The 110,132-nt window shown below is 66.5% G+C and carries 111 protein-coding genes, 1 tRNA gene and 1 pseudogene (2 of these 113 cut by a window edge); 79 read left to right on the top strand and 34 right to left on the bottom strand.

Going from position 1 to position 110,132, the window contains the following annotated elements:
• A protein-coding gene (locus AC3WS4_RS17575) for a TonB-dependent receptor (RefSeq protein WP_492736977.1) crosses the window boundary here: on the bottom strand, positions 1-237 show its 5' end (the start). 1,950 nt of this gene lie to the left of the window's left edge; the window shows 237 of its 2,187 coding nt (coding positions 1-237); the start codon lies at positions 235-237; the stop codon falls past the left edge of the window.
• Between the two features lie 256 nt (positions 238-493).
• On the opposite strand from AC3WS4_RS17575, the gene AC3WS4_RS17580 reads away from it, so the two are divergent.
• Positions 494-1,882 carry a sulfatase-like hydrolase/transferase gene (locus tag AC3WS4_RS17580; RefSeq protein ID WP_492736978.1) on the top strand — a complete coding sequence of 463 codons (1,389 nt, stop codon included), beginning with the start codon at positions 494-496 and terminating at the stop codon, positions 1,880-1,882.
• Here the strand turns inward: AC3WS4_RS17580 and AC3WS4_RS17585 are convergent.
• Complete coding sequence (locus AC3WS4_RS17585) at positions 1,876-2,871, bottom strand: flavin reductase (protein ID WP_492736979.1); 996 nt, start codon at positions 2,869-2,871, stop codon at positions 1,876-1,878. The genes AC3WS4_RS17580 and AC3WS4_RS17585 overlap by 7 nt on opposite strands.
• Positions 2,872-2,965: 94 nt before the next feature.
• Between AC3WS4_RS17585 and AC3WS4_RS17590 the strand changes: the two genes are divergently transcribed.
• The 6 genes and pseudogenes from AC3WS4_RS17590 to AC3WS4_RS17615 all read left to right on the top strand — a co-directional run bounded on the left by AC3WS4_RS17590 (position 2,966) and on the right by AC3WS4_RS17615 (position 10,928).
• The gene (locus AC3WS4_RS17590; protein ID WP_492736981.1) at positions 2,966-4,201 is read left to right on the top strand and encodes an acyl-CoA dehydrogenase family protein; all 1,236 of its coding nucleotides are present in this window, start codon (positions 2,966-2,968) and stop codon (positions 4,199-4,201) included.
• Between the two features lie 13 nt (positions 4,202-4,214).
• Entirely contained in the window at positions 4,215-4,694 is a 480-nt protein-coding gene (locus AC3WS4_RS17595) for a MarR family winged helix-turn-helix transcriptional regulator (RefSeq protein WP_492736983.1), read from the top strand.
• Positions 4,695-4,884: 190 nt separating this feature from the next.
• Positions 4,885-6,636, top strand: a complete 1,752-nt coding sequence (locus AC3WS4_RS17600; RefSeq protein WP_492736985.1) for an N-acyl-D-amino-acid deacylase family protein — start codon at positions 4,885-4,887, stop codon at positions 6,634-6,636.
• Positions 6,637-6,683: 47 nt separating this feature from the next.
• Positions 6,684-8,885, top strand: a complete 2,202-nt coding sequence (locus AC3WS4_RS17605) for a TonB-dependent receptor (protein ID WP_492736987.1) — start codon at positions 6,684-6,686, stop codon at positions 8,883-8,885.
• Positions 8,886-8,961: 76 nt separating this feature from the next.
• Positions 8,962-9,653, top strand: a pseudogene (locus tag AC3WS4_RS17610) (SDR family NAD(P)-dependent oxidoreductase); the annotation flags it as partial.
• 93 nt (positions 9,654-9,746) lie between these two features.
• Positions 9,747-10,928, top strand: a complete 1,182-nt coding sequence (locus AC3WS4_RS17615; protein WP_492736989.1) for a protein kinase family protein — start codon at positions 9,747-9,749, stop codon at positions 10,926-10,928.
• Positions 10,929-10,934: 6 nt separating this feature from the next.
• On the opposite strand, the gene AC3WS4_RS17620 is transcribed toward AC3WS4_RS17615, so the two are convergent.
• On the bottom strand, positions 10,935-11,567 hold the full coding sequence (locus AC3WS4_RS17620) for a TetR/AcrR family transcriptional regulator (RefSeq protein WP_082544920.1): 633 nt from the start codon (positions 11,565-11,567) through the stop codon (positions 10,935-10,937).
• 45 nt (positions 11,568-11,612) lie between these two features.
• Between AC3WS4_RS17620 and AC3WS4_RS17625 the strand changes: the two genes are divergently transcribed.
• Genes AC3WS4_RS17625 through AC3WS4_RS17655 form a run of 7 tightly spaced genes read left to right on the top strand, consistent with a single transcriptional unit; the run spans position 11,613 to position 19,636 of the window.
• Complete coding sequence (locus AC3WS4_RS17625) at positions 11,613-12,947, top strand: cytochrome P450 (RefSeq protein WP_492742908.1); 1,335 nt, start codon at positions 11,613-11,615, stop codon at positions 12,945-12,947.
• A 21-nt stretch (positions 12,948-12,968) separates the two neighbouring features.
• Entirely contained in the window at positions 12,969-14,390 is a 1,422-nt protein-coding gene (locus tag AC3WS4_RS17630) for a coniferyl aldehyde dehydrogenase (protein ID WP_492736993.1), read from the top strand.
• A 10-nt stretch (positions 14,391-14,400) separates the two neighbouring features.
• Positions 14,401-15,942, top strand: coding sequence for an acyl-CoA synthetase (locus AC3WS4_RS17635; RefSeq protein WP_492736995.1), 1,542 nt, complete (start codon positions 14,401-14,403; stop codon positions 15,940-15,942).
• 7 nt (positions 15,943-15,949) lie between these two features.
• Positions 15,950-17,548, top strand: a complete 1,599-nt coding sequence (locus AC3WS4_RS17640; protein ID WP_492736997.1) for an AMP-binding protein — start codon at positions 15,950-15,952, stop codon at positions 17,546-17,548.
• Positions 17,545-18,243, top strand: coding sequence for a glutathione S-transferase N-terminal domain-containing protein (locus AC3WS4_RS17645; RefSeq protein ID WP_492736999.1), 699 nt, complete (start codon positions 17,545-17,547; stop codon positions 18,241-18,243). Before AC3WS4_RS17640 ends, AC3WS4_RS17645 begins: the two co-directional genes overlap by 4 nt.
• Entirely contained in the window at positions 18,240-18,854 is a 615-nt protein-coding gene (locus tag AC3WS4_RS17650; RefSeq protein ID WP_492737001.1) for a 2-hydroxychromene-2-carboxylate isomerase, read from the top strand. The genes AC3WS4_RS17645 and AC3WS4_RS17650 overlap by 4 nt, the downstream gene beginning before the upstream one ends.
• Complete coding sequence (locus tag AC3WS4_RS17655; protein WP_492737003.1) at positions 18,845-19,636, top strand: enoyl-CoA hydratase/isomerase family protein; 792 nt, start codon at positions 18,845-18,847, stop codon at positions 19,634-19,636. The genes AC3WS4_RS17650 and AC3WS4_RS17655 overlap by 10 nt, the downstream gene beginning before the upstream one ends.
• A gap of 176 nt (positions 19,637-19,812) precedes the next feature.
• On the opposite strand, the gene AC3WS4_RS17660 is transcribed toward AC3WS4_RS17655, so the two are convergent.
• Positions 19,813-19,889: transfer RNA gene (locus AC3WS4_RS17660), tRNA-Arg, on the bottom strand.
• A 72-nt stretch (positions 19,890-19,961) separates the two neighbouring features.
• On the opposite strand from AC3WS4_RS17660, the gene AC3WS4_RS17665 reads away from it, so the two are divergent.
• Together AC3WS4_RS17665 and AC3WS4_RS17670 are read left to right on the top strand one after the other, a co-directional pair.
• Entirely contained in the window at positions 19,962-20,750 is a 789-nt protein-coding gene (locus AC3WS4_RS17665; RefSeq protein WP_492737005.1) for a queuosine precursor transporter, read from the top strand.
• Between the two features lie 4 nt (positions 20,751-20,754).
• Entirely contained in the window at positions 20,755-21,129 is a 375-nt protein-coding gene (locus tag AC3WS4_RS17670) for a hypothetical protein (protein ID WP_492737007.1), read from the top strand.
• On the opposite strand, the gene purQ is transcribed toward AC3WS4_RS17670, so the two are convergent.
• Complete coding sequence (gene purQ / locus AC3WS4_RS17675) at positions 21,091-21,756, bottom strand: phosphoribosylformylglycinamidine synthase subunit PurQ (RefSeq protein WP_492737009.1); 666 nt, start codon at positions 21,754-21,756, stop codon at positions 21,091-21,093. The genes AC3WS4_RS17670 and purQ overlap by 39 nt on opposite strands.
• A 14-nt stretch (positions 21,757-21,770) precedes the next feature.
• Complete coding sequence (gene purS / locus AC3WS4_RS17680; protein WP_056346005.1) at positions 21,771-22,001, bottom strand: phosphoribosylformylglycinamidine synthase subunit PurS; 231 nt, start codon at positions 21,999-22,001, stop codon at positions 21,771-21,773.
• 181 nt (positions 22,002-22,182) lie between these two features.
• Here purS and AC3WS4_RS17685 point away from each other — a divergent pair, with 181 nt between their 5' ends.
• From AC3WS4_RS17685 to AC3WS4_RS17695, 3 genes are all read left to right on the top strand, one after another.
• Positions 22,183-22,356, top strand: a complete 174-nt coding sequence (locus tag AC3WS4_RS17685; RefSeq protein WP_056346003.1) for a (2Fe-2S)-binding protein — start codon at positions 22,183-22,185, stop codon at positions 22,354-22,356.
• 99 nt (positions 22,357-22,455) lie between these two features.
• Complete coding sequence (gene bfr / locus AC3WS4_RS17690; RefSeq protein ID WP_056346002.1) at positions 22,456-22,938, top strand: bacterioferritin; 483 nt, start codon at positions 22,456-22,458, stop codon at positions 22,936-22,938.
• A 293-nt stretch (positions 22,939-23,231) separates the two neighbouring features.
• Positions 23,232-23,651 carry an addiction module antidote protein gene (locus AC3WS4_RS17695; RefSeq protein ID WP_492737012.1) on the top strand — a complete coding sequence of 140 codons (420 nt, stop codon included), beginning with the start codon at positions 23,232-23,234 and terminating at the stop codon, positions 23,649-23,651.
• Between the two features lie 19 nt (positions 23,652-23,670).
• Here the strand turns inward: AC3WS4_RS17695 and AC3WS4_RS17700 are convergent, their stop codons facing one another.
• Genes AC3WS4_RS17700 through AC3WS4_RS17710 form a run of 3 tightly spaced genes read right to left on the bottom strand, consistent with a single transcriptional unit; the run spans position 23,671 to position 28,415 of the window.
• Positions 23,671-24,315, bottom strand: a complete 645-nt coding sequence (locus AC3WS4_RS17700; RefSeq protein WP_492737014.1) for a hypothetical protein — start codon at positions 24,313-24,315, stop codon at positions 23,671-23,673.
• On the bottom strand, positions 24,312-27,221 hold the full coding sequence (locus AC3WS4_RS17705; RefSeq protein WP_492737016.1) for a M16 family metallopeptidase: 2,910 nt from the start codon (positions 27,219-27,221) through the stop codon (positions 24,312-24,314). Before AC3WS4_RS17705 ends, AC3WS4_RS17700 begins: the two co-directional genes overlap by 4 nt.
• Before the next feature lie 42 nt (positions 27,222-27,263).
• A complete protein-coding gene (locus tag AC3WS4_RS17710; protein ID WP_235535610.1) occupies positions 27,264-28,415 on the bottom strand; it encodes a GGDEF domain-containing protein in 1,152 nt (383 codons plus the stop codon).
• A 158-nt stretch (positions 28,416-28,573) separates the two neighbouring features.
• On the opposite strand from AC3WS4_RS17710, the gene AC3WS4_RS17715 reads away from it, so the two are divergent.
• A complete protein-coding gene (locus AC3WS4_RS17715) occupies positions 28,574-30,568 on the top strand; it encodes a lipoxygenase family protein (protein ID WP_492737018.1) in 1,995 nt (664 codons plus the stop codon).
• 90 nt (positions 30,569-30,658) lie between these two features.
• Here the strand turns inward: AC3WS4_RS17715 and purC are convergent, their stop codons facing one another.
• On the bottom strand, positions 30,659-31,438 hold the full coding sequence (gene purC, locus AC3WS4_RS17720) for a phosphoribosylaminoimidazolesuccinocarboxamide synthase (RefSeq protein ID WP_056345994.1): 780 nt from the start codon (positions 31,436-31,438) through the stop codon (positions 30,659-30,661).
• A 240-nt stretch (positions 31,439-31,678) separates the two neighbouring features.
• On the opposite strand from purC, the gene AC3WS4_RS17725 reads away from it, so the two are divergent.
• Positions 31,679-32,602 (top strand): crotonase/enoyl-CoA hydratase family protein, encoded by a 924-nt coding sequence (locus AC3WS4_RS17725; RefSeq protein ID WP_492737019.1) that lies wholly within the window; start codon positions 31,679-31,681, stop codon positions 32,600-32,602.
• A gap of 155 nt (positions 32,603-32,757) precedes the next feature.
• Here the strand turns inward: AC3WS4_RS17725 and AC3WS4_RS17730 are convergent, their stop codons facing one another.
• Together AC3WS4_RS17730 and AC3WS4_RS17735 are read right to left on the bottom strand one after the other, a co-directional pair.
• Positions 32,758-34,389, bottom strand: coding sequence for an alkaline phosphatase D family protein (locus AC3WS4_RS17730; RefSeq protein WP_492737021.1), 1,632 nt, complete (start codon positions 34,387-34,389; stop codon positions 32,758-32,760).
• A gap of 58 nt (positions 34,390-34,447) precedes the next feature.
• Positions 34,448-35,569 carry a DUF3667 domain-containing protein gene (locus AC3WS4_RS17735; RefSeq protein ID WP_187140582.1) on the bottom strand — a complete coding sequence of 374 codons (1,122 nt, stop codon included), beginning with the start codon at positions 35,567-35,569 and terminating at the stop codon, positions 34,448-34,450.
• Positions 35,570-35,646: 77 nt separating this feature from the next.
• On the opposite strand from AC3WS4_RS17735, the gene AC3WS4_RS17740 reads away from it, so the two are divergent.
• The 10 genes from AC3WS4_RS17740 (at position 35,647) to AC3WS4_RS17785 (ending at position 44,759) form a co-directional block, all read left to right on the top strand.
• On the top strand, positions 35,647-36,930 hold the full coding sequence (locus AC3WS4_RS17740; RefSeq protein WP_492737023.1) for a glutamate-5-semialdehyde dehydrogenase: 1,284 nt from the start codon (positions 35,647-35,649) through the stop codon (positions 36,928-36,930).
• Positions 36,894-37,580 (top strand): nicotinate-nucleotide adenylyltransferase, encoded by a 687-nt coding sequence (locus tag AC3WS4_RS17745; protein ID WP_492737025.1) that lies wholly within the window; start codon positions 36,894-36,896, stop codon positions 37,578-37,580. Before AC3WS4_RS17740 ends, AC3WS4_RS17745 begins: the two co-directional genes overlap by 37 nt.
• 6 nt (positions 37,581-37,586) lie before the next feature.
• Entirely contained in the window at positions 37,587-37,982 is a 396-nt protein-coding gene (rsfS, locus tag AC3WS4_RS17750) for a ribosome silencing factor (protein WP_171008759.1), read from the top strand.
• Positions 37,983-38,015: 33 nt separating this feature from the next.
• Positions 38,016-38,444 carry a 23S rRNA (pseudouridine(1915)-N(3))-methyltransferase RlmH gene (locus AC3WS4_RS17755; protein ID WP_187140579.1) on the top strand — a complete coding sequence of 143 codons (429 nt, stop codon included), beginning with the start codon at positions 38,016-38,018 and terminating at the stop codon, positions 38,442-38,444.
• Positions 38,441-39,655 carry a murein hydrolase activator EnvC family protein gene (locus tag AC3WS4_RS17760; protein WP_492737028.1) on the top strand — a complete coding sequence of 405 codons (1,215 nt, stop codon included), beginning with the start codon at positions 38,441-38,443 and terminating at the stop codon, positions 39,653-39,655. The genes AC3WS4_RS17755 and AC3WS4_RS17760 overlap by 4 nt, the downstream gene beginning before the upstream one ends.
• A 132-nt stretch (positions 39,656-39,787) precedes the next feature.
• Positions 39,788-41,182 carry a S41 family peptidase gene (locus AC3WS4_RS17765; RefSeq protein ID WP_187140577.1) on the top strand — a complete coding sequence of 465 codons (1,395 nt, stop codon included), beginning with the start codon at positions 39,788-39,790 and terminating at the stop codon, positions 41,180-41,182.
• A 32-nt stretch (positions 41,183-41,214) separates the two neighbouring features.
• Positions 41,215-41,697 carry a disulfide bond formation protein B gene (locus AC3WS4_RS17770; RefSeq protein ID WP_187140576.1) on the top strand — a complete coding sequence of 161 codons (483 nt, stop codon included), beginning with the start codon at positions 41,215-41,217 and terminating at the stop codon, positions 41,695-41,697.
• Positions 41,694-42,236 (top strand): demethoxyubiquinone hydroxylase family protein, encoded by a 543-nt coding sequence (locus AC3WS4_RS17775; RefSeq protein WP_492737031.1) that lies wholly within the window; start codon positions 41,694-41,696, stop codon positions 42,234-42,236. Before AC3WS4_RS17770 ends, AC3WS4_RS17775 begins: the two co-directional genes overlap by 4 nt.
• Positions 42,237-42,313: 77 nt before the next feature.
• On the top strand, positions 42,314-42,922 hold the full coding sequence (locus tag AC3WS4_RS17780; protein ID WP_056347201.1) for a hypothetical protein: 609 nt from the start codon (positions 42,314-42,316) through the stop codon (positions 42,920-42,922).
• A gap of 79 nt (positions 42,923-43,001) precedes the next feature.
• On the top strand, positions 43,002-44,759 hold the full coding sequence (locus tag AC3WS4_RS17785; RefSeq protein WP_492737033.1) for a hypothetical protein: 1,758 nt from the start codon (positions 43,002-43,004) through the stop codon (positions 44,757-44,759).
• Positions 44,760-44,772: 13 nt separating this feature from the next.
• Here the strand turns inward: AC3WS4_RS17785 and AC3WS4_RS17790 are convergent, their stop codons facing one another.
• Complete coding sequence (locus AC3WS4_RS17790) at positions 44,773-46,716, bottom strand: S9 family peptidase (RefSeq protein WP_492737035.1); 1,944 nt, start codon at positions 46,714-46,716, stop codon at positions 44,773-44,775.
• Between the two features lie 2 nt (positions 46,717-46,718).
• On the opposite strand from AC3WS4_RS17790, the gene AC3WS4_RS17795 reads away from it, so the two are divergent.
• From AC3WS4_RS17795 to rplQ, 8 genes are all read left to right on the top strand, one after another.
• Entirely contained in the window at positions 46,719-46,970 is a 252-nt protein-coding gene (locus AC3WS4_RS17795) for a hypothetical protein (protein WP_492737037.1), read from the top strand.
• Between the two features lie 124 nt (positions 46,971-47,094).
• Positions 47,095-47,415, top strand: a complete 321-nt coding sequence (locus AC3WS4_RS17800; protein WP_235535609.1) for a hypothetical protein — start codon at positions 47,095-47,097, stop codon at positions 47,413-47,415.
• A 58-nt stretch (positions 47,416-47,473) separates the two neighbouring features.
• Complete coding sequence (locus AC3WS4_RS17805; protein WP_187140572.1) at positions 47,474-48,817, top strand: TldD/PmbA family protein; 1,344 nt, start codon at positions 47,474-47,476, stop codon at positions 48,815-48,817.
• Between the two features lie 6 nt (positions 48,818-48,823).
• Positions 48,824-49,615: an inositol monophosphatase family protein gene (locus tag AC3WS4_RS17810; protein ID WP_187140571.1), complete on the top strand. Its 792-nt coding sequence runs from the start codon at positions 48,824-48,826 to the stop codon at positions 49,613-49,615.
• Between the two features lie 199 nt (positions 49,616-49,814).
• The gene (gene rpsM, locus AC3WS4_RS17815; protein WP_056345954.1) at positions 49,815-50,183 is read left to right on the top strand and encodes a 30S ribosomal protein S13; all 369 of its coding nucleotides are present in this window, start codon (positions 49,815-49,817) and stop codon (positions 50,181-50,183) included.
• Positions 50,184-50,279: 96 nt separating this feature from the next.
• The gene (gene rpsK / locus AC3WS4_RS17820) at positions 50,280-50,669 is read left to right on the top strand and encodes a 30S ribosomal protein S11 (protein WP_003040416.1); all 390 of its coding nucleotides are present in this window, start codon (positions 50,280-50,282) and stop codon (positions 50,667-50,669) included.
• A gap of 106 nt (positions 50,670-50,775) precedes the next feature.
• A complete protein-coding gene (locus AC3WS4_RS17825) occupies positions 50,776-51,834 on the top strand; it encodes a DNA-directed RNA polymerase subunit alpha (RefSeq protein ID WP_056345952.1) in 1,059 nt (352 codons plus the stop codon).
• 107 nt (positions 51,835-51,941) lie between these two features.
• A complete protein-coding gene (rplQ, locus tag AC3WS4_RS17830) occupies positions 51,942-52,364 on the top strand; it encodes a 50S ribosomal protein L17 (protein WP_056345950.1) in 423 nt (140 codons plus the stop codon).
• Positions 52,365-52,524: 160 nt separating this feature from the next.
• On the opposite strand, the gene AC3WS4_RS17835 is transcribed toward rplQ, so the two are convergent.
• Positions 52,525-54,105, bottom strand: coding sequence for an ABC-F family ATP-binding cassette domain-containing protein (locus tag AC3WS4_RS17835; RefSeq protein ID WP_492737043.1), 1,581 nt, complete (start codon positions 54,103-54,105; stop codon positions 52,525-52,527).
• Positions 54,106-54,253: 148 nt separating this feature from the next.
• Positions 54,254-54,970, bottom strand: coding sequence for a hypothetical protein (locus tag AC3WS4_RS17840; protein WP_492737045.1), 717 nt, complete (start codon positions 54,968-54,970; stop codon positions 54,254-54,256).
• Between the two features lie 100 nt (positions 54,971-55,070).
• Here AC3WS4_RS17840 and AC3WS4_RS17845 point away from each other — a divergent pair, with 100 nt between their 5' ends.
• The 11 genes from AC3WS4_RS17845 (at position 55,071) to AC3WS4_RS17895 (ending at position 66,110) form a co-directional block, all read left to right on the top strand.
• Complete coding sequence (locus AC3WS4_RS17845) at positions 55,071-55,646, top strand: GbsR/MarR family transcriptional regulator (RefSeq protein ID WP_492737047.1); 576 nt, start codon at positions 55,071-55,073, stop codon at positions 55,644-55,646.
• Between the two features lie 10 nt (positions 55,647-55,656).
• Complete coding sequence (locus AC3WS4_RS17850) at positions 55,657-56,361, top strand: DUF4166 domain-containing protein (RefSeq protein ID WP_492737049.1); 705 nt, start codon at positions 55,657-55,659, stop codon at positions 56,359-56,361.
• The gene (locus tag AC3WS4_RS17855) at positions 56,358-57,869 is read left to right on the top strand and encodes a TIGR01777 family oxidoreductase (protein WP_492737050.1); all 1,512 of its coding nucleotides are present in this window, start codon (positions 56,358-56,360) and stop codon (positions 57,867-57,869) included. The genes AC3WS4_RS17850 and AC3WS4_RS17855 overlap by 4 nt, the downstream gene beginning before the upstream one ends.
• Before the next feature lie 82 nt (positions 57,870-57,951).
• Positions 57,952-60,114, top strand: a complete 2,163-nt coding sequence (locus AC3WS4_RS17860; protein ID WP_492737052.1) for a prolyl oligopeptidase family serine peptidase — start codon at positions 57,952-57,954, stop codon at positions 60,112-60,114.
• Positions 60,090-61,205, top strand: a complete 1,116-nt coding sequence (locus AC3WS4_RS17865) for an exonuclease/endonuclease/phosphatase family protein (RefSeq protein WP_187140563.1) — start codon at positions 60,090-60,092, stop codon at positions 61,203-61,205. The genes AC3WS4_RS17860 and AC3WS4_RS17865 overlap by 25 nt, the downstream gene beginning before the upstream one ends.
• 1 nt (position 61,206) lies before the next feature.
• Positions 61,207-61,695, top strand: a complete 489-nt coding sequence (locus tag AC3WS4_RS17870) for a GAF domain-containing protein (RefSeq protein WP_492737054.1) — start codon at positions 61,207-61,209, stop codon at positions 61,693-61,695.
• Positions 61,696-61,825: 130 nt separating this feature from the next.
• Positions 61,826-62,713: a glycine zipper 2TM domain-containing protein gene (locus AC3WS4_RS17875; RefSeq protein ID WP_492737056.1), complete on the top strand. Its 888-nt coding sequence runs from the start codon at positions 61,826-61,828 to the stop codon at positions 62,711-62,713.
• Between the two features lie 179 nt (positions 62,714-62,892).
• Positions 62,893-63,423: a hypothetical protein gene (locus AC3WS4_RS17880; RefSeq protein ID WP_492737058.1), complete on the top strand. Its 531-nt coding sequence runs from the start codon at positions 62,893-62,895 to the stop codon at positions 63,421-63,423.
• A 194-nt stretch (positions 63,424-63,617) separates the two neighbouring features.
• Complete coding sequence (locus AC3WS4_RS17885) at positions 63,618-64,163, top strand: hypothetical protein (protein WP_492737060.1); 546 nt, start codon at positions 63,618-63,620, stop codon at positions 64,161-64,163.
• 67 nt (positions 64,164-64,230) lie between these two features.
• Entirely contained in the window at positions 64,231-65,553 is a 1,323-nt protein-coding gene (locus tag AC3WS4_RS17890) for a M20/M25/M40 family metallo-hydrolase (RefSeq protein WP_492737062.1), read from the top strand.
• Positions 65,554-65,663: 110 nt separating this feature from the next.
• The gene (locus AC3WS4_RS17895) at positions 65,664-66,110 is read left to right on the top strand and encodes a PilZ domain-containing protein (protein ID WP_056345921.1); all 447 of its coding nucleotides are present in this window, start codon (positions 65,664-65,666) and stop codon (positions 66,108-66,110) included.
• Between the two features lie 249 nt (positions 66,111-66,359).
• Here AC3WS4_RS17895 and ctrA read toward each other — a convergent pair whose 3' ends face one another.
• Complete coding sequence (gene ctrA / locus AC3WS4_RS17900; RefSeq protein ID WP_056345920.1) at positions 66,360-67,067, bottom strand: response regulator transcription factor CtrA; 708 nt, start codon at positions 67,065-67,067, stop codon at positions 66,360-66,362.
• A 175-nt stretch (positions 67,068-67,242) separates the two neighbouring features.
• Positions 67,243-68,202 carry a LysR family transcriptional regulator gene (locus AC3WS4_RS17905; protein ID WP_492737065.1) on the bottom strand — a complete coding sequence of 320 codons (960 nt, stop codon included), beginning with the start codon at positions 68,200-68,202 and terminating at the stop codon, positions 67,243-67,245.
• A gap of 253 nt (positions 68,203-68,455) precedes the next feature.
• On the opposite strand from AC3WS4_RS17905, the gene AC3WS4_RS17910 reads away from it, so the two are divergent.
• The 6 genes from AC3WS4_RS17910 (at position 68,456) to AC3WS4_RS17935 (ending at position 72,259) form a co-directional block, all read left to right on the top strand.
• Entirely contained in the window at positions 68,456-69,151 is a 696-nt protein-coding gene (locus AC3WS4_RS17910) for a pirin family protein (protein WP_492737066.1), read from the top strand.
• A 132-nt stretch (positions 69,152-69,283) separates the two neighbouring features.
• Positions 69,284-69,880 carry an FMN-dependent NADH-azoreductase gene (locus tag AC3WS4_RS17915; RefSeq protein WP_056345915.1) on the top strand — a complete coding sequence of 199 codons (597 nt, stop codon included), beginning with the start codon at positions 69,284-69,286 and terminating at the stop codon, positions 69,878-69,880.
• 4 nt (positions 69,881-69,884) lie between these two features.
• Positions 69,885-70,685, top strand: coding sequence for a DODA-type extradiol aromatic ring-opening family dioxygenase (locus tag AC3WS4_RS17920; RefSeq protein ID WP_492737069.1), 801 nt, complete (start codon positions 69,885-69,887; stop codon positions 70,683-70,685).
• A gap of 25 nt (positions 70,686-70,710) precedes the next feature.
• Entirely contained in the window at positions 70,711-71,406 is a 696-nt protein-coding gene (locus AC3WS4_RS17925; protein ID WP_492737071.1) for an RluA family pseudouridine synthase, read from the top strand.
• The gene (gene arfB, locus AC3WS4_RS17930; RefSeq protein WP_492737073.1) at positions 71,399-71,800 is read left to right on the top strand and encodes an alternative ribosome rescue aminoacyl-tRNA hydrolase ArfB; all 402 of its coding nucleotides are present in this window, start codon (positions 71,399-71,401) and stop codon (positions 71,798-71,800) included. Before AC3WS4_RS17925 ends, arfB begins: the two co-directional genes overlap by 8 nt.
• A 126-nt stretch (positions 71,801-71,926) precedes the next feature.
• Positions 71,927-72,259, top strand: coding sequence for a PilZ domain-containing protein (locus tag AC3WS4_RS17935; RefSeq protein ID WP_492737075.1), 333 nt, complete (start codon positions 71,927-71,929; stop codon positions 72,257-72,259).
• A gap of 3 nt (positions 72,260-72,262) precedes the next feature.
• Here AC3WS4_RS17935 and AC3WS4_RS17940 read toward each other — a convergent pair whose 3' ends face one another.
• A complete protein-coding gene (locus tag AC3WS4_RS17940) occupies positions 72,263-72,688 on the bottom strand; it encodes an EVE domain-containing protein (RefSeq protein WP_492737077.1) in 426 nt (141 codons plus the stop codon).
• Positions 72,689-72,819: 131 nt separating this feature from the next.
• Here AC3WS4_RS17940 and AC3WS4_RS17945 point away from each other — a divergent pair, with 131 nt between their 5' ends.
• Positions 72,820-73,749 (top strand): isopenicillin N synthase family dioxygenase, encoded by a 930-nt coding sequence (locus tag AC3WS4_RS17945; RefSeq protein WP_492737079.1) that lies wholly within the window; start codon positions 72,820-72,822, stop codon positions 73,747-73,749.
• Positions 73,750-73,766: 17 nt separating this feature from the next.
• On the top strand, positions 73,767-74,360 hold the full coding sequence (locus AC3WS4_RS17950) for a hypothetical protein (RefSeq protein ID WP_056345903.1): 594 nt from the start codon (positions 73,767-73,769) through the stop codon (positions 74,358-74,360).
• A gap of 32 nt (positions 74,361-74,392) precedes the next feature.
• On the opposite strand, the gene AC3WS4_RS17955 is transcribed toward AC3WS4_RS17950, so the two are convergent.
• Genes AC3WS4_RS17955 through AC3WS4_RS17970 form a run of 4 tightly spaced genes read right to left on the bottom strand, consistent with a single transcriptional unit; the run spans position 74,393 to position 76,939 of the window.
• Entirely contained in the window at positions 74,393-75,064 is a 672-nt protein-coding gene (locus AC3WS4_RS17955) for a site-2 protease family protein (RefSeq protein WP_492737081.1), read from the bottom strand.
• Positions 75,065-75,469 carry a ribose-phosphate pyrophosphokinase gene (locus AC3WS4_RS17960; RefSeq protein ID WP_492737083.1) on the bottom strand — a complete coding sequence of 135 codons (405 nt, stop codon included), beginning with the start codon at positions 75,467-75,469 and terminating at the stop codon, positions 75,065-75,067.
• A gap of 6 nt (positions 75,470-75,475) precedes the next feature.
• Positions 75,476-76,297 carry a DUF1295 domain-containing protein gene (locus AC3WS4_RS17965; protein WP_492737085.1) on the bottom strand — a complete coding sequence of 274 codons (822 nt, stop codon included), beginning with the start codon at positions 76,295-76,297 and terminating at the stop codon, positions 75,476-75,478.
• Between the two features lie 30 nt (positions 76,298-76,327).
• Positions 76,328-76,939: a lysophospholipid acyltransferase family protein gene (locus AC3WS4_RS17970; RefSeq protein ID WP_492737087.1), complete on the bottom strand. Its 612-nt coding sequence runs from the start codon at positions 76,937-76,939 to the stop codon at positions 76,328-76,330.
• A gap of 543 nt (positions 76,940-77,482) precedes the next feature.
• Between AC3WS4_RS17970 and AC3WS4_RS17975 the strand changes: the two genes are divergently transcribed.
• Entirely contained in the window at positions 77,483-78,886 is a 1,404-nt protein-coding gene (locus AC3WS4_RS17975; RefSeq protein WP_492737089.1) for a M20/M25/M40 family metallo-hydrolase, read from the top strand.
• A gap of 3 nt (positions 78,887-78,889) precedes the next feature.
• On the opposite strand, the gene AC3WS4_RS17980 is transcribed toward AC3WS4_RS17975, so the two are convergent.
• Entirely contained in the window at positions 78,890-79,708 is an 819-nt protein-coding gene (locus AC3WS4_RS17980; RefSeq protein ID WP_187141209.1) for a ferredoxin--NADP reductase, read from the bottom strand.
• Entirely contained in the window at positions 79,708-80,166 is a 459-nt protein-coding gene (locus AC3WS4_RS17985; RefSeq protein WP_492737091.1) for a hypothetical protein, read from the bottom strand. The genes AC3WS4_RS17980 and AC3WS4_RS17985 overlap by 1 nt, the downstream gene beginning before the upstream one ends.
• A gap of 150 nt (positions 80,167-80,316) precedes the next feature.
• On the opposite strand from AC3WS4_RS17985, the gene parC reads away from it, so the two are divergent.
• The gene (parC, locus tag AC3WS4_RS17990) at positions 80,317-82,617 is read left to right on the top strand and encodes a DNA topoisomerase IV subunit A (RefSeq protein WP_492737093.1); all 2,301 of its coding nucleotides are present in this window, start codon (positions 80,317-80,319) and stop codon (positions 82,615-82,617) included.
• An 89-nt stretch (positions 82,618-82,706) separates the two neighbouring features.
• The gene (locus AC3WS4_RS17995) at positions 82,707-84,386 is read left to right on the top strand and encodes a putative bifunctional diguanylate cyclase/phosphodiesterase (RefSeq protein WP_492737095.1); all 1,680 of its coding nucleotides are present in this window, start codon (positions 82,707-82,709) and stop codon (positions 84,384-84,386) included.
• On the opposite strand, the gene AC3WS4_RS18000 is transcribed toward AC3WS4_RS17995, so the two are convergent.
• The 4 genes from AC3WS4_RS18000 to AC3WS4_RS18015 form a co-directional block, all read right to left on the bottom strand.
• On the bottom strand, positions 84,359-85,567 hold the full coding sequence (locus AC3WS4_RS18000; RefSeq protein ID WP_187141206.1) for a CCA tRNA nucleotidyltransferase: 1,209 nt from the start codon (positions 85,565-85,567) through the stop codon (positions 84,359-84,361). The two genes, AC3WS4_RS17995 and AC3WS4_RS18000, sit on opposite strands and share 28 nt — an antisense overlap.
• Positions 85,564-86,148: a CoA pyrophosphatase gene (locus tag AC3WS4_RS18005; protein ID WP_156377616.1), complete on the bottom strand. Its 585-nt coding sequence runs from the start codon at positions 86,146-86,148 to the stop codon at positions 85,564-85,566. Before AC3WS4_RS18005 ends, AC3WS4_RS18000 begins: the two co-directional genes overlap by 4 nt.
• On the bottom strand, positions 86,148-86,732 hold the full coding sequence (locus tag AC3WS4_RS18010) for a DUF1285 domain-containing protein (protein ID WP_492737098.1): 585 nt from the start codon (positions 86,730-86,732) through the stop codon (positions 86,148-86,150). The genes AC3WS4_RS18005 and AC3WS4_RS18010 overlap by 1 nt, the downstream gene beginning before the upstream one ends.
• Positions 86,733-87,084: 352 nt before the next feature.
• Positions 87,085-87,588: a GNAT family N-acetyltransferase gene (locus AC3WS4_RS18015; RefSeq protein ID WP_492737100.1), complete on the bottom strand. Its 504-nt coding sequence runs from the start codon at positions 87,586-87,588 to the stop codon at positions 87,085-87,087.
• 90 nt (positions 87,589-87,678) lie between these two features.
• Here AC3WS4_RS18015 and AC3WS4_RS18020 point away from each other — a divergent pair, with 90 nt between their 5' ends.
• Complete coding sequence (locus AC3WS4_RS18020) at positions 87,679-88,062, top strand: dihydroneopterin aldolase (RefSeq protein WP_056345871.1); 384 nt, start codon at positions 87,679-87,681, stop codon at positions 88,060-88,062.
• Positions 88,059-88,820: an SDR family oxidoreductase gene (locus tag AC3WS4_RS18025; protein ID WP_492737102.1), complete on the top strand. Its 762-nt coding sequence runs from the start codon at positions 88,059-88,061 to the stop codon at positions 88,818-88,820. Before AC3WS4_RS18020 ends, AC3WS4_RS18025 begins: the two co-directional genes overlap by 4 nt.
• A gap of 146 nt (positions 88,821-88,966) precedes the next feature.
• Here AC3WS4_RS18025 and AC3WS4_RS18030 read toward each other — a convergent pair whose 3' ends face one another.
• Complete coding sequence (locus AC3WS4_RS18030) at positions 88,967-90,406, bottom strand: NAD-dependent succinate-semialdehyde dehydrogenase (RefSeq protein ID WP_492737104.1); 1,440 nt, start codon at positions 90,404-90,406, stop codon at positions 88,967-88,969.
• Positions 90,407-90,529: 123 nt separating this feature from the next.
• The gene (locus AC3WS4_RS18035) at positions 90,530-91,129 is read right to left on the bottom strand and encodes a TIGR02466 family protein (RefSeq protein WP_492737106.1); all 600 of its coding nucleotides are present in this window, start codon (positions 91,127-91,129) and stop codon (positions 90,530-90,532) included.
• 46 nt (positions 91,130-91,175) lie between these two features.
• On the opposite strand from AC3WS4_RS18035, the gene AC3WS4_RS18040 reads away from it, so the two are divergent.
• Together AC3WS4_RS18040 and AC3WS4_RS18045 are read left to right on the top strand one after the other, a co-directional pair.
• On the top strand, positions 91,176-92,096 hold the full coding sequence (locus tag AC3WS4_RS18040; protein ID WP_187141199.1) for an SMP-30/gluconolactonase/LRE family protein: 921 nt from the start codon (positions 91,176-91,178) through the stop codon (positions 92,094-92,096).
• 19 nt (positions 92,097-92,115) lie between these two features.
• Positions 92,116-92,805, top strand: a complete 690-nt coding sequence (locus AC3WS4_RS18045; RefSeq protein WP_492737108.1) for a VIT1/CCC1 transporter family protein — start codon at positions 92,116-92,118, stop codon at positions 92,803-92,805.
• Here the strand turns inward: AC3WS4_RS18045 and AC3WS4_RS18050 are convergent.
• Positions 92,802-93,185: a DUF488 domain-containing protein gene (locus tag AC3WS4_RS18050; RefSeq protein WP_492737110.1), complete on the bottom strand. Its 384-nt coding sequence runs from the start codon at positions 93,183-93,185 to the stop codon at positions 92,802-92,804. The two genes, AC3WS4_RS18045 and AC3WS4_RS18050, sit on opposite strands and share 4 nt — an antisense overlap.
• A gap of 56 nt (positions 93,186-93,241) precedes the next feature.
• Between AC3WS4_RS18050 and AC3WS4_RS18055 the strand changes: the two genes are divergently transcribed.
• The 3 genes from AC3WS4_RS18055 to AC3WS4_RS18065 all read left to right on the top strand — a co-directional run bounded on the left by AC3WS4_RS18055 (position 93,242) and on the right by AC3WS4_RS18065 (position 96,866).
• Positions 93,242-94,351 carry a DUF2855 family protein gene (locus tag AC3WS4_RS18055; RefSeq protein WP_492737112.1) on the top strand — a complete coding sequence of 370 codons (1,110 nt, stop codon included), beginning with the start codon at positions 93,242-93,244 and terminating at the stop codon, positions 94,349-94,351.
• A 176-nt stretch (positions 94,352-94,527) separates the two neighbouring features.
• Positions 94,528-96,147: a peroxidase family protein gene (locus AC3WS4_RS18060; RefSeq protein ID WP_492737114.1), complete on the top strand. Its 1,620-nt coding sequence runs from the start codon at positions 94,528-94,530 to the stop codon at positions 96,145-96,147.
• A 59-nt stretch (positions 96,148-96,206) separates the two neighbouring features.
• Positions 96,207-96,866: an HAD-IA family hydrolase gene (locus tag AC3WS4_RS18065; RefSeq protein WP_492737116.1), complete on the top strand. Its 660-nt coding sequence runs from the start codon at positions 96,207-96,209 to the stop codon at positions 96,864-96,866.
• 4 nt (positions 96,867-96,870) lie between these two features.
• Here AC3WS4_RS18065 and AC3WS4_RS18070 read toward each other — a convergent pair whose 3' ends face one another.
• Both AC3WS4_RS18070 and AC3WS4_RS18075 read right to left on the bottom strand, forming a co-directional pair.
• The gene (locus tag AC3WS4_RS18070) at positions 96,871-97,680 is read right to left on the bottom strand and encodes a universal stress protein (protein ID WP_492737118.1); all 810 of its coding nucleotides are present in this window, start codon (positions 97,678-97,680) and stop codon (positions 96,871-96,873) included.
• A 35-nt stretch (positions 97,681-97,715) separates the two neighbouring features.
• Positions 97,716-98,642 carry a LysR family transcriptional regulator gene (locus tag AC3WS4_RS18075; protein ID WP_056347189.1) on the bottom strand — a complete coding sequence of 309 codons (927 nt, stop codon included), beginning with the start codon at positions 98,640-98,642 and terminating at the stop codon, positions 97,716-97,718.
• Positions 98,643-98,733: 91 nt separating this feature from the next.
• Between AC3WS4_RS18075 and AC3WS4_RS18080 the strand changes: the two genes are divergently transcribed.
• The 9 genes from AC3WS4_RS18080 to AC3WS4_RS18120 all read left to right on the top strand — a co-directional run bounded on the left by AC3WS4_RS18080 (position 98,734) and on the right by AC3WS4_RS18120 (position 107,527).
• Positions 98,734-99,456 carry a CoA transferase subunit A gene (locus AC3WS4_RS18080; protein WP_492737120.1) on the top strand — a complete coding sequence of 241 codons (723 nt, stop codon included), beginning with the start codon at positions 98,734-98,736 and terminating at the stop codon, positions 99,454-99,456.
• Complete coding sequence (locus tag AC3WS4_RS18085) at positions 99,456-100,334, top strand: HAD family acid phosphatase (RefSeq protein ID WP_492737122.1); 879 nt, start codon at positions 99,456-99,458, stop codon at positions 100,332-100,334. The genes AC3WS4_RS18080 and AC3WS4_RS18085 overlap by 1 nt, the downstream gene beginning before the upstream one ends.
• Positions 100,334-100,969 carry a CoA transferase subunit B gene (locus tag AC3WS4_RS18090; protein WP_056345845.1) on the top strand — a complete coding sequence of 212 codons (636 nt, stop codon included), beginning with the start codon at positions 100,334-100,336 and terminating at the stop codon, positions 100,967-100,969. Before AC3WS4_RS18085 ends, AC3WS4_RS18090 begins: the two co-directional genes overlap by 1 nt.
• Positions 100,962-101,411 carry a hypothetical protein gene (locus AC3WS4_RS18095; RefSeq protein ID WP_056345843.1) on the top strand — a complete coding sequence of 150 codons (450 nt, stop codon included), beginning with the start codon at positions 100,962-100,964 and terminating at the stop codon, positions 101,409-101,411. Before AC3WS4_RS18090 ends, AC3WS4_RS18095 begins: the two co-directional genes overlap by 8 nt.
• 79 nt (positions 101,412-101,490) lie before the next feature.
• On the top strand, positions 101,491-102,771 hold the full coding sequence (locus AC3WS4_RS18100) for a serine hydrolase domain-containing protein (RefSeq protein ID WP_492737124.1): 1,281 nt from the start codon (positions 101,491-101,493) through the stop codon (positions 102,769-102,771).
• Positions 102,772-102,837: 66 nt separating this feature from the next.
• Positions 102,838-104,625, top strand: a complete 1,788-nt coding sequence (locus tag AC3WS4_RS18105) for a B12-binding domain-containing radical SAM protein (protein ID WP_492737126.1) — start codon at positions 102,838-102,840, stop codon at positions 104,623-104,625.
• A gap of 1 nt (position 104,626) precedes the next feature.
• The gene (locus AC3WS4_RS18110; protein ID WP_492737128.1) at positions 104,627-105,619 is read left to right on the top strand and encodes an NAD-dependent epimerase/dehydratase family protein; all 993 of its coding nucleotides are present in this window, start codon (positions 104,627-104,629) and stop codon (positions 105,617-105,619) included.
• A gap of 132 nt (positions 105,620-105,751) precedes the next feature.
• Positions 105,752-106,825: an acyltransferase family protein gene (locus AC3WS4_RS18115; protein WP_492737130.1), complete on the top strand. Its 1,074-nt coding sequence runs from the start codon at positions 105,752-105,754 to the stop codon at positions 106,823-106,825.
• 15 nt (positions 106,826-106,840) lie between these two features.
• Positions 106,841-107,527: a glutathione S-transferase family protein gene (locus AC3WS4_RS18120; protein ID WP_492737132.1), complete on the top strand. Its 687-nt coding sequence runs from the start codon at positions 106,841-106,843 to the stop codon at positions 107,525-107,527.
• On the opposite strand, the gene AC3WS4_RS18125 is transcribed toward AC3WS4_RS18120, so the two are convergent.
• Positions 107,524-108,042 (bottom strand): sterol desaturase family protein, encoded by a 519-nt coding sequence (locus AC3WS4_RS18125; RefSeq protein WP_492737134.1) that lies wholly within the window; start codon positions 108,040-108,042, stop codon positions 107,524-107,526. The two genes, AC3WS4_RS18120 and AC3WS4_RS18125, sit on opposite strands and share 4 nt — an antisense overlap.
• Positions 108,043-108,248: 206 nt before the next feature.
• Here AC3WS4_RS18125 and leuC point away from each other — a divergent pair, with 206 nt between their 5' ends.
• On the top strand, positions 108,249-109,679 hold the full coding sequence (gene leuC / locus AC3WS4_RS18130) for a 3-isopropylmalate dehydratase large subunit (RefSeq protein WP_492737136.1): 1,431 nt from the start codon (positions 108,249-108,251) through the stop codon (positions 109,677-109,679).
• Positions 109,676-110,132 carry the 5' portion of a 3-isopropylmalate dehydratase small subunit gene (gene leuD, locus AC3WS4_RS18135; RefSeq protein ID WP_492737138.1) on the top strand. Its footprint extends 134 nt past the window's final position, so the window shows 457 of its 591 coding nt (coding positions 1-457); it begins with the start codon at positions 109,676-109,678; its stop codon lies beyond the right edge, outside the window. The genes leuC and leuD overlap by 4 nt, the downstream gene beginning before the upstream one ends.

Below are 110,132 nucleotides of genomic sequence, written 5' to 3' on the forward strand. Positions count from 1 at the left end.
GAAGTCCTTGATGCCAAGCTCGCTGAGTTGCTCGCCGCCGACGACGGTCATCGAGATCGGGACGTCCTGCACATCCTGTTCGCGCTTCTGCGCGGTCACCACGATGATGTTGCTGTCGTCCGACGCGGCGGTGTCGTCGGCCTGCTGCGCCAGCGCCGGGACCGCGAAAAACATCGCCCCCGCCGACGCCAGCAAGCACAGGCGGACCGAACGAAATTGCGCTGCCTTGGCCGTCATCCACTCTCTCCCTCTGGCCGCCCTGATTTTGCCGGTGCGGTCCGTTGCTTCGACCATTCGTTTAGTGTTCTAAGCATATATTGTAAAGTAGGTTGACATAATTTTCGATCTGAGGGAGCATGGCTCGGCCACGAAAGAGCAAAAAACCGCCGCGATTTCATTTCGATCGCTTCGCCGTAAGCGACGCGGAAAAATCGGATCGCGCGGAGCAAAACCGGCCGATATCGCGGCGGGAAATAAGAGAGAGGATAGCATCATGTTGAGCAGGCGGACCTTGGTGAAGGCAGGTGCGGCATCGGCGATCGGCGGCTTGCTCGGTGCGCCGGCGGTCGCCCGTCCGGCGGCGGCCACGGCCCCCAATATCGTCTTCATCCTCGCCGACGATCTCGGCTTTGCCGACCTCGGCTCTTTTGGTCGCGACGATATCGCGACCCCCGCGCTCGACGCACTCGCGGCCGGCGGCGTCGCGCTGCATCGCTCCTATTCGAACAGCAGCGTCTGTTCGCCGACCCGGCTGGCGCTGATGACCGGCCGCTATCAATATCGCTTTCCGGCGGGGCTCGACGAACCGCTCGGCGTCCACCCCGAACTCGGGCTTGGCGACGAGGTGGTCACCCTGCCCGACCTGTTGAAGCGCGCGGGCTATGACACCTCGCTCGTCGGCAAATGGCATCTTGGCGGCCTGCCCGACCATGGCCCGCGCAAGAGCGGCTACGACCGTTTCTTCGGCATCTATCAGGGCGGCGCCGATTATTTCGAGCATGGCATGACGATTCGCGGCAATTTCCGCCACGACCTGTGGGAGAATGAGACCGAGATCCGCCGCAGCGGCTATCTCACCGACCTGATCACCGAACGCTGCGTCGCCGAACTCGGCCGCTTCAAGGAGGCGGGGCGCCCCTTTCTGCTCAGCGCGCATTACACCGCGCCGCACTGGCCGTGGGAGGGGCCGGCCGACGAGGAGGTGGCGAAGACGATCCGCGACTCATTTCACTATGATGGCGGCAGCAACGCGGTTTATGCCGCGATGGTCGAAAGCCTCGATCGCGGGGTCGGGCAATTGCTCGCGGCGCTCGCGGCCAATGGCCAGGCCGACAACACGATCGTGATCTTCACCAGCGACAATGGCGGCGAGCGTTTCTCGAAGGTCTGGCCGCTACGCGGGATGAAGGGCGAATTGCTCGAGGGCGGGATCAGGGTGCCGACGCTGATGCGCTGGCCCGGACGCGTAAAGGCCGGCACCCGCAGCGACCTCGTCCAGATCACGATGGACTGGGTGCCGACGCTGCTCGCGGCGGCGGGAATCGCGGAAAAAGACTGGCCGGCGCTCGACGGCCGCAACCTCCTGCCCCAGCTTCTCGACGGGACGACGGGGTCGCCGCGCCAACTCTTCTGGCGCCACAAGGCGCAGGACCAGCGCGCGGTGATCGAGGGCAAGCTCAAATATCTGGCGATGAGCGGGCACGAGTTCCTGTTCGACATCGCCGCCGACCCGCGCGAGGTCGCGAATCTGAAGACCGTGCAGCCCGAGGCCTTCGACCGGCTCAAAAGTGCATTCGCGGCATGGGACCGCGACATGCTGCCCTATCTGCCGTCGACGTTCAGCTATGAGCTGCGCGGCAACGGCCACCTCGCGGGTTATTGAGCGGCGGGCTCGGGGATCTCCGGGGGCGGCCCCCAGTCGCGCGCCAGCGTGGTGCGCAGCGCGTCGAGCGCCTTGCCGCCGATCCGCTCGCCGAGCGCCGCGTCGATCTTGCCCAGTATCTCGAGCGCGTCGGCGCGCAGCTGCCGCGATTTTTCGCTGAAGGCGACGATCGACGCGCGCTTGTCGGTCGGGTCGGGCTCGATCACGATCCAGTCGCGCTCGACCATCTCCTGCAGCATCTTGCTGACCCCCTGGCGCGTGATGCCGAGGTTGCGGGCGAGGTCTGCGGGGCGGCGCACCCCGAGCGCGATATTGGCGAAGGTCATCGACTGCGAGCGCGACACGGCCTCCCAGCCGCGCGCGCGCAGCGCCGACTGGAGACCCTCGTCGAACCAATAGAAGGCGCGCATCACGTCGAGCATCAGATAGCCGTCCTGCATCGCGCCCGCTTCGCCCAGCCGCGCCGATTGCGCAACCAAATTGATCGCCGCCTGCGCGAGCGGGAAGAGATAGGCGCCGTCGTGGAACCCCAACGGCGACAACAGGCCGCGCTGCCACACGTCGACGACTTCGCCGATCACCACCGCATGGGTCGCATGGTCGACGATCGACACGGGGCGCAGCACGATGCTGGCGCAGGCGTCGGCCAGCCGCGGCGGCCCCTTGGCCTCGACCCGCCAGTCGCCGACCGCGAAGCGCTCCTCGGCCGCGACGCCGCCGCCGCAGCGTTGCGATATAGGCGCCTGACCCTCGGCGAGCAGGTTGAGGCAAAGATCGGCGCCCGCCGCGACCGCGCTATGCGTTGCATTGGCGCGGTTGATGCAGACGAGCATCGACGGCGGCTCCATGCTGACCTCGCAAAAGGCGGTCGCTGCCATCGCGTAGCGCTGCCCCGCATGCGCGGCGGTCACCACCGCGACGGGACGCACCAGCGTGCGCAGCGCGGCGCGCAAGCCGGCGGCGGGCGATATATCGGCTTGGTCTGTCATTCCCTCGCCATGCGCGCTCGAAGGATTTTAGTCAACCTAGTTGACATTATTCCTGCCTTCGCCCTATGCTGTGGCAAACAGGATGGAGATGATGATGCCCGAACGCCTCGCCGACCGCCGGATTCCCGCCGGCGACGATTTCCTCTCGCGCGACGAGATCGACGCGATCACCCCCGAAGCTCTTGTCGCCCGGATGCAGGCGCTCAAGCCGCTCGTCGCCGAGCGCGCGGCGGCGGCCGAACAAGAGCACCGCCCCGACGACGAGGTGTGGGCCGCGCTCCGCCAGAGCGGCTATTTCTACCTCTATGTGCCGCGCCGCTTCGGCGGGCTCGAATATGACCCCGACACCTATATCAGCGCGACGCTGCCGATCGCCGAAGCCTGTCCCTCGACCGGCTGGACCGCCTGCTTCGCCGCCGAACATAATTGGCTGATCGCGCAGATGCCCGAGGCGACGCAGGCCGAAGTCTGGGGCCGCACCCCCTATGTCATCGCCCCGAGCGCGGCCTCGCCGCCCGGAATCGCCACCCCCGTCGACGGCGGCTTTCGCCTGAGCGGGCGCTGGAAATGGGGCACCGTCGTGATGCACGCCGACTGGATCATGCTCAACGCGCTCGAGCCCGTCGAGGGCGGGCCGCCGGTCGTCCGCATGATGCTGCTCCGCGCCGAGGAGGTCACCGTGCTCGACACCTGGCGGATGGCGGGCATGGCGGCGACCGGCAGCAACGATATCCTCGTCGAGGACGTCTTTATTCCCGAAGCCTATCAGTTCGCGGTGCAGCCGGTGCGCTCGGGGCGCGGCAACGGCCGCGCGGTCCATGGCCCCGGCCTCTACGGATCGCCGATGCTGCCCAATCTTTGCGTTACCGCCGCCATCCCGGCCCTGGGTGCCGCGCGGCAGGCGGTGCAATATTGCCGCGAACGGCTGCAGCATCATGTCAAGCTCGGCAGCATGAGCACGAGCGTCGAAAAGCCCGCGGGGCAGATGCGCCTCGCGCGCGCCGACCTGCTCGCGCGATCGGCCGAGCGCACGATCCGCGCCGCGGCTCGCGAAAATCTGTTGCTTGGCGAAATCGACGAGCCCGAACAGACGACCGAGCGGATACGCCTGCGCGCCGAAATCGCGATCGCCGTCCAGCAATGTGTCGAGGCGGTGCGGACCTGCTGCGAAGCGGTCGGGTCGAGCGTCCACGCGCTCGACAATCCGATGCAGCGCCTGCTCCGCGACGTCCAGGTGATGCAGAGCCACATCGTCTACGACCTCGATGTCGCGACCGAACTCCATGGTCGCGCGCTGGTCGGGCTGCCGCCGAACTCGCTGCTCCTCTAAGGGGGCCCGGCGGATGGCAGGGGCGCGACGCGGGTTCTGGGGCCTCGACGACAGCATCGGCTATCTCGCCCGCATCGCGTTCCGCCGCTTTTCGATGGCGGTCGATCGGCGGATTGCCCGCCATGGCCTGGCCGCCGGCCAATTGAGCCTGCTCTGCAATCTCTCGGCCGAAAACGGCCTGGCCCAGCATGTCCTGGGCGCCCGGCTCGGAATATCCGAGGCCACCGTCACCGTCGCGGTGCGGCGACTCGAAGTGCTTGGCCTGCTCGACCGAAGGGTCAACCGCAACAATCGCCGCGAAACGCTCGTTTTTGCGACCGAGCGCGGCTACGCGGTCGCGCTCGCGCTCGGCGACGTCGCGGGTGAGATCGACCGGGTCGCGAGCCGCGGCTTGTCTCCCTGTGAAATCCGGACGCTGGTCGAGCTGCTGGGGCGTGTGACGCAGAATCTGCACGACGAATCCCAGAGGATCTCAGGACGCACGTCGACATAGCGCTCCGCCACGTCCCCGACTTTGGCACCCGGCGCCACCCACGACTTATCCCTGCAACCCGGAAAACCGCGCCGGGAGACCTAGTCCTGCGCCCGACGCTCTTCGTTTGACACATGACATCTATAGTTATATGATCTATCTTCGAAGACGGTAAGAGCGCCCGCAGAGGGGGCCTGCCCGGGAGAGTGACATGCAAAAATTCGACTGCGTAATTCGCAACGGCCGCATCATCGACGGCACCGGCGCTCCCGAGCGCAGCGGCGATGTCGGCATCATCGCGGGGCGCGTCGCCAAGATCGGCAACCTGTCCGCGGCCATCGCCGACGAAGTGATCGACGCCGCCGGCAAGATCGTCGCGCCGGGCCATATCACGCAGCACGCCCATTATGACGCCGCGGTCTTCTGGAGCCCGTCGTGCATGGACTCGGGCGAGCAGGGTGTGACCTCGATCCTGAACGCCAATTGCGGCTTCAGCATCGCACCGGTCCGCGCCGCCGACCGCGAGCGCACCATGTTGATGCTCTCGACGACCGAGCAGATTCCGGTCGAGCAGCAGCGGCTGGCGCTGCCCTGGAATTGGGAGAGCTTTCCCGAATTTCTCGAAACGATGCGCGCGCTGCCGAAGAGCGTGAACATCATGACCTATCTACCGCTCAACCCGCTGCTGATCTATGTCATGGGCATCGACGCCGCGAAAAGCCGGCGTCCGACGGCGGCAGAGATCGCCGAGATGCACCGCCTGATCAACGAGGCGATGGACGTCGGCGCGATCGGCATCTCGATGTCGATCATGGGCCTCGACGGCAATTCGCACCTCGACTTCGACGGCACGGCGATGCCGACCGACGCGATGCACGACGACGATGTCGTCGAAATCTGCCGCGCGCTCGCCGACCGCGGCGAAGGCATCATCCAGTTGCTCGCGCAGATCGGCGGCTTCGGCAATCCGGGGCTGACCGAAAAGGTCGCCCGCATGGCCAAGGGCAGCGGCGTAAGGATCATCCACAACATCTTCCTGGCAATCGACGGCATGCCCGAGATCATCGATGCCGACCTTGCCTGGCTCGACAAGCTGCGCGGTGAGGGGCTCGACATCTGCGGCGCGACCCTTCTCTATGCGGGTTGGGTCGAAGCGGGTATTCGCGATCTCGACACGGCGGCCGGCCAGCTATGGGGGGTTCGCCGCCTGATCGCCGCTCAGACCGACGACGACATCCGCGCGCTGCTCGCCGACGAGAATTTCGTCCGTAAGTTCGCCGAGGATTATGCGCAGAACGGCCCGTCGAATGGCGCCGGCGGCTTCGAAGGGCAGATCGTCATCGAAGTCGGCGATGCGCCCGACTTGCAGCCCTATCTGAACCGCGACCTCGCGAGCATCGCCGCAGAGCTCGGCCAATCGGTCGTCGAGACGCTGTGCGACCTCGCGCTGCGGTCGAGCCTCGAGCTCCAGATCAAGTCGCTTCCCTATTCGGCGACCGACGCCTCGCTCGGCGCCCGGCTGCTGGCGCATCCGGCGGTCGCCTGCGGCGTTTCGGACGGCGGCGCGCACACCAAGGCCTTTTCCAGCGGATGCTATGGTACCGACTTCCTGATCCGCACGGTGCGCGAACAGAAGGTGATGAGCCTCGAGGAGGCGCATTATCAGCTCAGCTTCAAGATCGCCCGGATGCTCGGGATCGAGGGGCGCGGCGCGATCCTGCCCGGCCATCATGCCGACATCATCATCTATGATCTGGACGCGCTGCACCTCGACCGCAGCCGGCACCGGATCGTCCACGACCTTCCCGGCGGCGACTGGCGCCGCCTCGTCGACGCCGGCGGATACAGCCGCGTCCTGGTGAACGGGGAAACGACCTTTATCGACGGCAAGCCAACGGGTTCGGTGCCTGGACGGCTGATCGGCGGCGAAGAGCAAAACGAATGGGCGGTCGCGGCCGAATAGCCACGCCGACCCGTCAACGACATAAAACAACTATTGGGAGGGTATCGATGAATACCAGACTGCTTCTGTGCACCGGCACCGCGATGGCGCTGGCAGGATTGGCAACGCCGGCAATGGCGCAATCGGACGCTACCGCGCCTGCGGCCAGCAGCGACGACGGTGGATCAAGCGACGGCGAAATCGTCGTTACCGCGCTGAAACGATCGCAGAATCTGCAGGACATTCCCGCCGCTATCTCGGCCGTGTCGAGCGAGCAGCTTCAGCAGCGCGGGATCGACAGTATCGAGAGCCTGACCAGCGCGGTTCCCAATCTCGATTTCGGCGAGCATGCCGGCACCACCCTGATCTCGATCCGCGGCGTCGGGTCGATCGTCGATTCGGGCGTCACCGAGCCGACCGTCGCCACCTATGTCGACGGCGTCTTCATGCCGCGCGCTACCATGGGCTATCTGCGCGCGGTCGATCTCGACCGGATCGAAGTGCTGCGCGGGCCGCAGGGCACGCTTTATGGGCGCAACGCCACGGGCGGCGCGATCAACTTCATCGCCAAGGAGCCGACGCGCGACTTCACCGCCGGCTTCAACCTGTCGACCGGTAGCTACGACGCGTTCGGCGCCAGCGCTTATGTGTCGGGCCCGCTGTCCGACACTCTCTCGGTCCGGGTGAGCGGCGGCCATGAGGAAGACAAGGGTTTCGTCCGTCTGCTGCCCGGCAACGGCCATATCGGCGATCAGAACAGCGAATATGTCCGGGGCGCGATCAAGTTCGAGCCGAGCAGTGACCTGACCATCGACCTGTGGGCGCGTTACGAGGAATCCAATGGCGGCGGAGCGTATCAGCAGCTGTTCACGCCGACCTTCCTCCCGACCACAGGCCAGACCACCGAGCCGAACCAGATTTACGGCGACTGGCCCTATATCCTCGACACCAAGACGTTCATCGCGTCGGGCAAAATCGACGCACAGTTGTCCGACAGCATCGCGCTGCGTTCGATCACCAGCTATGTCGACCACAAGAGCCGCGTCGATTTCGACGCCGATGCGACCGACGTGCCCTTCTTCTACGCCACCAATTTCAAGCGGCCGTCCGAATCCTTCGGCCAGGAAGTGTCGTTGATCGGTGATGGCGACAAGTTCGAATGGATCCTCGGCGCCTATTATTTCACCGAAAAGGCGGGCAATTCACTGCCGCTCGGCCTTGGCGCCGCGGCCGCGGGCGGCTTCGGAGTCCTGCCCGACACCCAGCTCACGCAGAGCGTCGACACCGACACCGATTCGATCGCGATCTTCGCCGACGGCACCTATTCGGTCACCGACGCGTTCCGCATCAACCTCGGCCTGCGGTTCAACCATGAGAAAAAGAATTTCTCGCAGGACCTGTTCCTGCGCCTGCCCGACGGGACGATCGTGCCGCTGGCGACCGACGTGCCGTCGTCGATCAAGGCCAACCGCTTCCTGCCCAAGGTCAATCTCCAATATGATTTCTCGGACGGCGTGTCGGCCTATGCGCAATATTCGCGCGGCTTCAAATCGGGCGGCGCCAACCTGCCCGGCGGCGGCGGCGAGCTTCTGGGCGCAGCGGGCATCTATGCGCCCGAAGTTCTCGACGCGTTCGAAATCGGCCTCAAGACGCAGACCGACGATCGCCGCCTGACCGCCAATTTCGCGGGCTTCTATTATGACTACAAGAATCTGCAGGTCACGATCACCCGGCCACCGGCGGTCACGCTGGTGCAGAATGCGCCGGCGACGATCTACGGCCTCGAGGGTGAGTTCAAATTCCGCGTCAACGACGCCTTCACGATCGACGCCTCGGCGAACTGGCTGCACGCCCGGTTCCGCGACTTCCTGTCGATCGACGATGCGCGTCCCGCCCTCGGCCAGATCAACCTCGACGGCATGCAGCTGCCCCACGCGCCCAATTTCTCGGGGTCGATCGGGGCGCAATATCGCGCCGAATTCTCGAGCGGTTTCCTGTCGTCGCTGACCTTGCGCGCCGACGCTTCCTATCGCAGCAAGACGGTGCTGCGCTATTTCGGCCAGCCGCAGGATGTCCAGAAGGGCTATGAACTCGTCGACCTGTCGGCGACGCTCGGCGCCCTCGACGACAAGGTGCGGCTGCGCGTCTTCGTCAACAATGTCACCGACCAGCTTTACCGCCAGAATGCGACCTACCTAGTCACCGGCGCCTATTATGGCAATTACGCCCGGCCGCGGACGTGGGGCACACAGCTGTCGGTCGATTTCTGACGCGTCGGTGACCGAAGGGGGATATCGGCTCTCCCCGCCTTCCCCTTCGAACCGGCCAACAGCCAAGGAATGAGCCATGTTTGAACTCGACGGCAAGGTCGCGCTCGTCACCGGCGCGGCCAAGGGCATCGGCGCGCATGGCGCGAAGCTGCTCGCCGCAGCCGGCGCGACGGTGGTCGCGACCGATACCGATCCGGCCGGCACCGCACCCGACGGCGGCCGCTTCCTCGTCCAGGATGTGACCGATGCCGGGCAATGGGCCGAGGTGATCGGCTCGATCGCCGCGACCGAGGGCCGGCTCGATATCCTCGTCAACAATGCCGGGATGATCCTCAACAAGCCCGTTCTCGCGACAACGGTCGAGGAATATCGCCGCGTCCAGGCGGTCAATGTCGACAGCATCTGGTTCTCGATCCAGGCGGCCGCGCCCCTCATGGCGCAGGCGGGGGGGCCTCGATCATCAATCTGTCGTCGATCTACGGCCAGATCGCCGGCCCGATGCAAGCGGCCTATTCGGCGAGCAAGGGCGCGGTGCGCATGTTGAGCAAGGCGGTGGCGGTCGAATTCGGCCGCGCGGGGAACGGCATCCGCGTCAATTCGGTCCACCCCGGCCCGGTCGATACCGACCTCGGCCGCAGCGGGCTTGCCCCCGGCATCGCCGCCGGGCGTTTCCAGTCCGAAGGCGAGGCCAAGGCCTATGTCGCGACGATGTTCCCGATGGGCCGCTGGGTCGAGACCGACGATGTCGCCGGGGCGATCCTGTTCCTTGCCTCCGATGCCGCGCGCTATGTCACCGGGACCGAGCTGACGGTCGATGGGGGCTATTCGATCCTTTGACCTTTTCGATCGGGGAATGCGCCAATGCTGTCCAGCCTGACCCTGCCGCTCCGTAAGGCCGAGATTGCGCTCCGCGCGCACTATGATGCGGCCGCACGGCCGGCGGCGCGGGGCATAAACGACATCCCCTGGAGCTGGGAAGCGATCACGCCCGAATGGCTGACGGCGACATTGTGCCGCGACGTCCCCGGCGGGGCGGTGCTGGGCGTTCGCGCCACCGAGGGGTCGGTCGGATCGTCGACCCGGCGGGGCTTCGACCTCGACCTCAACGATGCCGCGCGCGCCGCGGGCGTGCCCGACCGCATCTTCACCAAGTCGACGCCGATCCTCATGCAGCGGCTGTTGCTCGGGCTGTCGAACTGCCTGTTCGGCGAGGTCGGCTTCTATCGCGATTTCCGCCCGGAGATCGAGATGGAGGCGCCGCGCGGCTATTGGGCCTGTGTCGCGCCGCGCTCGATGCGCTCGATGATCGTGATGGAGGATGTCGTCGCGACGCGGCAGGCCGAGTTCAACATGGCCGGCGACGCGATCACGCAGGACGAAATGGCGAGCCTGCTGTCGGGCCTCGCGCGCCTCCATGCACGTTTCTGGCGCGACCGATCGCTCAAGCAGCATCGCTGGCTGCGCGACACGCCGACCTATCTGGGCGACAATCATCGCTTCCTGCGCATGGCCCATTGGGCGGGGGTCGGCATGGACGCGGCGCCCGAGTTGATTCCTGACGGCGTGCGCGGACGGATCGACGATATCTGGGCGGGGGTGGTGCGCCGCAACGCGCAGGACGCCCGCGAAGGCCATGTCACCCTGCTCCATGGCGACGCGCATATCGCGCAAACCTATCGCACCGGCGATGGCGCCATGGGCTTTTGCGACTGGCAGGTGATGCTGCGGGGCCCCTGGGCGTGGGACGTCAGCTATATTCTGTCCACCGGCCTGGAGATCGCCGACCGCCGCGATTGGGAGCGCGCGCTGCTAGCCTCCTATATCGAAGAACTCGCCGCGGCGGGCGGCCCCGCGCTCGATCCCGCCGCGGCATGGGACGCCTATCGCGCACATATCCCCTATGCCTTTCTCGCCTGGGCCTTCACCATCGGTCACAACAGCATGGGTCAGGCGGTGCAGCCCGAGCAGACGACGTGGCGGCTTGTCGAGCGGACTGCTGCGGCGATGGCCGACCTGGGGTCGATCGACCTGAACGGCGCATAGTCCGGGCTATCGGACGATCGACGGGACGAAGAAGTCGCGAAGCATTTCGATCTGCTGCGCCTCGCTATAATCGCTTCGCATGTTGATCATCGCGTGGACGTTGCGCACCCACTGCACGATCTTGTCGTTGTCGATGCCGTCGCGAATCCGTCCTTCCGCGCGCGCACGATCCAGAACGGGACCCCAGATATCGAGCATCAGCTGCTGGATCATCGGCGAACCGCGGAACATATATTGATCGACGCCATGGTCCGCCTGCTGCTGGATTTCATAAAGAAGCTTGTCGCTTCGGCCCACAGCGAGCGATTGCAGGGTGCCGTGAACCAACGTCTCTTCGATGTCGTCATGGGTGGCAAACATCGACACGAGTTTTTTCGCCGCGGCCTGAATCCGAACCTCCGCCACGGCCTCCAGCAATATCGTGCGGGTCTCGAACAGGCGGTGAATGGTCTGCCGGGTCACGCCCAGCTTGCGCGCCACGTCGATCATCGACGTTTTCGCGACGCCGAAATGCTCGAGGCATTCGGTGGCCGCGTCGATCACCTGCTCGCGCGTCAGCGGGTTCTTATTGCTACCCAAAATTTCCCCCATGTTCCTGTGATGTGTCTTTGACAGGATTTTTCCCGGTCGCTCAACCATTCTCCTTCATTTGACATAGGACTATTAGTGTCATATGACAACATCATGGGCTTCAGACCCATATGGGAGATTGAAATGGATATGGCGCGTGAACACCCCGCTGGTGATCTGGACGACGCCTGCAACCCGGCCTCCACGGCCCTGGAGGCAAAAGCCGTCGGCAATCTGCTCGTCGATCCGCGCTTTCATTCCGACCCCGCTGCCTATCACGCATTGTTGCGCCGCTTGCGCGCCGAAGCCCCGGTCTTCTGGGTCGAGCCCGACGACTATGCACCTTTCTGGATCGTGACCAGGCACGCCGATGTGATGCAGGTGGAGCGGGCGATGGACATCTTCGTCAACGGCCCGCGCGTGATGCTGCGCAAGACGGCGGTCGACGAGCAGATCCGCAAGGTGACGGGCGGTCGCCCCTTCCTGTTGAACCAGCTGCCCAACATGGACGGCGACGAACATCGGCTGCATCGCAAGCTGACCCAGGCCTGGTTCGCGCCGGGGCGGATCAAGATACTCGACGAGGAACTGCGCGGCTATGCGCGCGACCTGTTCGACCGCACCCTCGACGGCGACGGGCGCTGCGATTTCATGCGCGCGGTCGCCAGCTGGTATCCGCTGCGCGTCATCATGCGGATCATCGGCGTCCCGGCCGAGGACGAAGCCCTGATGCTCAAGATGACGCAGCAGCTGTTCGGTCCCGACGACCCCGAAATCAAGACCGAGAAGATCGACGTCATTTCCACGGTGCAGGGGTTTTTCGATTATTTCCGCGCGCTGCTCGAATCGCGCCGCACGGCGCCCGCCGACGACCTCGCCACCCTGCTCGCGCAGGCGGAGATCGGCGAGAAGGAAGCGCTGTCCTATTTCATCCTCGCCGCGACCGCCGGTCACGATACGACCAGCGCCTCGATCGCGGGCGGCACACTCGCGCTGCTCCAGAATCCCGAGCAGTTCGACCGGCTGCGCGGCGACATGTCGCTGTTGCCGTCGGCGGTCGACGAAATGATCCGCTGGGTCTCGCCGGTCACCCATTTCTTCCGCACCCCAACCGAGGATTATGAGCTGCGCGGCCAGACGATCGGCGCCGGGCAGGCAATGATGATGTGCTATCCCTCAGCCAATCGCGACGAAGAGGTATTCGACGAGCCTTACCGCTTCGACATCGGGCGGCCGCCGCACCGGCATCTGGCGTTCGGCTATGGTCCGCATGTCTGCCTCGGCCAGCATCTCGCCCGGATGGAGATGCGGATATTCTTCGAGGAGCTGTTCGCGCGCATCGATCGCCTCGAACTCGACGGCGATCCGCGCTGGATCCAGACCAATTTTGTGGGCGGGCTGAAAAGCCTGCCGGTCCGCTACACATCCCGCGCCGCCGTCGCGGCCTGATCTTATCCGGCAGGAAACCCCATGACCGACATGCTCGCCCTTCTCCAGCGGCAGCGCCGCGCCCAACTGGCCGACGGTCCGCCCGATGCGGCGTTGCGGATCGACCGGATCGATCGCTGCATCGCGCTGCTCAAGGAAAATTCGTCGGCGTTCGAGCAGGCGATGAGCGACGATTTCGGCAATCGCTCGCCCTACGCCTCGGCGCTCACCGATATCATGACGCCGGTCGGTGCGCTCCAGCATGCCCGCAAACATCTGCGCGGCTGGATGAAGCCCGAAAAGCGCCCGCTCGATCCCTGGCTGCTCGGCCTGCTCGGCGCCAAGGCGCGGATCCTGTTTCAGCCGAAAGGCGTCGTCGGTGTCGTCAGTCCCTGGAATTTCCCGGTCGGTCTGGTCTTTTCACCGCTCGCATCGGTGTTCGCCGCCGGCAACCGGGCGATCGTCAAGCCGTCCGAATATACGCCGCGCACCGCCGACCTGATGCAGACACTGATCGACCGGCGCTTCGACGCGAGCGAACTCGCGGTGGTGACCGGCGGCCCCGATGTCGGGGCGTCCTTTGCCGCGCTTCCTTTCGATCATTTGATCTTTACCGGCGCAGGATCGGTCGCGGCACATGTGCTGCGCGCCGCCGCTGACAATCTGGTCCCCGTCACGCTCGAACTGGGAGGGAAAAGCCCGGTCGTCATCGGCAAGGGCGTCGACATGTCGACCGCGGCGGCGCGGATCATGGCCGGCAAGGTGCTGAACGCCGGGCAGATCTGCCTCGCCCCCGACCATGTCTATGTGCCCGAGGGCCAGCGCGACGCCTTCGTCGCGGCCGCCACCGCCGCGACGGCGCAGATGCTGCCGACGATCCGCGACAATGAAGATTATACGGCGATCATCTCCGACCGGCACCTTGGCCGGCTGCAATCCTATCTCGCCGACGCCGCCGCCAAGGGGGCAAGGATCGTCGAAATCAACCCGGCAAACGAAGCGCTCGACCAGCAGGAGCATCGCAAGCTCGCGCCGACGCTCATCCTCGATGCGACCCCCGACATGGCGGTGATGCAGGAGGAGATTTTCGGCCCGCTGTTGCCGGTGATGACCTATCGCACGCTCGACGCCGTCGTCGCACAGGTGAATGGCACCGACCGGCCGCTCGCCCTCTATTATTTCGGCAGCGACACCCAAGAGCTCGACGTGCTGCAAACGCAGACCACCTCGGGCGGCATTTGCGTCAACGATGTCATCATGCACTGCGCGCAGGAGAATCTGCCGTTCGGCGGCATCGGACCTTCGGGCATGGGCGCCTATCACGGCCGCGACGGCTTTCTCGAATTCAGCCACAAGAAGGCGGTCTATCACCAGATCAAACGCGACCTCGGCCCGCTGCTCACCTTGCGGCCGCCCTATGGCGATGCCGTGCGCAAACTGATCCGCTCGACAATCGGCGCCTGAGACCCGCGCGATGCATCCTTCGATCCACGCCGCCACCCACCCCGGAAAGCCCGCCTGCATCATGGCGGAGACCGGCGAAGCGCTGACCTATGGCAAACTCGACGCGCGTTCAAACCAGCTGGCCCATTTCCTCCGCGCGCAGGACGTCATGCCTGGCGACACCATCGCGATCGTCCTCGAGAATTCGCCCTGGCTGTTCATATCGGCGTGGGCCGCCCAGCGCGCGGGCGTCTATTTCGCCTGCCTGTCCTATCGTCTGTCGGGTGACGACCTTGGCTACATATTCCGCGACAGCGGCGCGAAGCTGGTCATCGGCTCGCAGGCGACGCAGGCCGTCATCGATGCCGCGACCTTCGATGGTCCGGTGCTGTATGTCGACGCGCCGCAGGGCGAGCAGCGACCGCTCGGCGAACTGATCGGCACCTGGCCCGCGACGCCGATCGCCGATGAAATGGCCGGTTCGGACATGCTCTATTCGTCGGGCACAACCGGCCGGCCCAAGGGCGTCAAACAGCCGTTCGTGCCCGATCTGCCGATCGCTCGCCCGTCGCCCCTGCTCGGTGTCGCGCAAACCCGCTTCGGCATGGGCGCCGACAGCGTCTATCTGTCGCCGGCACCGCTCTATCATGCGGGGCCGCTGCGCTGGTCGATGCTGGTGCAACGGCTGGGCGGGACGGTCGTCGTGATGGAGAAGTTCGACGCCGAGGCCGCGCTTGCCTCGATCGAGCGACACCGCGTGACCGTCGCGCAATGGGTGCCGACCCATTTCTCACGGCTGCTCCAGCTGCCTGACACGGTGCGAGCCGCCCATGATCTATCGAGCCTGACCATCGCGCTGCACGCCGCCGCCCCTTGCCCGGTGCCGGTCAAGCAGCGCATGCTCGACTGGTGGGGCCCGATCGTCCACGAATATTATGGCGGGACAGAGAATAACGGGCTGACGATGATCGGCCCCGAGGAATGGCGGCAGAAACCCGGCTCGGTCGGCCGCGCTTTCGTCGGCGAAGTGAGAATCTGCGACGACGACGGTGCGACGCGTCCCGCAGGCGTGATCGGCGACGTCTACTTTGCTGGGGGACAGAATTTCGAATATCACAACGACCCCGCCAAGACGCGCAGCGCCTATAACGACCAGGGCTGGTCGACGCTCGGCGACATTGGCTATCTCGACGCCGACGGCTATCTGTTCCTGACCGACCGCAAGAATTTCACGATCATTTCGGGCGGCGTGAACATCTATCCGCAGGAGATCGAGAATGCGCTCGGCGAACATCCCGCCATCGCCGATGTCGCGGTGTTCGGTGCGCCCGATCCCGACTTTGGCGAGCGCGTCGTCGCGGTTGCGGAATTGATCGCGGGCGTCATGGCCTCGGACGAACTTGCCGAGGACATCCGACGATTCGCCCGCGACCGGCTCGGCGGCCTCAAGGCGCCGAAGCAGGTCGATTTCATCGACGCATTGCCGCGCGAGCCGACGGGAAAATTGTTCAAGAAGAAGCTGGTCGAAGATTATCGGCAACGCGCCGAACACGGAAATCAAGCCGCAGGATGAGGATCGAATGAGCAACCGCGCCAACGATATCGCCCGACTGATCGAGCAAAAGGCGGCCGCAAAACCCGACTTTCCGGCGCTGACCTTCGTCCATGTCGAGCCCGATGGCAGCCTGTCCGACGAGCGGCGCAATTTCGCCGAACTGTGGGACCGCGGCGCCCGGCTGGCGCTCTGGCTTCAGCAACAGGGCGTCGCCCCCGGCGACAGCGTAGTCCTGATGCTCAAGAACCGCCCGCAGTTCGTGGAAGCGATGGTGGCGGCGGCATTGACCGGTTCGATCTTCGTCCCGCTCGACACCCGAAGCATGGGCGAAAAGCTCGCTTATATGATCAACCATGTCGCGGCGACCGCGATCATCGCGGAAGCGGCCGCGCTGCCCGCACTCGACACCGTCGCGGAACAGCTTGGGTCACGACCCCCGGTGCTGGTGGTCGACACGGCCTCAGCGCCGCGGAATTTCCCTGCGGCCGATTACGCCGCCGACCTCCCCGGCGACGCCGTTGGGCTGGTGCCCGTGATCCCCGACCAGACCTCGCCGATGTATCTGATGTTCACCTCCGGCACGACGGGCAACCCCAAGGCGGTCGTGCGGACCCACGCGCAATATATGCGCGGCATGAAGGGGCTGCGCGCGCTGGGGGTCGACGATGGCGATACGCCCTACACGGGCCTGCCGCTCTGCCACACCAATGCCCATTCGACCCTCGCAGCGGGCCTGGCGATGGAGTTGCCGGTCGTCTTCAGCCGGCAGTTCACCAAGAGCCGGCTATGGGATGTCTGCCGGGCCTATCGTTGCACGGTCTTTACCCTGCTCGGCGGAATGATCCCCGAAGTCTTCGCGGTGCCGCCCAAGAGCGACGACCGCGACAATCCCGTGCGGCTGGTGATCGCGTCGGGCATGCCCGCAAAATTGTGGGAGGCGTATGAGACGCGCTTCGGGGTCACGATCACCGAAGTCTATGGCAGCACCGAGAATGGCGGGACGCTGATCAACCGCATGGGCGATGGGCCGCGCGGTTCAATGGGCAAACCGCCGCCGACGCTGGTTGCCGCGATCCTCGACGACGACGACCAGGTCTGCGCGCCGATGGTCCCGGGGCATCTCTGCTTCCGCAAGGCCGATGGCGGGTCCGAGGCCGTGACCTATTATCGCAACGAAAAGGCGAGCGCCGAGAAGGTGACCGGGGGCTGGTTCCGCTCGGGCGACATGGCCTATGCCGACGCCGAGGGCTGGTTTTATTTCCTGCACCGCGCCGGCGGCGGCATTCGCCGCAACGGCGACTTCGTCAATGCGACGCTGGTCGAAACCGTGCTTGCGCAGCACCCGGCGGTGCGCGACGTCTATGTCTATGGCGTCGAGACTGCGGCCAATGTCGCCGGCGAGCGGACATTGGTCGCCGCGGTCGTCCTCGATACCGGCGACGCACTGGACGGCGTCCGGCAGTGGGCGGCCGATCATTTGCAGCGCAGCGAGATCCCCGAGATCTGGCAGTTCCTGCCCGCGATTCCCAAGACGGTGTCCGAAAAGCCCGTCGAGCGCGACTGTATCGCGCTGCTGCACGCCGCCGGCCTCGTCGAGCCGGCACCAGCGGAGGTTGCGCCATGATCGAATTGTTCACCGCGCCGACGCCGAACGGCTGGAAAATCTCGGTCATGCTCGAGGAATGCGGACTTCCCTATGAGGTCCGGTGGGTCAACATCGGCAAGGGCGACCAGTTCAAACCCGAATTCCTGGCGATCAGCCCGAACAACCGCATCCCGGCGATCGTCGATCACGCACCGGCGGATGGCGGCGAACCGATCTCGATTTTCGAGACGGGCGCGATCCTCGTCTATCTGGCGGAAAAGACGGGGCGCTTCCTCCCGACCGATGCGCGCGGTCGCAAGGCGGTGCTCGAATGGCTGTTCTGGCAGGTCGGCGGGCTCGGGCCGATGCTCGGCCAGCACGGCCATTTCAAGCTCTATGCTCCCGAGCGCATCGCCTATGCCACCGACCGCTACCGGAACGAGACGTTGCGCCTTTATGGCGTCCTCGACCGCCAGTTGGCGCAGAGCGCCCATGTCGCGGGCGTGGATTATAGTATCGCCGACATGGCGTGCTTCCCCTGGATACAGACTTACAAGGCACAGGAGGTCGATCTCGCCGCCTTCGTACACCTGCGCCGATGGTATGATGTGGTGAAACAGCGGCCGGGACTGCGCCGCGGCATGGACGTCGGGCGCAAGCAGATCAACCGCCGCCCGCAGGACGACGCCGAAACCCGCAAGCTGCTGTTCGGCATCAAGGACGATCGGGCATGACACCGCAGGTGGAAATCTTCTTCGACCTGTCCTCGCCCTGGACGCGGATCGCGGTCCACAACTTTCGGCTATGGTCGGCCGACAAGGACGTCGATGTCGTCTGGCGTCCCTTTCTGGTCGGCGGCGTGTTCAACGCGGTCAACGACAGCGTCTATGCCGGGCGACAGAGCCCGGACAATCCCAAGGTCCGCCTGACCTATGTATGGCTCAGGGAATGGGCCAAGCTCGCCGGGGTCGCGATGAATTTCCCGTCGCCGTATCACCCGGTCAAGTCGGTGCACGCGATGCGTTTCTGCTGCGCGATCGAGGGGGATCAGGCGGCGCTGCTCCGCTTCGCCGAAGGGGCGTTCGACGCCTATTTCGCCGATCAGCAGAATATCGACGATCCCGCGGTGCTGATCGCCATCGCCAGGGCCGCGGACCTCGACGGCGAGCGGCTCGCCGAGCAGGCGCAGACCGCCGAAATCAAGGCGCGGCTGCGCGACAACACGCAGGAAGCCATCGACCGTGGGGCCTTCGGCTCGCCGACCTTTTTCGTCGAAAGGAAGTCCATGTATTTCGGGAACGACCAGATTCCGCTGGTCCAGCAACGGATCCAACAATGTCGCTAGAAGGCCGAACCGAAGCGGTCGCCGTCGATATCGCGGGCGACACCGCCGTCGTTCGCTTCATGCCGGCCGGGGACGGCACGATCTCGAACCGGGGCGCGGCGCTCCTCGGCGACGCGCTCGCGCGGCTGCTCGCCGACCGCGCGGTTCGGGCGGTCGTAATAACGGGTGCGGCCGACGGCATTTTTATCCGTCACGCCAATCTCGGCCAGATCGTCCGGGCCGCGAGGGCGCTCGAACAGGGTGCAGACCGCAACGCCTTTCTCGACTCGCCCTTCAGTCGGTTCGGCAAACTGCTCGACGCCGCCGAGAAGCCGGTGATCGCGGCGATCAACGGAACCTGCATGGGCGGCGGCCTCGAAATCGCGCTCGCCTGCACGATGCGCATAGCGCAGCGCGGCGTCACCGCGATCGGCCTTCCCGAGACGCGGCTGGGGATTCCGCCGGGTGCCGGTGGGCCGCAGCGGCTCGCGCGTCTGATCGGCGCGCACCGCGCGAGACTGTTCGTGCTCGAAGGACGCGTCATCGACGCCGACGAGGCTCTCAATCTCGGCATAGTCGATGCGCTCGCCGACGACACGGTCGCCGAAGCCCTGCAGCGCGCCGGCCCGCTCAATCGAGCGTCAGCGCCGGTCGTAGCTGAGATTATGCGCCAAACGCGGTCGGACGACAGCGACGCCCTTGAAAGCAATCTGCTCGGCTTCGCGGATTGCCTTCAGCTCGAGGGCGCTGGCGATACCATCGAACGGATAGATCAATCACGACGGGCTATCGAGTTTCTATAATCCGTCCGCGCGCAATTTCGTCGTCAGGCTGGGCAGTGGAGGCTACGGCTATCATGTTCCATCCGTGATCCAGGAACACGCCGTGACACCGAGGAAATGCGCAGAAATGCGTGGAAAATGTTGGCACATTGTGCGACACATCAATGCCAAAAATATGCGCTAGGCCATTGAAAATATGGTGCGCCCGGCAGGATTCGAACCTGCGACCACCCGCTTAGAAGGCGGGTGCTCTATCCAGCTGAGCTACGGGCGCATGCACAGAGGCTGTGGATCGCGCGAATAGCGCGGTTTGCGCGGGGCGCAAAGCAGGATAAGCAAGACGGCGATGACCGACACCGCCCAACCCGCACACGCGCCCGCCCGCACCAATGCCGCCGCGGTGCGGCATTTCCGTTATTACGACCTGGTGATGGCCGCCTTCGTCGCGATCCTGCTGCTGTCGAACATCATCGGGGCGTCGAAACTGGCCGAGGTCGGCCCGCTGACATTCGGCGCCGGCATCCTGTTCTTTCCGCTCGGTTACGTCATCGGCGACGTGCTGACCGAGGTTTATGGCTATGCCCGCGCGCGGCGGGTGATCTGGACCGGTTTTGCCGCGCTGGTGTTCATGGCGGTGATGAGCTGGGTCGTGCTCGCGATGCCGCCGGCGGCCGACTGGTGGTGCCAGGGGACCGAGACGCTGGCGGTGAAGAGCGATGCCGGCGCGAGCAGCGGCGCATTGTGCCAGGCCACTTATGTCAGCACCTTCGGCAACGCCTGGCGACTGGTCGTCGCGTCGATCGTCGCCTTCTGGGCGGGCGAATTCGTCAACAGCTTCGTGCTCGCGCGGATGAAGATCGCGACCGAGGGCAAGCATCTGTGGATGCGCACGATCGGATCGACCGTCGTCGGACAGGGCGTCGACAGCCTGATCTTTTACCCCGTCGCCTTCCTCGGCATCTGGACCACGCAGCAGGTGGTGCTGGTGATGGTGACCAATTGGGCGATGAAGGTCGCGTGGGAAGCGGTGCTGACCCCGGTGACTTACGTGGTCGTCGGCTCGCTCAAGCGCCGCGAAGGGGTCGACATCTTCGACGAGGGCACCGATTTCAGCCCGTTCAAGGCCAAGGTCTGAGCCGATGTTCGCCGAGGCCTCCTTTCTCTACCAGCAGGTCAAACTGGTGCTGATCGACGGCAGCGGCCTCAGCAAGGACGCGCTGCACATCTATGCCGGCATGGGGGTCTATCTGATCGTCCGCGCCGGGCTGCGGCGTCCGGCCTGGATGGCCTGGGCCGCGGTGGTCGCGGTGGCGCTGGCGGGCGAATGGCTCGACGTGCAGGGCGAATATATCCGCGGGCTGCTCGCCCCCGAACCCGGCCATTGGCACGACATCTGGAACACCGCCTTCTGGCCGACGGCGCTGGCGCTGGTCGAACGCTGGTGGCCGCGACGCGAAGCCGCGGCGCCCGAGGCGTCAGGCGAGAACGCCGAGCGCGGCCTCGAACAGGCGTAGCCCGTCGGTGCCGCCGTGCGCGCGGTCGATCGCGCGTTCGGGGTGCGGCATCATGCCGAGCACATTGCCCGCATCGTTCAGCACGCCCGCGATATTGCGCGCCGAACCGTTGACGCTGTCGGCGTAGCGGAACGCCACGCGCCCCTCGCCTTCCAGCCGGTCGAGCGTGTTTTCGTCGGCGAAATAATTGCCGTCGTGATGCGCGACGGGGATGTCGATCGCCTCATCGGCCTTGTAGCCGGCGGTGAACAGCGACTGGCTGTTCGCGACGGTCAGCGGCACGGTGCGGCAGACGAAGTTGAGTCCGGCGTTGCGTATCAGCGCGCCGGGCAGCAACTGCGCCTCGGTCAGCACCTGGAAGCCGTTGCACACGCCGAGCACCGGCACGCCGCGCGCCGCAGCATCGGTGACCGCGGCAAGGATCGGCGAGCGTGCGGCCATCGCGCCCGAGCGCAGATAATCGCCATAGGAAAAGCCGCCGGGCAGCGCGATGAAGTCGATGCCGTCGGGCAATTCGGTGTCGCGGTGCCAGACCATCGCGGGCGCCCGGCCGGTGACGGTCCGCAGCGCGACCGCCATGTCGCGATCGCAGTTGGAGCCGGGAAAGACGATGACGGCGGTCTTCATGGCTCTGCTTCCCTTCAGGCGCGCTGGATGCGGTAGTTTTCGATCACGGTGTTCGCGAGCAGCTTGGCGCACATCGCGTCGAGATCGGCATCGCTGACGCTGTCGGCGACTTCGAGTTCGATGAAGCGTCCGGCGCGGACATCGTCGACCCCGGCGAAACCCAAGCCTTCGAGCGCATGGTGGATCGCCTTGCCCTGCGGATCGAGCACCCCGGGTTTCAGCGTCACATAGACCTGGACTTTCATGGGGCGGACCTTTGCTGCGGAGGGCGGGGAAGATGGGCGCGCCTATGCCCGCGAATCACTTGGCGGGCAAGGGCGGGCACTCAAGAAAATGCCGCTTTTCGGAATGCGAACCACTCGCAACTTTCCTGTTGCGAGTCCGTCGCACTATCCCTATCTGAGTCTTGTTGAGAAGGATTCGCACATGGTCGTCTGTGTCTGCAACGCAATAAAGGAAAGCCAGCTGCGCGACGTCGTGCGGAATGGCGAAGTGCGGTGCGCCAAGGCCGCCTATGCGCAACTGGGTCGCAAACCCAAGTGCGGCCAATGCCTGCCTTTCGCTCGCAATATCATCAGCGACGTCGCCGCGACCGCCTGATTTTTCTAGGTTTTCTGCCATTTTTGACCTTGGCCTGATGGGGTCCGGGGGCGTATAATGCCGCCATCCCATTCCCAGGACAAAAAGACAGGACGACACATGAAGGGCGACGAAAAGGTCATCGATTTCCTCAACGAGGCACTGAAGAACGAGCTGACCGCGATCAACCAGTACTGGCTGCACTATCGCATGCTCGACAATTGGGGGGTCGCGAAGCTCGCGCATTTCGAGCGTGAGGAATCGATCGACGAGATGAAGCACGCCGACAAGCTCGCCGATCGCGTGCTGTTCCTCGGCGGCCTGCCCAATTTCCAGATGCTCGGCCGCCTGCGCGTCGGCGAGACGGTCGAAGAGATTCTCAAGGCCGACCTCGCGCTCGAGGAGGAAGCGATCCCGCTGCTCAAGGACGCCATCGCGCATAGCGAGAGCGTGCGCGACTATGTCAGCCGCGACCTGTTCGCCGACATCCTCGAAAGCGAAGAGCATCATGTCGACGAGCTCGAAAAGCAGTTCGAGATGATCGAGCGCATGGGAATCGAAAATTACATCCAGCTGCAATCGAAGTCGGTCGGCGACGATTGATCCGAATCATCGCCCCCGCGAAGGCGGGGGCCGCGACCGGTTTACGCAGCGACGCTGGGGAAGGCCGGCAATGCCCCCCGCCTTCGCGGGGGCGACGAGATACCAAAAACCCCGGTTTTTCGAGGCGTCTGCGGGCGCCTCTTTTTTCGCTTGTACTTGCGAGTAATTCTCAATAGCAAGGCGGGGCAGTCCCCTCCTGCCGGTCGCTGCTCCTGCAGCGGCCGGCGGCTTTTTCAAGGATCCGGCCCGGGACCTGCGCCAATCGACCGGACCGATCGGGAAAGGGACGCGCCATGGAATCGAGCCTGCTGATCCGGCAACTGACCGAGCAACCGCTGGTCCGCGACCTGCCCGTCGACGCCGCGCAGGCCGTCCTAGCGCTGCGCTACTGCATCCTCTGCCGCCGTAGCGAGCGCGACCCGATGCCCGAGCTCGAGCGGCGCTGGGGCAATATCCTCGCGGCGCGGCGCTTTCGGCTGGTGGTCGAGGCGATCGGCCACAGCTGGCCCGACCCCTTTGCCGTCGCCCCGCCCTGCTGCCCGCGCGTCAGCTTCGACGAGAGCCTGCTCGCCGCGATGGTCGGCGCCGCAGGCCGCCGCGACCGCGCGCGGTTCGATATGCTGACCGGCGAGATGCTGGGCAGCGACGCGCGCGAGATGATCTTCGTAGCGCTGGAGAATTTCCTGCGCGCGAGGGCGCCCGGGCGGGTTTAGGGGCGCTAGCCCCTGGGGCTCAACCTGGATTTCCCTGCTCGCTGTACAGCGGCAATCCCTCATCCAGTTTCCGGAACTCCCCAATCAGGAGTATGCCCGGTACGTCGACCGCCATTCTGACGTCGGCTTCCTTCCCCATCGATTTCGGATAGGCATTGCCGTCGAAACGCATCGCCCGTTCATAGCCGGGCTGAATACCGCCGCCCTGCGTCCACGATCCAAACACCGGCCGGCCGTTGTGACGCTCGCCGAGCAGGCGGACCGGCCCCCAGCTGATGGACACATCGCCGATCTCGCGCAGCCGCCCGCCGGATGCATCCCACACCAACAGGTTGCATCCGCCCGTTCCGCAAAAATGGCGCCCGAAGAGCCATGCGACGATCATCTCGTTGCAGGGCAGCTTGACCGCCCAGAAACGAGCGGTCTGATCACGCGGCGAATTGGGCAGTGAGCGCTCTGCCATAGCGCGAAGCGCACGAGCCACCGGCTCGGCGGCGACCGCGTCGGTAATCGCCTCCGGTTTTTCCGTGGCAAGATCGCAATGGGCGTGGCGATCCACAATCTTCGGCGGCTCCAGCTTTGGTTTGCCGCACGCAGCGAGCAACGCGGTGAACGCAGCGACGAGCAGAATTGCGCCGCCGCGAATCCCTAGCTCCCAGCTCACTTCCCCGCCTTGTCGCTCACCGCCTTGATCACCAGCGCCTTGTCGTCGGTCAGGTAGCGTTTCGCCAGCGCCTGCAACTCGGCAGGCGTCGCCGCTTCCACATCGGCGATGCTCTTGCGGCTGCGGTCGAGGCGGGCTTCCTTGCTCGTTGCGGCCGCGACATACGGCAGCCAATAGCCGTTCTCGCGCCGCGCCTTGGTCATCGCCTCGAGCATCGGCTTGCGCGCGCGATCGAGCAGGTCGGCGTCGACCGGGGTGTCGCGCAATTCCTTCGCGATGGCGAAGATCGCGGCGCGGGTGGTCGCGAGGTCCTTGTAGTCGACATTGCTCGCCGCGAAGAGATGGCCATAGCCGGGGAAGTCGTCCGACAGGCTGGCGCCGGCGCCGGGGCTGTAGCTTTCGCCCAGCTTCTCGCGCAGTTCCTCAGTCAGTTTGAGCTGCATCACGCGCGACAGCAGTTGCAGCTGCATCGCCTCGGCGAGGTCGCTGTCGTCGCGCGCGGACCAATAGACGCGCAGCTCGGCCTGTTCGGCGGGGCCCTTGTGGATCAGCGTGCGTTCGCCGCGGTCCTTGGCGAACTCGCGGACGCGCGCCTCGGGCCGCGGGTCGAAGGCCGGGCGGCGTTCGGGCAGCGCGCCGAAGGTCGAGGCGATCGCGTCGATCGCCGCCGCTTCGTCGATGTCGCCGACGACGCCGATCTCTATCGCGCCATGCTCCATGCTGTCGGCGATCGCGGGCTTGAGGCTGGCCCAGTCGAGCGCCAGCATCGTGTCGAGCGGCGGGGTGACAGCACGCGGGTCGTTGTTGGCGAGGATGCCGCCGGCGTCGCGGCCGAGCACCGCGCCGGGGGTCGCGTCATTCGCGGCATATTGCTGCGGCAGGAAGCGGCGGATCAGCGCGAGGCCGTCGGGGCGATAGCCCGGGTGGGTGAGGAAGGCGGCCATCAGCTGCGCCTGCAGTTTGAAATCCTCGGGCGAGGTGCGCGCGCTGCCGCCGAAGCTGTCGGTGGCGCTGCCGACGCTCGAACTCACCGTCTTACCGGCGAGGATGGTGCTGAGTTCGTCGCGGCTGTGCGCCTCGAGCCCGCCGAGGCTGATCGACCCCGCGAGTGCGACGCGCGTCGGGTCGGCCTTTGTCGCGAGCAGGCTGCCGCCGTCGATGCGCAGCGACAGGAACACCGTGTCCTTCTGGAAATCGGTTGTCTTGATGTTGAGCATGACATTGTTGGCGAAACGGATGCGGCGGATGCCGAGGTCCTCGATCCGCTGGTCGCTGACGATCTTTCCGGGGGTGCCGAAGTCGGTGTAGGCGAAGGCGGCGCTCGTCGCGGCGGCGGGCGCGGCGACCGCCACCTGCTGCGACGACTTGAGCGCGGCGAGGATCGCATCGGTGCCGCCCTCGACCGGGGTCTTCGACGTCACGCGGACGAGCGGCGCGCCGAGGCCCGCGAGCCGTTGCTGGAAGGCGGCGCTCACCGCGGCGGCATCGAGCGACGGGGCAGCAGCGTCGAACAGCGCCTGTGAAACCTCGGGCCGCGAAACGACGAAATCGCCCTTCGCCGCCTCGACCAGCACGTCGGCGAGATTCTCGCTGCGCCGGGTGTCGACCCCGGCGACGGCATTTTTCAGCGCGGTGCGACGGTTGGCGAGCTGTTCGTCGACCTCGGCCTGGGTGAAGCCATGCTGGGCGGCGCGGCGCCATTCCTGTTCGACCAGCGCCTGCGCCTCGCGCCAGGAACCCTGTTTCGCGGTGGCGCCGATCGTGACCTGGTCGAACACGTCCCAGCCGTTCGAATCGCCGAAATAACCATTGAGGATCGGCGAATCCTCGGCGAGCGCGAGCTTCGCGAGACGGCGCGCGACGATCGCTTCGCCGATCCCCTCGGCCAGGTCTTTGGCGCGCTTGGCTTTGGTGTCGGGCAGTTTCACCCACGGCTTGAACGCGGTGATCGTCACCCCGTCGGCGATTGCGGGGTCGACGAAATCGTCGGCGGCCGAGGCTCGGCTATAATCAATCGTGCCGATATCGGGATCAGCACCGGCGGGGCCGCGGCCCTTCCAGTCGGCAAAGCGCGCCTTGATCTTCGCCTCGATCGCCGCGGGATCGAAATCGCCGACCATCACCAACGTCGCGCGCTCGGGACGGTAATAGCGGTCATAGAGGTCGCGGATGCGCGCGGCGGGGGCGCCCCGGATCACCTCCTCGGTACCGACCGGAATGCGGTTCGGCGCGCTCATGCCCTTCATCTGGAAGGCGAGCTGGTCGATCAGGCTGCGCAGCTGATAGGTGTCGCGCGCGCGGCGTTCGGACAGGATGATGCCGCGTTCGCGGTCGACCGCCGCCGGATCGATCTTCAATTCGCTCGCGGTCTCGCGCATCAGCATGAGGCCGGTGTCGATCAGATCGTCGGAGGCGTTGGGCAGGTCGAGTTGGTAGACGGTCTGGTCGAAGCCGGTCGAGGCATTGGTGTCGGCGCCGAACGCCAGCCCCTTGCGTTCGAGCAGCTTGATCATCTCGCCCTCGGGCACGTTGGTCGAGCCGTTGAACGCCATATGTTCGAGGAAATGGGCGAGGCCGCGCTGGTCGTCGGCCTCGGCAAAGCTGCCGACGTCGAAGCGCAGGCGCAGCGAGACGCTGTCCCTGGGCGTGCTGTTCTTCAGCAGCGCATATTTCATCCCGTTGGGCAGCACCCCGAAGACGATGTTCGGGTCGACGGGCACGTCGCTGGCCGCGAAGTTCCACGCCCGCGCGGCATCACCCTGCGGGTTGGTGGTGGCCGCGGCGGGCGCCGGCGCGGCGACGGGTTCGCGCGCCAGCAACGGCGCAGGGCCGGCGAAAGCGAGAGCGGTAGCGAGGACGATGGGCGACAGCGCGGCTGAAGCGCGCAACAGGGGTCGGAAGGTCATGCTGCCTGTCTGGGCGTGCCGCCCGGACGGGTCAAGCGCCGCCTAGCCCGCGCGCGCGACGCTTTCGACAGACGACATGGCCTCGCGATCGGCGGCCTTAGCCGCATAGACCGCGCGGTCGGCGACATCGAACAGCCTTTTCGCGCTGGTGCCCTGTTCGGGCCAGGTTGCGACCCCGATGCTGGCGCCGACGCGGATCGCGGCGCCGTCGATGCGATAGGGCGCCGCCAGCGCCGACAGCATATGGCCCGACAGCGAGGTGTCGAGCAGCGGCGACCCCGCCGGCACGAGGATCGCGAATTCGTCGCCGCCCTGCCGCGCGACCATCGCATGGTCGCCGCACGCGTGACGCAGGCGCGCCGCGACTTCGCAAAGCAGCGCGTCGCCGACACCATGACCGTAGCGATCGTTGACCGGCTTGAAACCGTCGAGGTCGAGCAAGGCGATCGCGAAACGCGTATCGGACCCCGCCGCGGCAATTTCCTGGTCGAGCCGCGCGTCGAGTTCGCGGCGGTTCCACAGGCCGGTGAGCGGATCGGTGTGCGCGAGATCGCGCATCTGTTGCTGCAGTTGCAACAGGTCGATCAGCTGGCGGTGCTGCTGAAAGATCATGCGCAGCAAAAAGGCGGTCGCGACGAACAGGCTGGTTCCCGCCGCGATTTCTGGCGGGTTGCCCGAGGTCAGCATGAGCAACATGATCGGAACGAGCCCGATGCCGAGGTTGACGATCGTCGTGAAGCGGATCGACGACAGGCAATAGGCGGTCGCGAGCGAGCCCATCGCCATGATCATCGCATAATAGCTATGCGCCTCGGGCGGCGCGGCGAACCAGTTGGTCACCGTCCAGATGCTGCACATCGCCCCCATGGTGCCCGACAGCCAGGTCGCTTCCTTGATCACCCGCCGCGCACGGCGCGGGCTCATGCGGCGGCCGCGCGCCTTGAGCAGGTATAAAAATCCCAGCAGGCATACGACCGCGAGCGTGATCGGAAACCCGAGGCGAACGATCCAATGGACGCTTTCGACCCCGGCGTAGATCGCCGTCGGCGTCGTCGCCGCGAGGGTCAGGAACAACATCGGGGTCAGGGTCTCGATACGATTGGCGCGCAGCAACGCGACATCGTCCCGGATCGATTCCGGAACCGGCGGGAAAACCCGCGCCCTCAGCCAATGATAGACCCCCGTCATGGCCATGGGGATAGAGCGCAGGAGTAAAACATCGGTTAAGGATAGAATCCCCATTTTTCATCCGGCTACGCGTCTAGCACGACGGTCGGACTTGCAAAATATTAACCATGTTTTGCGACAGCCGCTCCCATCCGAATTTCGATCCTTTGGGGGAGTCCGTCATCATGTCCTATCCTGTCGCGTCACTGACCACACCCACGCCCGCGCTGGCGTCGCCAATGCCGTCCGCCGATCCGACGCTGCCACAGAACGACACGCCGGCGCAGCGCGCCGCCCGCGCGGCGCAACTGACCGCGACGCAGGCGGTCTATGTATGGACCACCGACGTTCCCACCCTGCCCGGCGTGCCGCTGGCGACCGACGTGCCCAAGAACGACGTGCCGACCATCGCCTGGTTCGGCAAGCTGATCACCATCGGCCTCGCGATCGTGCGCAACGCGCTCGCGGTGAAGCTGGGTGCGGTCGAAGCCGGCGAACTGACCGGGGCCCACCCCGATTATGCCGCGGCGCTTGCCGAATGCGACGCGATCGAGACCTCGACGCGCAAGATCACCGCCGCCCATGGCGCGCATGACGGCGGTACGATCTTCGAACGGATCGTCGACGATGTCGAAAGCGCGGTCGCGACGATCGAACGCGACGCGCATCTGACCCTGCTCGAAAGCTATAAGGCGCGCATCGAGGACTTGATGAAGGTCAGCGACGAGGAGGTCGCCGGCATCGGCAGCCGCGCGCCGCGCAGCCTCGACGCCTATCGCGCGCTGTTCCAGACGCTGCCGGTGCCGGGCGTCGCCTATGACTTCCAGAACGACGCCAGCTTCGCGCGGCTGCGCGTGCAGGGGCCGAACAACATGCTGATCGCCGCCGTGGGCGATGCGCTGCCGGCGAATTTCCCGCTGACCGCCAAGCAATATGCGGCGGTGGTGAACGGCGACACGCTCGACCGCGCGCTCGCCGACGGCCGGCTGTTCCTGCTCGATTACAAGGACCTGGCGGTGCTCGACCCCGGCACCTATCGCGGCGAGGCCAAATATGCCTGGCAGCCGATCGCGCTGTTCGCGGTGCCGCCGGGCGGCGCCTCGCTGATCCCGGTCGCGATCCAGTGCGGTCAGGATCCCGCCGACTTCCCGATCTTCACCCCCTCGCCCGCGCCCGAAAAGCTGTGGGGCTGGGAAATGGCGAAGCTGGTCGTGCAGGTCGCCGACGGCAATTATCACGAATTGTTCGCGCATCTGGCGCGCACGCATCTGGTGATCGAGGCCTTTGCCGTCGCGACGCACCGCCACCTCGCCGAGGTCCATCCGATCTGGGCGCTGCTCGTCCCGCATTATGAGGGGACGCTGTTCATCAACGAGGCCGCGGCGACCTCGCTCATCGCGGCGGGCGGGCCGATCGACCATATTTTCGCGGGCACGATCACCTCGAGCCAGGCGGCAGCGGTCGATGCGCGGCTCGCCTTCGACTTTTATGGCAAGATGCTGCCCGCCGACCTAGCGGCGCGCGGCGTCGGGGTGACCTCGGCGCTCGCCGACTATCCGTACCGCGACGACGCGCTGCTGGTGTGGAACACGATCCACGAATGGGCGCGCCAATATGTCGACCTCTATTATACGAACGATGCCGCGGTGGTCGCCGACACCGAACTCGCCGCCTGGGCGGCGTGCCTTGCCACCGAAGCCAAGATCAGGGGCTTCGGCCCGGTGACGACGCGGGGGCAACTCGCGCAAATCTGCACGATGGTGATGTTCACTGCGAGCGCGCAGCATGCGGCGGTCAATTTCCCGCAAAAGGACATCATGACCTTTGCCCCCGCGATCACCGGTGCGGGCTGGGAGCCGGCGCCGACCGGCCAGCGCGGGCAGGACAAGCCGGGCTGGCTGGCGATGATGCCGCCGAAGGGGCTGGCGCTCGAGCAACTGAACGTGCTCGAGCTGCTGGGTTCGCTGCACTATCGCCCGCTCGGCGATTATCGCAGCAACGCCTTTCCCTATCCCTTGTGGTTCCAGGACCCGCGCGTCACCGCGAAGAGCGGTCCGCTCGCCTGGTTCCAGGCCGCGCTCACCGATGTCGAAACCGAGATCGCGGCGCGCAACGCACAGCGGCTGGCGCCCTATCCCTATCTGCAGCCGAGTTTGATCCCGACCAGCATCAATATCTGAGTTTGCCGTCGCCCCCGCGAAGGCGGGGGCCGCTGGCAAGCTTGCGCAAGGTCGATAGCGGCCCCCGCCTTCGCGGGGGCGACGATCTGATCAGCTGCCCTTTTTCTTCCGGTGGCTTTCGAGGTCGAGCACCGCGTTGTCGACGCCTTCGGGCAGCAGGCCCAAGCGGCGCGCGACTTCCTGATAGGCTTCGACTTCGCCGCCGAGGTCGCGGCGGAAGCGGTCCTTGTCGAGTTTTTCGTTGGTGGTCATGTCCCACAGGCGGCAGCCGTCGGGGCTGATCTCGTCGGCGAGGATGATGCGGCTGAAATCGCCGTCATAGAGCCGCCCGAATTCGAGCTTGAAGTCGACCAGACGGATGCCGACCGCGGCGAACATGCCCGACATGAAGTCGTTGATGCGGATCGCCATGTCCTGGATATCGTGCAATTCTTCCTGGCTGCACCAGTTGAAACAGGCGATATGCTCCTCGGCGACCAGCGGATCGCCGAGCGCGTCGTCCTTGTAGCAATATTCGATCAGCGTGCGGGGGAGCTGCGTGCCCTCCTCGATCCCGAGCCGCTTCGACAGCGTGCCCGCGGCGACATTGCGCACGATCACCTCGATCGGGACGATCTCGACCTGGCGGATCAGCTGCTCGCGCATGTTGAGGCGGCGGATGAAATGATGCGGGACGCCGATGTTGCCGAGCAGGGTGAAGACATGCTCGCTGATCCGGTTGTTGAGCACGCCCTTGCCGCTGATCGTGCCCTTTTTCTGGGCGTTGAACGCGGTCGCGTCATCCTTGAAATATTGGATCAGCGTGCCCGGTTCGGGGCCCTCATAGAGGATCTTGGCTTTGCCTTCGTAGATCTGGCGGCGACGGGCCATGGGCACATGCTTTCCTTGACGTCAAAATAGCTGGCCCCGGCGAATACGACTCATGCGAGGCGCGGCGCCGGGGCGGTTCCGGCGCCTATAGCGGCAAAGGTCGGGCGCGTCATCCCCGGGCGTAAGACACCCCTTCTCCCGTCGGGAGAAGGACGATTTACACCTTTACGCTTACGTAAACTAGAGCTTGCCTTCCTCCGCATCCCTTGCGACCATGGCCGCAACGACAAGGAGAGAGATATGAGCTTCGAAGAGATTCGCCTCGACAAGCATGAGGGCATCGCGCTGCTGACGCTGTACCGGCCCGACCGGATGAACGCCTTCACCACCCGGATGATGACCGAAATCGTCGCCGCGCTCGACGAATGCGACGCCGACGACGCGGTGCGCGCGGTGATCTTCACCGGCCATGGCGAGCGCGCCTATTGCGCGGGGGCGGACCTCGGCGCGGGCGGATCGACCTTCGATTACGACAAGCGCACCGACAAAGCGGCACTGCTGCCCGAGGGCATATCGGCAAGCCCGGTCGCCGAGGACGGCACGATCGACTGGTCGCACCCGCTGATCCGCGACGGCGGCGGCCGCGTGTCGATGCGCATCTTCGAATGCAAGAAGCCGGTGCTCGGTGCGATCAACGGCGCCGCGGTCGGCATCGGCGCGACGATGACGCTGTCGATGGACGCGCGCCTCGCCAGCGACACCGCGCGCTATGGCTTTGTCTTCGCGCGCCGCGGCATCGTTCCCGAGGCAGCGTCGAGCTGGTTCCTGCCGCGCCTCGTCGGCATCCAGACCGCGCTCGACTGGTGCTATTCGGGCCGGTTGGTCCCCGCCGCCGAAGCGCATGAAAAGGGCCTCGTCCAGTCGGTCCATGCCCCCGGCGAACTGGTCGATGCCGCGATCGCCAAGGCGCGCGAGCTGACCGGCGACAGCGCCCCGGTGTCGGTCGCGCTGACGCGCCATATGATGTGGCGCATGCTCGGCGCACCGCACCCGATGAGCGCGCACCGCTGGGACAGCCGGGTGATCTTCGCCCGCGGGCGCAGCCCCGACGCCGCCGAGGGGGTGACGAGCTTCCTCGAAAAACGCGAACCCCATTTCACCGCGAGCGTCGCGAACGACTATCCGTCTTTCGGCGAGTTCGAGGATGCGCCGCCTTACGGCTAAGGTCCTTATAATCCTCCCTGTGGCGAAGCCATGGGGAGGTGGCAGCGCGGAGCGCTGACGGAGGGGCCATTGCGCGACGTTTCGGCCCCTCCACCATCCGCTTCGCGGACGGTCCCCCTCCCCATCGCTTCGCGACAGGGAGGATCAACTACGCGTCAAACCACGTCGTACATCCTTTTCCCGCGCCGCACCGTCATGCTGTGCGTGTCCTTAAGCGCGAGCGATTTTTCGCGGATCGTCTCGACGCTGTGCCAGTGGGCGGTAACCTTGTCGGGGGTTATCGCCACCGAGACATAGCCGCGATCGCGGGTGTTCGCCCATTTGAGCTGCGGCGACGAGCCGCGCAGCGCCGCGACGCGCGTCTCTTCCGAAATCCCCTGCGTATAATTTTCGAAGCCCGGCGAGGTGACGCTGTGGCCGCCGACCTCGATACCCGCGGGCCGACCGTCATGCGCGAGGTCGAACGCCCAGGCGTTGTGGCTGTCGCCCGCGAGCATCACCAGGTCGGCATCGACCGACTGCGCCGCGCCGAGCAGCCGGTCGCGCGCCGCGGGATAGCCGTCCCATGCATCCATGTTGAGCGGCAGCCCGGCCTTGGCGGCGAGCTGTGACGCGGCGACGCGGCGGCGCACGACCTCGGGCGGGTTGGCGCCGAACCAGTTCGCCGATTCGGGCGGGGTGAAGAGCGTCCCGGTGACAATCTGCTGCGCGCAGACCTGCCAGCGCGTGCCCGTCTTTTTCGACGCGGCGAGGCCACCGAACAGCCATTTTTCCTGATCGCTGCCCATCAATTGGCGCGCGGGGTCGCGATAGGCGGTCTCGGCAAAGGCCTTGAGCTTCGCCGCAGCGTCGCCGCCGCCCGCGACGATCTCGTCGATCTCGAACGGCCGGTCGCGCGCGGTCACCCGCGTTTCGGGGAGGAAGATCGTCGCGAGGTCGCCGACCTGATAGTCGCGCCAGCGCGTGTCGGCGACGGGCATCCATTCGCCATGCGCGCGCTCGGCCGCTGCTACACGGTCGGTCCAGCTGCCTTCGCCATCATTGTGATTTTCCGCCCCGCCCTTCCAGGCGTCGTTGGCGAATTCATGATCGTCCCATTGCGCGATCATCGGGAACAGCTGGTGCAGCCGCTGCAGATCGGGGTCGGCGCGGTAGGCGGCGTAGCGCAGCCGATAGTCGGCGAGCGCGACGATCTCCTGCGACGGCTGGATCTCGCGGCCGGGCAGCGTCTGTTTCGCCGACGGATAATCGCCGGCGGCATATTCATAGAGATAATCGCCGACATGGGCGACCAGGTCGATGTCCTGGCGCGATGCGGCATGGCCATAGGCGTTGAACCAGCCGAAGGGCATGTTCGAACAGGAAAAGAGCGCGAGATTGAAGACGGACGTCGCCCCCTGCGGCAGGGTGCGGGTGCGGCCGGTGATCGATTTGGTGCCGTCGGGCGCGACGAAGCGATAGAAATACCAGCGGCCGGGTTGCAGCCCGCGAACCATCAACTTGGCGGTGTGATCGCTGGCGCCGTCGGCATCGACGCTGCCGCCGCCGACGATGCGCGCGAAATCGGGGGTTTCGGCGACCTCGACGGTCAGCCGGGCATCGGAGGGCGCGGCATAGCGTGTCCACAGCATTACCGAATTCGCCCCCGGCTCGCCGCTCGCGACGCCATGGGTGAAGCCCTGCGCCATCATCGCCCGCGCCGCGCCGGGCAGCGACAGCGCCGCAAGTCCGGCGGTGCCGAGCTTGATCAGCAGGCGGCGGTCGATCTCTCCCCAAAGCGGATGCATAGCAGTCTCCCTATTTTCCGGCGGCTTCTTGCTCCGTCTTTGTGACGATATGGCGCGCCTATCCCATGACCCCCATCGCCAGTAGCAGCAGCATGAAGGTGGTCACCGCGAACAGGCTGAAGAACAGCAGCATCGTCCCGCGCACGAGCGCCCCGAAGCGCGACGAGCGATAGGCGCCGCGCAGCTGGCGAACCATGTGGAAGGGCACATAGAAGATCGCGAGGACGGTCGCGACGTCGCCCAGCACCGTCAGGTTGAGCAGGCGCACGACGACGAACAGCAGTAGCATGAACGAAATCGAATAAGTGACGAAGACGAAATGGTCGTATGTGTGGAAGCGGCGGCTGAACGGATAGAGCAGCCACATGAAGGGCAGCGACAGCGGGATCAGCGCCCAGGCGAATTTATAGGCGTTCGCCTGCAACTTATACATGACGAGCGACGGGTTCGCGCGCGCCTTTTCGAAACCATGGTCGATGAAGGGCACCCCGGTATCGACCTTGGTCCGTGACAGGAAATCGACGCTGGTCATCATCTGCTCGCCCGGATCTTCGAGCACCGGCGGCCCCTTTGCCCGCTCCTCCGCAGTCATCGGCTTCGCGATGCCGAGATATTCGGCGCTCTTGCGCAGCGAGACGAGCTCCTGCTCGAGCTGCCGCTTTCGCTCCGGCGTCAGGCCCTTTTTTGCAAGCTCGGCATTAACCTCCGCCGTTTCCGCGAGGAAGCGCGCCTGGATCGCGCTCGCCTCGGTCTGGTTTGCCGCCGCCTTGGCCAGCCCCTCGCCGAACCCGCCGCCGCTGCCGACCATCGCGAGCACCGCATAGGTCAGGAAGACCGCGAACAGGAACAGCGCCAGCGGCGAGATGAAGCTCGCGCGCTCGCCATGGATATAGCGGCGCGTCAGGTCGCCCGGGCGCCAGGCGAGCATCGGCAGCGTGTTCCAGATCTTGCCCTCGAAATGGAAGATCGCATGGACGAGGTCGTGACCGATCGCGCCGAAGCTACGGTGAACATCGGCCCGCTGGCCGCAATGATGACAATGCGAGCCGACGAGGCTGGTCCCGCAATTGAGGCAGCGCGTACCCGCATGTCCATCCGGGCCGCCGTGGCGCGGTTCGACCGCGCGTGCCGCCAGCCCGGCGGTCACCGCCGCCCCGATCCCTTCGATGTCCCCTGTCATGACGTCTAGGTAGCAGCGCGCGCGGCGCGTGCAACGGGGACTTTCACCGGCCGCGCAAAGCATGATAGGGCGCGCGCATGACCGCCAAAGCCCATACCCTGTCCCCCGTTCCCGACCCCGACGCGCTGATCGCCGACATGGGCGCGCGCGCGCGCATCGCGGCCAAACGGCTGGCCGTGGTGCCGACCGCGGAAAAGGCCGCGGGCCTGCGCGCCGCAGCCGGCCAGCTGCGCCTGCGCGCCGATGCGATTCTCGACGCGAACCGGCGCGACATGGCGGCGGCCAAGGCGGCGGGGCTGTCGGCGGCGATGCTCGACCGGCTGCGGCTCGACGATGCGCGGCTCGGCGGTATCGCCGAGGCGGTCGAGGCGGTCGCCGCGCTCCCCGACCCCGTCGGCATGGAAATCGACCGCGCCGTCCGCCCCAATGGCATGGCGCTCAGCCGCGTGCGCGTCCCGCTCGGCGTCGTCGGCATCATCTATGAAAGCCGGCCGAACGTCACCGCCGACGCGGCGGCACTGGGGCTGATGTCGGGCAATGCCGTGATCCTGCGCGGCGGCAGCGAGGCGGTGAACAGCAATCGTGCGATCCACGCCGCGCTCGCCGCGGGGCTCGCCGAAAGCGGCCTGCCCGTCGATGCGGTGCAACTGGTGCCGGTGCAGGACCGCGCCGCCGTCGGTGCGCTGCTGCGCGCGCAGGGGCTGGTCGACATCATCATCCCGCGCGGCGGCAAGAGCCTGGTCGCGCGGGTGCACGACGAGGCGCGCGTGCCAGTGCTCGCGCATCTCGACGGGATCAACCACCTCTATCTGGACGGCCGCGCCGACCCCGCCAAGGCGGTGGCGCTTGCCGTCAACGCCAAGATGCGCCGCACCGGCGTCTGCGGCGCGACCGAGACGATCCTGATCGACCGCGCCTTTCCCGCGCCGCTCGCCATCGTCGATGCGCTGGTCGCGGCAGGCTGCGAAGTGCGCGGCGACAAGGAGGTCGCGGCGCTGAGCCCGCATGTCGGGCCCGCCAGCGCGAACGACTGGGACTGCGAATATCTCGACGCGATCGTCTCGGTCGCGATGGTCGACGGCCTCGCCGGCGCGCTCGCACATATCGACGCGCATTCGAGCAAGCACACCGACGCGGTCGTCACCGAGGATGCGGGCGTCGCCGAACGTTTCCTGTCCGAGGTCGACAGCGCGATCGTCATGCACAACGCCTCGACGCAATTCGCCGACGGCGGCGAATTCGGGCTGGGGGCGGAGATCGGCATCGCGACGGGACGGCTGCACGCGCGCGGTCCGGTCGCGCTCGAAGGGCTGACGACGTACAAATGGCTGGTGCGCGGGACGGGTCAGGTCCGGCCCTGACACGCAAGGTCCCCACCGGCCTCCTTGGCGGCAGCTTCAACCCCGCGCATAGCGGGCATCGCGCGATAAGTCTCGATGCCATCGACGCGCTGGACCTCGACGAACTCTGGTGGCTGGTCTCGCCCGGCAATCCGCTCAAGCCCGCCAAGGGCATGGCGCCGCTGCCGGCGCGCCTTGCCTCCGCCCGGCGCGCGGCGCGGCGGTCGTCGATTCGCGCCACCGCGATCGAGGCCGAACTGGGCACCCGCTACACCGTTGACACGCTGAAAAAACTCGTCCGCCGCTATCCCAATCGGCAGTTCATCTGGATCATGGGCGCCGACAATCTGGCTCAATTGCCCCAATGGCGCGACTGGCGGGGGATCGCGCGACTCATGCCGATTGCGGTTGTCGCGCGTCCGGGCTATAATGGCCGCACCCATGCTGCAAAGGCGATGGGTTGGCTTCGGCGCTTCGTCCGGCCCGCGGACCAGAAAAGTCACTGGACGGACTGGAGACCGCCTGCCCTCGTGTTCCTGCGATTTTCGCCCGATGTGCGATCCGCAACTGCAATACGGCAGGCCAACCCCCGCTGGTACGAGAGCTATGCTGGCCGCGCGATGCGCGACCCGCTGACGCATTCGCGGCTGGCCACGGACGAAAAGGAATGAATAAGCTTGATAGCCGCCAGTAAGGATGCCGCGCCCGGCGCCGCACCGAATGACAGCGTGGACGCCCTCCACGCGCTGATCCTCCACCAGCTGGATGAGGATCAGGCCCAGGAAACTATTTCCATCCCGCTTGCCGGCAAGAGCAGCATCGCCGACCATATGGTCATCGCGAGCGGCCGGTCGACGCGCCATGTTTCGGCGATCGCCGACAAGCTGGCGCAGCGGATCAAGCAGGAAGCGGGCCGCCTGGTCCGCGTCGAGGGCCTGCCCAACGCCGATTGGGTGCTGATCGATGCCGGCGACGTCATCGTCCACCTGTTCCGCCCCGAAGTGCGCAGCTTCTATAACCTCGAGCGCATGTGGTCGTTCGGCGACGCGCCGCCGGTCACCGCCGTAAATTGACGTCCCTGCCCGCCGGAGGCTAGGCGGGGCGTCATGCTGCTGCACATCATCGCACGGGGACGTATCGGGCGGTCCCCCGAGGCCGAGCTTGTCGGCCGCTATATGAAGCGCGTGACCTGGCCGCAGAAAATCACCGAATTGCCCGACACCGGCGGCAAGGTGCCGCCCGCGGCCCCGGGCAGCCGCACGATCCTGCTCGACGAGACGGGCGAGCAGATCACCTCCCTCGACCTCGCCAAACTGCTCGAACGCTGGCGCGACGACGGGGTGCGCGAGGCGCGTTTCTGCCTCGGCGCCGCCGACGGCTTCACCCCCGAAGAGCGGAAGGACGCCGACAAGGCGATCGCCTTTGGCCGCGCGACGTGGCCGCACCTGATGGCGCGCGCGATGCTGGCCGAACAATTGTGGCGCGCGACGAGCATCATCGCCGGTCACCCCTATCACCGCGAAGGCCAGCAATGAGGCTCGCCTTCGCCCTGCCCGCGCTGCTGCTCGCGCTTGCCGGCGGGGCACTGGCGCTGGCGCAGAGCGACGCCTTCGATCCCGAGGCGATCGCCGCCGGGGAACGTCGGCAATTGATCAGCGCCAAGGAACAGTCGGCGGCGGCGCTGGCGCGCAGCGCGGCGCTCGAAGTGCAGGCGGCGGCGGCGACCGACGCCGCCGACCGGCTGAAGAAACGCAGCGCCGCGCTCGCCGCGCGCATCCAGTCGGCCGAGGCCGACATCAGCGCCGGTGAAGCGCGCGTCGCGCTGGTCGGGCGGCGGCTGGCGGAACAGCAGGCGCGGCTCGCCGAGCAGCAGCAGCCGCTGCTCGAACTCACCGCCTCGCTCCAGCAACTGTCGCGCCAGCCGCCGGTGACCGTGCTCGCCCAGCCGGGGTCGCTGACCGACATGGTCCACGCCCGCGCGGTGCTCGACGCGGTGATGCCGGTGATCGAACGCCGCACCGCCGGGGTGCGCCGCGAACTCGCCGGCCTGCGCGCGACGCGCCAGCAACAGTCGGTCGCGATTGCGGCGCTCGCCGCGAGCAAGAAGCAGCTCGCGACGCGGCGCGACGAGCTGACGCGGCTGGAGAATGAAGGCCGGCTGCGCTCGCGCGACCTGATGAGCAGCGCGCGGCTCGAAGCCGACCGCGCGCTCGGGCTCGGCGAGAAAGCGCGCGACATCGTCGACCTGATGGACACGCTCGAGGTCGACAGCGGGGTGCGCGCCGAGCTGGCGCAGCTGGCGGGTCCGGTCCAGCGCCCGAACGATCCGGCGAGCGGTAACCCCGCGACCGCCGCGCCGTCCACGCAGGAAGCCGAGCTGGCGCAGGGCGCCTATCGCCTGCCCGTCGTCGGGCGGATCGTCGCGGGACTCGGCGAGGTCGACGACAGCGGGGTCCGATCGCGCGGCATAACCATCGTCGCGCGCCCGGGCGGCCAGGTCGTTGCCCCGGCGCCGGGGCGGGTCAGCTTCGCCGGCGACTATCGCGGCTATGGCAAGATCGTCATCATCGACCATGGCGGCGGCTGGACATCATTGCTCACCGGGATGATCGGGCTGTCGGCGAGCGTCGGCGACACGCTCGATGCCGGGGCGCCGATCGGCCGCGCCGGGGCGCACGACGCGCATATCACCGTCGAACTGCGCCGCGCCGGGCGCCCGGTCGACATCGCCCGGATGCTCGGCTGATCGCCCCCTGTTAACCCACCGTTCGGATGCCGGTCCATAATGGGATGCTGCGCTTGACGCCCCGTCCAATGCGTAGGAATATGGCGGGCCGGGGATTATAGGGCGGACCGTCCGCCAAGGTGAAAGACGATCATGACCGAACCGACCAAGACCATCGCCTCCCCCAAGCGCCGTTTCGCGCTGTGGCAGGGCGCCGCCGCGCTGAGTACGCTCGCGCTGGTGCCGCTGGCGACCGGGGCGATGGCGACCGTCGACACCGCGACGACCAACGAGATTTCACGCTTCATGGACGTCTTCCTCGAAGTGCGGTCGAACTATGTCGAACCGGTCGACGATTCGAAACTGATCGAAGGCGCGATCAACGGCATGCTCGCCAGCCTCGACCCGCATTCGGGCTATCTCGACGCGCGCGGCTTTTCGAACCTGCGCACTCAGACCGACGGCGAATATGGCGGGCTGGGCCTGTCGGTGACGATGGAAGACGGCGTCGTGAAGGTGATCGCGCCGACCGCCGACACCCCGGCGGCCAAGGCCGGGATCAAGGCCGGCGACTATATCACCCATATCAACAAGGAACTGATCTTCGGGCTGACGCTCGACGAAGCGGTCGACCAGATGCGCGGCAAGCCGGGCACCAAGATCGACATCACCGTCGTGCGCGAAGGCCAGGACAAGCCGATCGAATTGTCGCTGACCCGCGAAATCATCGACCTGAAGCCGGTGAAATGGGAAGTGAAGGGCGACGTCGGCGTGCTGACCGTCAGCAGCTTCTCCGCCGACGCGACCACCGACCTCAAGGCCGCGATGATGGCGGTCGAAAAATCGCTCGGTAAAAAGCCGCGCGGCTGGGTGCTCGACCTCCGTTCGAACCCCGGCGGGCTGCTCGACGAAGCCGTCGGGATCAGCGACCTGTTCCTCGAACGCGGCGAAATCGTCTCGCAGCGCGGCCGCCGCAAGGGCGATATCGAACGCTATTTTGCCGAACCCGGTGACCTCGCGGGCGGTGCGCCGGTGATCGTGCTGATCGACGCCGGATCGGCCTCGGCCTCCGAAATCGTCGCAGGGGCGCTGCAGGACCAGCACCGCGCGGTCATCATGGGCGAGCGCAGCTTCGGCAAGGGATCGGTACAAACGGTACTGCCGCTGACCGACACGACCGCGCTGCGCCTGACCACGGCGCGCTATTATACGCCGTCGGGCCGCAGCGTGCAGGAAGGCGGGATCGACCCCGACATCCGCGTGCCGCAGCTGTCGGACCCCGATTACAAGGACCGTCCGCGCTTCCGCGAAAGCGACCTGCGGCGTCACCTGATCAACGAGAAGAAGGTCGACAATAGCCTGCTCGAAAAGGACGAGAAGGACGATCCGCGCTTCACCGCGACCGCCGAAGAGTTGAAGGCCAAGGGCATCGAGGATTTCCAGATGAACTATGCGCTGCAGACGATCGGCCGGATCAACCCCGCGGCGCGCATGGCGCAGGGCAGCGCCCCCGCCAAGGCGCCCGCCAAGCCGGTCCGCCGCAACTGATAGTCTTCTCTCCGTCACTATAGGTAGGTTCGATGCTGAACTCGCGTATCGCCGCGCCGCTGGTGGCGCTCGCCGCGCCGTTACTCCTCTATGGCGGGGCGCTGGTGTCGCAATATGGCTTTGGCCTGCACCCGTGCGAGATGTGCTACTGGCAGCGCTGGCCGCACCAGGCGGCGATCGTGCTGGCGCTGCTCGCGCTGCTGCTGCGCAGGAACGAGGCCGCGATGCGGGCGCTGACCCTGCTCGCCGCCGTCGCAATCGCGATCAGCGGCGCGATCGGCATCTTCCACGCCGGGGTCGAATATGGATGGTGGCAGGGGCTGACGACGTGCAGTTCGACCGGCAGCGGGCCGGTGACGCTCGACAGCATCATGGCGGCGCCGATCGTCCGCTGCGACGTGCCGCAATGGACGCTGGGACCGATCTCGCTCGCCGGGTTCAACGCGATCTTCTCGCTCGCCGCCGCCGCCTTCGTCTTGACCCTGCTGCGCCGGCGGCCCACATCGGTCGCATGAGCGACACGAAAAAGGACGGCGCCGGCGACGACGGGCGCAACGCGTCGATGATCCGCGTCGACCAGGCGGGCGAATATGGCGCGACGCGCATCTATGCCGGCCAGCTCGCGGTGATGGGCGACCGCCACCCGATGGCGCGCGAAATCGCGCATATGGCCGAACAGGAAGAGCGCCATCGCAAATTCTTCGACTCCATGGTCGCGCGGCGCGGCGTCCGCCCGACCGCGCTGCAACCGGTGTGGAAGGTCGCGGGTTTCGCGCTCGGCGCGGTGACCGCCGCGATGGGGCCGCGCGCCGCGATGGCGTGCACCGCCGCGGTCGAGACCGAGATCGACCGCCATTATCGCGACCAGCTCGACGAACTCGGCGACAGCGACCCCGAACTCAGCGCCGCGGTCGCCGATTTCCGCGCCGAGGAGCTGGAGCATAAGGAAGCGGCGCTCGCCGCGGGCGCCGAAAGCGCGCCCGGCTATCCGCTGCTCAGCTTCGCGATCCGCGCCGGATGCCGCGCAGCCATCGCGCTGTCGAAGCGTATCTGATACAGAAACCGCCTGCCCGTTCATGACGGATGCAGGCACGCGGTGCCATTCCGCACGAAATGACGAAGGATGATCCGATGACCCGCCTCCCCCTCGCCGCGTTGCTCCTTGCCGGCAGCCTGTTCGCGCTCCCCGCCGCCGCGCAGGATGCCGACACGTCGAGCGCCGAAAAGATCAACCAGGTCATCGTTTACGGCAACGACAAGTGCGAGCCGTCGAGCAGCGACGAGATCGTCGTGTGTAACCGCCTGCCCGAAGGCGACCGCTATCGCGTGCCGCAGCTGTTCCGCGGCGGCGACCCGCTCGATCCGCGCAACCAGGCCTGGCTCAACCGCGTGACCGCAATGGAGCGCGTCGGCCGCTTCGGCACCGACAGCTGCTCGCCGGTCGGCCTCGGCGGCTTCACCGGCTGTACCCAGGCGCTCGTCGCGGGCGCCAAGGCCGAACGGCAGGCGGCCGACAAGACCGACTGGCAGGCGATGATCGCCGACGAACGCGCCAAGCGCATCGCCGGCATCGACGCGGCATCGGACGAAGTCGAAGCCGCGGTGGTCGCCGAGGAACGCGCGATGGCCGAACGCCAGAAGGCGGCCGCCGACCTGGAGGCGCAGGCGAACGGCACCGCACCGCAGCGCGAGCAGGCCGAACCCGACGCGACCGAATTGCCGGTGCCGCCGCGGAACTGACCGCGACGCCCCGACTGGCTGGTTGATCGCGAGCCGACACTGGGTTAGCGATTCTCCGACAGGGGAACAGGGGCGATATATGAAGATCGGAATGATGGCGCTGCTGCCGGCGGCGATGGGTCTGGCCGCGCCGGCGATTGCCGCACAGGCGGCGGACGAAACGACGGCTGCGGCGCGGGGTGAGGCCCCGCCCGCACCACCCGTCACGCCGGCGGCAAGCGTCGCGGCCGCGAGCGAGCAGGATTTTTCGGCTTGCGACGGCTATAACGCCCCGCGCGGAAAATCGGACGGAATCGCGCGCGAGACCTTCATGTTCGGCGCGGCCTCGCGATCCGCCGACATTCGCCGCAAGGACATTTACACCTTTGGAGAGCGAGGCCTCGCCGCCTGCGAGCGTGCGCTGCACGACGCGCGCCTGATCGATGCCTTCTGGCTGCGCCGCGCCAACCTGTTGCAGGCGCAAGCGGTCCATGCCGTCTGGGCGGGCCAAGCCGAGCGCGCCATCGCGCTGACCGGCGCCAGCGATGCGCTCGGCGCCGCGCACAAGGACGGCTATTTCCTGCAGAGCATCGGTGTCGGCAACCGCGGCGTCCGGGCCTATGCGCTGATCGCGCTCGGCCGGCGCGACGAGGCACTGGCCGCCATCGCGGAGATGCGCGCGGGCCGCCCCTGGTCGCAGTCGATCCGCCAGCTCGCGACGCGGCTGCACATGCACCTCGACAAAAGTTTCGCCGCGCAGGCCGCGGAGATGAAGGATGCCGTTCCGCTGTCGCCCGAAAGCGGCCGCGCGCTTTTCTGGATGCTGTTCCTCGACGGCGACCTGGAGGCGGCGCGCGCGATCGCGCCGACGATCAGTTTCGACCTGCCCAAACAGCGGGGTGGCTGGACGCTGCGGGGCGGCGAGCAGAACGAACTCGAAGAGATCGAACAGCGCGCGACGGTGCAGGGCGCGCGCGCCTATGCGGAGGCCGCCGCCGGCAATACCGCCTGGGCCAAGGCTGCGCTCGCGGAAGCGAAGGTCGACCTCGACGAAGCGATGGCGCCGCCACCGCCGCGCGCTGACGGCAAGCCGCCGAAGAAGCAGGATGTCGAAGATCACGCCCGCCGGCTTCCCTATGCGCGCCGGGCCAAAAGCGAAATCGGACTCTGGGAGGCCGCGATCGACCTGCGGCCGAAGATCGCCACGCGTCCCAGCGACGAAACCCACGCCGAATTCATTGCCAAGGGGTTGGATAAACTGCCGATCGTTGCCGATATATTGGCGAATCTTCCCACCGAAAATGCGGCCGAAAAGGCCGAGCTCGACGCAGTTCGGGCAAGGCTGCGGAGCAATTTCGACGCCGAGCGCGTCAAGGCTCTCGACTTTCCGGCGGCCGATCTGATGGCGCTGCTGCCCCGGCCCGAAACATCCAAGATCGTTCCGACGCTCAAGCCCGCCGGCGACGGCTATTTCCTCAGCGACTCGGGATTGTCGCGCAATCAGGAGGGCAAAAGCGACATCTGGACCATCCGCTATACCCACAATCTGGCGCCGATCGCCGCCGTGGAAGAACTGGCGATGCTCGGCGCGGCGCAGACCGCGCGCCGCGAGGGATATGACAGCATGATCCTGCTCAGCCGCCTGTCGATCTCGCGCACGACCAACGTGTCGGGCATGTATGTCGGCAGCTATCAGCAGAATTCGGGCTACGAGGCCCAGATGCGGGTGCGCTTCGTCAACGCCGGCGCCCTTCCCGCGGACCTTGCCGGCATGGAATGGCGCCTGATCCCGGCCCAAAAGGCGATCGACCAATTGTCGGATCGCTACAAGACCGGCGGGCTCACCATCGCCTGGTGAGCCCGCATCGGCGTCAGTTCAGCAGATACTGTTTCCAGAAGACGAGTGACGCCCAAAAATTATAGTCGGCGTTTTCCTTCTTCGCGAAGCCATGGCCCTCGTTGGTGCCGACAAGGTGCCAGGCGGTGCCGCCTTTCTTGCGCACCGCCGCGACGATCTGGTCGGCCTCCGACGCCGGCACGCGCGGGTCGTTGGCGCCGGTGACGATGAACAGCGGCTTCTTGATATCGGCGACGCGGGTGAGCGGCGAGATTTCGATCAGCTTGGCGCGCTGTTCGGGCACGCGCTCGTCGCCATATTCGACGCGGCGCAGGTCGCGGCGATAATCCTGGGTGTTTTCGAGGAAGGTGACAAAGTTCGAGATCGCGACGACGCACAGGTTGGCGCGCAGCTTGTCGGCATAGTGGGTCGCGGCGGCATAGCACATATAGCCGCCATAGCTGCCCCCGGTCAGCCCGAAGCGCGACGCGTCGAGCGTCCTGTCCTTTGCCAGCGCATCGAGGAAGGCGCCCATGTCCTTGACGCTGTCCTCGCGCTTGAACGGGCCGTTATCGAGGCTGACGAAGGTCTTGCCGTAACCGGTCGAGCCGCGGACGTTGGGGTAGAAGAGCGCGATGCCCATTTCGTTGAGCAGATAGTTCGACCGTCCCATGAAGCCCGGGCGCGACTGGCCTTCGGGTCCGCCATGGACGCTCATGATCAGCGGGCGCTTGCCGGGGAATTTGGCCGGGTCGGGACGATAGAGGAAACCCGACACCTCGAGCCCGTCGAAGCTCTTCACCTTGACCAGTTCGGGTTCGATATTCTTCGTGACGTCGAGGCCGCCGGTCTCGCTTTCGGTCCAGCGGGTGACCTTGAGCGTCTTTGGATCGACGCTGAACGCGTCCGCCGCGCTGCGCGCCGAGGTAAAGCTGATCCCGATCTCGCCCCACGGCGCGATCTCGACCCCGCCGATGATGCCGGCGGGCAGACTGTCGACGGTGCGCACCGCGCCGCTTTTCGGGTCGAGCAGGCGCAGTTTCGACATGCCCGCCTCGTTCACCGTATAGGCGATGAAGCTGCCGTCCTCGGCGATGTCGAAGCCGCTGACCTCCCATTTCTCCGCCGGCCCCTTCGGGGTGAACTTGCCCGTCGCGGGGTCGAGGGTGCCGAGCCGTTCGAACTCGGCGCCCTCGTCGCTGGTGATCCAGATCGTGCCGTCGGGGGCAAAGGTGCCGCCATTGTGCGACACGGTCTTGCTGTGATCGCCGATCGGGGTCATCGCCCCGCTCTTGAAGTCGAGGCGAAAGAAGTCCGACTTCTGCACCGAGCTGTATTTGCCGACGAGCGCCCAGCTCTTGTCGGGCGCGAAATCGAGCAAGGCCCAGCCGCCGCCGTCAACCTGGGCGACCATGCGCGCCGATTTCGGATCGCGCGGATCCATCAGGTAGATGTCGCTGTCGCGGCCGTTGCGCAGCGTCGAGGTGTAAGCGACGAGCGTGCCGTCGTTGCTCCACGCGTTGATGCCGTTGCGGCTCTTGCCGTCGGTGAGCAATTCGAGCCGGCCGTTCTTCATCGCATAGATCTGGTAGAATTCGTTACCGCCGATATCCTTTTGCACCAGCATCAGGTCGCCGGTTTTGGGCGACCAGGCCGCATTGCCGACCGGCTCCTCCTCGAACGTCAGCTGCTTGCGGTCGCCCATCGGGGCGGCGACGCGATGGATCTGGCTGGTGTTGCCGAAACGCGTCGCGATCAGCATCGATTTGTCGACCGGATTCCAGCCGACGAAGCTGGCGCCGCGATTTTCCATATAGGGGCGCGTTGCCGACGCGAGTTCGGCGGGCACGTCGGGCATGCCATCGGCGATGAGCGCCGCGGGCTTGGGCGCGACGGGTGCAGCGGTCTTGGCCGCTTCCTGCGCGAGCGCGGGTGCGAGAGGCAAGCTGAGGGCAGCCAGGAAGGCGAGGTAACGCATCGATGAATCCCCTGTTCGTCTATGGTCCGGATGGACAGACCATGGACGCTATCAGGGGCGGCGATGGATGCAAGGCTTCGACCGACGGCGAGTCGCGCCGCGCAAGCCGCCGCAACCCCGATTTGGGCCGCTTTCGTTGCCAGACTGGCGGCGAATTCGCCGTTCGACGCAGAATCGTTCGCAAATTGGGCCGAATCGAGGATGAAATTAACGAATCGGGGCCAGACTGTCTTGACTCGGTCATTATTGGTTGAAATCGTCGGGTTTCTGGGAATCGCCGGCCTAAGGGGGCTGAAAAAAATGGCATCAACATTCGGACCGCGCCTGTGGAGGCGCTCGCCTCGTGCCGTGCCTCCGGCCCGAAGCCTGGGCCGCCGGATGACCTTTCATGCCGCCTTCGCCCTGCTCGTCTTCGCCGCGCTGCAGATCTGGCTCGTGTCGAGCGCGATCGCCGCGGGGGCGCCTTCGGGACTTACCGTCGTCGCGCTGATCCTGCTGCTCGCCATCGCGGTGCCCGTCGCGCGCATCACCGAACGGCGCTGGTATCATCTCAGCCGCCAGGCGCTGGCGAGTTGGGGCCTGCACGCCCGCTTCCGCCGCGACCTGCTGCGCCTGTGGGTCGCCGCGCTCGCCCTGCCCTTCCTGTGGGTCAGCGGCGCGATGGCGGCGACGACCGGCCTGGCGGTCATCGGCGGCTGAGGCGGCCGTTCACCGATAAGATTTTGACGGCTTCGCGCGCGCGCCCTAAGGCGCGGCCATGCTGACCGTAGCCGAAGCCCTCGACCGCGCGCAGATGCTGTGCGACGCCGCCTCCAAGGCCGGCGCCGACGCCGCCGACGCGCTCTATTATTGCAACGCCGCGACCTCGGTCTCGATGCGCCTCGGATCGCTCGAGGATGTCGAGCGGTCCGAAGGGCAGGACATCAGCCTGCGCGTCTTCGTCGGACAGCGCAGCGCGAGCGTGTCGACCGCCGACATGGACGCGGGCGAACTGGCGAAGCTGGTCGACCGCTGCGTCGCGATGGCGCGCGAGGCCCCCGAAGACCAATATGCCGGCCTCGCCCCCGAGGACCTGCTGTTCAGGGGCGCCATCCCCGACCTCGACCTCGACGACGCCAGCGAGGCCGACCCGCAGGCGCTGCGCGAAGCGGCGCGAAGCGTCGAGGAGGCCGCGCGCGCGGTCGCCGGCGTCACCAACAGCGAAGGCGGCAGCGCGAGCCACAGCCGCACCCGCCTCGCGCTCGCGACCAGCCACGGCTTTGCCGGCGGCTATGGCGCGAGCGGGCACAGCCTGTCGGCGAGCGTGATCGCCGGCGAAGGCGCGAGCATGCAGCGCGACTATGGCTGGCACAGCGCCCATTATCTGGCCGACCTCGAAAGCAGCGGCGCGATCGGCACCCGCGCCGGCACCCGTGCGGTCGCGCGGCTGAACCCCGGCAAGGCCCCGGTCGGCAAGGTCCCGGTCCTGTTCGACCCCCGCGTCGGCAGCAGCATGGTCAGCCATCTGCTCGGCGCGATCGGCGGCCCGTCGATCGCGCGCGGCACCAGCTTCCTGCTCGGCAAGGAGGAGGCGCAATTGTTCGACAGCGCCATCGTCATTCGCGACGAGCCGCACCGGCCGCGCGGGCTGCGCAGCCGCGCCTTCGACGGCGAGGGCCTGCCGACGAGCGCGCGCGACCTGATTTCGGGCGGGCGCCTGACCGGCTGGCTGCTCGACAATGCGTCGGCGAAGCAGCTCGGCCTCGCCCCCACCGGCCATGCGAGCCGCGGCGGCGGCGCGTCGGGGGTCAGCGTCAGCAACGTCCACCTCGCCGCGGGCACCGTATCGCCGGCGGCACTGATGGCCGACGTCGTCGAGGGCGTCTATGTCACCGAGCTGATCGGCCAGGGCGTCAATCCGGTCACCGGCGATTACAGCCGCGGCGCGTCGGGTTTCGCGATCCGGAACGGCCAGCTTGCCGAACCGATCGCCGAATTCACCGTCGCGGGCAATCTGATCGCCATGTTCGCCGCGCTGATCCCCGCCGACGATCTGGAGTTCCGCCACGGCACCAATGTCCCGACGCTGCGCATCGACGGCATGACCGTCGCATCGAGCTAGACCGCCGTGCCGCACCGCAACCTCGAGGCTGTGATCGCGGCGACCCGCGAGGTCGGCGACATGGCGATGGCGCGCTGGCGCGGCGAGGGCAAGGCGGTCGACGTCCAGTATAAATCGCCGAACAATCCGGTCAGCGATGTCGACCTCGCGGTCGATGCGCGGCTGAAGGCGGTGCTCGGGGCGATGGTGCCCGAGGCGGGCTGGCTGTCCGAAGAGACCGCCGACAACACCGACCGGCTGGCGTGCCGCGCGATGTGGTGCGTCGACCCGATCGACGGCACCCGCGACTTCATCCGCGGGCGGCCCGGCTGGGCGGTGTCGGTCGCGCTCGTCGTCGACGGCACCCCCGAATTCGGTGTTCTCTATGCCCCCGCGCTCGACGAGCTGTGGGTCGCGCAGCGTGGCCAGGGCGCCTTGCTCAACGGCGAGACATTGCACGCGAGCCAGCGCACCGAATTCGCCGGGTCGCGCGTTCCCGCCGACGCGCTGCCGCGCGTCGACAGCGATCTGGTGATCGTCACCAAGCCGAACAGCATCGCGCTGCGCATGGCGCTGGTCGCCGACGACCGCGCCGATCTGGTCGCGACGCTGCGCTGGGGTTTCGAATGGGATGTCGCCGCCGCGGCGCTGATCGCGACCGAGGCCGGGGCGGCGGTCACCGACGCCTTCGGCGCGCCGCTGCGGTTCAACACCCCGCGCGCGCAGGCCTTCGGGGTCATCGCCTGCGCCCCCGGAATCCACCGGGCCGTCGTCGATCGCTTGCACGACCGGGCGGTGGCGCTTACAACCTCCGCCTGACCACCCGCCGCGGTGGTGCATTTTGCCGCAGTTCGCTTGACAATTCGGGCGACTCACCTTAACTGCGCCTCCATTCCGACAGCCTGACCGGACGGCGAAGCGCGCTCGCGCATTCGTGGTCCGTTTTTTGCGTTGGAAATCAGACGCTTTGAGATGGGGCCGGTTGCCTACGGCCCTGTGGAGCAGGAGAAAGTACCCCATGGCACGTATCGCGGGCGTCAATTTGCCCACCAACAAGCGCGTGATCATCGCGCTCACCTACATCCACGGCATCGGTCGCAAGACCGCCGTCGACATCGCCACCAAGCTGGGCATCGACCACACGCGTCGCGTTCAGGACCTCAGCGACGCCGAGATCCTGCAGATCCGCGAAACGCTGGACGCCGACCACACGGTCGAGGGTGACCTTCGCCGCAACACGGCGATGAACATCAAGCGCCTGATGGACCTCGCCTGCTACCGCGGCCTGCGTCATCGCAAGGGCCTGCCGGTCCGCGGCCAGCGCACGCACACCAACGCGCGCACCCGCAAGGGCAAGGCGAAGCCGATCGCCGGCAAGAAGAAGTAAGGTTCGAGCGCGTCCTTGCGGGCGCGCTTCCTTACTTTCCGCCGGAGGTCGCCACGACCTGCGGCCAGCTTCAGGATTTAGGATTAGGATTTCATCATGGCTCGTGAACCGCAGCGCCTTCGTCGGCGCGAACGCAAAAACATCTCGTCGGGCGTCGCCCACGTCAACGCGACCTTCAACAACACGATGATCACCATCACCGACGCCCAGGGCAATGCGATTGCCTGGTCGAGCGCCGGCATGATGGGCTTCAAGGGAAGCCGCAAGTCGACCCCTTACGCGGCGCAGGTCTGCGCCGAAGACGCCGGCAAGAAGGCCGCCGAACATGGCGTCCGCACGCTGGAAGTCGAAGTCAAGGGTCCGGGCGCCGGTCGCGAATCGGCGCTGCGCGCGCTGCAGGCGGTCGGTTTCCACATCACCTCGATCCGCGATGTGACCCCGATCCCGCACAATGGTGTCCGCCCGGCAAAGCGCCGTCGCGTCTGATACCTGCTTCGGATCCGCCCCGTCCGGGGCGGCATCCGCTATCTCCTAACGCCGGACCGGTCGGTTTCCGCCCCCGCCCTGTCCCGCCAAAAGCAAAGGGAAGACCATGACTGTCAATATCCGGAACTGGCAGGAATTGAAGAAGCCCAGCAACCTGGAAATCAAGGCCGGCAGCGACGGCAAGCGCAAGGCGACCTTCGTCGCCGAGCCGCTTGAGCGCGGTTTCGGCCTGACGCTCGGCAACGCGCTGCGCCGCGTGCTGCTCTCGTCGCTCCAGGGTGCGGCCATCACGTCGATCAAGATCGAGAACGTCCTCCACGAATTCTCGAGCCTGGCCGGCGTGCGCGAAGATGTCACCGACATCGTCCTCAACGTGAAGCAGATCGCGCTGAAGATGGAAGGCGAAGGCCCGAAGCGGCTGCAGCTTTCGGCCACCGGTCCCGCGACCGTGAAGGCCGGCGACATCATGGTGTCGGGCGACATCAAGGTGATGAACCCGAACCATGTCATCTGCCACCTCGACGAGGGTGCGACGCTGAACATGGAACTCGTCGCCGACACCGGCAAGGGTTATGTCCCCGCGACCGCCAACCGCCCGGTCGACGCGCCGATCGGCCTGATCCCGGTCGACTCGCTCTTCTCGCCCGTGCGCCAGGTCGCCTACAAGGTCGACAATGCCCGCATCGGTCAGGAACTGGACTATGACAAGCTGTCGCTGACCGTCGATACCGACGGCACGGTGACCCCGGAAGACGCCGTCGCTTACGCCGCGCGCATCCTCCAGGACCAGCTGCAGGTCTTCGTCCACTTCGAAGAAGCGATGAACGACAGCGGCATGATCGGCATGGCGGCGTCGCCGACCACCGCCGACGAGAGCGACGTCAACCAGCTCAACCGCTTCCTGCTCAAGAAGGTCGACGAGCTCGAACTGTCGGTCCGTTCGGCCAACTGCCTGAAGAACGACAACATCATCTATATCGGTGATCTCGTTCAGAAGACCGAAGCCGAAATGCTCCGCACCCCGAACTTCGGCCGCAAGTCCTTGAACGAAATCAAGGAAGTGCTGTCGTCGATGGGCCTGCGCCTCGGCATGGACATCCCCGGCTGGCCGCCCGAGAATATCGAGGAAATGGCCAAGAAGCTCGAACAGGAACTTCTCGGCTGATCTTGCGCCCCGGCTTCGGCCGGGGCCAACAACGGGAAAGGGTCGGCCCGCAATCGACCTGGTCTGGGCTACCTCACACGGGCCTTTAACGAACGAAGGACAACATCATGATTCATAAAACCGGCGGCCGCAAACTGCAGCGCACCAGCGCGCACCGCACCGCGATGTTCCGCAACATGTCGGCCTCGCTGATCAAGCATGAGCAGATCATGACGACCGTCGCCAAGGCGAAGGAACTGCGTCCCTACGTCGAAAAGCTGGTCACGCTCGCCAAGCGCGGCGGCCTTGCCAATCGCCGTCTCGCGCAGAGCCGCCTTCTCGACGAAACGCAGCTCAAAAAGCTGTTCGACGTCATCGCGACCCGCTACGCCGACCGCGCCGGCGGCTACACCCGCGTCATCAAGGCCGGTATCCGCGCCTCGGACGCGGCGTCGATGGCAATCATCGAATTCGTCGACCGCGACGTCGATGCCAAGGGCCAGGATTCGGGCCCCGTCGATCAGTATGACGACGAGGCGGAAGCCGCATAAGCCGCGCTTCCGGCGAAACGAAATCAAGGGCGGCGTCCGAAAGGATGGCCGCCCTTTTTCATGCCTCCCTCGTCATTGCGAGCGTAGCGAAGCAATCCAGAGCGGTTTACGCAGGCTCTGGATTGCTTCGCTACGCTCGCAATGACGAGGCTTTGAAACTCTATCCCAGCGCAATCCGCCGCGTCACCCCGATCGCGTCCAGGAATGGCGCGTCGTGGCTGACCACGAGCAGCGCGCCGTCATAGCCGGCGAGCCCCGCCTCGACCGCTTCGAGCGAGTCGATATCGAGATGGTTGGTCGGCTCGTCGAGGATCAGCAGCAACGGCGGCTGCGGCGCGCCGAGCGTGCAGGCGAGCCCGGCGCGCAGCATCTGGCCGCCGCTCAGCGTGCCGACGACCTGTAGCGCCGCATCGGCGCGAAAGCGGAAGCGCGCGAGCGCGGCGCGGCACGCATTTTCGTCGGTTTCCGGATGCAGGCGGCGGAAATTGTCGCGGATCGATTGTGCCGGGTCGAGCAGCGACACCGTCTGATCGAGCATCGCATGCTCGGCAATCACCCGCACCCGCCCCGCCCATGGCTGCAACTGGCCGGTGAGCAGCGCGAGCAGCGTCGTCTTGCCCGAGCCATTGGGGCCGGTGATCGCGACGCGTTCGGGGCCGACCATGGTGAAGGACAGGGTTTCGATCACCGGTTCGCCGGACGCATAGCCCGTAGTGGCATCCGCGACGTCGACGACAAGGCGGTTCGCCGCGAGGCCGCTGGGCGCGATGGCGACGGTGAACGGCTGAAGCACCTCGACGCGGCTTCGCGCAGCGGCCAGCGCGTCGCCGGCTTCGTCGCGCTTGCGGGCCGCCAGCCTTGCACCCGCACCGCCGCTGTCCTCGGCGCGGTCCTTCATCGCGCCGAGCAGGATGCGCGGCATGTCGCCCTTCGCGGCTTTCTTGCGCCCGCCCTTGTCCTTGCGCGCCTTGCGCTCGCTCGCCGCCTGCACCTCGCGCGCGACCTCGACCGATCGGCGCTCGGCGTCGGCGAGGCCCTGCTCGGCCTGCGCGAGCTCTGCGGCCTTGCGCGCACGATAGGCGCTCCAGTTGCCGCCATAGCGCGCCGCGCCGAGCGACGTGAGTTCGACGATCGCGTCCATTTCCTCGAGCAGTTCGCGATCGTGGCTGACGACGATCATCCCGGCGCGCCAATCGGCGACCAGATCGATCACCGCCTGCCGCCCGTCGCGGTCGAGATTGTTGGTCGGCTCGTCGAGCAGCAGGAAATCGGGTTCGGCGAGGATCGCCGCGGCGAGCGCGGCGCGGGTGCGCTGGCCGCCCGACAGGCGGGCTAGCGCGGTATCGGGCGTCGCGGCGAGTCCGACGCGGGCGAGCGCTACTTCGATCCGGCTTTCGAGCGTCCAGTCGGCGTCGGCGAGTTCGTCGGCCGTCGCGGTGCCCGCCTCGGCGCGCGCGAGCAGCGCCAGCGCGTCGGTCACCCCGAAGAGGTCGGCGACGAGCGCGCCGGGCGGCGGTTGGACGCTCTGGCGCAGCATCGCGAGCGTGCCCGCGACACGCACGCTGCCGGCTTGCGGACCGATCTCGCCCGCAATCAGGCGCAGCAGCGTCGTCTTGCCGACGCCGTTGCGCCCGACGAGCCCCGTCCGCTCGGCGGCGAAGCCGAGGTCGAGGCCGGTGAACAGCGGCTGGGCGTCAGGGGTGGTGTAGTGAAGATTCGAGAGGGTGATCGTGGCGGGCATGGACTTCATCCTGCAAGGCAAGGCTTTGGGGCGATGGCTTGGCCGGGAAATCCATGGCGGCTTACTCTTCCTTCAAAATCAGGCGATCATGATAGGCCGCGCGGGCCGCCGCCGCAACCCACGCGCCGGGCGATCGATCGCCTGGCCTTCAATAGGGCGCCTCGCCCGCCGCGACCGCGTCGCGCTTGCGCCGCAGCGAACCGCGCAGTTCGTCTGCGGGAAGGCTCGCGGCGATCCGATTGGCTTCGTCGATCAGCGCCAGGTCCCTGGTCATCCAGCCATGGTCGTAGAGCACCTCGGCGAGCAGTATTTTTTCGAACCAGTCGTCGGGGATCGCCTTCACGCGGTAGCGGTTCGCCTGCACCCGCATCGCCGACCATTCGGCGAGCCGCGGATCGTCGAAACGCAACCCATGGTCGAACAACTGGCCGGCAGCGCCGCGAAATTCATAATGGTCGCCATCGCCGCCGCGCACCGCGAGCGCCGGGCCGAGCAGTCGCACGGTTTCGTCGAGCCAGGCGATTTCCTGTTGCTGACCGGCGACATCGCCATAGTCGGGATCATTGTGCTGCGCGGCATAAAAGGCGCCGATCGCCTGCAATTCGCGCAGCTTCAGGCTCGCCTCGGGGTCCGAGGCAAAGCGCACCGCCGATGCCTTGGCGCGCGCCTCGATCTGGATGAAGGCGTCGCGGATCGCGTCCTTTTGCGTGCTATAGTCGAGGTCGAACGCATCGGAGACCATCTGCCCGATCGCCTCGATCTCGGCTTCGCCCGCCGCGCTCTCTACCTGCATCGCCATCGCGTTCGGCGCCGCCGCGCCAACCGTTCCCGCCGCCAGCAAAGCCGCCGCCATCCATGTCCGCATAAAAGCTCCACCTTCCGGAGCGACCCGGCACCCCGTCTAGCCGCGTTCCCGCCCTCACGGCAATATTGACATCGTTCCTGTTTCGACTATTATTTCTGTCATGACAGAAATAATCGAACATGAGTCGAAACTGTCCCCCGCGGCGACCGAGTTCATCCTCCATTGGGGCAACCTCGGCGGCCAATGGGGCGTCAACCGGTCGGTCGCGCAGATCCACGCGTTGCTCTTCGTCAGCGACCGGCCGCTGCACGCCGAGGAGATCGCCGAACTGCTGGGCCTCGCGCGCTCGAACGTCTCCAATTCGATCAAGGAGCTGCTCGGCTGGCGGCTGATCAGCCGCGTGCCGGTACTCGGCGACCGGCGCGATCATTTCGCCGCCGAAACCGACATCTGGGAAATGGTGACGCGCATCGCCGCCGGTCGCAAGGCGCGCGAGGTCGACCCGGCCGAGGCGGCGCTGAAAGCCTGCGTCGCGCGTGCGGCCGACGATCCCGAATTGAGCGACGGCGCGAAGGCGCGGCTTTCCGACATGCTCGATTTCGTAACGACGATGAGCCGCTGGCACGACGAGATGCTGGCGGTGCCGAAACCCGCGCTGATGCGGCTGATCAAGCTGGGCGCCGGGGTGACCAAGCTGATCAATTGGCGGCCCGGCAAGGGCAAAGAGGCCAAGTAGGAGAGAGATCGTGGGGGAACGCTGCCAAGAGGCCCATGCCGACGCCCCTCTGTCCGTTCGTGTCGAGCGAGAATTAGAGGATGGCGATTCCCTCTATGATTATCGTTTCCGGCGCCTGATCGCGCCCGCAGCATGGGCCGCCTTGCCCGAAACGGTTCAGCGCCGTTTTTCCAAACGGCTCACCGGCCTGCGGCTCGCCATCTATCGCGGCGAGATCATCACCTCCCAACGCTCGGCGACCGGCTGGCTGCTGGCGCAGTTGTGCCGCGTGATCGGTGCCCCGCTCCCGCTGTCGCGCGACATCGGCGTCGCGGCGGTCGTCACCGTCGGCGAGGATAGCGGCGGCGGCCAGTGCTGGACGCGCCAATATGCCCGCCGACGGGGGTTTCCCCAGGTGATCCACAGCGCCAAGCGATTTGCCGGCGCGACGGGACTCGAGGAGCATGTGGGCGGCGGCATCGGCATGACGCTGGACGTCGAGGCGCGGCGCGACGGCCTGACCTTTCGCTCGGCCGATTATTTCTGGCAGATCGGGCGGCTGCGACTGCGGCTTCCCGCGTGGTGCAGCCCGGGGGCGCTGACGATCGACCATGTCGATGTCGGCGGCGGCGAATTCCTGTTCATCCTGACGCTGCGTCACCGCTGGTTTGGCGAGATGATGCACCAGGTCGGGCGCTTCCGCGACCCGGCAGCAGAGGAAGGAGGCGTGTCATGACGGGCTGGCTTTGGACGGCGGTGATGCTGCAGATGGCGATGGGGGCGTTCGACACGCTCTATCACCACGAAGGGACCGAGCGGCTGGCATGGCGCGCGTCGCAACGGACCGAACTGATGCTGCACGGCGTGCGCAACCTGCTCTACGCGGTGCTGTTCATGGCGCTCGGCTGGCTCGAACCGCGCGGCGGCTGGGCAGTGGCGCTGATCGCGCTGCTGGGCGTCGAGCTGGTCATCACGCTGTGGGATTTTGTCGAGGAAGACCGGTCGCGGCACCTGCCCGCGACCGAGCGGGTCACCCACACGCTGCTGACGCTCAACTATGGCGTCATCCTCGCGATGCTGGTGCCGCTGCTGCTCGGCTGGGCGGGCGAGCCGACCGCGCTGCCGCGGGCCGACCATGGCTGGCTGTCCTGGGCGTGCCTGGTCGCCGCGGTCGGGGTCGTCGTTTCGGGCCTGCGCGACCTTGCCGCCGCGCGGCGGGCACCGCGGCTGGTCGAGGCGGACCCGGCCAGCCTGGCATCGGTGCTGCTCGATCGTCATACCATCCTCGTCACCGGCGGCACCGGCTTTGTCGGCCGCCGGCTCGTCGCCGCGCTGGCGGCGGCGGGGCATGAGGTCATCGTGCTGACCCGCGACCCGGCAAAAGCGGCGCTGCCCGCGCCGGTGCGGGTGATCGCGAGCCTCGATGCGATCGACGACCGCCACCCGATCGACGCGATCGTCAATCTGGCCGGCGAGCCGATTTCCGATTCGCCCTGGACATTGCGCAAGCGGCGCAAGATTCTCCGCTCGCGGCTTGGCGTGACGCGCGCGGTGATGCGGCTCGCGGCACGGCTCGAGCGCAAACCCGAGGTGATCGTGTCGGGCTCGGCGATCGGCATCTATGGCCTGCGCGACGCGACCCCGCTGAGCGAAGCCGACGGTGGCACGCCCTGCTTCTCGCAGCGGCTGTGCGCGGCGTGGGAAGCCGCCGCCCGCAACATGATCCCGACCGGCATCCGCCTCGTGACGCTGCGCACCGGGCTGGTGCTGGCGGCCGAGGGCGGGATGCTGGCGCGGATGCTGACCCCGTTCGAATTCGGCCTCGGCGGCCGTTTCGGTAGCGGCCGGCAGGGGATGAGTTGGATCCACCGCGACGATATGGTGCGACTGATCGTTCACGCGATCACGACGCCCAGCCTTGCTGGGCCTGTCAATGCCACCGCCCCCGCGCCGGTCAGCAACGCCGCCTTTACCGCCGCGCTCGGTCGGGCGCTGCATCGCCCGGCGATCCTGCCCGTCCCCGCCGCGCCGCTGCGGCTGGCGCTCGGCGATTTCGCCGAGGAGCTATTGCTCAGCGGACAATTCGTCGTGCCGCACGCCGCCCTCGATACCGGCTTTTGCTTCGCCTATCCGACGATCGACGCCGCATTCGACCGCATTGTCGGCAATACACCGCCGTCATCACCGCTGGCCGGGCAAGCGACGAGCCTCGGCGCGGCGCCGGGGCTGCCGATCGCCGCCTGAAACCAGATCGCGCTTGCCCCCCGCTTTTGCATCCTTACATTGGCACGCACGATAATTTCCCAAACCAAGAGGTCGCCTTGCCATGTCCCGTAAAGCCGTCACCGCGCCGCTGGCGCTGGTCGCCCTGTTCATGACCCCTGCCGCCGCACAGGCCGCCGGCGACGCCGCGAGCGCTACCACCCCCGCCGCGCTGACCTATCCCGACAGCGAGCGCGGCACGACGGTCGACCCGCAGTTCGGGGTCGACGTCGCCGACCCCTATCGCTGGCTGGAGGACGATGTCCGGGTCAATCCAAAGGTCGCGGCGTGGGTCGCCGATCAGAACAAGGTCACCGACGCCTATTTGGACACGCTGCCCGGCCGCGACGCGTTCAAGGCGCGGATGACCGAACTCTATAATTACGAACGCTTCGGCCTGCCGCGCAAGGCGGGCACGCGCTATTTCTACACCCGCAACGACGGGCTGCAGCCGCAGTCGGTGCTGTTCGTGCGCGAAGGACTGAAGGGCGAGGGCCGTGTCCTGATCGACCCCAATGGCTGGGCCAAGGACGGCGCGACCGCGCTCGCCGAATGGACCCCGTCGGAGGACGGCAAGAACCTGCTCTATTCGGTGCAGGACGGCGGCACCGACTGGCGCATCGTCCGGGTGATGGACGTCGCCACCGGCAAGGATTTGCCCGACGAAGTGCGCTGGGTGAAATTTTCGTCGCTCGACTGGGCGAAGGACGGCAGCGGCTTTTATTATTCGCGCTTCCCCGAGCCCGCCGAGGGCGCGGCGTTCCAGTCGCTGAACGAAAATCACACGGTCTATTTCCATCGGCTCGGCACCGCACAGAGCGAAGACGTGCTGATCCACGCGACCCCCGACAAGCCCAAGCTCAACAACAGTGCGGTGGTCAGCGACGACGGCAAATATCTGATCGTTATCGGCTCCGAGGGCACCGACGAACGCTATGGGCTGACGCTCTATCCGATCGGGCCGAAGGGCGCGGGCAAGCCGGTGTCGCTGGTGAGCGACTTCGCGAACAATTGGGAATATGTGACCAACGAGGGGCCGCGCTTCACCTTCCTCACCAACAAGGGCGCGCCGCGCCAGCGGCTGGTGTCGATGGATATTAGGAAGCCCGCGGCGCTGACCCAGCTCGTCGGCGAACAGGCGGGCACGCTGGTCGGCGCCTCGCGCGTCGGCAACCGCATCATCCTGTCCTACCTCGGCGATGCCAAGTCGGAGGCGCGGATGGTCGCGCTCGACGGCAAGCCGGTCGCCAATATCAACCTCGCCGACATCGGGTCGGCGTCGGGCTTTGGCGGCAAGTCGGCCGACCCCGAAACCTTCTACAGCTTCTCCAGCTATGCCCGGCCGACGACCATCTATCGGCTCGACACCCAGACGGGCAAAAGCGAGATTTTCGCCGAGCCCAAGCTGACCTTCAATCCGCAGGATTTCAGCGTCGAACAGCGTTTCTATACGTCGAAGGACGGCACCAGGGTGCCGATGTTCCTGGTGATGAAGAAAGGCCTCGACCGCAGCAAGGGGTCGCCGACCCTGCTCTATGGCTATGGCGGGTTCAACGTCTCGATGACCCCGGGCTTCTCGCCCACCCGCCTCGCCTGGGTCGACAAGGGCGGCGTGCTGGCGATCGCGAACCTGCGCGGCGGCGGCGAATATGGCAAGGCGTGGCACGACGCCGGCCGCCTCGACAAGAAGCAGAATGTCTTCGACGATTTCATCGGCGCGGGCGAATATCTGATTGCCGAAGGGATCACCGGCAAGGGCCAGCTGGCGATCGAGGGCGGTTCGAACGGCGGGCTGCTCGTCGGCGCGGTAACCAACCAGCGCCCCGACCTGATCGCCGCGGCGCTGCCCGCGGTCGGCGTGATGGACATGCTGCGCTTCGACCGCTTCACCGCCGGGCGCTATTGGGTCGACGATTATGGCTATCCGTCGAAGGAGGCCGATTTCCGGACCCTGCTCGGTTACTCGCCCTATCATAATATCAAGGACGGCACCGCCTATCCGGCGGTGCTGGTGACCACCGCCGACACCGACGACCGCGTGGTTCCGGGGCACAGCTTCAAATATACCGCCGCGCTCCAGCATGCCCATGCCGGTGACAAGCCGCACCTCATCCGCATCGAAACACGCGCCGGCCACGGGTCGGGCAAGCCGACCGACAAGATCATCGCCGAAGCCGCCGACAAATATGCCTTTGCCGCCAAATGGACCGGGCTGAGCGTCCAGTAAGGCGCTGGCCCTGGATCGCCGCCGCTGTCCTGCTCGGGCTGGTGGCGGCGGCCTGGGCCGTGCTTCCCGACGGCAGGGCGGCGCGCGTCGAACGCCACGCGGCGTGCGGCGACCTCGCCGGCCTGCCCCGTGTCGAGCACTTGGCCGACGGGCGAAGCGCGATGCGGCTGCGCGTGCTGCAGTGGAACGTCGAGGGCTTGCCCTGGCCGATCCGTAGCGGACGCGAAGCAAAACTGGCGCGCATGGCCAACTGGATCGCGAAACGCCGCGCCGCGGGCCTCGGCCCCGACATATTGATCCTGCACAAGGCGTTCACGCCCGAAGCCTCGCGCATCGCCGTCGCGGCCGGGTTCCGCACGATCCTTCCCGGCCCGGCACGCGACCAGCGGCGCGAACTCGCCGCAGCGACGCCGCCCGCGGGCTATGCCGACGCCGCGCGCTGGTGGAAGGGCGAACATGTCGGCAAATGGCTCGATGGCGGGCTCTATGTCGCGACCGACCTTCCCGCCATGGGCGCGGTCAGCACGGCCTTCGGGCGCGACAGTTGCGCCGGATATGATTGCCTGTCGAACAAGGGCGCCCAGTTCCTCGCCCTCCCCCTGCCCGGCGCGCCCGAGCCGCTCGCGATCTTCAACACCCATCGCAATTCGCGCGAACCCGCCAAGGTCGGGATCGCGCGCGCCGAGACCGCGCATATGTTGCAGACGAAGGAAAATGACGCCTTCCTGGCTGCGTTCGTAGCACCCGATGCAGCGATGATCGCGGCCGGCGATTTCAACAACTATCGCGCCGGCGACCGCAGCGGACGCTTCGCCGCCGATCCGGCCTTCCGGCTGGTCGGGAAGGGCACAGGCTTTGCCGCGCGCCCGGCGCCGATGACCGACCACGCGGCATGGAAACAGGCCTATGACCTGATCGGGTATCGCAGCAACGACCGGCTACGCGTCGAACCGCTTTCGGTCGCGACCCTGTTCGACGGCAAACATGGCCCTCGCCTTTCGGACCATGACGCCCAATATATCGTCTTTCGCGTCAGCTGGCGCAGCGACGCTCAGCCGCTCGACCCTCCCCCCTGCTTCAAAGGGAAATGACATGTCCTTCGCCTTCGCCCCGACCGCCACCACCGCCGACGCCCAATGGGCCGAAACCGTCGCCGCCGCCGAAGCGCTGGTCGCGGGCGAACCCGACGGCATCGCCAATATGGCCAATGTCGCGGCGCTGATCTGGCAGGCGATCCCCGATTTGAACTGGGCGGGATTTTACCGTTTCGACGGGACCGAGCTGGTGCTCGGGCCGTTCCAGGGCAAGGCGGCGTGCATCCGCATCCCGCTCGACAAGGGCGTGTGCGGGGCCGCGGCGCGGCTGCGCGCGACCCAGCGCGTCGAGGATGTCTACGCCTTTCCCGGCCATATTGCGTGCGACGCCGACAGCCGCAGCGAGCTGGTGGTGCCGATCGTCGTCGGCGACCGGTTGATCGGAGTACTCGACCTCGACAGCCCCATCCCCAATCGCTTCACCGCCGACGATCAGGCCGGTGCCGAGTCGCTGGTCGCGCGCATTGCGGCGGCGCTTGCCGCCTGAATCTGACCCAAATCGGGACGAAATCGTCAAGGTAAACGGATTCGCGGAAAAGCCGCGATTTTGCTAACAAGCTGTTAACCAATCGCTGTTGCCGCCCCCGGCGACCGCTGTCGGAACAGGGAGTTAGACCATGCGCACCGCAATTCTTCTCGGGCTCGCCGCCGGATCGCTGCTGCTGGCGGGCCAGGCGCACGCCTTTGGGCATGATCCCGCCCCGCGGCTCGACTATGGCGCGCCGAGCGCGCCCGACGCGCGCGTCTACACCGGTTATCCCGACCGCGTGCCGAGCGAAGTCGATTACCGCCAGGTCAACGGCACCTACGACGCCGAGGGGCGCTGGACGGGCACCTGGAACGGCACCTATGAGGCGCCCGACGGCCGCCGTTACGACGGCCGCTACGAAGGCACGGTCGAGGGTGCGGGCACCAGCTATGCGCCGCCGCCCGCTTACGATCCCTATTATGACAATCGTGGCGGCTATGACGGGTACGACGCGCGCTATGACGAGGAAATGAATCGCCGCTGTGGCCGGGGGGGCACGGTCGGCGGTGCGGTTGTCGGCGGCGTCGTGGGGGGCATCGCCGGCAATCGCATCGCGGGGCGCGGCAACCGGACCGAAGGCACGCTGATCGGTGGCGCGCTCGGCGCCGTCGCCGGCGGCGCGATCGGCAGCGACGCCGACCGCAAGCGCTGCGACGAATGGCACAGCCGCCGCAGCTCCTATCAGCAGGGCGGCGGCACTTATCAGGGCGGGGGCTATCCGCCGCAGGGCTATTACGGCCAGGGCGGCACGACCGTCTATCAGCAGGGCGGCTACGGCTATCAGGGCTATGGCGCGCCCTATGGCTATTACACCCCGGGGGTCGTCGTGACGACGATCATCACCACCGGCGCGCCGGTGGTGACCGAGCGGGTCGAGACGACCACCCGCTCCTATTATGAAAATGTCCCGGTGCGGAAGCGCTATGTCGCCAAGAAGAAGTGGAAGCCCCGGCCCAAGCCGCGCTGCGCCTGCTGAACCACGGATCGGCAAGAGCAGAGGGCCCGCCTCCCGGCCGGGACGGCGGGCCTTTTGCCGTCCGGCAACGTTTCGTCGTGCCCGAATACCGGTTCAGCGGCGCGAAAGCATCCTGGTCCTATTGCGCGACGATGGCGGACCGCGATGGGCGATGTCCGCGCGTGGGGAAGGAATCCTCGATGCGTAAGATTGCCAATATCGCCGCCGCCGCCGCGGTCGTCATCACCTCGGTCGGGCTGAGCGCCGTTCCCGCCGAGGCGCGCGGGCGCCATGGCGGCTGGGGCCATCGCGACCGCGACAACATCAGCACCGGCGAAGTGCTCGGTGGCCTGTTCGTCATCGGCGCGATCGCCGCGATCGCCAGCGCCGCGACCAAGGACAAGGACCAGCGCCGCGAGCCACGCTACGACCCGCCCTATCCGAACGATCAGTATCGCGAAGTGCCGCGCTACCAACCCGACGCCGACAGCGACGCATCCACCGGCGCCTATGGCCGCGGCGAGGCCGAGGCGCGCGCCGCCGACGCGTGCAGCTGGGCGGTCGAGGCCGAAATGGGCGACGATGCCCGCGTCGACCGCGTCGACGGCACCGAGCCGAACAATGGCGGCTGGTATGTCACCGGCACCGCCTCGCACGCCAACGGCGAGGTCCGCAGCTTCGGGTGCAGCTACAGCAACGGCCGGGTGGTCGACGTCAACTTCGGCGGCTGATCACCACCCACCGCGTTCGCAAAGGGCCGCGTCACCCAAGGGTGGCGCGGCCCTTTGCTTTTGAAGCTGAACCCCCGCTAAACCAAGTCTGAACCCCAGATAAGCGGCGGGTTCAGACCCGCGACACCCCCCTCCTTCTATACCGGCATCAACAGGCGGCGAACTCTGCCCCCTGCGTTGAAGGAGACCGAACCATGGCTATGACCAAATTGACCAAGGCCGCAGTTGGTGCGGCCACCGCCGGCGCAATGTTGCTCGGCAGCACCCCCGCACTGGCCCGCGACCGCGATCGCGACGGCGACGGGATCAGCGCGGGCGAGGTGATCGCCGGCGCCGTCGTCCTCGGCGGCCTCGCCGCGATCCTGTCGAGCGGCGGCAACGCCCGCTACGACCGCGGCGACCGTTACGATGGTCGCTACGACAACCGCGGTGGCGGCCGCTACGACGATGCCCGCTACGGATATGGCTATGACTATGGCCGCTATGGCAACAGCCGCAGCGCGGTGAACCAGTGCGTCAACGCGGTCGAGCGCGGCAGCCGCCGCTATGGCAACACCGACGTCACCCAGGTGACCAGCATCGACCGCAAGCGCGACGGCTATAAGATCAAGGGCCGCGTCGTCGTCCGCGACGGCTACGGCGGTCGCTGGGGCCGCGGCGGTTCCTACGACCAGGGCAAGTTCAGCTGCGACATCCGCTATGGCCGCGTGCAGGACATCAAATTCTCAGGCCTGCGCTAAGCTCCTTGAGCCCCTCCCTTCCGGGGGAGGGGCTTTTCTTTGTCCGCGCCAAGCCGCATGAAGCGGCATGATCAAACACAGCCTGTTCGCCGCGCTGCTGCTGACCGCAGCCACCCCCGCCCTCGCGAAGGATGACACCCCTGCCGCCGACCCCGCGCGGCTGAAGGCCGATGTCGAGAAGCTCGTCGCCTTCGGCACCCGCCACACATTGTCATCGGCGACCGATCCGAAGCGCGGCATCGGCGCGGCGCGCAACTGGGGCGCCGCCGAGTTCGAGCGCATTTCCAAGGCCTGCGGCGGCTGCCTGACGGTGTCGCGAATCAGCGACCGCTTCGAAGGCCCGCGCGCACCCGACGGGGTGATGGTCGAAAACGTCCTCGCGATCCAGAAAGGTAGCGGCGATCCGGCGCATGTCATCATGATCGCGGGCCATATCGACAGCCGCGTCACCGACCCGATGAACTTCACCGCCGACGCCCCCGGCGCCAACGACGACGCGTCGGGCACCGCGCTGGTGATCGAGGCGGCGCGGCTGCTGTCGAAGGACAAGCACCGCGCGACGATCGTCTATGCGCTGCTGTCGGGCGAGGAGCAGGGGCTGTGGGGCGGCAAGCTGCTCGCGCGCCACGCCCAGACCGAGAAGTGGCAGGTCGCGGCGATGCTTAACAACGACATCGTCGGCGGCACCCACGGGCTCGACGGCACGATCGTCGACGGCCGGGTGCGCGTGTTCAGCGAGGGCATCCGCGCGTCGGAGGATCTGGCGGCACAGCTTGCACGGCGCGGCATCGGTGGCGAGGACGACGGCCCGTCGCGCGCGCTCGCCAAGGCGGCAATCCGGGCGGGCGAAGCGAATCCGGCGATCGGGCTGGAGGTGCTCGCGGTGCGCCGCCCCGACCGTTTCCGCCGCGGCGGCGACCATCTGCCGTCGCTCGAACTCGGCTATCCGGCGATCCGCTTCACCGTCGGGGTCGAGGATTACGACCACCAGCATCAGGATCTGCGCACCGAGAACGGCCGCAAATATGGCGACACGGTCGACGAGATGGACTTCCCCTATCTCGCCCGCGTCACCGCGCTCAACGTCGCGCTGGCGCGCACCCTCGCCGACGCGCCGCCCGCTCCGGCCAGCGTCAGCATCGACGGCGCGGTGAGTTCGGACACGAAAGTCGCCTGGACGCCGGTCAAGGATGCGGCCGCCTATCGCATCCACTGGCGCCGCGCCGACAAGAGCGGCTGGACCGATTCGAAACTGGTTCAGGCCGACGCCGGCGGCGAAATCCTGCTCAAAGGCGTACAGATCGACGACCATTTTTTCGGCGTGTCGGCGGTGTCGTCGGGCGGTGCCGAAAGCATCGTCACATTTGGCGGCCTGCCACCGCAAAAATAGGGTGAGCCGACGCCCGCGCTAGCCGATTATTTACCATCCGGTGCTATAGGCAGCGATGGGACCAAAATCGCTGCCCGGAGTGGGATCCGGCGGCATGATTTGGGTCGCCCATGTCGCACGACGAGGAACAATCTGCTTCCGAAAGCGCCGAAAAACGACAGCCGCGCCAGTCGCGGCTGGTGAAGGCCGCGCTCGAATCCGACCGGTTCGGCCGCTTCGACGTGACCGTGCGCAATGTGTCGCAGACCGGCATCGGCGGCCAGGCGCCGCATTGCCTGGCGCGCGGCGAACGGCTCACCGTCCATTTGCCGGGCCACCGGGCGATGATGGGGACGGTGCGCTGGGTCGTCGATCAGCGCTTCGGGATCGAAACCGACGAAGAAATCCGCCTCGACCAACTGCGTGCGGCACATGGCGGCGGCGTCCCCTCGGCCGACCGCAGCGTCGAATTCCGCATCATCCCGCCGCCGAAGGACGTTGCGAAGCGCCCTGGCCTGTCGCTCGGCGCCGCGTCGCCGGGCAATCCGTACATGAGCGACTGGCGCGCGCGGCGGTAATGCCCGGTTTCGGGCGAAACGAGACGTTCCATTTCTCGTCACCCCGGGCTTGACCCGGGGCCTGCCTTGCCTTCGATCCGGCAGCGAAAGAAGGAAGGCGGGTCCCGGGTCAAGCCCGGGATGACGATGATGGAGGCGTCCGCTTCCCACCCCAAAAGCCGACCTGCCGACGGCAAAACGGAAAACCGGCGCGGATCGCTCCGCGCCGGGTCCCCCGTGTAAACCTGCTATGAAAAAAGGCGCTGCGCGTCAGGCGACGCGGCGCACTTCATTGCCTTCTTCGTCGATGTCGCGCAGCACATAGCCGCGGCCCCAGACGGTCTCGATGTAGTTTTCGCCGCCGCACGCGAGCGCGAGTTTCTTGCGCAGCTTGCAGATGAAGACGTCGATGATCTTGAGTTCGGGTTCGTCCATGCCGCCATAAAGGTGGTTCAGGAACATTTCCTTGGTCAGCGTCGTGCCCTTGCGCAAGCTGAGCAGCTCGAGCATCTGATATTCCTTGCCGGTCAGATGGACGCGGGTGCTGTCGACCTCGACCGTCTTGGTGTCGAGATTGACCGCCAGCTTGCCGGTCTTGATGACGCTCTGGCTGTGGCCCTTCGAACGGCGGACGACCGCATGGATGCGGGCGACCAGTTCGTCGCGGTGGAACGGCTTGGTGACATAATCGTCGGCACCGAAGCCGAACGAGCGTACCTTCGAATCCATTTCGGAAATGCCCGACAGGATCAGCACCGGCGTCTGCACCTTGGCGGTGCGGAGCTTTTTCAGCACGTCATAGCCGTGCATGTCGGGCAGGTTCAGGTCGAGCAGGATGATGTCGTAATCATAGAGCTTGCCCAGATCCAGGCCCTCTTCCCCCAGATCGGTGGAATAGACGTTGAAGCCTTCGGTCGTGAGCATCGTGTCGATCGCCTTGGCGGTCGTCGGCTCGTCCTCGATCAGCAATACGCGCATTGGGCACCCCTTGACTGTTTCCCACGATGACCCCGCGACCCGTCCGCTTGATCACCTGCGTGATGTCACCGACCGAACCCCTGTTGCGGGACTGCCGGAACATTAACCATGAAAGCAATGAAGGGAAAAGGTTAATTTTGATTTAACCCGCAGGAATCCACGAGTCGCGAGGCATTCATGCCACAGTTTCGGGTCCCGAACGCCCCGAAGCGAGCATTAGATGCTGCGCATGCGCACCGGTGCAGGAGCGCTTGAGCGTGTCGACCAGATGGTCCGACAACGCCTTGACCCGCGCCGGGCGCAGCCGCGATGGTGGCGAAAGAAGGTGAAGATAGGATTGCGGCAGCGACCAGTCGGTGAGGATGCGGACGACCTCGCCCTTCACCAGCGCCTCCTCGGCGATGAAATCGGGAAGCACCGCGATGCCGCCACCGGCGATCAACAGCGGGATCATGATGTCGCCATTGTTGGTAAAGAGCGGCCCGGTCGGGATCACCGTCGCCTCTTCGCCGTCGCGGTGGAACCGCAGCGGCATCGCGCGTTCGCGGTGGCCGTATCCGATCAGCCGGTGGCGGCCGAGGTCGAGCGGGTGGCGCGGGGTGCCCTGTTTTTCCAGATAGGCCGGGCTCGCGATCACCGATCCCGCGACCGGCGCGATGGTGCGCGCGAGCAGGCTCGAATCCTCCATGCTCGCGATGCGCAACGCCAGGTCGATCCCCTCGGCGACGACATCATGGCGCGCATCGCTCAGCATCACCTCGATCTCGACCGCGGGGTGCATTTCGAGGAAGGTCGCGAGCGGGCCGCCGAGCACCTTGATCCCGAAGCTCATCGGCGCGGCGAGGCGGATCGGACCGGCCAGGTCGTTGCGGTCGCCGCGCGCCGCCTCGGTCGCCGTGGTCGCCGCCGCGACCATCGCATGCGCCTCGCCGAGCAGCCCGGCGCCGGCGGTCGAGACAGTCACCGTGCGCGAACTGCGGTGGAGCAAGGCGATGCCGAGCGATGCCTCGAGCCGGGTCACCGCCTTCGACACGCTCGCCTTCGACAGGCCAAGCGTCGTCGCGGCGGCGGTAAAGCTGCCGCTATCGGCGACGGCGGCGAAACAGGCCCAGCCTTCATAATCGGGAAGCGCCATTCTCTTCGTCCTCTATTGCCTGCCCATGGTCGCCACCTGTTGCCCCGTCATTGCGAGCGAAGCGAAGCAATCCAGGGCGGATTACGCACACTCTGGATTGCCGCGTCGCCTCCGGCTCCTCGCAATGACGAGGTCAAAAATGGAAACGATAGATTTCCATCTACGCTATTTTAGAAACAATCCCAATCGCTATCTTGGCTTCAACAAGACGGCCCCCGGCACCCGCCGCAGGCCCGAACGAAAGGACGACGCCATGATCGACATTCGCAAATTCGACAGCCTCGGCCACGCCAATCACGGCTGGCTCGACGCCCGCCACCATTTCTCCTTCGCGAACTACCATGATCCGAAACGCATGGGCTGGGGCGCGCTGCGCGTGTGGAACGACGATGCCATCGCGGCGCAGGCAGGGTTCCCCCCGCACCCGCACCGCGACATGGAAATCATCACCTATGTCCGCAGCGGCGCGATCACCCACCGCGACTCGATGGGCAACACCGGCCGTACCGCGGCGGGCGATGTCCAGGTGATGAGCGCCGGCACCGGCGTGACGCACAGCGAGTTCAACCTCGAGGACGAGCAGACCACGCTGTTCCAGATCTGGATCATGCCCGACCGCGCCGGTGGCAACCCCGGCTGGGGCGCGCGCCAGTTCCCGCAGGCCGATCGGTCGGGCCAGTTCGTGACGCTCGCCAGCGGCATCGAAGGCGATGACGCTTTGCCGATCCGCGCCGACGCCCGGGTGGCGGCGGCAACGGTGAACGCCGGCGAGACGGTCTCCTACGACCTCGAAGCCGGGCGCCACGCCTATCTCGTCGCCGCCAAGGGTCGCATCCGCGTCAATGGCGAGGACGCCGATCCCCGCGACGGCATCGCGCTGCGCGATGTCGGCACGATCGAGGTCGAGGCGATCGACGACGCCGAACTGGTGCTGGTCGACAGCCTGTAACGAAGCCCCGGGCCGCCGCCTCTCCCCCTCCCCTGGCGGCGGCCCACCCCTGTGCCGCGAGTTCCCCTCCCCCCGGTAAATGAACTCGCGGCACCCCCTTATTCCGCCCATTCAAGTCAAAGGAGTTCCGTCATGTCCCATATTCTTCGCATCGATGCCTCGGCCCGCAACAGCGGTTCGACCACCCGCCAACTCACCGACCAGCTCGTCGCCCGCCTTGTCGAACAGGGCTATGGCGCCGCGGTCACCCAGCGCGACCTTGCGCTCACCCCGCCGGCGCTGCTGACCGAAAACTGGGTCGGCGCCAATTTCACCGACGATGCCGAGCGCAACGACGACCAACGCGCGGCCCTCGCGCTTTCGGACGAGCTGATCGCCGAACTCGAAGCCGCCGACACCATCGTCATCGGCGTGCCGGTCTATAATTTCGGCATCCCCGCCGCGCTCAAGGCGTGGGTCGACCTGATCGCCCGCGCCCGTCGCACCTTCCGCTACACCGAGACCGGCCCCGAAGGCCTGCTCAAGGGCAAGAAGGCCTATCTCGTCGTCGCCTCGGGCGGCGTGCCGGTCGGCAGCGATTATGATTTCGCGAGCCGCTACATGCTCCAGCTGCTCGGCTTCGTCGGCATCACCGACGTGCAGATCATCGCCGCCGACCAGCAGATGGTGGACGGCGAAGCGATCGCCCGCGCGACTGCGTCGATCGCCGACCTCAAGCAGGCGGCCTGAATCGATGCGCCGTCTCCCGAGCCTTTTCGTTTCGCACGGCTCGCCGATGATGGCGCTCGAGCCCAGCCCGGCGCGGACCTTCCTCGCCGGGCTGGGCACCCAATTGCCGCGCCCGCGTACAATCCTGATGGTGTCGGCGCACCACGACGCGGCGTACCAAGGGGGCCGCGCGACGGTGACCTCGTCGGCGAACCCGCCGACGATCCACGACTTCGGCGGCTTTCCCGACGAACTCTTTGCGATGCGCTATCCGGCGCCGGGCGACCCGGCGCTCGCGGCGCGCATCGTCGCTCTGCTCGGCGACCACCGCCTGACGGTCACCGCCGATCCCGAACGCGGGCTCGACCATGGCGCCTGGGTGCCCTTGTCGCTGACCTATCCGCAGGCCGATATCCCCGTCGTCCAGCTCTCGATCGCGTCGAACGCCTCGCCCGAATGGCATTATGCGCTCGGCCAGGCGCTGACGCCGCTGCGCGACGACGGCGTGCTGATCATCGGGTCGGGCAGCATCACCCACAACCTCCGCGCGCTCTTCTCGGCACGCCCCGCCATCGACGCCCCCGCCCCGGCGTGGGTGACCGGTTTCACCGACTGGGTTGCCGAACGCATGGCGGCGGGCGCGGTCGACGATGTGCTGCACGCGGTCGAGCGGGCGCCGCACGGTCACGACAATCACCCGACGATGGACCATATCCTGCCCTTGTTCGTCGCGATGGGCGCGGGCGCCACGCCCTTCGCGGCCGAGCGGCTGCACGCCAGCACGACCTATGGTCTGCTCGGCATGGACGTTTATTCTTTCGGCTGACCGGCGCGCGGCCTATAGGCCGCCGATGTTACTCACCGACCATATCCTGTTCCTCGACGGCGAGGCGATCGTCGTCGACAAGCCGGCGGGCCTGCCCGTCGATGCGCCGCGCGATGGCGGCATCAGCCTGATCAATCATCTCGACACGCTGAAGTTCGGGTTCAAGCGCTGGCCGCTCGCGGTCCACCGGCTCGACCGCGACACCTCGGGATGCCTCCTGCTCGCGCGCAATCCTAAGGCGCATGGCCGCTTCACCCGGGCATTCGAGGCGCGCGAGGTCGAAAAGGCCTATCTCGCGATTGTCGACGGCATCGTCGCGGGCGAGCGCGGCACGATCAACCTGCCGCTCGCCAAGGTTTCGACCGCCGAGGACGGCTGGCGCATGGTCGGCGACGCCGACGGCAGCAAGCGCGGCAAGCCGTCGATCTCGCATTGGGAAAAGCTCGCCGAGGCGGGCGGTCGCAGCCTGTTGCGCTTCCGCCCCGAAACCGGGCGCACCCACCAGTTGCGCGTCCACGCGCTCGAAGGCCTCGGCTTTCCGCTCGTCGGCGACCCCGTCTATGGTAGCGGCGGTCCGCGCGATCGCACGATGCTCCACGCCGAGCGGCTGGTGGTGGCGCGCGGCGACAAGCCGTCGATACTCGCCGAAGCCCCCTTCCCCGACCGCTTCACCGCGCTGGGTTTCGCCGCGCCGGAGGGTGCGGAGCCGACGCGTGGCTGAGATTCCGGAATCGGCGATCAGCGAGAAATTCCTCGCCGGAACCGGGCCGGGCGGGCAGAATGTCAACAAGGTCGCGACCGCGTGCCAGCTGCGCGTCAACGTCTATGCGCTCGGGCTCGACCCCGAAGCCTATAAACGGCTGAAAACCCTCGCCGGCAGCCGGATGACGACCGATGGCGAACTCGTCATCCTCGCGCGCCGCTATCGCACCCAGGAAGCGAACCGCGCCGACGCGCGCGAACGGCTGACCGCGCTGGTCGATGCCGCGCGCGTCCGCCCCGAACGGCGAGTGAAGACCAAGCCGAGCAAGGCGGCGAAGGCGCGCCGCGTCGACAGCAAGAAGGCGCGCAGCACGATCAAGGCGGGCCGCGGCCGCGTCCGCCCGTCGGACTGAGGCGCAAACCGTCCCGCCGCGAGACAGTAAAGCCGCGTTCCGAAGATATTTACGCTCTCCGTTTACCGCTGCGAAAGCATCGCCCCCTAGATTCGCCGCTCCACTTCAACGGGAACGCAGCCGACCGTGAAACACTCTGGTACATTCTCCACCAAGCCGGGCGCCCAAACCCGCGGCGCCGAGCGCGCGCAGGTCAAGGCGAACGCGCGGTTTCGCGAGGCGGGCTTCAACCCCTATGACGCCGAGTTGTTCGACCTGTCGTCGACCGGCTTTCGCATGAACACCTTCGCGCGCCCGGCGATCGGCAAGCATATCTGGGTCAGCCTGCCCGGGCTGCAGCAACTCGAATGCATCGTCCGCCGCGTCGACGGCAATGAATATGGCTGCGAGTTCGTCAACCCGCTGCACCCGTCGGTCGCCGCGCATATGCAGAGCAAGCTCAGCACCCCGCTGCGCTGAGCCTCAGCCTTCGGGCTTTTCCGACTTCTTCAAAATATGCTTCCACTCGGCGGGCGTCACACGCCCGACCGACAGCCGTGACAGCCGGATCAGGTCCATGTCGGCGAGCTTGGGATCGGCCTTGATCGCCGCCAGCGTCACCGGATGCGCGAGCGGACGAACCGGCGCGACGCGCACGATCACCCAGGGAGAACCCTCGTCGGCGGTCGGATCGGGCGACGCCTCCTCGACGATCTCCATGATCCCGACGCATTCCTTGCCGATATTGCTGTGATAGAAGAGCGCCTCGTCGCCGACCTTCATCGCTTTCATGTTGAGTTTCGCGGTGTGGTTGCGCACCCCGTCCCACATGCCCTTGCCGTCCTTGACGAGCGTTTCCCACGCATAGGCGTCGGGTTCGGATTTCATCAGCCAATAATGTTTTGCCATGACCGCGGGTCTAGCCGAGCCATGGGCGGGACGGAACCGCCTTTTTCCCTTTAACCCCGCCGCCGCAGCGCCTAAATCGCATCGCATGACGCGCGCCACCGGCGCCGCCCCCAGACAGATGGAATGAATACATGACCGCCGCCGTTCCCGTTATCTCCATGGCGCTGCCCGCCGACCAGTTCGCGCAGGAATTCGGCGCCTCCTTCGAACGCTTCGGCTTCGCGATGATCACCGACCATGGCATCGACCCCGATCTGATCGACGAAGCCTGGGACAAGGCGAAGGAATTTTTCGCGCTCTCCGAGGATGAAAAACGCGCCTATCACATCCCCGGCGGCGGCGGCGCGCGCGGCTACACGCCGTTCGGGACCGAGATCGCCAAGGGCGCGAAGGAGGTCGACCTCAAGGAATTCTGGCACGTCGGCCGCGACCTGCCCGCCGGCCACCGCCTCGCCGCGCAGCAGCCGAACAATGTCTGGCCCGCCGAGGTCGCGGGCTTCCGCACCGCTTACGACAAGCTCTTCGCCGAATTCGACCGCGTCGGCGGCCGCCTGCTCTCGGGCATCGCGCGCTATCTGAAGCTCGACCCCGCCTTCTTCGACGACACGGTGCAGGACGGCAACAGCGTGATGCGCCTGCTCCATTACCCGCCGGTCGAGGCGCCCGCGAAGGGCATCCGCGCCGAGGCGCATGAGGATATCAACACGATCACCCTGCTGCTCGGCGCCGAGGAAGCGGGGCTGGAAATCCTGGACAAGGACGGCAGTTGGCTCCCCGTCTCGCCCCCGCCGGGCGCGATGGCGGTCAATGTCGGCGACATGCTCCAGCGGCTGACCAACAACCGCCTGCCCTCGACGACGCACCGCGTCCGCAACCCCGACGCGGGGCGAGCGAGCGTCGCGCGTTATTCGATGCCCTTTTTCCTCCACTTCCGGTCGGACTATCCGATCGAGACGCTGGATAATTGCATCAGCGCGTCGCACCCGAACCTCTATCCGACGCCGATCACGGCGGATGAGTATCTGCAGGAACGGCTGCGCGAGATCGGGTTGAAGAAGTAAGCCCGGACACGGCGGCAATGCACTGGAAAGACAAGGTCGGTGAGGCTGTGGTCGGCGGACTGGCGGGACTCGCCGTCGTCGTCGTCTTCCTGATCGCGCAGGCCATCCTTTACGGCGCGACGCCCGGCGACTGGCTCGCCTTCGCCGGCGCCATGATCGGTATCGGCGGAGCGACCGGCACCGCCATCTATGTCGCCGACCGCTCCCGCCGCACCGCCCGGCGCGACGACGTCAATTTACTGGGCGGTGCGATGCATGATCTCGACGCCACGCTCGCGAAGATCGCGCGCGGCGACGCGGGCGGGCCGGACAAGGCGAAGCAGAAGGACAGCATCGTCCTGCTGCTCACCCAGCTCGAATTCGGGCGCGAGGTTTTCGCCCATGCGCTCACGACCTCGCGGATCGACGACGTCGCGCTATGGCGGCACGTACGCCTCATCGAGAAAAGCATCGCCGATAACGCGAAGATGATCGCGCGCGAAACCGCGATCGTCAGCAAGAACGAGCCGACCGACGACATCCTCCGCATCTACCGTGAACATACGAAGGCTTTTGCAAACGAATTACGGCCGCTGCTGCGCAGTGCAATCGAGCGCATCGATCGGCTCTGAGGCGCGCTGAGTCGCGACACACGTCGCCACGATCAGCGCCGCTTCCGGCGCAGCACCCTTGCGTGCGACAGGACTATTTCGCCGTCACTGCCATTGAAAGGCAGAAGGTTCGACAGACCGATTCCCGCCGACAGGATCGCCAGAACCTCGGCAGAACGGTGGAGCAGCGCGCCGATCCACACGCATTTTTCCTGCCGCGCGACCTCGGCAAACGCGCGCCGCATCGCGTCCTCGTCGGGCAGCCCGGCATAGCCCCCGCTGATCGCGATCATCGGATCGCGCGAGACGATGCAAGCGGTCGGGTCGGGGAGAAACAGCAGCGCCGCGCCCGCAACCAACGCCAGAAGCAAATTGGCGCCCGGCCCGGCCAGCGCGATCGCGAGGGCGCTCTTCGAGGAATGCTGGACCGGATGCGGCGCATAAGAAACGTAACCACCCACCTCCGCCTTGTGCGGTAAGCGGCGAAACGAGAGCCGCCTCTTGGGCACGTCATAATGGATGCCCATGACGCAGATAGCGCGCAGCGTTGCACCCCAGCGCACCACCGCCCAGGCATGGCCGAGTTCGTGGATCAGGATGACGAGGAAATTCAGGGCGACGATCAGCGCTATGACCGCCCAAAGGTCGAGACGCAGTTCCCTAAGCCCGGCGAAGACGATGAAACTCAGGACCGACTGCACAAGATATGCGAGCTGTCTGATCACCTATCGCCCCGACCAATAATCGAACACCGCCTGCTGCTGCTCCTTTATGAAGCGCGCCGCCGCCGCGCCCTCCCACGGGCCGTGATAACCGAGCAGCAGCGCCGTCCCGCCGACCCACCAGCCCTGTCCCGGCAGACGGTCGCTTTCACGCACCACCAGCACCGCCATGTCGGGCTGACCGTCCGCCGCGCACAACCGGTCGACCTCCTCGAGCGTGCGGCATACCGCGCGCATCTTGGGCCGGGTGAAACGAAAGCCAAGGTCGCCGAGCAGTTCGGAGTAGCTGACGCTGCGCCCTTCGCGCGCCGCTTCGGTCAGGATCGCGCGGATGCGCGGCGCATCACCGAGCGCACTGACGTCCGCCGGAACCGGCGCGTCGGCATCGAGGCCGGGGTCAAGCGCCACGCTTTTTCACGACCCATGTTTTTTCGGCGGCCAGGGGATGAAGCCCGACGTGCGCGCGACATAGGCGTCATAGCCTGGCCGCGTGTGCTTCATGCCGCGTTCGAGCAGCGCCTTGCCCGACCATTTGGTCAGCGTGAAGCTCAGGAACAACGGCCCGATCACGCTCGCCGCCGCGACCCACAGCGCCGCGTCGGCGGCGACGAGCCAGATCCCCCACCAGGTCAGCGCATCGCCGAAATAATTGGGATGTCGCGTATAGCGCCACAGCCCGGTGTCGAGGATCTTGCCCTGATTGTCGGGGTCGCCGCGAAACCGGTCGAGCTGCCAGTCGCCGACGCTCTCGAATGCGATGCCGGTGAGCGCCGCCGCGACCCCGATCCAGCCGATCACCCCGATTTGGGACGCCGGCGATGCCGCGCTTGCGAAAACGCCGATCTGCGCCGGCAGGCTGGTGACGAACAGCAGCGGCGCCTGGGTCAGGAAGACGCTGACCAGCGCGGTCGTTTCCCACCCCCAATGGCGCTTTTTCATGATCCCCGCGATGATCTTTTCGTAACGCGGGTCTTCGCCGCTCCGCCGCCAGCGGATGAACAGGTGGATCGCGAGGCGCAGCCCCCACAGCGTCGTCAACCCGAGCAGCAATTGCGCGCGCAGCCCTTCGTTACCGACCTGGATCGCGGTGCCCCACGCGAGCAGCACCATGCCGAAGGCCCAGAAGGCATCGATGAAGGACACGTCACGGATCGACAGCGCGATCAGCCACAGCACGCCGATGACCAGGATCAGGCCGAAGAAATTGGTCGCCAACACGATTCCCACGCTCGTCATCGCCGTCTCCTGCCCCTGTTGCGTCCGATCCTAATCCACCCCCACGATATCGTCGATCGACTTCACCGCACGCTCCGGAAATTTCGGGATGCAGCTCTTATAGACCTCCAGCACCTTCATCATGTCGGCGCGAAAGTCGCCCGTCGGCCAGATCAGCGGCCCGAGGCCACCGGTCTTGGTGCCATAATCCATCATGCCGACGACCATCGGCACCTTGGCCGCCATCGCGATCTGGTAGAATCCGGTGCGCCATTTCTTCGCTTTGCCGCGCGTCCCCTCGGGCGCGACCGTCAGCATGAACTCGGCGCGGCGCGCGAATTCGTCGACCATCTGCTGCACCGCGTTGCTGGCATTGTGGCGATCGACCGGGATGCCGCCCATCTGTTTCATGAAGCCCGCGAGCGGCCATTTGAACAGCGACAATTTGCCCATGAAATGCGCGCGGACCTTCAGGTCGGCGGTCAGGCCGAGGAAGTTGACGAAATCCCAGTTGCTGGTGTGCGGCGCCGCGATCAGGATGAAACGCCGCGGTTCGGGCACCTCGCCGACCGCTTTCCAGCCGCGCATCCGGTACATCAGCAACAACAGACGCCGCACGGCGCGCGCCACCAGTCCGGGCGGATGATCGTCGATTTCGGTCACTTAGGCTCCTCTTCCCTGAAGGCGGGGATGCGCGAAAGCCAACAACCACGCAAGAAAAACAACAGGAACGTGCTGAGAACGCAAGCGATGACTGGCGCCAGCTTTGGGTAGGAAGCGGACATGGGAATCCTCCCTGTGGCGAAGCCATGGGGAGGGGGACCGCCGCCGCAGGCGGTGGTGGAGGGGCCGCAACGTCGCGCCATAGCCCCTCCGTCGGCGCTTCGCGCTGCCACCTCCCCTTGGCTGCGCCACAGGGAGGATCAAGAACGCCCCCTCGCGCCCGAAACCGACCTCTCACCCACCCGCGAAAAACTGCTTTCCTAAAAAACCGCGCTATGATCTACCCTGCCGGATGACGGCGTCGCCTGCCCCTTGCAGCTTATCGCGAACCTCCCGCACCCACCCTCCGCTTAAAGCGACAAAGGAGACATTTCGGACGCGTTCGTCCGTATCCTTTGTCTCCTTAAGGCCCGAACCGCCCGTCAATCCGCCTTGCGAGCACCGACGCTTTCTGCTCCCTTCGATCGCAAAGGGGATTTCATCATGAAGACAATCTGGCTGCCGTTGCTGTCCGCGCTGGCCTTCGCCACGCCCGCCGCCGCACAACAGGCGCCGCGTCCCGACCAGATCGCCTTTCGCGAGATTTTCAAGGAGCTGATCGAAACCAACACGACGCTGTCGTCGGGCAGTTGCACCCTCGCCGCCGAGCGCATGGCGACAAGGATGAAGGCGGCGGGTTTTCCGGGCGACCAGCTCACCCTTTTCGCCACCCCCGAACATCCGAAGGAAGGCGGCCTCGTCGCCGTCTATCCGGGCACCTCGAAGACGGCGAAGCCGATCCTGGTGATGGCGCATATCGACGTGGTCGAGGCGAAGCGCGAGGATTGGGAGCGCGACCCCTTCACCCTGTTCGAGGAAAATGGCTATTTCTATGGCCGCGGCACGCTCGACGTGAAGTCGCAGGCCGCGGTGTGGGTCGACATGCTGATCCGCTTCCAGCAGGCGGGCTATAAGCCCAAACGCACGATCAAGATGGCGCTGACTTGCGGCGAGGAAAGCAATGGTGCGTTCAACGGGGTCGAGTGGCTCGCCGCCAACAAGCGCGACCTGATCGACGCCGAATTCGCGCTCAACGAAGGCGGCGGCGGCGACAGCGACGGCAAGGGCCGGGTGATCGGCCAGTCGGTGCAGGTCGGCGAAAAGACCTTTGCCAACTTCCGCCTCGAAACGCGCAATCCCGGCGGGCACAGCTCGGCGCCGGTGCCCGCCAATGCGATCTACGAACTCGCCCGCGCGCTGACCAGGATTGAAGAGCATGACTTTCCGGTCGAGATGACCGACGTGACGCGGCGCTATTTTGCCGAAGCCGGCGCGGTCCGCGGCGACGACATCGGCCGGGCGATGATGGCACTGGCGAAAGACCCGGCGGACACGGCGGCCGAGGCGATCGTCAACAAGGACCCGTTCCTGCACAGCAACCTGCGCACCACCTGCGTCGCGACCTTGCTCGACGGCGGCCACGCCCCCAACGCACTGCCGCAGCGCGCGGGCGCGAACATCAACTGCCGCATCTTTCCCGGGCACAGCATCGAATCGATCAAGGACGAACTGGCGAAGGTCATCGGCGACCCCGGCGTCGCCATAACCCAGTTGCCGCCCAAGCGCCCCGCACCGCCCGCGCCGCCGCTCGACCCGAAGGTCATCGGCCCGATGGAAAGGCTGGTCGCCAAATATTGGCCGGGGCTGAAGGTGATCCCGTCGATGGCGAACGGCTATACCGATGCGACCTTCCTCGGCGCGGTCGGCATCCCGACCTATGGCATCCCCGGCATGTGGGGCGATCCCGACGGCAATGGCGTCCACGGCCTCAACGAACGGATCGAGGTGAAATCGCTCTATGTCGGGCGCGATTATATGGTCGATCTGGTGAAGGCCTATGCGGACTGAGCTTTAACCGACGAACGCGCGCTCGATCACGAAATCGCCCGGCGCGGCGTTCGAGCCTTCCCTGAAGCCCAGCGCTTCGAAGCGCGCCTGCAGGTCGCGGATCATCGCCATGCTGCCGCACATCATGATGCGGTCGCTGGACGGGTCGAACGCCGCCGGTCCGGTCAGCGGATGGCTGAACAGCGCGCCATCGTCGATCAGCGCGTCGATGCGCCCCGTGGTACGGAACGGCTCGCGCGTCACCGTCGGCAGATAATGGAATTGCAGCAACGCCTGATCCTGCACCAGCGGATCGCCGGCGAGCTGGCTTTCGAGGTCGTCGCGGAACGCGAGGTCGCCGACCTGACGCACGCAATGGACCAACACGATCTCGTTGAACCGCTCATAAATGTCGGGATCGCGCGCGAGGCTGAGGAAGGGGGCGAGGCCGGTGCCGGTCGAGAGCAGGAACAGGCGGCGACCGGGGGTCAGCGCGTCGGCGACCAGCGTGCCCGTCGGCTTGCGCCCGAGATAGACGGGGTCGCCGGGCCGGATCGACTGGAGGCGCGAGGTCAGCGGGCCGTCCGGCACCTTGATCGACAGGAATTCCAGTTCGTCGGCCCAGGCGGGACTGGCGATCGAGTAAGCGCGCAGCAGCGGCCGCCCCTCGCCACCCGGCAGGCCGATCATCACGAACTCGCCCGAACGGAAACGAAAGCTCGACGGGCGGGTGATCGTGAAGCTGAACAGGTGGTCGTTCCAATGGCGGACGCTGCGCACCGCTTCGACGGTCAGCGAGGCGGAGGGGGCCAGCTTGGCCGCGGCGGCGATACGGTCGCTCATCACTTGGATTCCTGATGTGTCTTGGGGGGTGGGGCGGAAAGCGGCGACAGGTCGAAACCCGCCGCACCGAGCGCGGCGACCGCGCTGGTCATGGCCCTGGCGATCGGCGCGGCAACATCGGGCGCGACCAGCAACGTCAAAGTGACGCGCAGCCGCACCGCTTCACCACGCGCGGCGTCGCGCCACAGCCCGATGAGAATGGCCTCATCCTCAGCAATCCGGCCGCAGGCCATCGGCGCGAGCGTCAGGCCTGCGCGTCCGTCGCTCGCCAGCATAGCCATCGCGACGTGGAAATCGGGCAGCGCCATTCTGGCATTCATCCCCGAAAAACCGCGGTGCAGTGCGCGTGGCGGGCATTTGCCCCGCTCCGCCGCCCCGACCCAGCCGCGCATCGCCCACAACAGGAAGCGGCCGCCGTTGCACAGGCTGTCCACGGGGCGGTCGACAAAGGCGTACATAAACTCTCCGGCGCTGGCGATGCACCGGCTCTATATGGTATTGCGAGTCATTTGCAATAAACTTCTTCTACGCGGCACCTTCGCCAACATCCGCCCGCCATCAACACCCCCTTTGCCTTGTGGCGCCAGCCTTGCTATCGCGCCGCGACCATGGCGAATTCGACCGACGATCCCGATAGCAACGCACCCGTTCCCGGAATGACCGACACGCCCTTCGACAGCGCGCTGTCGGAGCGCTACCTCGTCTATGCGTTGTCGACGATCACCGCGCGCTCGCTGCCCGACCTGCGCGACGGGCTGAAGCCCGTCCACCGCCGGCTGCTGTGGGCGATGCGCGCGATGCGGCTCGACCCGTCGCAGGGCTACAAGAAATCGGCGCGCGTCGTCGGCGACGTCATCGGCAAATTCCATCCGCACGGCGACACCGCGGTCTATGACGCGATGGTCCGCCTCGCGCAGGATTTCTCGCTGCGCTATCCGCTCGTCGACGGCCAGGGCAATTTCGGCAATATCGACGGCGATAATGCCGCCGCCTATCGTTACACCGAAGCGCGGCTGACGCGCGTTGCCGTCGATCTGATGCAGGGCCTCGACGAGGGCACCGTCGATTTCAAGCCGACCTATAATGGCGAGGACGAAGAGCCCGAGATCATGCCGGGGCTGTTCCCGAACCTGCTCGCCAATGGCGCGAGCGGGATCGCGGTCGGCATGGCGACGAACATCCCGCCGCACAACGCAGCCGAGGTGATCGACGCGGCGCTGGTGCTGATCGAGAACCCGCGCGCCGAGCTGACCGAACTGCTCGACCATGTGAAGGGCCCCGACTTCCCGACCGGCGGCATCGTCGTCGACAGCCCCGAAACGATCGCCCACGCCTATGCCACCGGCCGTGGCGGTTTTCGCGTCCGCGCCCGCTTTTCGACCGGCAAGGCCGAGAGCGGCTGGGAAGATACGGGGATCGAGAAACAGGCGGGCGGCACCTGGCAGCTCGTCATCAGCGAAATCCCCTATGGCGTCGCCAAGGGCAAGCTGATCGAGCAGATCGCGCAGCTCATCGCCGACAAGAAGCTGCCGATCCTCGAGGATGTGCGCGACGAAAGCGCCGAGGACCTGCGCATCGTCCTCGTCCCCAAGAGCCGCAACGTCGACCCCGACGTGCTGAAGGAAAGCCTGTACCGGCTGACCGATCTTGAAAGCCGCTTCGCGCTCAACCTCAACGTGCTCGACGCGACCCGCACGCCCAAGGTGATGGGGCTGCACCAACTGCTCACCGAATGGCTGCAGCACCAGATCGTCGTGCTCGTCCGCCGCGCGCAGCATCGCATCGCGAAGATCGACGACCGGCTCGAACTGGTCGCGGGCTACATCATCGCCTTTTTGAACCTCGACCGGATCATCGAGATCATCCGCACCGAGGACGAGCCCAAGCCGGTGATGATCGCCGAATTCATCCTGACCGACCGGCAGGCCGAGGCGATCCTCAACATGCGGCTGCGTTCGCTGCGCCGCCTTGAGGAAATGGAGCTGAAACGCGAACAGGCGGATTTGACCGCCGAGCGCGAGGAGCTGACGAAGCTGGTCGAGAGTCCGGCGCGGCAGAAGACGCGGCTGCGCAAGGACCTGGAGAAATTGCGCGCCGTCTATGGCCTCGACACCCTGCTCGGCGCGCGGCGCACGACGATCGCCGAGGCGGCGCCGGCGCGCGATATCCCGCTCGACGCGATGATCGAGAAGGAACCGGTGACAGTCATCCTGTCGAAGCGCGGCTGGATCCGCGCCCAGCGCGCGCATGTCGCGGCCGACCAGTGGGGCGAGTTCAAGTTCAAGGAAGGCGACGAGCTCGCCTTTGCCGTCCATGCGCAAACCACGGACAAATTGCTGATCGCGGCGAGCGACGGGCGTTTCTATACCATCGGCGCCGACAAATTGCCCGGCGGCCGCGGCTTCGGCGAGCCGCTGCGGCTGATGGTCGATATCGACCCCGACGCGCGCATCGTCGCGCTGATCCCGGCGAGCGCCGACGGCCGGCTGCTGCTCGCCTCGACCAGCGGGCACGGTTTTGTCGCGCAGATGGGCGAGATCATCGCCGAGACGCGCAAGGGACGAAACGTCGTCAACCTCAAACCCAAGGCGCAGCTCGGCGTTGTGCGGTCGATCGGCGCGGGTGACGACAGCGTCGCGGTGGTCGGCGAGAACCGCAAGCTCGTCGTCTTCCCGCTCGCCGAAGTGCCGGTGATGGCGCGCGGCCAGGGGGTGATGCTGCAACGCTATCGCGACGGCGGGCTGTCCGACGCGGTCGCCTTTGCCTTTGCCGACGGTTTGAGCTGGGCGATGGGCGGCGATACGGGGCGCACGCGCACCGAAACCGACCTGGCGCCGTGGCGGGTAGCGCGCGGCGCGGCGGGGCGCATGCCGCCCACCGGCTTTCCACGGAACAATCGTTTCGGCTGATCGCTTTTCGATGTAGCCGTAAATAGCTTCTTTACCCCCCGCCCCATAGTGTTTGAGCAATGGGGAAAGGTCGCACAAAACCCTCTTTTATGCCTATCGATCGAACCGGCGAGGACCGGCCCCTTCTGTTCGTCGGCTGGATCGACGCATTACCGGTGCCGGCGGCGCTGATCCGGCCGCTCGCGCGCGGCAATTTTCGCCTGCACGCGAGCAACGCCGCCTTCGACCGACTCGCCCTCTCACCCGCCGGTGCGAACGCGCCGATCGAGTTGCGCCGCGCGATCGAACGCGCCGAACAGGCCCCTGATGATACGCAGGAATTTTCCTGCCAGCTGGGCGAGGGCCCGGCGGCGCGCGACCTGCGTGGATCGATCGGACCGCTGTCCGAAGAATGCGGCGACGACAATCTGTTCCTGCTGACGCTGATCGACCGCACCCAGGAAATGATGACCGAGCGCAATCTGCGCCGCGAACTGGTGTCGGACAGCCTGACCGGCCTGCCCAATCGCGCCGGATTCGAGGAACTGGTCGAACAGCGAATCGCCGCCGATGGCGAATCGGACCATGCCATCCTGCTGCTCGACCTGGCGCGGTTCAGCCGCATCAACGAGCATATCGGCCCGCTGGCGGGCGACGAACTGATCATCACCGTCGCACGGCGGCTGAAGTCGAGCCTGCGCAGCGGCGACATATTGGCACGCACCGGCGGCGACGAATTCGCCATCTCGTCGCGCATCGCGGGCGGCCGCGCCGATGTGCGCGAAATCGCGCGCCGCATTCGCGGCTGTTTCGACCACCCCTTTCGCATCGGGGAGCTGAAGGTCAGCGTCGACTGCGCGCTCGGCTGCACGATTCAGCCCGCGGCGGACACCGATGTCGCCGACCAGATCCGCCACGCCCAGATCGCCCTGAAGCGCGCCAAGCAGACCGACCGCATCGAGATTTACGAGCCCGAGGCGGCGATGCTGTCCGACAATCGGTTCGGCCTGGAAACCGCCTTGCGCAGCGCGATCGAGGAGGACCGGCTCCACCTCGCCTTCCAGCCGCTGATCGAGCTGGCGACGGGCAAGGTTTCAGGGTTCGAGGCGCTCGCGCGCTGGGACAATGACGGCAGCCGTTCGATATCGCCGACCGAATTCATCCCCATCGCCGAGGATTCGGGGCTGATCGTCCCGCTCGGCCAATGGGCGATCGCCAAGGCGGCAAGCACCATCGCCGAATGGGATGCCAAGAATGGCGGCGCGCCGGTCGATTGCTATTTTTCCGTCAATGTCTCGGCGATCCAGCTGGTGCGCGACGATGTCGCCGCGGCGGTGCGCCAGGCCCTGGCGTCCAACGGGATCGGCGGCGAGCGGCTGATGATCGAGCTGACCGAAAGCGCGATCATCGGCGATCCCGACCTCGCGCTGTCGGTCCTGAGCGAACTCAAGGCGCTGTCGACGCGCGTCGCGATGGACGATTTCGGCACCGGATATTCGAACCTCGCTTATCTCCAGCGATTGCCGCTCGACGTGCTCAAGATCGACCGCAGCTTCGTCGAGCATATGGTCGAGGACCGCGACAAGGTCGCCATCGTCCGCACGATCCAGAGCCTGGCCGAAGCGCTGGGCATGAAGACGACCGCCGAAGGAGTCGAGACCGCCGACCAGGCGCGGCTGCTGTCGGCGCTCGGTTGCGATTTCGGGCAGGGCTTCCTGTTCGCGCACCCGATGGTCGCCGACACCGCCTTCGATTATTGGCGTCAGTCGCTAACGCGCCCGATCTTCTGATCGAGCAACGCGGCGACGCGCGCCGCATCGGGGAAATCCTCGGCGACCCATGCCGCTTCGACCGCTTTCAACAGCGCCGCGACTTCGGGTCCGACGGTGACACCCCGCGCGACGATCTCGCCGCCCTTGAGCGGGAGGGTCGGAACGGTCCAGCCCGCCAGCGATTGTGCGGCATCCGCCGCCTCGTCGGATCCCGCGGCAAGCAGATAAGCGTCGGTCGCAGCTTCGATGCCGATCTTGTGCGCAAGCTGGCGCGGGGGCGGCAGCGCGGCAGCGCGATGCGCGGCGAGCGCGGAGAGATGTTTCCGCTGGCGCGACGAGAGGCGGAGTCGGCTCGCGACATCCTCGGCGGTCGGTGCGTCCGGCGGGAGCAAGGCGGAAAGGCGGCGGAATGCCGAAGGGGCCGCGCCGGCAGTGGCTTCATTGGCGAGCAGGCGGTCGAGCGTCGCGGCGAAATCGGGAGCGAGTTCGGGCAGGATCACCCCGAACATGCCGTCGGCCGCCATCTGGCCGACGATGGCGCGCGGATCGGGGAGGCCCAATATCTTGGTGAGTTCGTCGGCGACGCGTTCGCGCGACAGGCTTTTCAGCGACTGGCGCGCGGCGATCACCGCCGCATGGCTGTCGGGGTCGAGTTCGCCCTGTCCGAAGCGCGCCGCGAAGCGGTAGAAGCGCAATATCCGCAAATGATCCTCGGCGATGCGCGTGGCGGCGTCGCCGATGAAGCGGATGCGTCCCGCGTCGAGGTCGGCCAGACCGCCGAAATAATCGTCGACCGCACCGGTCAGCGGGTCGGCATAGAGCGCATTGATCGTGAAATCGCGCCGCGCCGCATCGTCCCGCCAGTCGTCGGCGAAGGCGACCGTCGCGCGGCGGCCGTCGGTCGCGACGTCGCGGCGCAGCGTCGTGATCTCGTGCCGTTCGTGGCTGGCGATCGCGGTGACGGTGCCGTGCGCAATGCCAGTAGGCACGACCTTGATCCCCGCCTTTTCGAGCCGCTGCATGACCTGGTCGGGCATCAGCGGGGTCGCAAGGTCGATGTCGGCGACGGGCAGGCCGAGCAGCGTGTCGCGCACCGCGCCGCCGACGAGCTTCACCGCCCCGCCGCGCGCGACCAGCGCGGTCACGATGCGCCGCAGCCCCTCGCCATGGCGCCATTCGGCGTCGGGCAGCACGGTCATCGGTGCCAGCCCGCCGGCATCCGCCGCGCGAGGTTGATGATGATGCCCGCCGTCACGCCCCAAATCCGCCGTCCCTGCCACATCATGTCATAATAATGCCGATCATGGCCCTGCCAATGCGCATGGTGGAGCGCGTAATTTCCGGGATCGAACAGGATATCGATCGGCACCTCGAACCAGTCCTCGACCTCGTCGGGATTGGGATCAAGCGGCAGGTCCGGCGGGATCACACCGAGCACAGGGGTGATATGATAGCCGCTGCCCGACCGATAGGCGTCGCAGGTGCCAGCGATCGTCACGTCGCGTCGGTTGAGTCCGATTTCCTCCTCGGCCTCGCGCAGCGCAGCGTCGACCGCGTCGACGTCGCCGGGATCGATCTTGCCGCCCGGAAAGGCGACCTGCCCCGCGTGGCTACGCAGCCATTGCGGGCGCTGGGTCAGGATGATGCCGGGTTCGGGGCGGTCGGTGAAGGCAATGAGCACAGCGGCATCGCGCAGCGTCGGCGTACCGAGATAGGTTTCGTCCTCATCCTCGCCGGGGAGCAGATTGTCGAGCGCGACGCGCAGCTTGTCGGAGAGCATCAGGCGGCCACCAGCGCGAAGCGCGCGCCATTCGACCAGATCGCGGGTGGATCGTCGCCCTCGGCGAGCGCGAGGTCGGCGATCTCGTAATAGAGCGCGCGGTCGACGCGTGCTTCGAGGCCGTTGCCGAGGGCGCCGCGAACGTGGAGGCGCGGGTCGGGATTGTCGGGGTCGGTGCCGAAGCTCAAGGGATGGTCGGGACCGGCCATCACCAGGTCGTCGGTGTCGAGGCGGAAGACCAGCTTGCGGTCCTTGCCAGCGCCTTCGCTCTTCATCTCGACCGCGCGAAAGGGCATGTCCTCGACCGCGATGGCGAGCTTTTCGGCGGGCGTGACGAGGACGTGGCTGCCGTCGGGTTCGCGGCGCAGGATCGTCGAGAAAAGTCTGATCATCGCGGGGCGGTTGATGCGTCCGCCCTCATGATACCAGCTGCCGTCGGTGCGGATTTCCATCGCGCTGTTGCCGGTGCGCTCGGGGTGCCATTGCTCGACCGGCGGCAATTTGCGCGCCGCGAGCAGTTCGGCCGCCTCGGTCAGCGACAGCTGCGCGAAATCCCTGGGGAGCGATGGCGCGGGGGTTACCATGGCGCCCCGACCTTCGCGGGAAAAATCGGCGAAAAACCGCGCAACTTCATTCGCGATGCGCGTTCGGGATAGCGAAGGGCCGACAGGAGCACCGGCACGAAAACCCCGGAAAACTGCGCAACTTCATTCACGATACGCGTTCCGGGGCGATCTCCCGCAAAAGACGTCAGGGGCCGACCGCGTTTCACCGCCATGGACCCAGGCTTTCGCCGGCGAGCCGCGCGAAGCCGATTCAGAGAAATGGCGGAAAACTGCGCAACTTCATTCGCAAATCGCTGTCGGGAGGGGAGGCAGGGAATCATCGAAAAAAACGCTAAGCGAGCGGGATAATGTAGGACAGCGTTTTTTGCGCCTAGCGCGGGCCGATCATCCCCGCGCCGGTCGGCAGGCCGTGCCCGTTCACCGCGCGCGCGAGCAGACGACGCTTTTCATAGGGGCCGGGCAAATCCCACGCCCCGGTCGCATCGGCGGTGAAGCCGAAGAAGCGGCCATAATATTCGGGGTCGCCGATCATCATCAGTCCGCTGTCGGCCTCGGTCTCCGCGGCCTCCAGCATATAGGCCATCAGCGTGCGGCCATGGCCGGTGCGCTGGAGGTCGGGGCGCACCGCGACGGGGCCGACCATGACGAGCGGGGTCGCGGCGCCAACGGCGTCGACATGCGCGACGGGCCAGCACTGGATCGTGCCGACCAGCGCGCCATCCTCGACCGCCGCGAAGCTCAAAGCCGGCACCGCATCCATGCCCTGACGGATGCGATAGGCGGTTCGTCCAAAGCGGTCCGCCCCGAATGCGGCGTCGAGGATATCCTCGACCGCCGACGGTGCAATATCCGACAATGGAAGTAACTCGACCAACGTGCGCCCTTTCGCTAATGCGGCGGCGCTTTAGGGTCCGGGGTCGGCGATGGAAAGCCGAATGTCGCCCCGGCCGAACAGGAATTTCTTGTGACCGATACATTGTGGCTGGAGGTGGACGGGCTGACCGTCCAGGTGCTGACCGGCATTTATTCCGAAGAAACCCATTTGCCGCAGCCGCTGCGTATTTCGGTGCGCGCCAAGCTGGCGATGGCCGATCATTATGATCCGACGACGCCGCTCAGCCGGTCGAAGAACTATATGCACCTGAAATTCGCGGCGACCGAGGGGCTGCCCAAGGATGTGCATTTCGTGCTGATCGAAAGCGTCGCCGACCATATCATCGACACCCTGTTCCTGCAGGACGACAAGGTCGAGGCGGTCGAGGTCAAGATCGTCAAGCTGGCGATCGCCGAGGAAGGCGAACAGATCGGTATCACGATGCGGCGAACCCGCCCGGGTTTGGGCAAATGACGCAAAAGCTGGCGCTGGTGACGGGTGGCATCCACCGCGTCGGCGCCGCGATTTCGGCGCGGCTGGCGCGTGAAGGCTATGCGCTGGCGCTGCACAAGCGCACCGCTGCGGAGGCCGACCCGGTGCTGGCCGAGGCGCTGGCCGAGACGGGAGCGGTGAGCCACCGCTTCGCCGCCGACCTGTCCGATCCGGCTGCGGTCGATGCGCTGGTGCCGGCGGTGATCGAGAAATTCGGCCGCGCGCCCGACCTGCTGGTCAACAATGCGGCGCATTTCGCCGAGGGCGAATGGACCGACCTGTCGGCGGCGGCGCTCGCCGCGATGATGCAGGTCAATCTGTCCGCGCCGGTGATGCTCGCCAAGGCGCTCGTCGCCGCGAGCGAAGGGCGGCGCCCCGCGATCGTCAACATCGTCGACCAGCGCGTCGTCCACCCGGTGCCCGACCAGATCGCGTACAGCCTGTCGAAATCGGCCTTGTGGCAGGCGACGGCGACGCTGGCGGTCGCGTTCGGCGGCCGCGCACGCGTCAACGCGGTGGCGCCGGGGCTGACGATGGCGACCGGCGATTATTCGGCGCCGCAGGTCGAGCGGCTCGGCAAACGCATGCCGCTCGGCGCGCTGCCGACGCCGGGGCAGATTGCCGATGCAGTGATGTATCTTGCGCGCGCCGAGGCGGTGACGGGGCAGACGATCTTCGTCGACGGCGGCGCGCATCTGGCGCCGATGGCACGCGATTTTGTCGCACTGGAGCGGGATTGAACTGGATATTCCTCCCTGTCGCGAAGCGATGGGGAGGTGGCAGCGCGGAGCGCTGACGGAGGGGCGATAACGCAACGTCGCGGCCCCTCCACCACCGCTTCGCGGCGGTCCCCCTCCCCATCGCTTCGCGACAGGGAGGATTTACCTCAATAAATATGCACCGCCTTGGTGACCAGATAGCCCTCGAGCCCTTCGGGGCCGCTCTCGCTGCCGAAGCCCGATTGCTTGATGCCGCCGAACGGCATGTCGAGGGTCGAGATGACGAAGCTGTTGACCCCGACCATGCCGCTTTCGATGCTGTCGACGATGCGGTTGATGCGGCGGCCATTTTCGGTGAAGGCGAAGGCGGCAAGGCCGAAGGGCAACCGGTTCGCCTGCTCCAGCGCCTCGTCCTCGGTTCCGAACGGGCGGATCAATGCCATCGGGCCAAAAGGTTCGATGTTCATTGCATCGGCCTCGACCGGGACGTCGGCGATCGCGGTCGGCTGGAAGAAATAGCCGTTGCCGGTCGCCTCGCCGCCGGCGATGACGCGCGCGCCCTTCGCCTTGGCGTCGGCGACCAGAGCCTCGAGCGCGGGCACGCGGCGCGCATTGGCGAGCGGGCCCATCTGGGTATCGGCGTCGAGACCGCTGCCGATCTTCACCTTCGCGGTGCGCTCGGCGAAACCCTTGACGAACGCGTCGTAAATGCCCTGCTGGACATAGAAGCGCGTCGGCGAGATGCAGACCTGTCCGGCGTTGCGGAATTTCTGCCACACGACCTTGTCGAGCGTCGCCTCGAGATCGCAATCGTCGAAGATCAGCACCGGCGCGTGACCGCCGAGTTCCATCGTAATGCGCTGAACATTATCCGCGGCGAGCTTCATCAGATGCTTGCCGACCGCGGTCGAACCGGTGAAGCTGACCTTGCGGATCACCGGGCTGGCCAGCAGGTGGCGGCTGATCATGTCGGGATCGCCATAAACGAGCTGGACGGCATCGCCGGGGATGCCGGCGTCGATCAGGCAGCGCATGATCGCGCTGGTGCAGCCCGGGGTTTCCTCCGGCGCCTTGGCGATCACGACGCAGCCCGCGGCGAGCGCGGGGGCGATCTTCTTGACCATCAGATTGACCGGGAAGTTCCACGGGCTGAAACCCGCGACGGGGCCGATCGGATGCCTGGTGACCATTGCGCGCTGTCCGGCCGGACGCTGCAGCACGCGACCCTCGATGCGCTTGCCCTGTTCGGCGAAATAGGCGAGCAACCCCGCCGCCGACAGCACTTCGCCGCGCGCCTCGGCGATCGGCTTGCCCTGTTCGAGCGTCAGCAGCGTGGCGATATGGTCGACGCGTTCGCGGATGATCCCGGCCGCCTTGTGCATCAGCGCGGCACGCTCGTCGGGGGTCTTGGCGCGCCAGCTCGGCCAACCGCGGTCGGCGGCGGCGAGCGCCTCGTCAAGGTCGGCGGCGGTCGCCACCGGCAGCTCGGCGATCGTGCCCGCGGTCGCGGGGTTATAGACCGGCCGCGCCTCGCGCCCCTCGCCGCTTCGCCAGGCGCCGGCGATGAAAAGCTGAAGGTCGGCGTCGTAGGTGGCGGTGTCGGTCATGGGGGGTCCTCGATCAAAAACTTCGTCATTGCGAGCGAAGCGAAGCAATCCAAGGCGGTTTACGCGACTCTGGATTGCCGCGTCGCTTCGCTCCTCGCAATGACAAGGGTGATATAGTCGCCCTCAGCGATAGTTAAAGCTGATGCTGATGCGTTCGCCCTTGCCCGTGTGCGGCATGACCTCGTGGCGCAGCCAGCTTTCCCAAAGGAAGACGCGCCCGGCAGCGGGCTCGGCATAGACGAAGGGCAGCAGATGTTCGGGCGCATCGTCGGTGCGGCCGGGCGCCGCCATCAGCATCGCGAGGCGCGGATCCTCGAGCTTGAGCGCGCCTGATCCCGGCGGGACCGCGACATAGAAGGTCCCCGACACGATGCTGTGCGGATGGATATGGCCGCTGTGGGTGCCGCCGGGTTTCAGGATATTGACCCACAGGCTGTCGAGTTTGAGTGGCTTGGCGAGGTCGAAATGCGCCGCTTTGGCGAAGGCTTTGACCTCCTTGTCGAGCAGCTTTTTCAGGTCATAAAAGGCCGGATCGCGCTCGGGCAGGTCGCCGAGGCTCGCGTAGCTGGTGTAGCCCTTATAGCCATGGTCGCGGCTCCAGCGCCGGCCCGCGCCATCCTCTTCGGCGAACAGCCGGCTGCTTTCCTCCAGCTCTTCGAGCAGGTCCGCCGAACCGATGTCGGCTTCGTAGAAAATACTGGCGAAGAGCGAACGAACGGGCATGATGCGCGCAAAGCACAGCAGCAAAGCACACGCAAGGGAGACGAGGATGGCCGAGTTTGAATTGATCGCGAGCGGATTGCGCTTTCCCGAGGCGCCGGTCGTGATGGACGACGGCAGCGTCATCGTCGTCGAGATCGAGCGCGGATGCATCACGCGCTGCTGGCCCGGCGACAGGAAGGAAGTGATCGCAACCCCCGGCGGCGGTCCCAACGGCCTCGCGATCGGTCCCGACGGCAAGCTATATTGCTGCAACAACGGCGGCTTCAACTATGTCGAATCGAACGGCTATCTGGCGCCGCACGGCATCGCGAGCGACTATTCGGGCGGCCGGATCGAACGCATCGACATCGACACCGGCGCGGTCGAGATATTGTACAAGTCGGGCGACAACGGGGTCGTTTTGCGCGGCCCCAACGACATCATGTTCGATGCGCATGGCGGCTTCTGGTTCACAGACCATGGCAAGATCGATTACAGCAAGCGGAGCCACGACATCGTCGGCATCTTTTACGCCAAGGCCGACGGCAGCTTTATCGAAGAGGTCATCTTTCCGTCGAACAACCCCAATGGCGTCGGCCTGTCGCCCGACGGCAGCATACTCTATGCCGCCGAGACCTACACCTGCCGCCTGATGAAGTTCAACATCGTCGCGCCGGGCAAGGTCGCCGCCGACGCCGGACCGGGCGGCCCCGGCATCCCGCTCTATCGCCCCGCCGGCTATAAATTCTTCGACAGCCTCGCGATGGAGGCGTCGGGCAACATCTGCGTCGCGACGATCGGCGAATGCGGGATTTCGGTGGTGTCGCCAGCGGGCGAACTGGTCGAATTCGTCGCGACCGACGACATCTTCACCACCAATATTGCGTTCGGCGGACCCGACCGGCAGGATGCCTATCTGACGCTGTCGGGCAGCGGACGGCTGGTGAAGACCCGCTGGGCGCGGCCGGGACTGCAGCTGCAATATTAGGACCAGAAACGGGAAACGCATGCACGAGGAAACCCACGCCGTCACGCGGATCGGCTGGCTGCGCGCCGCGATCCTGGGGGCCAATGACGGCATCGTCTCGACCGCCAGCCTGATCGCCGGGGTCGCGGCGGCGGGCGCCTCGGCCTCGTCGATCCTCGTCACCGGCACCGCGGGCCTCGTCGCGGGCGCGATGTCGATGGCGGCGGGCGAATATGTGTCGGTGAGTTCGCAGGGCGACGCCGAGAAAGCCGACGTCGAGCTCGAAAAGCGGCACCTTGCCGCCGATCCCGAGTTCGAGCTGGAGGAGCTGACGCAAATCTACGAGCAGCGCGGTCTCGACCGCGCGCTCGCGCAACAGGTCGCGGCGCAACTGACCGCGCACGACGCGCTCGACACGCATCTGCGCGACGAACTCGGCATGTCGCGCGAGATGGCGGCGCGGCCGATCCAGGCGGCGGCCGCCTCCGCCGCGAGCTTTACCGTCGGCGCCGCGCTGCCGCTGGCGACCGTATTTTTCGACCGCGGCGCATCGCTGCCGTGGACCGTCTCGGCGGCGTCGCTGCTCTTCCTCGCGCTGCTCGGCGCATTGGGCGCCCGGGCGGGCAATGCGCCGATGCTGCGCCCGGTGGTCCGCGTCACCTTCTGGGGCGCGATGGCGATGGCGGCGACGATCGCGATCGGGTCGCTGTTCGGCGCGGTGGCGGGTTAGCGCGCGAGCAGCCACTCGCGCAGCGCCACCGCATTGTTCCGCTCTTCGCTCTTCGCGGCGTAAAGCAATGTCACGGGACCCGCCTTCGCGGCGGCATCGAGGGTGAACAGCGCCGCTTTCACCTCGTCTCCGCCGCCGTCGAGCTCGGCAAAATAGCCATGGCGGAATGCGTCCCACGCCTCATCCGAATCGGCTGTCGCATGATGAAAGCGTTCACGCAGATCGTCGCTGGGCGACAGCGGCTTCAGCCAGGCGGCGAGCGCGGCCTTCTCCTTCGACACCCCGCGCGGCCACAGCCGGTCGACGAGGAAGCGGGTGCCGTCGTCCGACCCGGCCGGTTCGTAAATGCGTTTCACCGCGATTGTCAGGGGCGCTGCCATCTGTATGACTATCGACCATCCCGCGTTCGCGGGCAAGCAGCCGGAGGGGTCCGCACATGAATGAAACCGGATGGGCGATCGACATCGATCGCGATGATATTGCGCGTGCCGCGCTTGTGGCCGATCCCGCCGCGCCGCTGGCGCCGGGACAGGTCCGCGTGCGCGTCGACAGCTATGCGATGACCGCGAACAACATCACCTATGCGGTGTTCGGCAAGCCCGCCGGACTGTTCGGCAACGACCAGGGCTATTGGGATTTCTTTGCCGAGCAAGACACGCCGGGCCGTCTCCCGGTGTGGGGATTCGCGACCGTCACGGAGAGCGACGCCGACGGCGTGACGGTCGGCGAGACTTTCTATGGCTATTATCCGATGGCGAGCCATGCCGTGCTCAATGTCGGCAACGCCGGCGCCGGCGGCTTCACCGATGTGACGCCGCGCCGCACCACCCTGCCCCCGATCTATAACCAGTATCAGCGGATCGGCGCGCTGCCCGACTATCGCGCCGCCGACCATGATTATTGGCCGGTGTTCCGCCCGCTGTTCCTGACCGGCTGGCTGATCGCCGACCAGTTCGAGGATGAGGGCGACTATGGCGTCCAGCAGATCCTGATCGCGAGCGCGTCGAGCAAGACCGCGATCGGCCTCGGCTTTTCGCTCGCGCAGCGCGGCGGGCACCGCCCCGAAACGATCGGGCTGACCAGCGCCGCCAATGTCGACGCGCTCGCCGCGCAGGGCATCTACGACCGCGTGATCAGCTATGACCAGATCATGACGCTCAACGCCGCGACACCCGCCGCGCTCGTCGACATGGCGGGCAATGGCGCGGTGACGCGCGTCGTGCACAGCCATTTCGGCGGCCAGCTGCAGGCGTCGATCATCGTCGGCAAGTCGCATTGGGATGCGCAGGCCGATGTCGAGGGGCTGCCCGGCCCCGAGCGCCAGGGATTCTTCGCCCCCGGCCGCAGCCAGAAACGCATCGCCGACTGGGGCGGTCCGGCGTTCGGGCGGAAGATCGCCGAAGCCTGGCTGGCGTTCATGGACGTCGCGCCGCGACTCGCGACGATCGACAAGCGCCACGGCGGCGAAGCGGCGCTTGCCGCCTATCGCGAAATGCTGTCGGGCGACGCCGACCCGAAGGCGGGCATCCTGGTCTTGCCCGCCTGATCCGATCCCCGGCTCCGCCCGTCGATTGGCGGTGCGGAGCCGCCACTTTTCGTGTATGAAAAGGCCCCCGCCGTCGCGGGGCCAGAACAGAAACGCCGGTCGCTGCAACGGGCGTCTTTCGAAAATCGTCGCTCGCCAAGTCCGAACAATCCCGATCATGGGGGATGGAGGGCGACATGGGTAGTTTTCTCGAAGATCTGGCGCTGAAGGCGATCACTGCGGTCGCCGGCCGTAGCGGAGTCAATGAATTCCTGATCGACAAGCTGGTCGACGGCGCGCGCAACCGCCCGCATCCGTGGAGCACGCGCTATGATTATATCTGCTGGGACGGGCTGACCGACCGCAGTTACAATGCGCGGCTGCTGTCGGCGAACCGTTATCCCGATGCCGAAGCGATGCGCAGCCGGCGACCGCCCGAAAACAGCGTCGCGGCGCTGTTCGCTCCCGGTCCGGGCGGGCAGCGCCCCTGCGCCAAATCGACCTGCCTGTTTCCGGCCTTTGCCCAATATCTGACCGACGGCTTTATCCGCACCCAGTTGTCGAACGACGACGCGCTGACCAACCGGCGGCGCACGACGAGCAATCACGAGATCGACCTGAGCGCGCTCTATGGCCGCACCCGGCGCCAGACCGATGTGTTGCGGCTGCGCAGCGAAACCGCGGGGCACAAGGGCCGGCTCAAGACCCAGACGGTCGGCGGCGAGGAGTGGCCGCCCTTCCTCTATCGCGACGACGGCAGCATCGACCCGCATTTCCTGGCCGACGACGGCAGCCAGATTCTCGACCCGCCGCTCGGACTCGATCATGCCACGCCCGAAGGGAAAAAATCGCTGTTCGCGGTGGGCGGCGACCGCGCCAATGCCTCGCCGCAGGTGACGATGGTCAACACCCTGTTCCTGCGCGAACATAACCGGCTGGCGGCGATGCTCGACGCACAGAACCCCGGCTGGGACGACGAGCGCGTGTTCCAGATCGCGCGCAACATCCTGATCTTCATGTTCATCAAGATCGTGGTCGAGGAATATATCAACCACATCAACACATCGGCCTTCCGCTTTCGCGCCGATCCGGAGGTCGCGTGGGAAGCCGACTGGAATCGCCCCAATTGGATGACCGCCGAGTTCAGCCTGCTCTATCGCTGGCATTCGCTGGTGCCCGAAACCCTCGCCTGGGGCGGCGCGACGCTGCCGGGTGCCGGACTGTTGCTCGACAACCGGCTGGTGCTGCGCGACGGGCTGGCAACCTCGTTCGCCGAGATTTCGGCAAACAACGCGATGCAGATTGGTCTCCACAATTCGGCGAGCTTCCTGATCCGGGCCGAGACCAAGGCGGTCGAACAGGCACGCGTAAACCATATCGACGGCTATAATGCCTATCGCGCCGCCATGGGGCTCGACCGGGCCGAAAGCTTTCGCAACATCGTCGGCAAGAGCAAGAATGCCGCCGAGGATGCCCGCCGCAAGGCCCTCGCGAGCGAGCTGGAGGCGCTTTACGGCACGCCCGACAATGTCGAATTCTATGTCGGCCTGTTCGCCGAGCCGGTGGGTCACAACGGCCCGCTGCCCGACCTGATCCTGGCGATGGTGGCGATGGACGCCTTTTCGCAGGCCCTGACCAACCCGCTGCTCAGCCGCCATGTCTATGGCGATCCGGCGAACCGCGAACTGGCCTTTACCGCCAAGGGCCTCGAAGCGATCGAGGCGACCCGCACGCTGCGCGACATATTGACACGCAACGCCCGCGGGCTCGGCGAGCGTTTCGTCGGGATGACGCGGCGCGACTGGCGGCGCGACTGAGGGGGAAGATCGGCGAATGGCGGTTTGACGCGGCGGGCAAATTTCGCTCTAGCCGCGCCATGTCCATCACCACCGTCATCTTCGACTTCGGCGGCGTCATCACCGCGTCCCCCTTTGAAGCTTTCAACCGGCTCGAGGCCGAGCGCGGGCTGCCGCACGATTTCGTGCGGCGGGTCAATGCCGCCAACCCCGACGACAATGCCTGGGCGAAGTTCGAGCGCGCCGAAATCGACGCCGCGACCTTCGACACGCTGTTCGCGGACGAGGCCCGCGCTCTCGGGCATGAATTGGAAGGCAGCGCGGTGCTGGCGGTGATCGCGGGGGCGGTAAGGCCCGACATGGTGACGGCGCTCGACACGCTGAAGGCGAAGGGCTTTCGCATCGGGTGCATCACCAACAATGTCCCCGGCGGCAAGATGGGGATCAAGGGCGCCGGCATGACGCGCAGCGAGCAAGCCGCGCAGGAAGTCGCGCGCATCATGGCGCGCTTCGAGCATGTCATCGAATCGAGCAAGGCCGGCGTGCGCAAACCCGACCCCGCCATCTATCTGATGATGTGCGAAACGCTGGGCGTCGCGCCGGCCGAGTGCGTCTATCTCGACGACCTCGGCATCAACTGCAAACCCGCCGCCGGCTTGGGCATGCACGCGATCAAGGTGACGAGCGGCGAACAGGCGCTCGCCGACCTGTCGGCGGTGCTGGGGATCGCGCTGCCCTGACGCGTCAGTGGGCGAGCAGCAGCGCGATGCGCCCGCTCGTCACCAGATAGCGCGTCACCCCGCCGAACAGCGTCTCGCGCAGCCGGCTGCGGCCGAAGGCGCCCATGACGATCAGCCCCGCCCCCATGTCGAGCGCGGCGCCCTCGAGCGTCTCTTCGACCGACAGCGTCCCGCGCGGGATGACCCGCGCCTCGGCATGGATGTCGTGGCGCGAGAGATAGGCGAGCGCATCGGTCGCGGGCAGCCGTCCGTCATCTTCGCCGACGCCAACCAGTTCGACCCGCCGTCCGGCAAGCAGCGGGAGCGCGGCGCGCAGCGCGTGCGCGGCCTCGGGACTGCCGTTCCAGGCGACCATCGCGGGCGCATCGAGATCGAGCGTCGCCGCGTCGCGCGGCAGCGCCAGCACCGGCGCGCTGATCGCCAGCGCAAGGTCGCCGGGGAGCAGGCCGGGTTCCTTCCAGCGATCGTGCCCGGCGCCCGGCAGGCTGACGATCGCGAGGTCGGCGAAGGTCGCCGCCGCCGCGAGCGACGCCGCGATATCGCCGTCGGCGGCGGCGATGTCCCACGGCACATCCTCCTTCGCGAGCCGCGCCGACAGCGCCGCGTCGAGCGCGGCATCGTCGATCTGCGCCTTCGCCATCGCCTCGGTGGCGAGATAGGTACCGCCGAACGGATCGACCGCGATGAATTGCTGGAACGGCGTCGCGATCATCAGCGTGACATGCGCGCGCTGTCGCCGCGCGATAGCGAGCGCGGTCTGCAACCGCCCTTCATTCGCGCTATCATGATCGGCGTGGACGAGAATCGAACGCATCGGGACCTCCTGTGCTGATGGGGTCCCTCTTGGCGTCAGCCGGATGCCCCATCATTGACCGGGGTCAAATTTGCGCCGGCGATGCGCAATTGCGCCGCTTCGTCGAAAATGCGCGTCAGCACCGGCTCGGTATCGGCGACGCGCATCGCGACCTGGAATTCGACCGGCGCGAGCGCGGGCAGCCCCGCGAGTTCGACCAACGCCCCCTCGGCCATCGCGCCGCGCACCATCGGTTCGGGAAAGATGCCGACGCCGCCGCCCGCCCGCGCGATGTCGATCATCATCCGCGCATTGTTGCAGAGGTTGAGCGATTTCTGCGCGATGCGCGACGACCGGATCGCCTCGCGCATCCGGCCGTGGATCGGCGAATGGCTGGCAAGCGACCAGACGGGCACCGAGGCGCCTTCACGCCCTTCGGCAAAGGCCGCGGCGGTCGCTGGACTCGCCAGCCAGACCAGCGCGACCTCGCCGATCGGCCGCGTCTTGAGCGCCGGATGCGCGACCGGCCCGGCGGCGAAGGCGATGTCGGTGCGCCCGGTGAGCAATTGCTGGATCAGGTTCGCGGTGAGGTCGATCTCGATCTCCAGCCCGACCCCCGGCATCTGGTCCTTGAGCGCCGCGACGAAGGGCGGCAGGCAGCTTGCCGCCGCGATCTCGCCCGCGCCGATCCGCACCACCCCGCTCGCCTCGGCAAAACCGCCCGAGCCGAGCAACGCGCGCTGCATGTCGCGCAGGAGCGGATCGCAATCGCGCACCAGCTTGCGCCCCGCCGCGGTCAGCGACATGCCGCGCCCGTCGCGCCGGAACAGGGTGGCCCCCATCCGCTGCTCCAGCTCGCGCATGCGCGCCGACACCGCCGGCTGGGTCGTGTTCAGGCGCTCGGCCGCCGCCGAAAAGGTTCCCAGCCGGTCGATCCACAGTAGGGTTTCGAGATGGTAGAGCGAGATGCGACTGATAGACATCATTTATGCATAGCGGAAAATTAGAATAATTAGAATTGATGGATCAAATGCGCCAATGTCGGCGCCGATCACCCATCAAGGAGGCTGTTTCATGGGGAACAAGCGCTATTCCGACGCCGCCGCCGCACTCGAAGGACTGCTCTTCGACGGCATGCAGATTTGTGCGGGCGGCTTCGGCCTTTGCGGCATTCCCGAACGGCTGATCGACGCGATCCGCGACGCGGGCACCAAAGACCTGACGATCGCCAGCAACAACGCCGGCATCGACGGCGAAGGGCTCGGCAAGCTGCTGCGCACCAGGCAGGTCCGGAAGATGATCAGCAGCTATGTCGGCGAGAACAAGGAGTTCGAGCGGCAATATCTGGCCGGCGAACTCGAAGTCGAATTCTGTCCGCAGGGCACGCTCGCCGAACGCTGCCGCGCGGGCGGCGCGGGCATCCCCGGCTTCTACACCAAGACCGGCGTCGGCACGCTCGTCGCCGAGGGCAAGGAAGTGAAGAATTTCGACGGTCAGGACTATATCCTCGAACGCGGTATCTTTGCCGACCTCGCGATCATCAAGGGATGGAAGGCCGACGAGAGCGGCAACCTCATCTTCCGCAAGACCGCGCGCAACTTCAACCAGCCAATGGCGACCGCGGCGAAAATCTGCGTCGCCGAGGTCGAAGAGATCGTGCCGACCGGCAGCCTCGACCCCGACGCCATCCACCTGCCGGGCATCTATGTGAAGCGGATGATCGTCGGCGCGCCCTATGACAAGAAGATCGAGTTCCGCACCGTGCGCCCGCGCCAAGAAAACGTCGGCGCGGCGTGATGCGCGCCGTCGCCCTGACCGGCGCACTGTTGCTCGCGGGCTGTGCGAGTGCGCCGGCCGAGGTCGCAACAACGCCTCCGCCGCCCGCCGCCGCCGCGCCGGTCGAAGCGGCCAAGCCCCCGGTCGCGCTGCAATATCTTTATGGCTCGCCCGAGGCGGCGGTTGCGGTGCGTACGACCAATGCGCGGATCGCCGACTATGGCGTGGGACGGATCAAGCAGCGGCCGAAGGACAGCGTCGTGCTCGCGCCCGGCGCGGGCGTCGATGCCCCGGCATTCGAGCCGTGCGGCGACAAACCCTTTGCCGCGGTGTTCGACGCTGACGAAACGTTGATCTGGAACCTGGGTCCGATGCGCCACTTCGCCGAGACGGGCACCAGCTTCGACCCAAAGGTCTGGGACCAGTGGGAAAAGAGCGGCGCGGGCAAGGCGGTCGCGATGCCGGGCACGATCGAGATGGTGAACGCCCTGCGCGCCGCGGGGATCACCGTGATCGCCAACACCAACCGCAGCGCCGCCAATGCCAAGGGTAGCGAGGATACGCTGCGCGCCGCCGGGCTTGGCGAGTTCAAGCATGGCGAGACCTTGTTCCTGATGGGCGACGACGCCGGCGGATCGAGCAAGGACGGCCGCCGCGCGGCGATCGCATCGAAATATTGCGTCATCATCCTTGGCGGCGACCAGCTCGGCGATTTCAGCCAGCAGTTCAACGTCAGGGATTTGCCCGCGGCGCAGCGCATGGCGCTCGCGACCAGCGCGGGCGCCACCGCATTATGGGACAAGGGCTGGTTCCTTTTCCCCAATCCCGTCTATGGCCCCTGGGAAAAGCTGGGCTGGGACGACGCTTTCCCCTCCGACAAAAAATGGGAGCCGAAATAATGGCCTGGACGCGTGATGATATGGCGGCGCGCGCCGCGAAGGAACTGCAGGACGGCTATTACGTCAACCTCGGCATCGGCATCCCGACTTTGGTTGCGAACCATATCCCCGCGGGGATGACGGTGACGCTGCAGTCGGAGAATGGCATGCTCGGCATCGGGCCCTTCCCGCTGGAAGGCGACGAGGACGCCGACCTGATCAACGCGGGCAAGCAGACGATCAGCGAGCTGCCGCAAACGGCCTATTTCAGTTCGGCCGACAGTTTCGCGATGATCCGCGGCGGGCATATCGACCTGACCGTGCTCGGCGCGATGGAAATCGCCGAAAATGGCGACATCGCCAACTGGATGATCCCGGGCAAGATGATCAAGGGCATGGGCGGCGCGATGGACCTCGTCGCCGGGGTCAAGAAGATCATCGTCGTGATGGAACACAACGCCAAGGACGGCAGCCCCAAGTTCATCCCGGCCTGCACGCTGCCGCTGACCGGACAGAATGTCGTCGACATGATCATCACCGACCTCGCGGTGTTCAAACGCGACGACCATGACAGCCCGTTCCGGCTGATCGAACTCGCGCCGGGGGTGACGGCCGAGGACGTCGCCGAAAAGACGACGGCGCATTATATTGCATGATGTCGCGGCGGGTCCCGGCTCCGCCTGGCTGATCGTCGGCGGGTGGCTGTCGGTTCTGGCCGCGCTGCTGCACATCGCCTGCATCTTCGGCGGCCCCGACTGGTATCGGTTTTTCGGCGCCGGCGAGGGCATGGCGCGCGCCGCCGCGCGCGGCGACTGGACGCCGACGCTGATCACGCTGGGGATTGCCGCCGTGCTGATGGTCTGGGCCGCCTATGCTTTTTCGGGCGCCGGGTCGCTTCCGCGCCTGCCGCTGCTGCGGACCGGGCTGATCGTCATCACCGGCGTCTACTTGCTGCGCGGGCTGGTCTTTGTGCCCCTCCACCTGTGGCGGCCGCAGCATAGCGACAGTTTCGCGATCTGGTCTTCGCTGATCGTGCTGGTCTATGGCGCGGTTTACGCGGTCGGGACGTTCAAGGCCTGGCGCCATCTGGCACCGTGAGCCGCTGCGGGGGTGACGGCGGGGGAAGTCGCCGCTAAGACGACAGCCAAATATAAGGTCGCCATTCAGTCACGAGTCCATGAAGCGCTTTTTCCTTGTTCTGATAGCCCTCGCCGTGCTCGGCTCGGCGGGCTGGTTTGGCCTTGGTGCCTCTGGTGGCAGCCACACGCTTGCCAGCATCCCGATCCCGATGGCAGCCCCCGAGAACCTACCCGACACGCCGGCGGAATGGCGCGGGCGGATCGACTATCGCGCGCTCGACAAGCAATTGACCGACCTGGCGCAGCGCCCCGAAATGGCCGGGCTGGCAGTGGCGGTGGTCGAAGACGGCAAGCTGAGCTTCGTGCGCGCCTATGGCGTCGCCGACCGGTCTACCGGCACGCCGGCCACGCTGCAGACCCTGTTCCGCTGGGCCTCGGTTTCCAAGACCGCGACGGGCGCGATGGCCGCCGCGATGGCCCGCGACGGCCGGATCGATCTGGACCGTCCGGTCGGCGCTTCGCACGCATCGCTGCGCCTGCCCGGCGGCGCCGAAGCGCGGATCACGCTCGCCGATGTGCTGGCGCAGCGCACCGGCCTCACCAAAAACGCCTATGACGAGAAACTGGAGGAAGGGCAGGACCCGGCGTTGCTGCGCGCCAGCCTTGCCACCGCGCCGCTGCAATGCGAACCCGGCACCTGCCACACCTATCAGAACATCGCCTTCGATACCGCGAGCGAGATATTGGGGCGCGCTGCGGACAAGCCGTTCGGCAAGGCGGTCGAGGACCGCTTTTTCCTGCCCCTCGGCATGGTCAGCGCGGGTTACGGGATGGCGCGGCTGACCGGCGCGAAGGATTGGGCGAGGCCGCATGGCAACGGCCATGTCCGGCCGGTCAAGGAGGCCTATTGGCGCGTTCCCGCCGCCGCGGGGGTCGAGAGCGATATCGTCGATTTCGCCACATGGATGCAGGCGATGATGGGCGCCCGCCCCGAGGTGCTGCCGGCCGCGACGTTGCAGATCGCCCATCGCCCGCGCGTCGGCACCGCGCGGCTCTATGGCGGCGCCCTGCGTCAGGCCACGAACGAGGCGTCCTATGGCCTCGGCTGGCGGAACTTCACCTATGAGGGCCACCGGCTCGAGGGCCATTCGGGGGCGGTCTCGGGTTATCGCGCGACGATGATCTTCGAACCGGCGACGCGCACGGGCGTCGTCGCGCTGTGGAACAGCGATTTCGGTTTCCCCTTCCGCATCCCCTTCGCGGCGATCGACAGCTATCACAAGCGCGCGGGCGCCAACTGGCTCGACCTCAGCGAACTGCCCCAACAGGGCGGCGCCGCGGCCAAAGCGCGCCCGATTGCCGAGGAAACAAAGGGATAATCGTCCCGAACCGGCAGGGCAATCGAGGGCTGGCGGCGCCTCTGGCACCGCGCTAGGACTATGGTCTTGGGCGCCGAATCATCCTTGACCGCGCAACGCCACACCGCCGTCGGCACCGATGCCAGGCGGCCCCCCTTTCACATCTGGCTGGTCAAGCCGACGCGCTACGACGACGACGGCTATCCGCTGCAATGGTGGCGGTCGATCATCCCATCGAACTCGCTCGCCTGCCTGACCGGGATCATCGAGGATGCGCTGGCACGCGGCGTGCTCGCGGACCGCGAGGTGCGCATCGAGGTGGTCGACGAGATCCACAGCAAGGTCGACGCCGCGAAGATCGCCCGCTCGATCCGCCGCGCCGGGGGCGGGTTTGTCGGGCTGGTCGGGGTGCAGTCGAACCAGTTCCCCCGCGCGCTCGACCTCGCGCGCGACTTCCGGTCGGGCGGGGTGCAGGTCGCGATCGGCGGCTTCCATGTCTCAGGCTGCCTGTCGATGCTGAAGGCGATGCCGCCCGAACTGGTCGAGGCGCAGGACCTCGGCGTCTCCTTCTTCGCCGGCGAGGCCGAGGAGGGCCGGATCGACGAGGTGCTGGTCGATGCCGCAAACGGTGCGATGAAGCCCGTCTATAACTGGCTCGGCAAGACCCCGCATCTCGAGGGGGCGCCGCTGCCGCTCCTCCCCAAGGCGCAGGTCGACCGCAACATCAACCGTTACGCCAGCTTCGACCTCGGCCGCGGCTGCCCGTTCGAATGCAGTTTCTGCACGATCATCAACGTGCAGGGGCGCAAGAGCCGGTTCCGCACCCCCGACGACCTTGAGGCGATCGTGCGCGCCAATGCCGCGCAGGGCGTGTCGCGCTTCTTTCTGACCGACGATAATTTCGCGCGCAATCGTCACTGGGAGCCTTTGCTCGACCGGCTGATCGCCTTGCAGGACGAAGGACTGGGCGTCCGCATGGCGATCCAGGTCGACACCCTCGCGCACCGGATCGACGGCTTCATCGACAAATGCGTCGCCGCGGGCGCCGACCAGATTTTCATCGGGCTGGAAAATATCAATCCCGACAATCTGGAGGCCGCGAAGAAGCGCCAGAACCGCGTCGAGGAATATCGCGAGATGTTCCTAGCGTGGAAACGCCACCCGGTGGTGATCACCTGCGGCTATATCATCGGTTTCCCGAACGACAGCTATGCGTCGGTGATGCACGATATCGAGATGCTCAAGGAAGAGCTTCCCGTCGACACGCTCTATCTGAATTACCTGACCCCGTTGCCGGGCAGCGAGGATCATCGCCGGCTGGTCGACACCGGCGCGTGGATGGACCCCGATCTCAACAAATATGACCTCAACCACCGCGTCACCCACCATCTGACGATGAGCGACGAGGAATGGGAGCGCGCCTATCGCGACGCGCACCGCAGCTTTTACAGCTGGGATCATATGGAGCGCATATTGCGCCGCATGGCCGCGCTCGGTTCGAACAAGAAAAAGACGACGGTCAACCGCCTGCTCGCCTATCGCGAGGCGGTGCGGCTGGAGGGCGTCGCCAAGCTCGAATCGGGTTATGTGCGGATCAAGCGGCGGACCCAGCGGCGTCCCGGCCTGCCGCGCGAAAATGTCTTTGCCTTCTGGACCGGCTATGGCGCGCACCTGGTCCACGCGCTCGGCGGCAGCCTGGTCACCTATGCGAGGCTTTACCGGATGATGCGGCGGATCGTCACCGACCCCGACCGCTTCGCCTATCGCGACCGCGCGATCAGCGCCGATACCGGCGACGGTGCCTCGCCGCTGATCGCCGACACGCGCGCCACCGATCATTCGCAACGCCGCAACGCGCGCGCCAAAGCCGCCTGACATGCGCGTCCTGCTCACCGGATCGACCGGCTGGCTTGGCCGCTATCTGGCGCCGATGCTGCGCGGCGCGGGGCATCAAGTCGTCGGCCTCGACATCGTCCCCGGCGACGACACCCAGATCGTCGGCACCGTCGCCGACCGCGCGCTGGTCGACCGGATCTTCGCGGACCACGGCATCGAGGCGGTCATTCACGCCGGGGCGCTGCACAAGCCCGATATCGTGCGATACCCGCGCCAGGCGTTTGTCGATGTCAACGTCAGCGGCACACTGAACCTGATCGAGGCCGCGGTCGCGGCGGGCAACGACCGGTTCCTCTTCACGTCGACCACTTCGCTGATGGTGCGCGCCGATGTGCGCGACGGCGCCGGCGCGGCGGGCGCGTGGTGGATGGACGAGGATTTCGGCCCGCTCGAGCCGCGCAACATCTATGGCATCACCAAGCTCGCCGCCGAACAGGCATGCCGGCTGGTCCACCGCGAGCATGGTATCGCGGCCCTGATCCTGCGCACCGGGCGCTTCTTTCCCGAGGACGACGACACGCTCGCGGTGCCAAGCGGCCTGAACCTCAAGGCGAACGAGTTGCTCAACCGCCGCCTGACCGTCGAGGATGCCGCCGCCGCGCATCTTGTCGCGCTCGAACGTGCGCCCGCTATCGGCTGCGACACCTTCATCCTGTCAGCGCCGCCGCCCTTCGCCCGCGACGAAGCGGCGGAACTCGCCCGCGATGCACGCGCGGTGATCGCGCGCCACCATCCACAAGCCGAAGCGCTTTATGCCGCGCGCGGCTGGGTGCTGCCCGAGCGGATCGACCGCGTCTACGACCCGTCGCGCGCCGAGCGGCGGCTGGGCTGGCGGGCGAGCACCGATTTCGGCAGCGTGCTGGCGGCGCTCGCCGACGGGGCGCCGCTGCCCTTCGCCCATGATCCCCATTATACGTCGCCGATCGTCGCACAGCGCCGCCACCGGCGCGCGGACGATCTTTGCACCAACTGACGTGTGGGACCCCAAATCCGCACGACCGAAAAAGCGCAGCGCGGCTGTTCGCAATTCGATGGTGCTGCGGCGATTCCTTCGCTAGCAACGCGGTCCATTGTGCCATGCAGAAGCGGCGGGAGTTAGGGCGGGATGACAGCGTCGCAGGCCGATGAACGCAAAGCCGTCAACTATTACCATGGTCTCGACACGATCCGCCTCATCTGTGCCGCGGTCGTTGCGATCGGCCACCATTATTCCAATTTCCAGATCTTTGAATCCGAGCGTTATAATCGCCTGATTTCATCGGGATGGGACATATTGTGGAACGGGCCCGCCGCGGTCATCGTGTTCTTCATCATCTCGGGCTTCGTCATCCACGCCCCCTATCACCAGGGGAAGAGCTTCAGCACCGGCGAATTCTACGTCAAACGGTCGATCCGCATCGTGCTGCCGTCGATCGCCTTCATGATCGCCTTCGTGTTTCCCGATATCGGCAAGGTCGCCGAGGTGAGCTGGAAGGCGACGGTGCTGTGGAGCCTGATCTGCGAGCTGATCTATTATTTCCTCTATCCGTTGCTCGTCCGCTTCAACGGCCGGATGCATATCCCGCTCGCCATCTCGTGCGTCGTCACGATCCTGATCTATTATTTTTACGCCGATGTCTTCGTCGACAACCGCAATTATCGCGCGCTCGGCTATGGCACCTTCCTCGTCGGCTTTCCCTGCTGGCTCGCGGGTTGCTGGCTGGCGGAGAATCTGCATCGCTTCGGCCGGCTTTCGGCACTGTGGATCAACGTGACGCGCGTCGGCATCTTCGCGATGGCGGTCGTCTTCAAGCTCGCGAAGACGCAGTTGCTCGGTTTCGGCCTCTTCACCTCCTCGGCCTTCATCCTCAACATCTTCGCGATCTTCGCGACCTTCTGGCTCGGCTTCGAACTGGTGCGGATGCTCGACCGGTCGGGTCCCGCCCCGTTCGACCGCATGGGCCGCGCCACCTTCAGCCTCTACCTTGTCCATCCGGTCGCGATGCGACTGTTCGAGGGCGGCGACCATGGCGTCGTGTCGCTGCTGCTCTATCTGGTGGTGACCGGCGTCATGACCTATGTCTTTTTCCTGCTGTGCGAACGCCCGAGCCACCGGCTCGCGCATAAGCTGGGCAACCGGCTGGTCGGCCGCGCGCCGACCGAACGGCAGACCGCGGGCACCGCGGCCGCCGGCGACTGAACGACGGAACCCGACATGAGCGACTATTGCCTGATCACCGCCAACCGCAACTATTCGAGCTGGTCGCTGCGGCCGTGGATGCTGATGCGGGGGCTCGGCATCGTCTTCGAGGACCGGATCGAGCCTTTCGCGCAGCCGGTCAATTACGACGCCTTTCGCAGCTTTTCGCCGACCGGACAGGTTCCGGCGCTGCTCCATGCGGGGCGGACGATCTACGACTCGCTGGGCATCGCGCTCTATCTCGCCGACCGGCACGACGCGGTGTGGCCGGCGGATCCCGATGCACGCGCCTGGGCGCAGTGCGCGGCGGCCGAAATGCACAGCGGCTTTGCGGCGCTGCGTAACGATTGCACGATGAACGTCGGGGTGCGCGTGACCCCGAAGCCGATGTCCGAAGCGCTGAGGGCCAATGTCGCGCGCATCCGCGAAGTGTTCGAACAGGGGCTCGCGCGCTTCGGCGGGCCATGGCTTGCCGGCGCGGCATTCTCGGCGGTCGATGCCTTTTTCGCGCCGGTCGCCTTCCGCATCCGCACCTATGGCCTCGACGTCGGCGCCGGACAGGCGTGGGTGGACCATATCCTCGCGCATCCGGCGATGCGCGACTGGGAAGAACAGGCGCTCGCCGAAAGCTGGCGCGAGGAAAGCCATGAGGACGAACTGGCGGCGGCGGGGTCGATCATCGCCGATTATCGCACCGCCTAGTCGGCCAGCGCCTCGCGGACGACCGCGATGCCGGCTTCGCGCTGCACCTTCAGTTCGGCCTTGAGCTTCGCAGGGTCGCGCGCGAAGACGAAGCCGAAGCTGACGCCGCCTTCCTTGCCGATCGTCGCGTGGTGGAGCTTGTGCGCCTGCACCAGCCTTTTGGCGTAACCGCGGCGCGGGACCCAGCGGAAATAGCGTTGGTGGACGAGGCCGTCGTGAACCAGCGTGTAGATGATCCCATAGAACAGCACGCCGAGGCCGATCCACGTCCCCGGCTCCCATGCCGAGCCGCCCATGATCATCGGGCTGCCCGCCGCGAACATCGAAATGCTCAGCGCGGCGCCGAAGAGCGCGAACAGGTCGTTCTTTTCCAGCCGCTTGTCGTGCGGCTCATGATGGTCGCGGTGCCAGGCCCAGCCGAAACCGTGCATGATATATTTGTGGCTGGCCCAGGCGACGCCTTCCATCGCCACGACGGTGGCGAGGACGAGCATGAGGATGGCGAGCGGCGACATGGCCCGATCATAGGCCGATTATGCCAGCCACACCATCATCTCCTCGTCACCCCGGACTTGATCCGGCATCCCGCTTTGCGACGTGGACAAGCGGGACCCCGGATCAAGTCCGGGGTGACGAAGGGAGAATCAGAGCGCACGACCGAAAATTGCGTTTTGGATCGCCACTCGCTTGCATTGTTGTCCGGGGGGCTTAAGTGAACCGCATGACTCGGCCCCGCACCCTCTATGAGAAAATCTGGGACGCGCATGTCGTCGAACAGCGCCCCGATGGTACCGCCCTGATCTTCATCGACCGTCACCTCGTCCATGAAGTCACCAGCCCGCAGGCCTTTGCCGGGCTTCGCGCGAGCGGGCGCACGGTGCGCCGCCCCGACCTGACGCTGGCGGTACCCGATCACAACCTGCCGACGACGGCACGGCTCGATGCGGCGGGCAACAAGCTGCCGATCGCCGACGCCGAAAGCGCCGCGCAGCTCGCGGCGCTCGAAAAGAACGCCCCCGAATATGGCATCCGCTATATCGACGCGACCGCACCCGAGCAGGGCATCGTCCATGTCGTAGGGCCCGAACAGGGATTCTCGCTGCCCGGCACGACGATCGTCTGCGGCGACAGCCACACCGCCTGCCACGGCGGCATCGGCGCGCTGGCATTCGGCATCGGGACGAGCGAGGTCGAGCATGTGCTCGCGACGCAGACGCTGCTGCTGCAACCGGCGAAAACGATGGAAGTGCGCGTCGAGGGCGAGGTCGGGCCGGGCATCAGCGCGAAGGACATCATCCTCCACATCACCGGCACCATCGGCGCCGCGGGCGGCACCGGCCATGTCATCGAATATACCGGCAGCGCGATCCGTGCGCTGAGCATCGAGGGCCGGCTGACGGTCAGCAACATGGCGATCGAAGGCGGCGCGCGCGCGGGCCTCATCGCGCCCGACGAGGTGACCTTCGACTATCTGAAGGGCCGCCCCTATGCGCCGAAGGGCGCCGACTGGGACGCGGCGGTCGAATATTGGAAGAGCCTCGCGACCGATGCGGGAGCGACCTACGACAAGGTCGTGGTGATCGACGCCGCCGACATCGCGCCGAGCGTGACCTGGGGCACCAGCCCCGAGGATGTCGTGCCGATCACCGGGGTCGTCCCCGACCCCGCGAGCTTCGCCGATCCGTCGAAGCAGGCCGCCGCCGCCAAATCCCTCGCCTATATGGGCCTCGAACCCGGCACGCGGATGCAGGATGTGCCGGTGGAAAATATCTTCATCGGCAGCTGCACCAACAGCCGCATCGAGGACATGCGCGCCGCCGCGGCGGTCATCAAGGGCCGCAAAAAGGCCGACAATGTCAAATGGGCGATCGTCGTCCCCGGATCGGGGCTGGTGAAGGCGCAGGCCGAGGCCGAGGGACTCGACCGCATCTTCACCGACGCGGGGCTCGAGTGGCGCGAACCCGGCTGTTCGGCGTGCCTCGCGATGAACCCCGACAAGGTGCCCGCGGGCGAACGCTGCGCCAGTACCAGCAACCGCAATTTCGTCGGCCGCCAGGGTCCGGGCAGCCGCACCCACCTCGTCAGCCCCGCGATGGCGGCGGCGGCGGCGGTGACCGGCAAGCTCACCGATGTGCGGGAACTGATGGCATGACCCCGCTGAACGAGGTCGATGGCCGCGCGATTCCGTTCGGGCTGAAGAATGTCGATACCGACGTCATCATCCCCGCGCACTGGCTGAAGGGCACGACGCGCGAGGGCATGGGCCGCGGCGCGTTCGAGGCGATCCGCAAGGACCCCGACAACCTTTTCGACAGCGCCGAATATAAGGGCGCGCCGATCCTGATCGCGGGCGACAATTTCGGTTGCGGGTCGAGCCGCGAGCATGCGGCCTGGGCACTCGGCGACCTAGGCATCCGCGTCGTGATCGCGCCGTCTTACTCGGACATCTTCTCGGGCAATGCGGTGAAGAACGGGATCCTGCCGGTGGTGCTGCCGCAGGCGGCGATCGACCGGCTGATGGAGGTCGCGCTGACCGATCCGGTGCATGTCGACCTCGAAAACCAGACGGTGACGACGATGTTTCAGGACCGCTTCGCCTTCGAGA

The organism is Sphingopyxis sp. EU05-FHT14B03 (genome assembly GCF_058790875.1).

Excerpts from the sequence above, each read along its gene's own strand:
- AC3WS4_RS17580 (WP_492736978.1), top strand. The coding sequence starts at position 494 with ATGTTGAGCAGGCGGACCTTGGTGAAGGCAGGTGCGGCATCGGCGATC.
- AC3WS4_RS17585 (WP_492736979.1), bottom strand. The coding sequence starts at position 2,871 with ATGACAGACCAAGCCGATATATCGCCCGCCGCCGGCTTGCGCGCCGCG.
- AC3WS4_RS17590 (WP_492736981.1), top strand. The coding sequence starts at position 2,966 with ATGCCCGAACGCCTCGCCGACCGCCGGATTCCCGCCGGCGACGATTTC.
- AC3WS4_RS17595 (WP_492736983.1), top strand. The coding sequence starts at position 4,215 with ATGGCAGGGGCGCGACGCGGGTTCTGGGGCCTCGACGACAGCATCGGC.
- AC3WS4_RS17600 (WP_492736985.1), top strand. The coding sequence starts at position 4,885 with ATGCAAAAATTCGACTGCGTAATTCGCAACGGCCGCATCATCGACGGC.
- AC3WS4_RS17605 (WP_492736987.1), top strand. The coding sequence starts at position 6,684 with ATGAATACCAGACTGCTTCTGTGCACCGGCACCGCGATGGCGCTGGCA.
- AC3WS4_RS17615 (WP_492736989.1), top strand. The coding sequence starts at position 9,747 with ATGCTGTCCAGCCTGACCCTGCCGCTCCGTAAGGCCGAGATTGCGCTC.
- AC3WS4_RS17620 (WP_082544920.1), bottom strand. The coding sequence starts at position 11,567 with ATGGTTGAGCGACCGGGAAAAATCCTGTCAAAGACACATCACAGGAAC.
- AC3WS4_RS17625 (WP_492742908.1), top strand. The coding sequence starts at position 11,613 with ATGGGCTTCAGACCCATATGGGAGATTGAAATGGATATGGCGCGTGAA.
- AC3WS4_RS17630 (WP_492736993.1), top strand. The coding sequence starts at position 12,969 with ATGACCGACATGCTCGCCCTTCTCCAGCGGCAGCGCCGCGCCCAACTG.
- AC3WS4_RS17635 (WP_492736995.1), top strand. The coding sequence starts at position 14,401 with ATGCATCCTTCGATCCACGCCGCCACCCACCCCGGAAAGCCCGCCTGC.
- AC3WS4_RS17640 (WP_492736997.1), top strand. The coding sequence starts at position 15,950 with ATGAGCAACCGCGCCAACGATATCGCCCGACTGATCGAGCAAAAGGCG.
- AC3WS4_RS17645 (WP_492736999.1), top strand. The coding sequence starts at position 17,545 with ATGATCGAATTGTTCACCGCGCCGACGCCGAACGGCTGGAAAATCTCG.
- AC3WS4_RS17650 (WP_492737001.1), top strand. The coding sequence starts at position 18,240 with ATGACACCGCAGGTGGAAATCTTCTTCGACCTGTCCTCGCCCTGGACG.
- AC3WS4_RS17655 (WP_492737003.1), top strand. The coding sequence starts at position 18,845 with ATGTCGCTAGAAGGCCGAACCGAAGCGGTCGCCGTCGATATCGCGGGC.
- AC3WS4_RS17665 (WP_492737005.1), top strand. The coding sequence starts at position 19,962 with ATGACCGACACCGCCCAACCCGCACACGCGCCCGCCCGCACCAATGCC.
- AC3WS4_RS17670 (WP_492737007.1), top strand. The coding sequence starts at position 20,755 with ATGTTCGCCGAGGCCTCCTTTCTCTACCAGCAGGTCAAACTGGTGCTG.
- purQ (WP_492737009.1), bottom strand. The coding sequence starts at position 21,756 with ATGAAGACCGCCGTCATCGTCTTTCCCGGCTCCAACTGCGATCGCGAC.
- purS (WP_056346005.1), bottom strand. The coding sequence starts at position 22,001 with ATGAAAGTCCAGGTCTATGTGACGCTGAAACCCGGGGTGCTCGATCCG.
- AC3WS4_RS17685 (WP_056346003.1), top strand. The coding sequence starts at position 22,183 with ATGGTCGTCTGTGTCTGCAACGCAATAAAGGAAAGCCAGCTGCGCGAC.
- bfr (WP_056346002.1), top strand. The coding sequence starts at position 22,456 with ATGAAGGGCGACGAAAAGGTCATCGATTTCCTCAACGAGGCACTGAAG.
- AC3WS4_RS17695 (WP_492737012.1), top strand. The coding sequence starts at position 23,232 with ATGGAATCGAGCCTGCTGATCCGGCAACTGACCGAGCAACCGCTGGTC.
- AC3WS4_RS17705 (WP_492737016.1), bottom strand. The coding sequence starts at position 27,221 with ATGACCTTCCGACCCCTGTTGCGCGCTTCAGCCGCGCTGTCGCCCATC.
- AC3WS4_RS17710 (WP_235535610.1), bottom strand. The coding sequence starts at position 28,415 with ATGGCCATGACGGGGGTCTATCATTGGCTGAGGGCGCGGGTTTTCCCG.
- AC3WS4_RS17715 (WP_492737018.1), top strand. The coding sequence starts at position 28,574 with ATGTCCTATCCTGTCGCGTCACTGACCACACCCACGCCCGCGCTGGCG.
- purC (WP_056345994.1), bottom strand. The coding sequence starts at position 31,438 with ATGGCCCGTCGCCGCCAGATCTACGAAGGCAAAGCCAAGATCCTCTAT.
- AC3WS4_RS17725 (WP_492737019.1), top strand. The coding sequence starts at position 31,679 with ATGAGCTTCGAAGAGATTCGCCTCGACAAGCATGAGGGCATCGCGCTG.
- AC3WS4_RS17730 (WP_492737021.1), bottom strand. The coding sequence starts at position 34,389 with ATGCATCCGCTTTGGGGAGAGATCGACCGCCGCCTGCTGATCAAGCTC.
- AC3WS4_RS17735 (WP_187140582.1), bottom strand. The coding sequence starts at position 35,569 with ATGACAGGGGACATCGAAGGGATCGGGGCGGCGGTGACCGCCGGGCTG.
- AC3WS4_RS17740 (WP_492737023.1), top strand. The coding sequence starts at position 35,647 with ATGACCGCCAAAGCCCATACCCTGTCCCCCGTTCCCGACCCCGACGCG.
- AC3WS4_RS17745 (WP_492737025.1), top strand. The coding sequence starts at position 36,894 with ATGGCTGGTGCGCGGGACGGGTCAGGTCCGGCCCTGACACGCAAGGTC.
- AC3WS4_RS17755 (WP_187140579.1), top strand. The coding sequence starts at position 38,016 with ATGCTGCTGCACATCATCGCACGGGGACGTATCGGGCGGTCCCCCGAG.
- AC3WS4_RS17760 (WP_492737028.1), top strand. The coding sequence starts at position 38,441 with ATGAGGCTCGCCTTCGCCCTGCCCGCGCTGCTGCTCGCGCTTGCCGGC.
- AC3WS4_RS17765 (WP_187140577.1), top strand. The coding sequence starts at position 39,788 with ATGACCGAACCGACCAAGACCATCGCCTCCCCCAAGCGCCGTTTCGCG.
- AC3WS4_RS17770 (WP_187140576.1), top strand. The coding sequence starts at position 41,215 with ATGCTGAACTCGCGTATCGCCGCGCCGCTGGTGGCGCTCGCCGCGCCG.
- AC3WS4_RS17775 (WP_492737031.1), top strand. The coding sequence starts at position 41,694 with ATGAGCGACACGAAAAAGGACGGCGCCGGCGACGACGGGCGCAACGCG.
- AC3WS4_RS17780 (WP_056347201.1), top strand. The coding sequence starts at position 42,314 with ATGACCCGCCTCCCCCTCGCCGCGTTGCTCCTTGCCGGCAGCCTGTTC.
- AC3WS4_RS17785 (WP_492737033.1), top strand. The coding sequence starts at position 43,002 with ATGAAGATCGGAATGATGGCGCTGCTGCCGGCGGCGATGGGTCTGGCC.
- AC3WS4_RS17790 (WP_492737035.1), bottom strand. The coding sequence starts at position 46,716 with ATGCGTTACCTCGCCTTCCTGGCTGCCCTCAGCTTGCCTCTCGCACCC.
- AC3WS4_RS17795 (WP_492737037.1), top strand. The coding sequence starts at position 46,719 with ATGAATCCCCTGTTCGTCTATGGTCCGGATGGACAGACCATGGACGCT.
- AC3WS4_RS17800 (WP_235535609.1), top strand. The coding sequence starts at position 47,095 with ATGACCTTTCATGCCGCCTTCGCCCTGCTCGTCTTCGCCGCGCTGCAG.
- AC3WS4_RS17805 (WP_187140572.1), top strand. The coding sequence starts at position 47,474 with ATGCTGACCGTAGCCGAAGCCCTCGACCGCGCGCAGATGCTGTGCGAC.
- rpsM (WP_056345954.1), top strand. The coding sequence starts at position 49,815 with ATGGCACGTATCGCGGGCGTCAATTTGCCCACCAACAAGCGCGTGATC.
- rpsK (WP_003040416.1), top strand. The coding sequence starts at position 50,280 with ATGGCTCGTGAACCGCAGCGCCTTCGTCGGCGCGAACGCAAAAACATC.
- AC3WS4_RS17825 (WP_056345952.1), top strand. The coding sequence starts at position 50,776 with ATGACTGTCAATATCCGGAACTGGCAGGAATTGAAGAAGCCCAGCAAC.
- rplQ (WP_056345950.1), top strand. The coding sequence starts at position 51,942 with ATGATTCATAAAACCGGCGGCCGCAAACTGCAGCGCACCAGCGCGCAC.
- AC3WS4_RS17835 (WP_492737043.1), bottom strand. The coding sequence starts at position 54,105 with ATGCCCGCCACGATCACCCTCTCGAATCTTCACTACACCACCCCTGAC.
- AC3WS4_RS17840 (WP_492737045.1), bottom strand. The coding sequence starts at position 54,970 with ATGCGGACATGGATGGCGGCGGCTTTGCTGGCGGCGGGAACGGTTGGC.
- AC3WS4_RS17845 (WP_492737047.1), top strand. The coding sequence starts at position 55,071 with ATGACAGAAATAATCGAACATGAGTCGAAACTGTCCCCCGCGGCGACC.
- AC3WS4_RS17855 (WP_492737050.1), top strand. The coding sequence starts at position 56,358 with ATGACGGGCTGGCTTTGGACGGCGGTGATGCTGCAGATGGCGATGGGG.
- AC3WS4_RS17860 (WP_492737052.1), top strand. The coding sequence starts at position 57,952 with ATGTCCCGTAAAGCCGTCACCGCGCCGCTGGCGCTGGTCGCCCTGTTC.
- AC3WS4_RS17865 (WP_187140563.1), top strand. The coding sequence starts at position 60,090 with ATGGACCGGGCTGAGCGTCCAGTAAGGCGCTGGCCCTGGATCGCCGCC.
- AC3WS4_RS17870 (WP_492737054.1), top strand. The coding sequence starts at position 61,207 with ATGTCCTTCGCCTTCGCCCCGACCGCCACCACCGCCGACGCCCAATGG.
- AC3WS4_RS17875 (WP_492737056.1), top strand. The coding sequence starts at position 61,826 with ATGCGCACCGCAATTCTTCTCGGGCTCGCCGCCGGATCGCTGCTGCTG.
- AC3WS4_RS17880 (WP_492737058.1), top strand. The coding sequence starts at position 62,893 with ATGCGTAAGATTGCCAATATCGCCGCCGCCGCCGCGGTCGTCATCACC.
- AC3WS4_RS17885 (WP_492737060.1), top strand. The coding sequence starts at position 63,618 with ATGGCTATGACCAAATTGACCAAGGCCGCAGTTGGTGCGGCCACCGCC.
- AC3WS4_RS17890 (WP_492737062.1), top strand. The coding sequence starts at position 64,231 with ATGATCAAACACAGCCTGTTCGCCGCGCTGCTGCTGACCGCAGCCACC.
- AC3WS4_RS17895 (WP_056345921.1), top strand. The coding sequence starts at position 65,664 with ATGTCGCACGACGAGGAACAATCTGCTTCCGAAAGCGCCGAAAAACGA.
- ctrA (WP_056345920.1), bottom strand. The coding sequence starts at position 67,067 with ATGCGCGTATTGCTGATCGAGGACGAGCCGACGACCGCCAAGGCGATC.
- AC3WS4_RS17905 (WP_492737065.1), bottom strand. The coding sequence starts at position 68,202 with ATGGCGCTTCCCGATTATGAAGGCTGGGCCTGTTTCGCCGCCGTCGCC.
- AC3WS4_RS17910 (WP_492737066.1), top strand. The coding sequence starts at position 68,456 with ATGATCGACATTCGCAAATTCGACAGCCTCGGCCACGCCAATCACGGC.
- AC3WS4_RS17915 (WP_056345915.1), top strand. The coding sequence starts at position 69,284 with ATGTCCCATATTCTTCGCATCGATGCCTCGGCCCGCAACAGCGGTTCG.
- AC3WS4_RS17920 (WP_492737069.1), top strand. The coding sequence starts at position 69,885 with ATGCGCCGTCTCCCGAGCCTTTTCGTTTCGCACGGCTCGCCGATGATG.
- AC3WS4_RS17925 (WP_492737071.1), top strand. The coding sequence starts at position 70,711 with ATGTTACTCACCGACCATATCCTGTTCCTCGACGGCGAGGCGATCGTC.
- AC3WS4_RS17940 (WP_492737077.1), bottom strand. The coding sequence starts at position 72,688 with ATGGCAAAACATTATTGGCTGATGAAATCCGAACCCGACGCCTATGCG.
- AC3WS4_RS17945 (WP_492737079.1), top strand. The coding sequence starts at position 72,820 with ATGACCGCCGCCGTTCCCGTTATCTCCATGGCGCTGCCCGCCGACCAG.
- AC3WS4_RS17950 (WP_056345903.1), top strand. The coding sequence starts at position 73,767 with ATGCACTGGAAAGACAAGGTCGGTGAGGCTGTGGTCGGCGGACTGGCG.
- AC3WS4_RS17965 (WP_492737085.1), bottom strand. The coding sequence starts at position 76,297 with ATGACGAGCGTGGGAATCGTGTTGGCGACCAATTTCTTCGGCCTGATC.
- AC3WS4_RS17975 (WP_492737089.1), top strand. The coding sequence starts at position 77,483 with ATGAAGACAATCTGGCTGCCGTTGCTGTCCGCGCTGGCCTTCGCCACG.
- AC3WS4_RS17980 (WP_187141209.1), bottom strand. The coding sequence starts at position 79,708 with ATGAGCGACCGTATCGCCGCCGCGGCCAAGCTGGCCCCCTCCGCCTCG.
- AC3WS4_RS17985 (WP_492737091.1), bottom strand. The coding sequence starts at position 80,166 with ATGTACGCCTTTGTCGACCGCCCCGTGGACAGCCTGTGCAACGGCGGC.
- parC (WP_492737093.1), top strand. The coding sequence starts at position 80,317 with ATGGCGAATTCGACCGACGATCCCGATAGCAACGCACCCGTTCCCGGA.
- AC3WS4_RS17995 (WP_492737095.1), top strand. The coding sequence starts at position 82,707 with ATGCCTATCGATCGAACCGGCGAGGACCGGCCCCTTCTGTTCGTCGGC.
- AC3WS4_RS18000 (WP_187141206.1), bottom strand. The coding sequence starts at position 85,567 with ATGACCGTGCTGCCCGACGCCGAATGGCGCCATGGCGAGGGGCTGCGG.
- AC3WS4_RS18005 (WP_156377616.1), bottom strand. The coding sequence starts at position 86,148 with ATGCTCTCCGACAAGCTGCGCGTCGCGCTCGACAATCTGCTCCCCGGC.
- AC3WS4_RS18010 (WP_492737098.1), bottom strand. The coding sequence starts at position 86,732 with ATGGTAACCCCCGCGCCATCGCTCCCCAGGGATTTCGCGCAGCTGTCG.
- AC3WS4_RS18025 (WP_492737102.1), top strand. The coding sequence starts at position 88,059 with ATGACGCAAAAGCTGGCGCTGGTGACGGGTGGCATCCACCGCGTCGGC.
- AC3WS4_RS18030 (WP_492737104.1), bottom strand. The coding sequence starts at position 90,406 with ATGACCGACACCGCCACCTACGACGCCGACCTTCAGCTTTTCATCGCC.
- AC3WS4_RS18035 (WP_492737106.1), bottom strand. The coding sequence starts at position 91,129 with ATGCCCGTTCGTTCGCTCTTCGCCAGTATTTTCTACGAAGCCGACATC.
- AC3WS4_RS18040 (WP_187141199.1), top strand. The coding sequence starts at position 91,176 with ATGGCCGAGTTTGAATTGATCGCGAGCGGATTGCGCTTTCCCGAGGCG.
- AC3WS4_RS18045 (WP_492737108.1), top strand. The coding sequence starts at position 92,116 with ATGCACGAGGAAACCCACGCCGTCACGCGGATCGGCTGGCTGCGCGCC.
- AC3WS4_RS18050 (WP_492737110.1), bottom strand. The coding sequence starts at position 93,185 with ATGGCAGCGCCCCTGACAATCGCGGTGAAACGCATTTACGAACCGGCC.
- AC3WS4_RS18055 (WP_492737112.1), top strand. The coding sequence starts at position 93,242 with ATGAATGAAACCGGATGGGCGATCGACATCGATCGCGATGATATTGCG.
- AC3WS4_RS18060 (WP_492737114.1), top strand. The coding sequence starts at position 94,528 with ATGGGTAGTTTTCTCGAAGATCTGGCGCTGAAGGCGATCACTGCGGTC.
- AC3WS4_RS18065 (WP_492737116.1), top strand. The coding sequence starts at position 96,207 with ATGTCCATCACCACCGTCATCTTCGACTTCGGCGGCGTCATCACCGCG.
- AC3WS4_RS18070 (WP_492737118.1), bottom strand. The coding sequence starts at position 97,680 with ATGCGTTCGATTCTCGTCCACGCCGATCATGATAGCGCGAATGAAGGG.
- AC3WS4_RS18075 (WP_056347189.1), bottom strand. The coding sequence starts at position 98,642 with ATGTCTATCAGTCGCATCTCGCTCTACCATCTCGAAACCCTACTGTGG.
- AC3WS4_RS18080 (WP_492737120.1), top strand. The coding sequence starts at position 98,734 with ATGGGGAACAAGCGCTATTCCGACGCCGCCGCCGCACTCGAAGGACTG.
- AC3WS4_RS18085 (WP_492737122.1), top strand. The coding sequence starts at position 99,456 with ATGCGCGCCGTCGCCCTGACCGGCGCACTGTTGCTCGCGGGCTGTGCG.
- AC3WS4_RS18090 (WP_056345845.1), top strand. The coding sequence starts at position 100,334 with ATGGCCTGGACGCGTGATGATATGGCGGCGCGCGCCGCGAAGGAACTG.
- AC3WS4_RS18100 (WP_492737124.1), top strand. The coding sequence starts at position 101,491 with ATGAAGCGCTTTTTCCTTGTTCTGATAGCCCTCGCCGTGCTCGGCTCG.
- AC3WS4_RS18110 (WP_492737128.1), top strand. The coding sequence starts at position 104,627 with ATGCGCGTCCTGCTCACCGGATCGACCGGCTGGCTTGGCCGCTATCTG.
- AC3WS4_RS18115 (WP_492737130.1), top strand. The coding sequence starts at position 105,752 with ATGACAGCGTCGCAGGCCGATGAACGCAAAGCCGTCAACTATTACCAT.
- AC3WS4_RS18120 (WP_492737132.1), top strand. The coding sequence starts at position 106,841 with ATGAGCGACTATTGCCTGATCACCGCCAACCGCAACTATTCGAGCTGG.
- AC3WS4_RS18125 (WP_492737134.1), bottom strand. The coding sequence starts at position 108,042 with ATGTCGCCGCTCGCCATCCTCATGCTCGTCCTCGCCACCGTCGTGGCG.
- leuC (WP_492737136.1), top strand. The coding sequence starts at position 108,249 with ATGACTCGGCCCCGCACCCTCTATGAGAAAATCTGGGACGCGCATGTC.